This is a genomic window from Cupriavidus oxalaticus, assembly GCF_016894385.1.
GTDB lineage: Bacteria > Pseudomonadota > Gammaproteobacteria > Burkholderiales > Burkholderiaceae > Cupriavidus > Cupriavidus oxalaticus.
The window spans coordinates 1,009,906-1,125,248 of record NZ_CP069811.1 but is presented as its reverse complement, the minus strand read 5'-3'; the positions used below and the strand labels follow the sequence as shown (position 1 = coordinate 1,125,248).

General features: G+C 66.9%; 91 protein-coding genes and 3 pseudogenes (2 of these 94 only partly in view). 46 read left to right on the top strand and 48 right to left on the bottom strand.

The window, feature by feature from the left end; all coding sequences use genetic code 11:
• The 8 genes and pseudogenes from JTE92_RS05000 to JTE92_RS04970 form a co-directional block, all read right to left on the bottom strand.
• Nucleotides 1-46, bottom strand: the 5' end (the start) of a protein-coding gene (locus tag JTE92_RS05000; RefSeq protein ID WP_010812488.1) for a hypothetical protein. 122 nt of this gene lie to the left of the window's left edge; only the first 46 of its 168 coding nucleotides appear in the window; the start codon lies at nucleotides 44-46; its stop codon lies beyond the left edge, outside the window.
• Between the two features lie 208 nt (nucleotides 47-254).
• Nucleotides 255-677, bottom strand: coding sequence for a VOC family protein (locus JTE92_RS04995; protein WP_063240326.1), 423 nt, complete (start codon nucleotides 675-677; stop codon nucleotides 255-257).
• Nucleotides 674-883 (bottom strand): annotated as a pseudogene (locus tag JTE92_RS30340) (hypothetical protein); the annotation flags it as partial. The gene JTE92_RS04995 and the pseudogene JTE92_RS30340, both read right to left, overlap by 4 nt.
• Nucleotides 884-961: 78 nt before the next feature.
• A complete protein-coding gene (locus JTE92_RS04990; protein ID WP_063240327.1) occupies nucleotides 962-2,308 on the bottom strand; it encodes an MFS transporter in 1,347 nt (448 codons plus the stop codon).
• 208 nt (nucleotides 2,309-2,516) lie between these two features.
• Nucleotides 2,517-3,545 (bottom strand): tripartite tricarboxylate transporter substrate binding protein, encoded by a 1,029-nt coding sequence (locus JTE92_RS04985; protein ID WP_063240328.1) that lies wholly within the window; start codon nucleotides 3,543-3,545, stop codon nucleotides 2,517-2,519.
• Between the two features lie 45 nt (nucleotides 3,546-3,590).
• Nucleotides 3,591-6,062, bottom strand: coding sequence for a CaiB/BaiF CoA-transferase family protein (locus tag JTE92_RS04980; protein WP_063240329.1), 2,472 nt, complete (start codon nucleotides 6,060-6,062; stop codon nucleotides 3,591-3,593).
• Nucleotides 6,063-6,104: 42 nt separating this feature from the next.
• A complete protein-coding gene (locus tag JTE92_RS04975) occupies nucleotides 6,105-9,422 on the bottom strand; it encodes a carboxyl transferase domain-containing protein (RefSeq protein WP_063240330.1) in 3,318 nt (1,105 codons plus the stop codon).
• Between the two features lie 75 nt (nucleotides 9,423-9,497).
• A complete protein-coding gene (locus JTE92_RS04970) occupies nucleotides 9,498-11,048 on the bottom strand; it encodes an acyl-CoA carboxylase subunit beta (protein ID WP_063240331.1) in 1,551 nt (516 codons plus the stop codon).
• Nucleotides 11,049-11,249: 201 nt separating this feature from the next.
• Between JTE92_RS04970 and JTE92_RS04965 the strand changes: the two genes are divergently transcribed.
• From JTE92_RS04965 to aspA, 7 genes are all read left to right on the top strand, one after another.
• Nucleotides 11,250-12,989 carry a sigma-54 interaction domain-containing protein gene (locus tag JTE92_RS04965; RefSeq protein ID WP_063240332.1) on the top strand — a complete coding sequence of 580 codons (1,740 nt, stop codon included), beginning with the start codon at nucleotides 11,250-11,252 and terminating at the stop codon, nucleotides 12,987-12,989.
• Between the two features lie 166 nt (nucleotides 12,990-13,155).
• Nucleotides 13,156-13,470 (top strand): cupin domain-containing protein, encoded by a 315-nt coding sequence (locus tag JTE92_RS04960; protein WP_063240333.1) that lies wholly within the window; start codon nucleotides 13,156-13,158, stop codon nucleotides 13,468-13,470.
• Nucleotides 13,471-13,474: 4 nt separating this feature from the next.
• Entirely contained in the window at nucleotides 13,475-13,726 is a 252-nt protein-coding gene (locus tag JTE92_RS04955) for a hypothetical protein (protein WP_063240334.1), read from the top strand.
• Nucleotides 13,727-13,864: 138 nt separating this feature from the next.
• On the top strand, nucleotides 13,865-14,752 hold the full coding sequence (locus JTE92_RS04950; RefSeq protein ID WP_063240335.1) for a LysR substrate-binding domain-containing protein: 888 nt from the start codon (nucleotides 13,865-13,867) through the stop codon (nucleotides 14,750-14,752).
• Nucleotides 14,753-14,841: 89 nt separating this feature from the next.
• A complete protein-coding gene (locus JTE92_RS04945; protein ID WP_063240336.1) occupies nucleotides 14,842-15,960 on the top strand; it encodes an NAD(P)H-dependent flavin oxidoreductase in 1,119 nt (372 codons plus the stop codon).
• Nucleotides 15,961-16,108: 148 nt separating this feature from the next.
• Complete coding sequence (locus tag JTE92_RS04940) at nucleotides 16,109-17,119, top strand: ribonuclease Z (protein ID WP_063240419.1); 1,011 nt, start codon at nucleotides 16,109-16,111, stop codon at nucleotides 17,117-17,119.
• A gap of 39 nt (nucleotides 17,120-17,158) precedes the next feature.
• On the top strand, nucleotides 17,159-18,580 hold the full coding sequence (gene aspA / locus JTE92_RS04935) for an aspartate ammonia-lyase (RefSeq protein ID WP_063240337.1): 1,422 nt from the start codon (nucleotides 17,159-17,161) through the stop codon (nucleotides 18,578-18,580).
• 17 nt (nucleotides 18,581-18,597) lie between these two features.
• Here aspA and JTE92_RS04930 read toward each other — a convergent pair whose 3' ends face one another.
• The 5 genes and pseudogenes from JTE92_RS04930 to JTE92_RS04910 all read right to left on the bottom strand — a co-directional run.
• Nucleotides 18,598-20,961 carry an acetamidase/formamidase family protein gene (locus JTE92_RS04930; protein WP_063240338.1) on the bottom strand — a complete coding sequence of 788 codons (2,364 nt, stop codon included), beginning with the start codon at nucleotides 20,959-20,961 and terminating at the stop codon, nucleotides 18,598-18,600.
• A gap of 99 nt (nucleotides 20,962-21,060) precedes the next feature.
• Nucleotides 21,061-21,252, bottom strand: a complete 192-nt coding sequence (locus JTE92_RS04925) for a DUF1427 family protein (RefSeq protein ID WP_063240339.1) — start codon at nucleotides 21,250-21,252, stop codon at nucleotides 21,061-21,063.
• A 15-nt stretch (nucleotides 21,253-21,267) separates the two neighbouring features.
• Nucleotides 21,268-21,495 carry a XapX domain-containing protein gene (locus JTE92_RS04920; protein WP_063240340.1) on the bottom strand — a complete coding sequence of 76 codons (228 nt, stop codon included), beginning with the start codon at nucleotides 21,493-21,495 and terminating at the stop codon, nucleotides 21,268-21,270.
• 89 nt (nucleotides 21,496-21,584) lie between these two features.
• Nucleotides 21,585-22,610 (bottom strand): acetamidase/formamidase family protein, encoded by a 1,026-nt coding sequence (locus JTE92_RS04915; RefSeq protein ID WP_063240341.1) that lies wholly within the window; start codon nucleotides 22,608-22,610, stop codon nucleotides 21,585-21,587.
• 321 nt (nucleotides 22,611-22,931) lie between these two features.
• Nucleotides 22,932-23,078 (bottom strand): annotated as a pseudogene (locus JTE92_RS04910) (SDR family oxidoreductase); the annotation flags it as partial.
• Nucleotides 23,079-23,212: 134 nt separating this feature from the next.
• Here JTE92_RS04910 and JTE92_RS04905 point away from each other — a divergent pair.
• Together JTE92_RS04905 and JTE92_RS04900 are read left to right on the top strand one after the other, a co-directional pair.
• Entirely contained in the window at nucleotides 23,213-23,809 is a 597-nt protein-coding gene (locus tag JTE92_RS04905) for a TetR/AcrR family transcriptional regulator (protein WP_063240342.1), read from the top strand.
• Nucleotides 23,810-23,918: 109 nt separating this feature from the next.
• Entirely contained in the window at nucleotides 23,919-25,220 is a 1,302-nt protein-coding gene (locus JTE92_RS04900; RefSeq protein ID WP_063240343.1) for an MFS transporter, read from the top strand.
• A gap of 91 nt (nucleotides 25,221-25,311) precedes the next feature.
• Here the strand turns inward: JTE92_RS04900 and JTE92_RS04895 are convergent, their stop codons facing one another.
• Complete coding sequence (locus JTE92_RS04895) at nucleotides 25,312-25,950, bottom strand: CDP-alcohol phosphatidyltransferase family protein (RefSeq protein ID WP_063240344.1); 639 nt, start codon at nucleotides 25,948-25,950, stop codon at nucleotides 25,312-25,314.
• 9 nt (nucleotides 25,951-25,959) lie between these two features.
• Complete coding sequence (locus JTE92_RS04890) at nucleotides 25,960-26,250, bottom strand: antibiotic biosynthesis monooxygenase family protein (RefSeq protein ID WP_063240345.1); 291 nt, start codon at nucleotides 26,248-26,250, stop codon at nucleotides 25,960-25,962.
• Between the two features lie 151 nt (nucleotides 26,251-26,401).
• Here JTE92_RS04890 and JTE92_RS04885 point away from each other — a divergent pair, with 151 nt between their 5' ends.
• Complete coding sequence (locus JTE92_RS04885) at nucleotides 26,402-28,207, top strand: ExeM/NucH family extracellular endonuclease (protein WP_063240346.1); 1,806 nt, start codon at nucleotides 26,402-26,404, stop codon at nucleotides 28,205-28,207.
• Between the two features lie 19 nt (nucleotides 28,208-28,226).
• On the opposite strand, the gene JTE92_RS04880 is transcribed toward JTE92_RS04885, so the two are convergent.
• The 6 genes from JTE92_RS04880 to JTE92_RS04855 all read right to left on the bottom strand — a co-directional run bounded on the left by JTE92_RS04880 (nucleotide 28,227) and on the right by JTE92_RS04855 (nucleotide 36,931).
• A complete protein-coding gene (locus JTE92_RS04880; protein WP_063240347.1) occupies nucleotides 28,227-28,664 on the bottom strand; it encodes a hypothetical protein in 438 nt (145 codons plus the stop codon).
• Between the two features lie 73 nt (nucleotides 28,665-28,737).
• Nucleotides 28,738-29,343 carry an SRPBCC family protein gene (locus JTE92_RS04875; RefSeq protein ID WP_232353451.1) on the bottom strand — a complete coding sequence of 202 codons (606 nt, stop codon included), beginning with the start codon at nucleotides 29,341-29,343 and terminating at the stop codon, nucleotides 28,738-28,740.
• A 184-nt stretch (nucleotides 29,344-29,527) separates the two neighbouring features.
• The gene (locus JTE92_RS04870; protein ID WP_063240349.1) at nucleotides 29,528-31,021 is read right to left on the bottom strand and encodes an efflux transporter outer membrane subunit; all 1,494 of its coding nucleotides are present in this window, start codon (nucleotides 31,019-31,021) and stop codon (nucleotides 29,528-29,530) included.
• 187 nt (nucleotides 31,022-31,208) lie between these two features.
• Nucleotides 31,209-34,394 (bottom strand): efflux RND transporter permease subunit, encoded by a 3,186-nt coding sequence (locus JTE92_RS04865; protein WP_063240350.1) that lies wholly within the window; start codon nucleotides 34,392-34,394, stop codon nucleotides 31,209-31,211.
• A gap of 161 nt (nucleotides 34,395-34,555) precedes the next feature.
• Entirely contained in the window at nucleotides 34,556-35,797 is a 1,242-nt protein-coding gene (locus tag JTE92_RS04860) for an efflux RND transporter periplasmic adaptor subunit (protein ID WP_063240351.1), read from the bottom strand.
• A gap of 183 nt (nucleotides 35,798-35,980) precedes the next feature.
• Nucleotides 35,981-36,931 carry an alpha/beta hydrolase gene (locus JTE92_RS04855; protein ID WP_063240352.1) on the bottom strand — a complete coding sequence of 317 codons (951 nt, stop codon included), beginning with the start codon at nucleotides 36,929-36,931 and terminating at the stop codon, nucleotides 35,981-35,983.
• 391 nt (nucleotides 36,932-37,322) lie between these two features.
• On the opposite strand from JTE92_RS04855, the gene JTE92_RS04850 reads away from it, so the two are divergent.
• The 3 genes from JTE92_RS04850 to JTE92_RS04840 all read left to right on the top strand — a co-directional run bounded on the left by JTE92_RS04850 (nucleotide 37,323) and on the right by JTE92_RS04840 (nucleotide 40,702).
• Entirely contained in the window at nucleotides 37,323-38,258 is a 936-nt protein-coding gene (locus JTE92_RS04850) for a LysR family transcriptional regulator (protein WP_063240353.1), read from the top strand.
• Between the two features lie 130 nt (nucleotides 38,259-38,388).
• Entirely contained in the window at nucleotides 38,389-38,985 is a 597-nt protein-coding gene (locus JTE92_RS04845; RefSeq protein ID WP_063240354.1) for a superoxide dismutase family protein, read from the top strand.
• A gap of 139 nt (nucleotides 38,986-39,124) precedes the next feature.
• Nucleotides 39,125-40,702, top strand: coding sequence for a phospholipase D family protein (locus JTE92_RS04840; protein WP_063240355.1), 1,578 nt, complete (start codon nucleotides 39,125-39,127; stop codon nucleotides 40,700-40,702).
• A gap of 11 nt (nucleotides 40,703-40,713) precedes the next feature.
• Here JTE92_RS04840 and JTE92_RS04835 read toward each other — a convergent pair whose 3' ends face one another.
• Nucleotides 40,714-40,977 (bottom strand): hypothetical protein, encoded by a 264-nt coding sequence (locus JTE92_RS04835; protein WP_063240356.1) that lies wholly within the window; start codon nucleotides 40,975-40,977, stop codon nucleotides 40,714-40,716.
• 190 nt (nucleotides 40,978-41,167) lie between these two features.
• Nucleotides 41,168-42,427 (bottom strand): M20/M25/M40 family metallo-hydrolase, encoded by a 1,260-nt coding sequence (locus JTE92_RS04830; RefSeq protein ID WP_063240357.1) that lies wholly within the window; start codon nucleotides 42,425-42,427, stop codon nucleotides 41,168-41,170.
• A 203-nt stretch (nucleotides 42,428-42,630) separates the two neighbouring features.
• Here JTE92_RS04830 and JTE92_RS04825 point away from each other — a divergent pair, with 203 nt between their 5' ends.
• Complete coding sequence (locus JTE92_RS04825; RefSeq protein ID WP_063240358.1) at nucleotides 42,631-43,731, top strand: GlxA family transcriptional regulator; 1,101 nt, start codon at nucleotides 42,631-42,633, stop codon at nucleotides 43,729-43,731.
• A 12-nt stretch (nucleotides 43,732-43,743) separates the two neighbouring features.
• On the opposite strand, the gene JTE92_RS04820 is transcribed toward JTE92_RS04825, so the two are convergent.
• Together JTE92_RS04820 and JTE92_RS04815 are read right to left on the bottom strand one after the other, a co-directional pair.
• Nucleotides 43,744-44,475 carry a BON domain-containing protein gene (locus JTE92_RS04820; protein WP_063240359.1) on the bottom strand — a complete coding sequence of 244 codons (732 nt, stop codon included), beginning with the start codon at nucleotides 44,473-44,475 and terminating at the stop codon, nucleotides 43,744-43,746.
• 147 nt (nucleotides 44,476-44,622) lie between these two features.
• Nucleotides 44,623-46,281 (bottom strand): AMP-binding protein, encoded by a 1,659-nt coding sequence (locus JTE92_RS04815; protein WP_063240360.1) that lies wholly within the window; start codon nucleotides 46,279-46,281, stop codon nucleotides 44,623-44,625.
• Nucleotides 46,282-46,982: 701 nt separating this feature from the next.
• On the opposite strand from JTE92_RS04815, the gene JTE92_RS04810 reads away from it, so the two are divergent.
• Together JTE92_RS04810 and JTE92_RS04805 are read left to right on the top strand one after the other, a co-directional pair.
• The gene (locus JTE92_RS04810; RefSeq protein ID WP_063240361.1) at nucleotides 46,983-48,068 is read left to right on the top strand and encodes a calcium:cation antiporter; all 1,086 of its coding nucleotides are present in this window, start codon (nucleotides 46,983-46,985) and stop codon (nucleotides 48,066-48,068) included.
• Between the two features lie 134 nt (nucleotides 48,069-48,202).
• Nucleotides 48,203-48,724, top strand: a complete 522-nt coding sequence (locus JTE92_RS04805) for a DsbA family protein (RefSeq protein ID WP_063240362.1) — start codon at nucleotides 48,203-48,205, stop codon at nucleotides 48,722-48,724.
• Between the two features lie 10 nt (nucleotides 48,725-48,734).
• On the opposite strand, the gene JTE92_RS04800 is transcribed toward JTE92_RS04805, so the two are convergent.
• On the bottom strand, nucleotides 48,735-50,939 hold the full coding sequence (locus JTE92_RS04800) for a TonB-dependent siderophore receptor (RefSeq protein ID WP_063240363.1): 2,205 nt from the start codon (nucleotides 50,937-50,939) through the stop codon (nucleotides 48,735-48,737).
• Between the two features lie 257 nt (nucleotides 50,940-51,196).
• On the opposite strand from JTE92_RS04800, the gene JTE92_RS04795 reads away from it, so the two are divergent.
• Together JTE92_RS04795 and JTE92_RS04790 are read left to right on the top strand one after the other, a co-directional pair.
• Complete coding sequence (locus JTE92_RS04795; RefSeq protein WP_063240364.1) at nucleotides 51,197-51,466, top strand: BrnT family toxin; 270 nt, start codon at nucleotides 51,197-51,199, stop codon at nucleotides 51,464-51,466.
• Entirely contained in the window at nucleotides 51,450-51,800 is a 351-nt protein-coding gene (locus JTE92_RS04790) for a BrnA antitoxin family protein (protein WP_063240365.1), read from the top strand. The genes JTE92_RS04795 and JTE92_RS04790 overlap by 17 nt, the downstream gene beginning before the upstream one ends.
• A 69-nt stretch (nucleotides 51,801-51,869) precedes the next feature.
• Here JTE92_RS04790 and JTE92_RS04785 read toward each other — a convergent pair whose 3' ends face one another.
• Together JTE92_RS04785 and JTE92_RS04780 are read right to left on the bottom strand one after the other, a co-directional pair.
• Nucleotides 51,870-53,261: a dihydrolipoyl dehydrogenase gene (locus tag JTE92_RS04785; RefSeq protein ID WP_063240366.1), complete on the bottom strand. Its 1,392-nt coding sequence runs from the start codon at nucleotides 53,259-53,261 to the stop codon at nucleotides 51,870-51,872.
• A gap of 203 nt (nucleotides 53,262-53,464) precedes the next feature.
• Nucleotides 53,465-54,196 carry a glutathione peroxidase gene (locus tag JTE92_RS04780; RefSeq protein WP_063240367.1) on the bottom strand — a complete coding sequence of 244 codons (732 nt, stop codon included), beginning with the start codon at nucleotides 54,194-54,196 and terminating at the stop codon, nucleotides 53,465-53,467.
• A 258-nt stretch (nucleotides 54,197-54,454) separates the two neighbouring features.
• Here JTE92_RS04780 and JTE92_RS04775 point away from each other — a divergent pair, with 258 nt between their 5' ends.
• The 3 genes from JTE92_RS04775 (at nucleotide 54,455) to ada (ending at nucleotide 58,348) form a co-directional block, all read left to right on the top strand.
• Complete coding sequence (locus tag JTE92_RS04775; RefSeq protein WP_063240368.1) at nucleotides 54,455-56,224, top strand: dipeptidase; 1,770 nt, start codon at nucleotides 54,455-54,457, stop codon at nucleotides 56,222-56,224.
• A 299-nt stretch (nucleotides 56,225-56,523) separates the two neighbouring features.
• A complete protein-coding gene (locus JTE92_RS04770; RefSeq protein WP_371136909.1) occupies nucleotides 56,524-57,225 on the top strand; it encodes a 2OG-Fe(II) oxygenase in 702 nt (233 codons plus the stop codon).
• Nucleotides 57,226-57,235: 10 nt separating this feature from the next.
• Complete coding sequence (gene ada, locus JTE92_RS04765) at nucleotides 57,236-58,348, top strand: bifunctional DNA-binding transcriptional regulator/O6-methylguanine-DNA methyltransferase Ada (protein WP_084254701.1); 1,113 nt, start codon at nucleotides 57,236-57,238, stop codon at nucleotides 58,346-58,348.
• A gap of 8 nt (nucleotides 58,349-58,356) precedes the next feature.
• On the opposite strand, the gene JTE92_RS04760 is transcribed toward ada, so the two are convergent.
• Nucleotides 58,357-60,114: an FAD-dependent oxidoreductase gene (locus tag JTE92_RS04760; RefSeq protein WP_063240369.1), complete on the bottom strand. Its 1,758-nt coding sequence runs from the start codon at nucleotides 60,112-60,114 to the stop codon at nucleotides 58,357-58,359.
• A gap of 213 nt (nucleotides 60,115-60,327) precedes the next feature.
• On the opposite strand from JTE92_RS04760, the gene JTE92_RS04755 reads away from it, so the two are divergent.
• Together JTE92_RS04755 and JTE92_RS04750 are read left to right on the top strand one after the other, a co-directional pair.
• A complete protein-coding gene (locus tag JTE92_RS04755; protein ID WP_063240370.1) occupies nucleotides 60,328-61,071 on the top strand; it encodes a YceH family protein in 744 nt (247 codons plus the stop codon).
• 280 nt (nucleotides 61,072-61,351) lie between these two features.
• Nucleotides 61,352-62,254 carry a patatin-like phospholipase family protein gene (locus JTE92_RS04750; protein ID WP_063240371.1) on the top strand — a complete coding sequence of 301 codons (903 nt, stop codon included), beginning with the start codon at nucleotides 61,352-61,354 and terminating at the stop codon, nucleotides 62,252-62,254.
• A gap of 21 nt (nucleotides 62,255-62,275) precedes the next feature.
• On the opposite strand, the gene JTE92_RS04745 is transcribed toward JTE92_RS04750, so the two are convergent.
• The 3 genes from JTE92_RS04745 to JTE92_RS04735 all read right to left on the bottom strand — a co-directional run bounded on the left by JTE92_RS04745 (nucleotide 62,276) and on the right by JTE92_RS04735 (nucleotide 64,373).
• Nucleotides 62,276-62,806, bottom strand: coding sequence for a hypothetical protein (locus JTE92_RS04745; RefSeq protein ID WP_063240372.1), 531 nt, complete (start codon nucleotides 62,804-62,806; stop codon nucleotides 62,276-62,278).
• 214 nt (nucleotides 62,807-63,020) lie between these two features.
• The gene (locus tag JTE92_RS04740; protein ID WP_063240373.1) at nucleotides 63,021-63,704 is read right to left on the bottom strand and encodes an Hpt domain-containing protein; all 684 of its coding nucleotides are present in this window, start codon (nucleotides 63,702-63,704) and stop codon (nucleotides 63,021-63,023) included.
• 45 nt (nucleotides 63,705-63,749) lie between these two features.
• Nucleotides 63,750-64,373, bottom strand: a complete 624-nt coding sequence (locus JTE92_RS04735; protein WP_063240374.1) for a response regulator transcription factor — start codon at nucleotides 64,371-64,373, stop codon at nucleotides 63,750-63,752.
• Between the two features lie 605 nt (nucleotides 64,374-64,978).
• Here JTE92_RS04735 and JTE92_RS04730 point away from each other — a divergent pair.
• Complete coding sequence (locus tag JTE92_RS04730) at nucleotides 64,979-66,874, top strand: PAS domain-containing sensor histidine kinase (protein ID WP_371136903.1); 1,896 nt, start codon at nucleotides 64,979-64,981, stop codon at nucleotides 66,872-66,874.
• A gap of 39 nt (nucleotides 66,875-66,913) precedes the next feature.
• Here JTE92_RS04730 and JTE92_RS04725 read toward each other — a convergent pair whose 3' ends face one another.
• The gene (locus JTE92_RS04725) at nucleotides 66,914-67,387 is read right to left on the bottom strand and encodes an Lrp/AsnC family transcriptional regulator (protein WP_063240375.1); all 474 of its coding nucleotides are present in this window, start codon (nucleotides 67,385-67,387) and stop codon (nucleotides 66,914-66,916) included.
• Nucleotides 67,388-67,797: 410 nt separating this feature from the next.
• Between JTE92_RS04725 and hppD the strand changes: the two genes are divergently transcribed.
• From hppD to JTE92_RS04695, 6 genes are all read left to right on the top strand, one after another.
• Nucleotides 67,798-68,877 (top strand): 4-hydroxyphenylpyruvate dioxygenase, encoded by a 1,080-nt coding sequence (gene hppD / locus JTE92_RS04720; RefSeq protein ID WP_010812427.1) that lies wholly within the window; start codon nucleotides 67,798-67,800, stop codon nucleotides 68,875-68,877.
• A gap of 184 nt (nucleotides 68,878-69,061) precedes the next feature.
• Nucleotides 69,062-70,456, top strand: a complete 1,395-nt coding sequence (locus JTE92_RS04715) for an amino acid permease (protein ID WP_063240376.1) — start codon at nucleotides 69,062-69,064, stop codon at nucleotides 70,454-70,456.
• Nucleotides 70,457-70,574: 118 nt separating this feature from the next.
• Nucleotides 70,575-71,771, top strand: a complete 1,197-nt coding sequence (locus JTE92_RS04710) for an amino acid aminotransferase (protein WP_063240377.1) — start codon at nucleotides 70,575-70,577, stop codon at nucleotides 71,769-71,771.
• A 189-nt stretch (nucleotides 71,772-71,960) separates the two neighbouring features.
• Nucleotides 71,961-72,596: a (2Fe-2S)-binding protein gene (locus JTE92_RS04705; RefSeq protein ID WP_371136902.1), complete on the top strand. Its 636-nt coding sequence runs from the start codon at nucleotides 71,961-71,963 to the stop codon at nucleotides 72,594-72,596.
• A 9-nt stretch (nucleotides 72,597-72,605) separates the two neighbouring features.
• A complete protein-coding gene (locus tag JTE92_RS04700) occupies nucleotides 72,606-73,598 on the top strand; it encodes an FAD binding domain-containing protein (RefSeq protein WP_063240379.1) in 993 nt (330 codons plus the stop codon).
• A 12-nt stretch (nucleotides 73,599-73,610) separates the two neighbouring features.
• Nucleotides 73,611-75,824 carry a xanthine dehydrogenase family protein molybdopterin-binding subunit gene (locus JTE92_RS04695; RefSeq protein ID WP_063240380.1) on the top strand — a complete coding sequence of 738 codons (2,214 nt, stop codon included), beginning with the start codon at nucleotides 73,611-73,613 and terminating at the stop codon, nucleotides 75,822-75,824.
• A gap of 107 nt (nucleotides 75,825-75,931) precedes the next feature.
• Here JTE92_RS04695 and JTE92_RS04690 read toward each other — a convergent pair whose 3' ends face one another.
• From JTE92_RS04690 to JTE92_RS04655, 9 genes and pseudogenes are all read right to left on the bottom strand, one after another.
• Nucleotides 75,932-76,735 carry an IclR family transcriptional regulator gene (locus JTE92_RS04690; protein WP_063240381.1) on the bottom strand — a complete coding sequence of 268 codons (804 nt, stop codon included), beginning with the start codon at nucleotides 76,733-76,735 and terminating at the stop codon, nucleotides 75,932-75,934.
• A 26-nt stretch (nucleotides 76,736-76,761) separates the two neighbouring features.
• Nucleotides 76,762-78,864, bottom strand: a complete 2,103-nt coding sequence (locus JTE92_RS04685) for an acetate--CoA ligase family protein (protein ID WP_063240382.1) — start codon at nucleotides 78,862-78,864, stop codon at nucleotides 76,762-76,764.
• A 4-nt stretch (nucleotides 78,865-78,868) separates the two neighbouring features.
• Nucleotides 78,869-79,663 carry an enoyl-CoA hydratase/isomerase family protein gene (locus JTE92_RS04680; RefSeq protein WP_063240383.1) on the bottom strand — a complete coding sequence of 265 codons (795 nt, stop codon included), beginning with the start codon at nucleotides 79,661-79,663 and terminating at the stop codon, nucleotides 78,869-78,871.
• Nucleotides 79,664-79,713: 50 nt separating this feature from the next.
• Complete coding sequence (locus tag JTE92_RS04675) at nucleotides 79,714-80,709, bottom strand: tripartite tricarboxylate transporter substrate binding protein (RefSeq protein WP_063240384.1); 996 nt, start codon at nucleotides 80,707-80,709, stop codon at nucleotides 79,714-79,716.
• A 222-nt stretch (nucleotides 80,710-80,931) separates the two neighbouring features.
• Nucleotides 80,932-81,024 (bottom strand): annotated as a pseudogene (locus JTE92_RS30760) (error-prone DNA polymerase); the annotation flags it as partial.
• Nucleotides 81,025-82,118: 1,094 nt separating this feature from the next.
• Nucleotides 82,119-83,357 (bottom strand): CaiB/BaiF CoA transferase family protein, encoded by a 1,239-nt coding sequence (locus tag JTE92_RS04670; RefSeq protein WP_063240385.1) that lies wholly within the window; start codon nucleotides 83,355-83,357, stop codon nucleotides 82,119-82,121.
• A 75-nt stretch (nucleotides 83,358-83,432) separates the two neighbouring features.
• A complete protein-coding gene (locus JTE92_RS04665; protein WP_063240386.1) occupies nucleotides 83,433-84,440 on the bottom strand; it encodes a Bug family tripartite tricarboxylate transporter substrate binding protein in 1,008 nt (335 codons plus the stop codon).
• A 38-nt stretch (nucleotides 84,441-84,478) separates the two neighbouring features.
• Nucleotides 84,479-85,567, bottom strand: a complete 1,089-nt coding sequence (locus JTE92_RS04660; protein WP_063240387.1) for a Zn-dependent alcohol dehydrogenase — start codon at nucleotides 85,565-85,567, stop codon at nucleotides 84,479-84,481.
• A 53-nt stretch (nucleotides 85,568-85,620) separates the two neighbouring features.
• On the bottom strand, nucleotides 85,621-87,513 hold the full coding sequence (locus JTE92_RS04655) for an alkyl/aryl-sulfatase (RefSeq protein ID WP_063240388.1): 1,893 nt from the start codon (nucleotides 87,511-87,513) through the stop codon (nucleotides 85,621-85,623).
• 236 nt (nucleotides 87,514-87,749) lie between these two features.
• On the opposite strand from JTE92_RS04655, the gene JTE92_RS04650 reads away from it, so the two are divergent.
• The 10 genes from JTE92_RS04650 to JTE92_RS04605 all read left to right on the top strand — a co-directional run bounded on the left by JTE92_RS04650 (nucleotide 87,750) and on the right by JTE92_RS04605 (nucleotide 98,487).
• Nucleotides 87,750-88,478, top strand: a complete 729-nt coding sequence (locus JTE92_RS04650) for a TetR/AcrR family transcriptional regulator (RefSeq protein ID WP_167525655.1) — start codon at nucleotides 87,750-87,752, stop codon at nucleotides 88,476-88,478.
• Nucleotides 88,479-88,571: 93 nt separating this feature from the next.
• Nucleotides 88,572-90,008, top strand: coding sequence for an aldehyde dehydrogenase family protein (locus tag JTE92_RS04645; RefSeq protein ID WP_063240390.1), 1,437 nt, complete (start codon nucleotides 88,572-88,574; stop codon nucleotides 90,006-90,008).
• Between the two features lie 122 nt (nucleotides 90,009-90,130).
• Nucleotides 90,131-91,141 (top strand): ABC transporter substrate-binding protein, encoded by a 1,011-nt coding sequence (locus tag JTE92_RS04640; protein WP_084254705.1) that lies wholly within the window; start codon nucleotides 90,131-90,133, stop codon nucleotides 91,139-91,141.
• A gap of 7 nt (nucleotides 91,142-91,148) precedes the next feature.
• On the top strand, nucleotides 91,149-92,027 hold the full coding sequence (locus JTE92_RS04635; RefSeq protein WP_306431084.1) for an ABC transporter ATP-binding protein: 879 nt from the start codon (nucleotides 91,149-91,151) through the stop codon (nucleotides 92,025-92,027).
• Nucleotides 92,020-92,787, top strand: a complete 768-nt coding sequence (locus JTE92_RS04630) for an ABC transporter permease (protein WP_063240393.1) — start codon at nucleotides 92,020-92,022, stop codon at nucleotides 92,785-92,787. The genes JTE92_RS04635 and JTE92_RS04630 overlap by 8 nt, the downstream gene beginning before the upstream one ends.
• 70 nt (nucleotides 92,788-92,857) lie before the next feature.
• On the top strand, nucleotides 92,858-93,529 hold the full coding sequence (locus tag JTE92_RS04625) for a TetR/AcrR family transcriptional regulator (RefSeq protein ID WP_084254706.1): 672 nt from the start codon (nucleotides 92,858-92,860) through the stop codon (nucleotides 93,527-93,529).
• A gap of 63 nt (nucleotides 93,530-93,592) precedes the next feature.
• Complete coding sequence (locus JTE92_RS04620; RefSeq protein WP_063240395.1) at nucleotides 93,593-94,462, top strand: TauD/TfdA dioxygenase family protein; 870 nt, start codon at nucleotides 93,593-93,595, stop codon at nucleotides 94,460-94,462.
• A gap of 40 nt (nucleotides 94,463-94,502) precedes the next feature.
• Nucleotides 94,503-95,930, top strand: coding sequence for an aldehyde dehydrogenase family protein (locus JTE92_RS04615; RefSeq protein ID WP_116386990.1), 1,428 nt, complete (start codon nucleotides 94,503-94,505; stop codon nucleotides 95,928-95,930).
• A 43-nt stretch (nucleotides 95,931-95,973) separates the two neighbouring features.
• Nucleotides 95,974-97,602: a 3-(methylthio)propionyl-CoA ligase gene (locus tag JTE92_RS04610; RefSeq protein WP_063240397.1), complete on the top strand. Its 1,629-nt coding sequence runs from the start codon at nucleotides 95,974-95,976 to the stop codon at nucleotides 97,600-97,602.
• Nucleotides 97,603-98,157: 555 nt separating this feature from the next.
• On the top strand, nucleotides 98,158-98,487 hold the full coding sequence (locus tag JTE92_RS04605; RefSeq protein ID WP_063240398.1) for a DUF1484 family protein: 330 nt from the start codon (nucleotides 98,158-98,160) through the stop codon (nucleotides 98,485-98,487).
• A 541-nt stretch (nucleotides 98,488-99,028) separates the two neighbouring features.
• Here the strand turns inward: JTE92_RS04605 and JTE92_RS04600 are convergent.
• The 4 genes from JTE92_RS04600 to JTE92_RS04585 form a co-directional block, all read right to left on the bottom strand.
• Entirely contained in the window at nucleotides 99,029-102,421 is a 3,393-nt protein-coding gene (locus JTE92_RS04600; protein WP_063240399.1) for an error-prone DNA polymerase, read from the bottom strand.
• Complete coding sequence (locus JTE92_RS04595) at nucleotides 102,418-103,986, bottom strand: Y-family DNA polymerase (RefSeq protein ID WP_063240400.1); 1,569 nt, start codon at nucleotides 103,984-103,986, stop codon at nucleotides 102,418-102,420. Before JTE92_RS04595 ends, JTE92_RS04600 begins: the two co-directional genes overlap by 4 nt.
• Nucleotides 103,919-104,833 carry a translesion DNA synthesis-associated protein ImuA gene (gene imuA, locus JTE92_RS04590; protein ID WP_371136901.1) on the bottom strand — a complete coding sequence of 305 codons (915 nt, stop codon included), beginning with the start codon at nucleotides 104,831-104,833 and terminating at the stop codon, nucleotides 103,919-103,921. The genes JTE92_RS04595 and imuA overlap by 68 nt, the downstream gene beginning before the upstream one ends.
• Nucleotides 104,834-104,993: 160 nt before the next feature.
• Nucleotides 104,994-105,896 carry a LysR family transcriptional regulator gene (locus JTE92_RS04585; protein WP_063240402.1) on the bottom strand — a complete coding sequence of 301 codons (903 nt, stop codon included), beginning with the start codon at nucleotides 105,894-105,896 and terminating at the stop codon, nucleotides 104,994-104,996.
• Nucleotides 105,897-106,146: 250 nt separating this feature from the next.
• On the opposite strand from JTE92_RS04585, the gene JTE92_RS04580 reads away from it, so the two are divergent.
• From JTE92_RS04580 to JTE92_RS04560, 5 genes are read left to right on the top strand one after another with little or no spacing between them, the layout of a single operon-like run.
• The gene (locus tag JTE92_RS04580; protein ID WP_063240403.1) at nucleotides 106,147-107,400 is read left to right on the top strand and encodes an aromatic ring-hydroxylating dioxygenase subunit alpha; all 1,254 of its coding nucleotides are present in this window, start codon (nucleotides 106,147-106,149) and stop codon (nucleotides 107,398-107,400) included.
• Between the two features lie 4 nt (nucleotides 107,401-107,404).
• Nucleotides 107,405-107,875, top strand: a complete 471-nt coding sequence (locus JTE92_RS04575; protein ID WP_063240404.1) for an aromatic-ring-hydroxylating dioxygenase subunit beta — start codon at nucleotides 107,405-107,407, stop codon at nucleotides 107,873-107,875.
• A gap of 12 nt (nucleotides 107,876-107,887) precedes the next feature.
• Complete coding sequence (locus JTE92_RS04570; protein WP_063240405.1) at nucleotides 107,888-108,202, top strand: non-heme iron oxygenase ferredoxin subunit; 315 nt, start codon at nucleotides 107,888-107,890, stop codon at nucleotides 108,200-108,202.
• Nucleotides 108,203-108,235: 33 nt separating this feature from the next.
• Complete coding sequence (locus JTE92_RS04565; RefSeq protein WP_063240406.1) at nucleotides 108,236-109,513, top strand: NAD(P)/FAD-dependent oxidoreductase; 1,278 nt, start codon at nucleotides 108,236-108,238, stop codon at nucleotides 109,511-109,513.
• 38 nt (nucleotides 109,514-109,551) lie between these two features.
• Nucleotides 109,552-110,931: an MFS transporter gene (locus JTE92_RS04560; RefSeq protein ID WP_063240407.1), complete on the top strand. Its 1,380-nt coding sequence runs from the start codon at nucleotides 109,552-109,554 to the stop codon at nucleotides 110,929-110,931.
• 52 nt (nucleotides 110,932-110,983) lie between these two features.
• Here the strand turns inward: JTE92_RS04560 and JTE92_RS04555 are convergent, their stop codons facing one another.
• Nucleotides 110,984-111,325: a zinc ribbon domain-containing protein YjdM gene (locus tag JTE92_RS04555; RefSeq protein WP_063240408.1), complete on the bottom strand. Its 342-nt coding sequence runs from the start codon at nucleotides 111,323-111,325 to the stop codon at nucleotides 110,984-110,986.
• 104 nt (nucleotides 111,326-111,429) lie between these two features.
• Nucleotides 111,430-112,506, bottom strand: coding sequence for a hypothetical protein (locus JTE92_RS04550; RefSeq protein WP_174544873.1), 1,077 nt, complete (start codon nucleotides 112,504-112,506; stop codon nucleotides 111,430-111,432).
• Between the two features lie 77 nt (nucleotides 112,507-112,583).
• On the opposite strand from JTE92_RS04550, the gene JTE92_RS04545 reads away from it, so the two are divergent.
• Nucleotides 112,584-115,343: the 5' portion of an NAD-dependent epimerase/dehydratase family protein gene (locus JTE92_RS04545; protein WP_204620447.1), read on the top strand. The gene runs 42 nt beyond the window's last position; 2,760 of the gene's 2,802 nt are visible here — the first part of the coding sequence; the start codon lies at nucleotides 112,584-112,586; its stop codon lies beyond the right edge, outside the window.

The following is a 115,343-nucleotide window of genomic DNA, read 5'->3' as shown; positions in this document are numbered from 1 at the left end:
CCAGCACCATCGCAGTCACATACAGCAGGCTGTCATAGACTTGCATGGATGTCTCCCTTGCCATTGTTCTTATTGCTTTACTTCGGTGGTCTGCCGACGAAGCGTGATGCAAGGCAATGCGTGGGGGCGCTCCGCCGACATGCTATGGCTGTCTACAAGGATAGTCGGGAGTTCGCGGGGTCGTGGCAATCATGGAAATCCCTTTGCGGCGGCGCACCACGACTGGTGTGCAGCCGCAAGGCGAGAGCGACAGGTCAGTCGGCGGGCAGCATTTCCGGGTTCCAGGCGACCTCCCACAGGTGTCCGTCGGGATCCTGGAAATAGCCGGCATAACCGCCCCAGAACGTGTCCTGCGCCGGCTTGACCACGCTGGCGCCTGCCGCCTTCGCCTGCGCCATCACGGCGTCCACCTCGGCCTTGTCGCCGACGTTGTGCGCCAGCGAAAAATCGGTGGACGAGCGCGCTGTCACCGTCAGCCCGGCATCGTGCGCCAGGCTCGCGCGTGGCCACAGCGCCAGCTTCAGCCCGGCCTGCAGGTCGAAGAACGCGACCGCGCCGTGTTCGAACTGCTGGCCGACGATGCCCGGTGTCGACAATCCCAGGCCATCGCGATAGAAGCGCACGGCGCGCTCCAGGTCGTCGACGCCCAGCGTGACCAGTGTGATGCGAGGCTTCATGGCACTACCCTCCTGAACATGTCGTGGGCCTGGCGCTGCCCGAACGCGGCACCGGCAAACAGGTCCTTCAGCTCGCGCGCCTGCGAGCGCCAGTACTGCTTCGGCGCATGGACGCTGGCGCCCAGCCGCGCGGCCGCATGCCATGGCCAGCGCGGGTCGTACAGGCCCGTGCCCAGCCTGATCGCCTGCTGGGGCGAGACGCCGCCGCCGCGGAGCCGGGGAATCTGGATTCTAGGCGGACGCCGGGATTGCTGCCGGCGGCGCTCGCCAGCCGGCGGGAAGGGTCAGGCCGCCGCCAGCGGGTCGGACGCGACCAGCCGCAACCAGCTGGCGACCGCGCCCACGGCGGCAAACCCGGCACCCAGCGCCAGGGCCAGCCCCGGACCGTGCGCCCCGCCGATGCTGAAGCACAACGCCACCAGCGCGGCGCCGGTGGCCTGGCCCAGCAGGCGCGCGGTGGCGATCACCCCGCTGGCGCCGCCGCTGCGCTCGCGCGGCGCGCTGGCCATCAAGGCCTTCAGGTTGGGCGACTGGAAGAAGCCGAAGCCGGCGCCGCAGATGCACATGCGGATGCCGATATCGAGCGCGCTGGGATTGGCGGGCAGCAGCGCGAGCGAGACCATGCCCGCGCTCAGCACCGCCAGCCCCACGCCACCGAGCAGGCCCGGCGCATAGCGGTCGGAAAGCCGGCCGGCCAGCGGCGCGATCAGCGCCACCACCACCGACCACGGCGTCAGCAGGAAGCCGGTCTCCACCTGCCCGCGCCCCAGCACATGCTGGAAGTAGAACGGCAGCGACACGAACGCCAGCCCCTGCGCCGCGAACGAGCACACCGCGGTCAGCGTCGACAGCGCGAACATCGGACGGCGGAACAGGTCCAGCGGCAGCATCGGCGCGGCGCGGCCGCGTTCGCGCCAGACCAGCAGGGCGAACGCCACCACGAACACGCCGGCGGCCGCGAGCGACTCCTGCAGCGGCGCGCGCTGCCCGCCCTCGCCGAGCGCGAAGATCAGCGCGGCAAAAGCCACCACGTTGAGCAGCGCCGCGACCCGGTCGAACGTTTGCGTGCCGCGCGGCGTCTGCGGCAGCGCGCCGCGTGCGATCCCCAACGCCAGCAGCCCGATCGGCAGGTTGACGGCAAACAGCCACGGCCACGTGCCGAACGACAGGATCACCGACGCCACCGTCGGCCCGATCGCGAACGACACGCCCACCACCAGCGCATTCAATCCCAGCCCGCGCCCCAGCCTGTGCATCGGAAAGATGGAACTGATCAGCGCCGTGTTGACGCTCATGATCGCGGCCGCACCGATGCCTTGCAGCGCACGTGCCGCCGCCAGTGTCGGCAACGACCACGCCAGCGCACACACGACCGACGCGACGGTAAACACCGCGACACCGCCAAGATAGATGCGCCGGTGCCCCAGGATGCCGCCCAGCGCCGCGAACGGCAGCAGCGTGGCGACCATGGCAAGCTGGTACGCGTTGATCACCCATACCGACGCCGCCGGCGTGGCGCGCAGGTCGGCGGCGATCGATGGCAGCGCCGTGTTGGCGATGGCGGTATCGAGGGTCGCGAGGGCGACGGCGATCAGGATGGCAGCCATGCCGCGCCGCTCGCGCGCGGTCATGGCATTGTCTGCAGCGGCGGCAGACGCGGATGGAAGGGGTGCTGTGCTGGACACTGTCGTTGCCGGTTACCGGGCGCCGCGAGCGGCGGCACCAGACCGACACGATACGGGAAAACGCTTCAGCGTGCTGAAGACCGCTTCATATGTATGCACATTTCGTTGGGAGTTCCCGTCCGTCGAACTGCCTGCGGCCAGCGTCCGGCCGGGGTCAATCCAGCGTGATGCCTTCGCGCTGGATCACCGCCGTCCAACTGGCTTCCTCCTTCTCCACGCGCTTCGCGAAGTTTGCCGGATCGATCATCACGACATCGCCTTGCTGGCCCAGCGCTGCCTTTGCCCTGGCGTCGTCGAGAAGCCCCTGCGTGACCGTGTGGAGCTTCTGGACGATCTGCGGCGGCGTGCCGGCCGGCGCCAGCATGCCGATCCAGAAGGTCACGTTGAAGGGCGAGATGCCAAGCTCCTCCAGCGTCGGCACCTCCGGCAACTGCGCCATGCGCTGCGGTGCGCTGACGGCGATGGGCTTCAGCTTGCCCGCCTTGATCTGAGGCAGCGCCGTCCAGGTGTCGAAGGCAGTATCCAGCTCACCGCTGATCACGGCGAGTTGGGCCTGCGCCGCGGACTTGTACGGAATGTGAGTGGTCTTGATCTTCGCCCGGTTATTCAGCATGGCGAAGCTGAGATGCGCGATATTGCCCGGCCCGGCCGAGCCATAGCTGATCTTGCCGGGATGCTGCGTCGCGTAGCGTACGAGTTCCGGTACCGAACCGACCGCGTTCTTCTGCGACCAGTCCGGATTGGTGACGAGGATGAATGGCGCTTCAAGGACGAGGGTGACCGGCGTGAAGTCCTTCGGCGAGTAAGTGCCTTTCTTGTAGATCTGCGGGTTGATGGTGATGCTGCTGGAATTGGTGACCAGCAAGGTATATCCGTCCGGCGCGGCCTTGGCGGCCTCGCCGACACCGATCAACCCATTCGCCCCCGCCTTGTTTTCCACGACCACGGGCTGGCCGAGGGACCTGGTCAGGCGCTCCGAAAGCACCCGCGCCACGGTATCCGTGAACGAGCCCGCCGGAAAGGGGACGATCATCCGGATAGGCTTGCTGGGCCAGCCGGTATTCTGCGCCGCAGCCGGTGCGGCCATCGTCGTGGCCAGGATACCCAGCGCGGCTGCAGCCATGCTGAATTTGCCGGTTTTTGCGCTGGCCTGGCAGCGCTGGATCCATGTCGGTTTGTTCATCTCGTCTCCGTATCGTAATAATGGTGTTTTGAATACTTGCCGGGCCTATGGCATTTCCCTGGCCTGCTTTGGTTTCGCGACGGTGCCGGTGATGCCCTGCCGCTCCAGGCTTGCGATCTGGTCCGCGCCCAGTCCAAGCACGCGGCTCAACACCGCTTCGGTGTGTTCGCCCAGCGTCGGCGCGACCTGGCGGATGGGCACGGGTTCCGGCCCGGTCCTGAACCAGGCAGTGCTGGCCGTATAGGTGCCGATATGGGCGCGTTCGACTTCACGCCAGAATCCGCGCGCGCGCAGGTGGGGATCCTGCAGCACCTGCGACATGGGCCGCACCACACCGGCTGCGATCCCCGCCTGCTGCAGCCGTTGCATCGCCTCCTCAGCGTCGCGGACCACGCACCAGGACTGGATCGCCTGCTCGATCCTGTCCTCCCCGGCGCGCCGCCCCGATGCCTGCGCCAGCCGGGAATCGTCCGCAAGGTCTGCCCGGCCGATCGCCCGGCACAGCGCGGGCCAGTCCGCGTCGGTCGCCGTCAGCACGATCCACGCATCGTCGCCAGCGCAGCGGAAGCACCCATGCGGGGAATGCATGGGATGGCGATTGCCCTGCCGCGGCGACACGGCGCCGGAGATGGATTGCTCCAGCATGAACGGCGCGGCCATCGGCAACATGGCCTCCACCTGCGACAGGTTGATGTGCCGCCCCTGCCCCGTCGCTTGCTGGGCAAACAGCGCGAGCAAGATCGCCGCGCCGCCGTTCAGGCCGCCGATCGGGTCGCCATAGGCGTATGAGGTCATGGCCGGCGGACCATCGGGGTGCCCGGTGTATAGCGGCAGCCCGCTGGCCTGCTCGAGCGTGCCGCCGTAGGCGCGGGTATTGCTCCACGCATTGCCGAGCCCGAAGGCCGGCATCGACAGCATGACAAGACGTTCGTTCCTGGCGCGTAGCGCTTCGTAGTCCAGCCCCAGCTTTGGCAACACCTCCGCGGAGTAATTCTCGATGACCGCGTCGGCGCTTTCGACCAGCTGCAGCAGCAACTGCTTGCCTTCGGGGCGCGTCAGGTCCAGCGTGATGCCCAGCTTGTTGCGGTTCATCAGGTTGAAGTTCGAGTTCTTCTCGTACAGCCTGTCCCGATAAAACGCCTCGGTGAAATTGGCGCCGCGCCACCAGTCGGGATAGCCGGTGCTTTCGACCTTGATGATCTCCGCGCCAAAGTCGGCGAGCGTCCGCGCCGCCAGCGGCCCCGCCCAGCCCATCGTCAGGTCGACGACGCGGATGCCTTGCAGCGGCAAGCGCTCCCCTGCCGTTCTCCTGAGGCTCAGGCGCGGGCGATGATCCAGCCCCGAGGTCCGATAGTGCAGGTCATGCGCGCCCTTTGCCGGCGCATTGCCGCCGGGCAGCGGACCCGCCGCATCGAGGCGCAGCGGCACCACCGGGCCTTCAAACGATGCGCCGCCCACGCCGACCGGCACGAAGGCACCGCGCTGCCGATGCACTTCCTGGCCAAGCAAGGTCTCCATGGTCGGCACGATCACGGCGGGATGCTTCCTGTCGCCCAGGATCCCGAACCACTGCCGGGCCGTGCGCGTCAGGAACGCAGGCATCAGCAGCGCGTCGATCTCGTCCGCTCGCGCCATCCGCTCCGGGCCGCTTGCGTAGCGCGCATCGCTGCCGAGGTCCGGCCGCCCGATGGCCTCGCACAGGCCCTTCCATTGCGGCAGCGTGTGCGTAAAGATGCCGATCCACCCTTCGGCAGTCTGGTAGATCCCGGCCGGATGCGTGCCGCAGAACCGGTTGACGCCAAGGCGCTGCAGCGGATGGCGCTTGTCCTGCACCATGCCGGCTTCCATCTCGACCACGCTGAAGATGGCTTCGTGGGCACTCAGCACATAGCGGCGGCTGCCCTGCCCGCTGCCGATCAGCGCCGCGACGGCGGCCGAGAATGCGCTCAGCCCGACCACGATCGCCGACTGCACGTCGTGCGGCATGTGTGGCGGCCCGTCTGCGGGACCACTGCCGTGCACGGCGCCGGCAAGTCCGCGGCACACGGCTTCAGCGCCGGCGTAATGGCTGTACGGGCCGCTCTCGCCGAACCAGGTGAGCGCCACCTCGATCGGCTCGTGCCCCTGCGTTGCATCGGCCGCCCCCTGCCAGAGCGGCGTGCCGAGAACGCCCGGGCCTTCTGTCAGCGCCCGGGCATCCATTACCACGTCGCACGTTCGCGCCAGCTGCGCCAGCCACGCGCCGTCCTCGGCGTTTCCGTCATCGGCGGTAACGCTGCGCTTGTTGGTGTTCAGCCACGCAAACAGCGCGCTTTCCGGCTGCGCGGCACCCGCTGCGCTGACCAGCGGCGGCATCCGCCGCCACGCGTCGCCCGCCGGGCTTTCGACCTTGATGACTTCTGCGCCGAAGTCGGAAAACAGCTTGCCCGCGTAAGCCAGCGCCGGCCCGCTGCCGACCTCGAGCACGCGCAACCCGCCCAGCGCCAGCTGCGCCGGGTCAAACCCATGCTTGATCATGGAAACCTCCTGGCTCTGCGTATGGATTCGTCAGGCATGGGCTTACCACGCATCGATGAAGCCGCGGCGCTCCCTGCGGCCGCGCACTTCCGCCGATGCGATACCCTGCGCGATCCACTTCCGTGTCTGCGCGGGGTCGATCACCGCGTCGATCTCGACGGCAGCCGCGGTGTTGATCGCGTGGCCGCGCTCATACGACTGGGCCACCAGCCTGTCGAACAGCGCCTTGCGCTCGGGGCCATCCGGCACGGCCTCAAGCTCCTTCTTGAAGCCCAGCCGGACCGCGCCTTCCAGGCCCATCGGGCCGAACTCGCCGGTCGGCCACGACACGGTGAAGCTTGCCGAGCGGAAGCCACCGCCCGCCATGGCCATCGCGCCAAGGCCATAGCCCTTGCGCAGCGTCACCGCCAGCAACGCGACACGCAGCTTGGCCGCCGTCAGGAACATGCGCGACACGTGCCGCACCTGCGCGCGGGCCTCGCATTCCGGCCCGACCATGAACCCGGGGGTGTCGATCAGCGAGACGATCGGCAGCCCGTGCGCATCGCACAGCTGCATGAAGCGCGACGCCTTGTCCGCGGCATCCGCATCGATGGCGCCGCCAAGGTGATAGGGGTTGTTGGCCATGATGCCGACCGGCTGCCCTTCCACGCGCGCCAGCGCGGTGTGAATGCCCGCGCCGAAGCCGCTGCGCAGCATCAGCACGCTGCCGACGTCGGCGATGCCCTCGATGGCCTTGCGGGTGTCGTACACGCGCAGCCGGTTCTCGGGGACGACATGGCGCAGCCCCATTGCCTCCGGCGCGCTCCAGTGCGCCACGCGGCCCTGGAACATGGACAGGTAGTGCTTCGCTGCCTGCACGGCCTCAGCCTCGTTCTCTACCAGGACATCGACCACGCCATTGGCAAACTGCACCGATGCCGGCCCGACTTCTTCGGGGCTGAAGATGCCGAGGCCGCCGCCTTCGATCATGGCCGGCCCGGCCATGCCGATATTGGCCGACTTGTCGGCAATGATGACGTCGCAGCAGCCGAGGAAGGCCGCGTTGCCGGCAAAGCAGCGGCCCGAGACAATGCCCACCACCGGCACATTGCCGCTCAGCTCGGCAAAGGCGGCGAACGACGGCTGGTACAGCCCGGATACCGAAGGGAAATCCACGTCGCCGGGCCGGCCGCCGCCGCCTTCGCCAAATAGCACCAGGGGCAGCTCGTCGCGCAGCGCCACCTCCACGATGCGGTCGGTCTTGATATGGTTGCGCTTGCCCTGCGTGCCGGCCATCACCGTGGCGTCGTAGGCCATCACCGCGCTGCGTGCCCGCTCCTTGCCGACCAGTTCGCCGTTGATATTGCCGATGCCCGTGATCAGGCCATCCGCCGGCGTGTTGACGATCAGGTCCTGCTGGCTGCGGCGCGATGCCTGCGCGGCCAGCGCCAGCGCGCCGTACTCGACGAAGGTATCCGGATCGCACAGGTCGGTAACGTTCTCGCGCGCGGTGCGCTGCCCGCGCGAGCGGCGCCTGGCGACGGCATCGGGGCGCGCGGCGTCATCCAGGTAGGCATGCCGGTCCAGCACGCGCTGCAGGTCCGCGCGGATCGCGTCGGGATCGACCTGCTGCGCGGCGGCCACGGCGATGCCATCGGCCTCGAACTGCTCCAGCACGATCAGCACCTGGTTTTCGGCTGCCAGTGCGCCCGATTCCAGCCGCAGGTCGACCACGCGGCCGCCGCATGCCGCGACGATGGCGTGCTCCATCTTCATGGCGTCGAGCACCGCGACCGTCTGGCCGGGCTTCACGATCTCGTCCAGCGCGACGGCAATCTCCACCACGCGGCCGGTCAGCGGGGCGCGGATCGCCGCCAGTCCCTCGCTGACCTCCTCTTCCGCATCGGCGTGGCGCGGCGCAAGCGCGTGCGAAGCACGGGCCGCGCCGCCCAGCAAGGCTTCCTGCGCGCGTCCGGCCTGCACGATGGCCTCCGCCGAGGCGGTCAGCTCCTGCACGATCGCCTCGAAGTGCCGGGTATGGACATCCTGCGCGAGGAAGTCGCCGCGCTGCACCAGCGCGCGCAGCAGGTCGAGGTTGGTCGGCACGCCGGCGATGCGGAACTCCGCCAGGCTGCGCTGCAGGCGCCGCACGGCCGCGCCGAACTTCGGCGTTGCGCTGCTGACGATCAGCTTGGCCAGCAAGGTGTCGAAATTGGGCGACGGTTCATAGCCGGTATAGCCATGCGAATCGACGCGAACGTCGGGGCCGGAAGGCGGGTCGAAGCGCTCCAGGCGGCCGTGGGCCGGTCGCGCCAGGCCCTGTGCATCGGTCATTTCGGCATTGATGCGCACCTGGATGGCAAATCCGCGGGGTTGCGGCGGCGCAGCGGGATCCAGGCCAAGATCGGAAAGCGTCTGTCCAGCGGCAATCCCGATCTGCAGCGCGACCAGGTCGACGCCGGTGACCTGCTCGGTGATGGTGTGCTCGACCTGCAGGCGGGGATTGGCTTCGATAAAGACAAAATCCTTCTGCTCGCCGGATTCGGTTTCTTCCACCAGGAACTCGAAGGTGCCCAGGCTCTGGTAGTTGACGCGGCGCGCCAGCCGTAGCGCCGCCTTGATGATCTGCTCGCGCAGCTGCGGCTTCAGCACCGGGCTGGGGGCGATCTCGACCAGCTTCTGGAAGCGGCGCTGCAAGGTGCAGTCGCGTTCGCCGAGGGCAATGACGTGCGCGCCGTCGCCGGCGATCTGCACTTCGATATGGCGCGCGCGGGCGACCAGCCGCTCGGCGTAGACGGCATCGATGCCAAACGCCGAGCTTGCCTCGGAGCGGCAGCGCGCATAGGCTTCGGCCAGTTCCTCGCGCCGGCGGATCACGCGCATGCCGCGGCCACCGCCGCCACCGACCGCCTTGATCACCACGCCGGCACCGCCTTGCTGGTCGAAGAAGCTGGCGATTTCCTCCAGCGACGCTGCGCCGCGCGTGGCCGGCATGACCGGCACGTCGCTGTCGGCCGCCAGTTCCAGCGCCCGCCCCTTGTCGCCGAACAGCGCCAGCTGCTCGACGGTGGGGCCGATAAAGCGAATGCCGGCCTCGTGGCAGGTCTGGGCAAAATCGGCCCGTTCGCTGAGGAAGCCATAGCCCGGATGGATGGCATCGCAACCTGATGCTTTCGCCGCGGCAATGATGCCTGCCATGTCGAGGTACGCAGCCGGCCCGGCACCACCGAGGGCAATGGCCTCGTCGGCCAGGATCCGGTGCAATGCACCCTGGTCGTCCTGCGAATAGACCGCAACGGTCCCGATCTCGAGATCGCGTGCGGCGCGCAGGACGCGCAGCGCAATCTCCCCTCGATTGGCGATCAACAGCTTGTTCAATGCAGTCTCCTCGTTTGGGTTTCGATGTCTGTGCCGTGCGGGCCAGCGCGGCCGCTCAGGGCCGCTCAGGGCCGCTCAGGGCCGGATGCCAAACCGGCTGATCCCGGCTTCGCGCAGCGGTGCCGCCAGGTTGGCGAATTCGCACAGCAGCGTGCGGGTCTCGCGCGGGTCGATGATGTCCTCGATGACGAAGGCTTCCGCGCTGCGGAACGGCGACGTCAGGCTGCGCACGCGCAGCTCGATCTCCGCGCGCTTCTGCACCGGATCGTCGGCGCCTTCGATCTCGGCCTTGTAGGCAACGTCGAGGCCGCCTTCGATCGGCAATGCGCCCCAGTTGGCGGATGGCCACGCATAGCGGAAGTTGAAGCGCCCCATGTGCTGGTGGCCGGCCGCCGACACGCCGTAGGCACGGCGCAGGATCACCGAGCACCACGGCACGGTGGCCTGGTAAAGCGCCGCCAGCGCGCGCACGCCGTAGCGCATGATTCCCGCCCTCTCGGCCTCCAGGCCGACCTGGAACCCGGCGGTATCGACCAGGTTGACCACCGGCAGGTGAAAGGCCTGCGCCAGGTCGACGAAGCGCGTGAATTTCTCGGCGCTGTCGCTGTCCCAGCTGCCGCCATGGAAGGACGGATCGCTGGCGATCACCGCCACCGGCCAGCCATCCAGGCGCGCCAGCGCGGTGATGACGGCGCAGCCCCAGTGCCTGCCGATCTCGAAGCAGGAATCGGCATCCACCAGCGCCTGCACGATCGGCCGGACCTGGTAGTCGGCCCGGCTGTCCCGCGGAATCGCCGACAGCAGCCATTCGTCGCGGCGCGCCGGGTTGTCGTTGGGTTCGACCCGCGGCGGCAATTCAAAGACGGAAGACGGCAGGTAGGACAGGAACCGGCGCGCGCACGCGAAGGCCTCCTGCTCGGTGCCGACCTCGTCGTCCACCACGCCGTTGCGGGTGTGGATCTGGCTGCCGCCCAGCTCGTTCTTGCTCAGTGCCTCGCCCACGCGGGCCACCACCGCTGGCGGGCCCTCGCTGAACAGTTGCGAGGTTTCCCTGACCATCACCGAATAGTGGCTGGCAGCCACGCGCGCCGCGCCCATGCCCGCCACGGATCCCAAGGCCAGCGACACCACCGGCACCACGGCCATGTTTTCCACCACGTGTTGCCAGACCTTCATGGTGGGGATCAGGGTATGGCCCTTGATCTCGATATTGCGCACCGAACCGCCGCCGCCGGTGCCGTCGACCAGCCGGATCATCGGCAGCCTGAGGTCGTGCGCCATTTTCTCGGCGTGGATCAGCTTGTCGCCGACTGCGCCCTCGTTGGCACCGCCGCGCACGGTGAAGTCGTCCCCCACCAGCACCGCCGGCCGGCCGCCGACCTGTGCGCGGCCCATCACCAGGTTCGAGGGAACCAGGTCCACCAGCCGCCCGTTGCTGTCATAGCGGCCGCTGCCGGTCAGGCCTCCGACCTCGCGGAACGAGCCGGGATCGGCCAGTGCATCGATACGCTCGCGCACCGCCAGCTTGCCGGCCGCCTTGTGGCGTTCCACCTTGCCTTCGCCGCCCATCCGGGCGGCAAGCCGTCGGCGGTAGGCCAGTTCGTCGATTTCGGGCTGCCAGCTCACTGTCCTCTCCTGTGTCTTTGCGCGGTACATGGGTCGCCAATACTCCGCAGGAGCCGTGCCAGCCACAGGGCGCCCGATTTCGCGTTGATTTCATTGAACAAATTCCTGGCCGCCGTTAGGATGTCCGCCATGAGTACACAAGCGTGTCCGTATCAGAGGCACGCATGGAGACACCGAGTGTCCTCACTGACGACACAAGACATGAGCGGGATTGCGCTCGGCGTGCTGGTCTGTTCTCGCGACGGCTCCCGGCTGGCGGCGATCGGAGCCTGTCGCGACCCGGCCATTGCCGACGCGGCGTTCACCGCCTGCGCACACGCGCAGGCGCCGGGCCAGGGGCGCCGGCTTTTCCCCGTCGAGGCAGGCACCCGGCGCTTCATCGGCCTGAGCCTGGCAGACGGCGACCACCAGCTGATCCTTCTGCATCGCGCCGACACGGAGGCCGTGCTGCTCGACTTCCTCGGCACGGTGCCCTTCGCCGGCGCGATCCTGGACTACTTCCTGAACGACCCGTACCAGGCCATCACCGTGGTCGACAAGGCGGGGCGGGTGCGCTTCATCAGTCCCATCCACGAAGAATTCCTGGGCCTCGACCCCGGTGCCGGCATCGGCCGCCCGGCGGCCGACGTCATCCCCAATTCGCGGCTGCCGCAGGTGGTGGCCAGCGGGAAGGCCGAGATCGGGCAGTTGCAGCAGCTTGACGGCGCCACCCGCGTGGTCAACCGCATGCCGATCCGCCAGGACGGCGAGGTGGTGGGCGCCATCGGCCAGGTCATGTTCAAGGGGCCGGAAGCCCTGGTCCGCATGCATAAGGAACTGGTTGAATTGCGCTCCGAAGTGGCGCGCTATCAGCGCGAGTTCGACGGCCTTCGCAACGGCTTGCACGAGCGGCAAGCGACGTTCGGCCTGATCGGCGAAAGCGCGCCGATGCAGCGCCTGCGCCGGGAAATCCAGACCGTGGCACGTCTTGACGTGCCGGTGCTGATCCTGGGCGAAAGCGGCACCGGCAAGGAACTGGTGGCCCGCGCCATCCACGGCGCCGGATCCGAGCCGGCAAGCGGGCGGCCACTGGTCAGCCTGAACCTGGCTGCCCTGCCCGCCACGCTGATCGAATCCGAACTGTTCGGCCATGCGCCCGGCGCCTTCACCGGGAGCCAGCGCCAGGGGCAGGCGGGCAAGCTCGAACTGGCGGCCGGCGGCACGGTCTTTCTCGACGAGGTCGCCGACATCCCGATGGAGATGCAGGTCAAGCTGCTGCGCGTGCTCGAAGACCACATGGTCGAACGCCTTGGCAGCCGCCGCGCGCAGCGGGTCGACTTCCGGCTGGTCTCGGCCACCAACCGCGACATTCCCGAGCTGATCGACGCCGGGCGTTTTCGCCTTGACTTGTACTACCGGCTCAGCGGCGTGGTGCTGCGCATCCCCGCGTTGCGCCAGCGGCGCGAGGACATTCCGGCGCTGCTGCAGCATTTCGTCGACGCCTTCTGCGCGCGCAACGCCATGCCGGCGCCAGGCATCGACCACGACGTGGCGCGCTACCTCGCCGGCCAGCCATGGCCCGGCAATGTGCGCCAGCTGCGCCAGCGCATCGAGGAAGCGCTGGTCTTCTGCGATGGCCGGACGCTGCGCGTGGCGGACTTCGCACGCGGCGAATCGGCGCGCGGGCTGTCGGGACTGGAAAGCCAGCCCTCTGTGCATGCGGCCGAACCAGCGAATCCGTACGAGACTGCCGCGGCGGACGACCTGCCATCGCCCTCTCCCGCACATCGTTCACCTGCCGAGCCTGCCGCGGGCATGCGGGAGCTTGCCTATGCCGCGGTGATGGACGCCGTCGCGCGCCATGGCGGCAACAAGAAACGCGCGGCCGAGCAGTTGAAGATCTCCCGCTCGCACCTGTACAAGATCCTGGAACGCGGGCCAAACCCGTCGGGAGCGAAATAGGCGCGGCATCCTTGCGCGGCATTCTTGCCCCAAGAAATTCCTTGACTTCGATGCCGGCATGAACCATGCCTATATCAATCGCATGCGATTGAATCGCAAGCGCCACAAAGCAGGCCGGATAGCCCTATCGGCATGGCCTGATCCAGTCACATCGCAGGAGACTCACATGCTTCACTTCACCAACACCGCTCGCGAATACGTTGAGACCGGCTTTCCCGGCATCCGGGTTGCAACGGTCTGGGCAGAGAACGGGGAAGGTGCTGACTTCATCGAGTTCAAGGCGGGTGCGCGCTTTCCGCTGCATGACCATGAAGGCCCGGAACAGATCCTGATGCTGTCGGGACGCATCCGTTTCGGCGAGCTGGTGCTGTCTGCGGGTGACTTTATGAAGATCGGCCATGGCGAACAGCATGATGCCGAAGCGCTCGAAGATTCCGTGTTCTTCCTCGCGCACGTCGGCGGCGCGATCATCCAGGAGTAAGGCCATGAGCAGCCAGAACAACGACTACAGCCCGATCAGCTGCGAGTTCCACGACCGGCTTGAGGATCTTGCGACACTGCGCAAGCGCACCAGCGTCAGCTACCGCGATGACGATGGCGTGCTGCAGCATCGCGAGGCTGCCGTCAAGGACGTGTTCAATCGCGGCGGCGCCGAATATGTGCTGCTCAGTTCGAACGAAACCGTGCGGCTCGACCGCCTGGTTGAAGTCGACGGCAATAAGCTAAGCGACTACTGAACAGCGTCACCAGAGCGGCCATGGCCGCTCTTTGTGTTTGACCGGCAATCGCGGCTTGACATCACATTCTCAATACACAATACTAAATCATATTTAGTTCTTATTTTGAGAACGATACCGCAAGGTGCCGTAGCCAGTGTGGAACTTGCTGAACTTGAAATCTTTCAGGCCGTCGCCCGCGAACAAAGCATCACGCGGGCGGCCAGGACGCTGGAACGGGTGCAATCCAACGTCACCACGCGCATCAAGCAGCTGGAGGAAAGCCTTGGCGTTGCGCTGTTCCAGCGAGACAGCAAGAAGATGCTCCTGACGCCGGAAGGCCAGCGGCTGCTGGTCTATGCCGAGCAATTGCTCGCGCTGGCCGAGGAGGCGCGCCAGTCCATGCGCACCACTGCGCCAAGCGGCAGGCTGCGCCTGGGCTCGATGGAGAGTTCAGCGGCAACGGTGCTGCCAAAGCCGCTGGGGCGCTATCACGCGGCCTGGCCGGAGGTTGAACTGACCGTCACGACGGGCACCACGCAGTTCCTGGCGGACGCTGTGCTGGCGCACCGCCTGGATTGCGCGGTGGTGGCCCATCCGGGCACGGGCGCGCCGCGCAGCCTCGATGTCGCCGCGCTGGGCGAGGGGCTGGACGGTGTTTTCCTGCGGACCGAAGAGCTGGTGCTGGTACTGCCCGCCACGCATCCGAAGGTTCGCCTGCCCAGGGACGTCACGCTGCGACATCTGGCAGCCTTCGCCCGGGGCTGCACCTATCGACAGTGTGCCGAAGACTGGCTGGAGTCAGGCGGCGAGGAAATGCGCCGCCGGCTCTCCGTGGTGGAAATGCCTTCCTATCATGCGATCTTTGCCTATGTGTCCGGAGGATCCGCCGTCGGCATCGTGCCGCGCTCCCTACTGGCACTGCATCCGGACGCGGCGGAATTCCACACGGTGCCGATCAGGCCGGTCCACACCTTCCTGGTCAGGCGATCCGGCTTCAGCACGTCGGCATACGAAGCCTTCCTGCGGGAACTGCGCCACGACTGACCAGCCCCCGCCTGCGCGCCATGGCAGGCCGCGACTGCTTTATGCCCGGTGCATTCAGGCACCTGGCGATTCAACAAGGGAATTGCATCATGGAAACATCGAAGCCATTGGACCACCGCTGCGGCCTGCTTGCGCGCCTGCATATTTCCACGCCGATCATCCAGGCGCCGATGGCAGGGGTCGGTACGCCCGCGCTGGCGGCTGCCGTGTCCGAGGCCGGGGGCCTGGGTTCGCTCGGCGTTGGTGCCATGGACGCCGAGGCGGCGCGCAAGGCGATCCGCGAGACGCGCGCCCTGACCGGCAAGCCGTTCAATGTCAACCTGTTCTGCCATGCGCCGGCCCGGTCCGATCCCGCGCGCGAGAAAGCCTGGCTCGACTATCTCGCCCCGCGCTTCGCGGAGCACGGAGTCGCGGTCCCCGCCATGCTGCGTGAGATCTACAAGAGTTTCGTCGAGGACGAGGATATGTTCCGCATGCTGCGGGAAGAAAAGCCCGCAGTCGTGAGCTTTCATTTCGGCCTTCCCGCGCAGCAGAAGATCGATGCGCTGCGCAGCGCAGGCATCGTGCTGCTGGCCAGCGCGACGTCGTTGCAGGAAGCTCGCCAGATCGAAGCGGCGGGCATCGACGCCATTGTCGCGCAGGGCATCGAAGCGGGCGGCCATCGTGGCGTGTTCGATCCGGCCGCATATGACGAGGGCCTCGGGACGCTGGCGCTCGTGCGTGTCCTGGTACGGAACACGAGCCTGCCCGTGATCGCAGCCGGCGGCATCATGGATGGCGCGGGTATTGCCGCGGTATTGGCGCTAGGCGCGCAAGCGGCGCAGCTTGGCACCGCTTTCATCGCCTGCCCCGAGACGTCGGTCGACGCCGCCTATCGCAGCGCACTCGCGGCGCACAGCAAGCGCCCCACCACGCTCACGCGCGCCATCTCCGGCCGCGCCGCCCGGGGCTTTACGAACCGCCTCACGGCGCTGGGCGAGCATCCGGACGCGCCTGCCATTCCCGACTACCCCAACACGTATGACGCCGGCAAGGCGCTCCACGCTGCCGCCAAGGCCAGGGGGAGCGCAGACTATGCGGCGCAGTGGGCGGGACAGGCGGTACCGCTGGCGCGAGCGCTGCCCGCGGCGGAACTGGTCGGACAACTGAAGTCAGAATTGCAACAAGCCATCGATCGGCTTGCCTCACTGCAACACCTGACCGCCTGAGCTGCGCTGATCCGCTGCGCGATCGGGGCGCGCCGACGTTGTCGATGCGCCGCAAACCAGTGCGTCCTATTCTGGTACAAAGGCCCCGCAATGAGCCAATGTATCCCAACACGCACCTTGCCTCTCCGACATTTGCGCGCGAGTGACCATGCGCCCCCTGCTGCAAGCCCGACTCGTCAATGACGTCTTCGGCGACCCCGTCCTGTTCCTGGACTTCCTGGACGAGCGGCGCGCATTGTTGTTCGACCTCGGCGACATCACCGCGCTGATGCCGCGCGACCTGATGCGCGTTTCGCACGTGTTTGTCACGCACACCCATATGGATCACTTTTCCGGCTTCGACCAACTGCTGCGGGTACTGCTAGGACGCAAGCCGTCCATCGCGCTGTACGGCGGGCCAGGGTTCGTGGCGCAGGTCGGGCATAAGCTGCGCGCCTATACCTGGAATGTCGTGCATCGCTACGACATGGAGCTGGTGGTCGAGGTGCATGAACTGGCACTGGACGGCCACATGCGCAGCGCGCGGTTTTCCAGCCGGGATCGCTTTGCCAGCGTGGCGGCAGCAACGACTGAACCAGGCGACGATGTCGTGCACGACGAGACGACGTTCCGTGTGCGCGCCTGCTTTGTCGACCACGGCATTCCCTGCCTGTCCTACCTGGTCGAAGAAAAGGTCCGTCTCGGCATCGACAAGCAGCGCCTCGAAGCCTCTGGCATGACAAAAGGCGCGTGGCTGCGCGAGTTGAAGCACGCGGTCCTGACCGGTGCCCCGGCGCACACGCCGCTTCTCGTGCAATGGCGCGACAGGAGCGGCGACCGTGCGGTGACACGAACAATCGGCGAATTAGGCCGCCTGATCCTGGATGCCGAGCCCGGCCAGCGCATCGGCTACGCAACCGACCTGCGTGACACCAGCGACAACATGCAGGCGCTTTCGAACCTGATGCAAGGCGTCGACCAGCTCTTCATCGAGAGCGTGTTTCTGGAAGACGATCGTGCCCACGCCCTGCGCAAGAACCATCTGACCGCGTCCGCAGCCGGCCGGATTGCGCGCTGCGCCGGCGCCCGCGCGGTGACGCCATTCCATTTCTCGCCGCGTTACCGCGGCCGCGCGGCGGAACTGGCGGACGAAGTGCAGGCGGCCTGGGAGGGCTGTTGATGCTGCCCACCTGGTGGCCCGCTTCTATCGGATCCCATCATGACCAACACCCATCGCACCGAAGCCGACCTGCTTGGCGAACGCCAGGTGCCGGCCGACGCCTACTATGGCGTCCACACCCTCAGGGCCTGGGAGAACTTCCAGATCAGCGGCACCCCCATCTCATCGTGGCCAGAGCTGATCGTTGCGCTGGCCTCCGTCAAGCAGGCCGCCGCCGAGGCCAATGCCGAACTCGGCCTGCTGCCCGCCAACCTGCGCGACGCCATCCTGGCCGCCTGCCATGACGTGCGCGAAGGCATGCTGCACGACCAGTTCATTGTCGACACGATCCAGGGCGGCGCCGGCACGTCGACGAACATGAATGCCAACGAGGTCCTCTGCAACCGCGCACTGGAGCACATGGGGCACCGCAAGGGCGAATACCGGTTCCTGCACCCGATCGAGCACGTGAACATGGCGCAGAGCACCAACGACGTCTATCCGACCGCGCTGCGCATTGCCACGTACTTCGCCATCGAACGCCTGCTTGAAGCCATGGAAGTGCTGCGCGCCGCGTTCGACCGCAAGGCAACGGAGTTCGCCGGCCTGCTCAAGCTCGGCCGCACCCAGCTGCAGGATGCGGTGCCGATGACCCTCGGCCAGGAGTTCTCCACGTACGCGGTCATGCTCGAGGAAGACATGGCGCGCCTGCGCGAAAGTGCGTTGCTGATCCGCGAGATCAACCTCGGCGCCACCGCAATCGGCACCGGCATCACCGCGCATCCGGACTACGCGCCGAAGGCCCTGGCCGCATTGCGGCGGATCACCGGCATCGACCTGTGCCTCGCGCCCAACCTGGTGGAAGCCACGCAGGATTGCGGTGCCTTCGTGCAGATCTCCGGCGTGCTCAAGCGCATTGCGGTCAAGCTGTCCAAGACCTGCAACGACTTGCGGCTGCTCTCGAGCGGGCCGCGCGCGGGCTTCGGCGAGATCAACCTGCCGCCGATGCAGGCGGGATCGTCGATCATGCCGGGCAAGGTCAATCCCGTGATTCCGGAGGTGGTCAACCAGATCGCCTTCGAAGTGTTCGGCAACGACACTACCATCACCTTTGCCGCCGAGGCCGGCCAGTTGCAGCTCAATGCCTTCGAGCCGGTGATTGCCGCCAGCCTGCTACGCAGCTTCCGGCACCTGACCAATGGCTGCCTGACGCTGGCGCGAAAATGCGTCGACGGCATTACCGCCAATCCTGAACGCCTGCGCGAGACCATCGAGCGCTCGATCGCGCTGGTGACGGCGCTCAATCCCGTGATCGGCTACAAGAACGCGACATCTGTCGCCGCCGAGGCCCATGCCAGGGGCACCACCATCCGCGAAGTGGTGCTGGCACGGGGCCTGATGACGGCCGAGGCACTCGATGAAGCATTGCGGCCGGAAACGCTGATCCGGCCGCGTGCCGACAAGCTCGCCGGCAAGCCATGAACGGGCTCCGGAGCGGCTCAACCCGGGCCGTGGTCCCGCCCGGGAAGTGAGGCAGCAAACAACGACTTCTTGATGATGGCATGGATGCCCCAGTTGCCATTGACGACCTGCGTCACGCCGAAGTCCACGGCGACCGATATCAGCGTGACCGCCTCGTCCTCGGTCAGGCCCTTGACCGTCATCAGAAAGCGGCGCGTCTTGCGGAAGGCATCGCGCATGGCATCGTCGAGCGTGGACTTCAGGTAAATATCGCTCTGCGCCATCTTGCCCAGCTCGGTCAGGTGGTTCGGTGAGCTGAAGCCGTGCAGTATCCATTCGTCGGCGGTCTCCACCAGCGGGTAGCTCAGGTCGGCAAACGGGGCACCGCGCTCGATCATGGTGCTCTTGTGCAGGACCAGCTGAAAGTCTCCGGTGAGCGAGCATTCGATGGCCGTTCCGCATAGCTCCGAGTCGCCCTGGGAGGCATGGGGATCGCCAATCGACAGCAACGCGCCCGGCACGGCTACCCTGAGATAGACGGTGGCACCTCGCGTGACACGCCAGTTGTCCAGGTTTCCGGCGAAGCTCGACGGCGGGATCGAATCGATCAGCCCGTCCTGGGCGGGCGCCACGGCAATGACGCCGAAGTGCGGCCGGACCGGTATGGCGACGTCGCGCAGCACGTCGTAGTTCTTCGTGATGGTGGCATGGTCGACCGGCACGCCGGGATAGTCGATGGTCGGATGCAGCACGCCGAAGGGATCGCGCTGCGGCGTCCAGCGGAAGCTGTAGACGGCGCGCGCGCAACCGTCGGCACGTTCGCAATCGATCTCGAACACGGTCACCACCTCGCGCTCGCGCGGTTCCGTCAGCATGTCGCGGTAGTGGAAGCCCCACCAGGTCGAAGCGTTGCTGCCGAACGCCTTGCCGGCAAAGCGCGGGTTGGCGCACGGCCGCGGACGTACATCGAGTATTCGCACCTCGAGGACGTCGCCGGGCATGGCGCCGCGAACCGCGACCGGGCCGGTGCAGATATGGACGCCAAAGCCTTCTCCGGCACCACGGCCATAGACCGACGCATCGATCGGCCCGGCGCCGCGCCGGTTGACGTTCTTCTGCTCCGCGGTCCAGTGGAAGACGCTTTCCGCGCCGGGATCCCCGTCGATCATGCGCTCGCGGTCGTCCGATGCGTGCTGGGTCAGCGTCTCGATCGTGACCGTGTCGCCCGACCTGACCTCCAGCACCGGCTGCAGCTCATGGCTCAGGTAGCCCCAATGCACAGTCTGGTCCGTCGCCTGCAGCCAGTGGTGCTGGCCTTCGTGGCGCGCTGCATAGGATCGCGCCTTGGCAATGGAAACGACAGCGGGTTGCTCGGCCGGCGCTGCGCGCATGGCAGGCGTAAGCTGCGCGTGCGCGGGAAGTCCGCGTGACACTTTCTGCGGTGGCCGGGGTGCCGGCGCGATCGCCATCTGATCGCGGTATGCGCGCGGTGAAATCCCGAACTGTTCGCGAAACGCGTGGCTGAAGTAGGACGGATCGTTGAAGCCCCAGCGATAGCAGATGTCGGCAATCGAGAGCTTGTCATACTGCGCGTTCGCCAGATCGGCCCGGCATCGGTCAAGCCGGCTGGTGCGCAGGTAGGATGAAAAGCTGCTGCCCGACTTCTCGAACAGCTTCTGCAGGTAGCGGGCTGACAGGCGCTCGTCCGCGGCGATGGCGGCAAGGCTGAGATCCGGCTCCGAAAGGCGGGCGTTGATGCGGCTGCAGACGCGGGAAAAGATCGCGGACCGCGACAGCGTCATGTCCGCTGGCGGCGTTGCCCGGCTGTCAGCAAGGACCGCGCCGAGGCAGGAAATGATGGTGTTCTCGAACGGCTGAAGCGCCTTGCCGTCAGCAGACACTACCGTATCGAAACCGAGCGCCATCGATTGCAGCATGCGCGCAAACAACTCGGCCGAGTCGCCGGAGAGCACCACTGCGGCGCCCGGCAGCGGAGCCGTGATCCTGGTACTGAGCAATGCCTGACCGATGTGTACGGTCAGCAGCCGGAAGCCGGTGCCCAGCACCAGCTTCCGGGAATCCTGTTGCGGCACGCATGCCAGCTGGCCTGTCCGCAGGGGCTCGCGCAGATCCGGCGCGGCGAGGATGGCGCTGCCTTCGACCAGCATCAGCAGCATCATGCCGCGCCCGTCTCCCGCGGCAATGCTCAGGGTCTGGGGAACCGACGCGATACAGGCCAGTTCTATCCCGGCGGGAGTTGTCCGCGACTGGATCGTGCCGTGCAGGGTGTGGTCCGCGCACAGGCTTTCGCAATGCAGGCGCGCGATGCTGAGTTCATCGCGCCAGGCGGCGCCCCGCCGGTTGTGCGGATAGGCTTCGGTGGAAAAGCGCAAAAGGTGCAAATCAACCTCCCAGGCAGCATTCTGCAACAGCGCAATTGGCGGACATGGTTGTCCGCCAACGCTTCAGGCATTTCATGCAAGGGCCTTCAATTCGGCAGGTCATCCGACCAGCAGTTGGCCTCGCATCGCGGCAACCAGCACGAATCCCGCAAAGGTGCCGAAGATGGCGAAAATGCCGCCGAGCACGTTGGGCGCTGGTATCGGCGCACGTACCGCAGTGTAAACAATACCGGTTACCAGTCCGACCGCCGCTGCCTGCAGTTCAGTCGTCCCCAATGCAATCTCCACCATGTCGCTCTCCCCTTCTCAGGAAATTCCGTTGCCCTGGCCGCCTTGCGGCGGGCGCCCGAAGGCGATCGTCCTGCGCAACGCTTGCACAATCAGGTAGCCGAGGTAAGTAAAAAGGATGGCGCAGATCCCGCCGGTGACATTGGGTGCGGGAATCGGCAAGTCCAGCCAGGAATACAGGGTGCCGGTGACCAGGCCGACGATCAGGGCCACCCATTCGTTGCGTCCTACGTAGACATATTGCATGCCGCGTGCTCCGGTGCCGCAGCCGCGCAGGGCCCCCGCCTGGCGGCGGCGGGCGTCCGGCAGTGCGTGAGTTCGATGAGGATGCCAGCTCAGCCCTTGCCTTTCGGGGGGAAGATCGCGCGAGGCATGGTGCAATGAATGCCCTGCGTGCCATCGACGACCTGCGTCACGCCGAAGTCGGCCGAGACGCTCATCAGCGAGTAGGCATCGTCGCGCGAGAGGCTCTGCTGCTCGGTCAGCAGCTGGATCATGTCGCGGGCCGCGTTCTTGCCGGCTTCATCGAGGTCTTCGTGGAAACCGTGCACGACCCAGCAATCGGGCGTTTCCAGAAGCGGCGAAGGGAAGTGGAAATCCTTGCGCAGGATCACCTGGAACAGCACGTTCAGCGAGGCTTCGATCGCCGTACCGCTGATTTCGCCGTCGCCCTGCGAGATATGCGGGTCGCCGATCGAGAACAGCGCGCCATCGACCTGGACGGGGTAGTACATGGTGGCACCCGCACCGATGCGCCAGTTGTCGATATTGCCGCCATGCAGCCCGGGCTCCACGGTAGTGACCCGGCCGCGTTTATCGGGCGCGACCCCGGCGGTGCCAAGATGGGGCCGCACGGGCACGCGCACACCGGCAAGTGCCGGCTGGCGGCAGCATTCGCGTTCGTCGACCACCTTGCCGGGCGTGGTCAGCTTGCCTGGGTAGTCGAAGGCATAGAGTGCATGCGCGGTGTTGGAAGCCTGGTCCAGCTCGTAGATCGTGACCCGCTCTTTCTCGAACTCCCGGTAGAGTTGCCCCCAGTGCGCCGCAACGTTGGCCCCGAAACGGAAGCGCGGGATCATCTGGAGATAGCGCACCTCCAGCATATCGCCGGGCCTGGCATCCTCGACATAGATCGGCCCGGTCATGATATGCACGCCCGGGTTGCGATCGTCGTGCGGGATCGTCCGGTAGATCTCGCGGATGGCGGCATCCATCATCAGGTCTGGCGCATCGCCGGCGTGATGGGTCACCGCTTCGGCGCGGATGAGGTCCCCGCTTTTCACGGTCAGGGCGGGCGCCTTGGTGGCATCGAAATAGCCCCAGTGGATGGTCTCGGGGCGAGCGGGCAGGTCATGCAGCATGTGGTCTCCTGGATTTTTTCGCAGCCGCATCCCCAGCCGCTCACTTGGTGATCAGCTGTACCCGGTCAGGCAGAGAGGGGAATATCGGCTATTCGTGTTTTTCATGAATCGCCGTGATTGAACCCGGCGATTCACGCCCGGGCCGGGAAGCCCGGGTACGTGCCGCATTGCTTTCAGTGCCGCACGGTGAATCCATACTAGGAACGGCAAGTGCGGGACCACTAGGACGGTACGCCCCAAAGACTTGTGCTGGCGCGTACCAGGGTAAACCTGCGCGGGAGCGCCGGCGGCTCGGCGCCCTTCTCCGGGGCGCGAATCGCTTCATTGCGCCGACAAGCCCCCATCCACGCCGATGCTCTGGCCATGGATATAGCGTCCGGCGGGCGCCGCCAGCAGTACCGCCAGCCCCGCCACATCCTCCGCCTCGCCGATGCGCCGCATCGGCACGCCCGCAGCCAGCCGCGCTTCGCCGTGATGACGGGTGACTCCTGAAGGTGATGGCTGGCTTGCCTCGGGGTTTATAGATGATGACTGACATCTATTGAATAAAGTATGGCCATCATCTAAACTGCGGTCACAGCGAACTCCGAGGAGTCCTTCACATGGCACGCGCATCACGCGAACAGGCCGACAAGAACCGCGAGGCGATCGAGCAAACGTCGTCGCGGCTGTTCCGCGAGCGCGGACTGAATGGCGTCAGCGTCGCCGAGCTGATGGCCGGTGCCGGCCTGACCCACGGAGGCTTCTATGGCCACTTTGCGTCCAAGGATGCGCTCGCCGCGCAGGCCTGCAAGCGCGCCTTCGAGGAATCCACCGGGCGCTGGGAGCGCCGCCTGGCACGCGCCGGCGGCGACCGGCACGCCATGCTGGCCAACCTGGTCGAGCCTTACCTGACGCCTGCGCACTGCGCCAACCCCGGAGCCGGCTGCGCGGCCGCGGCGCTGGCGGGGGACGTGGCGCGCGAGCCCGCCGACAAGCCGGTGCGGCAGGCTTTCCTGGACGGCTTCAAGGTCCTGGTCGATGACATGGCCACGACCGTGGCCAGCGATGACCCGCAGGTGCGCGAGGAAGAGGCGCTGGTCCGCATGGCCATGCTGGTCGGTGCGCTGACGCTGGCGCGCGCGACCGAGGGCGATCCGGTCTCAGACGCCATGCTCGACGCCGTCCGCAACCGCTTGCTGGGCAGTAGTTCGGCCTAGCCCGGAACCCGTTTTCAACCACTTGCCGGGCCTTCTTCCTGCCGCCTCCGGGCCGGCGGGCTGGCCCCCTTTCGCCCGTCGCTACCCCAACCGAGGCCAGAGAAATCCAATGTTTGCGCAAGCCTTATCCAGCCGGCTCGACCGGCGCGGCATCCACTACGCGTGGCTGGTCGCCGCCCTGACCTTCCTGGTGATGCTCACCACCTCGGCCGCGCTCGGCCTGCCCGGCGCGTTCCTGTCGCCGCTGGCACGCGAGATGGGCTGGAACACCGACGAGATCTCGTCGATCCTGGCCTTTCGCTTTGTCCTGTTCGGGCTGATGGCGCCGTTCTCGGCCATCCTGATGGAGCGTTTCGGCGTGCGCAACGTGGTCTGCGCGGCGCTGGCACTGATCGCCGGCGGCATGGCGCTGGCAACGGTGTCGACCGAGCTGTGGCAGCTCTTCGTCGCGTGGGGGCTGATGCTGGGCGTCGGCTCGGGGCTGACCGCGCTGGTGCTGGCGGCCGTGGTCGCCAACCGCTGGTTCAGCGCGCGGCGCGGGCTGGTCATCGGCCTCCTGACCGCCAGTTCGGCCACCGGCCAGCTTGCGTTCCTGCCGGTGGCGGCCTGGCTGATCGAGCATATGGGCTGGCGCGTCGCCGTGCTGCCCGTGCTGGCCGCGTGCGCGTTGCTGGCAGTGCTGGTGCTGGGCCTGATGCGCAACCGCCCCGCCGACGTGGGCCTGGCGGCGTTCGGCGAAGTCCCGGCGGCGGCACCGGTGACGCCGCCGGCGCCCCCGGCGCCACTGACGCTGCGCGGGCCCTTCGTGGTGTTGCGCGATGCCGCGCGCACGCAGGCCTTCTGGGTCCTGGCCGGCACCTTCTTTATCTGCGGCCTGAGCACCAACGGCCTGATCCAGACGCATTTCATCGCGCTGTGCGGCGACTTCGGCATGGGCCCGGTGCCGGCCGCATCCGCGCTGGCAATGATGGGCGCCTTCGACTTCGTCGGCACGATCCTGTCGGGCTGGCTGTCGGACCGCTATGACAGCCGCAAGCTGCTGTTCTGGTACTACGCGCTGCGCGGCCTGTCGCTGTTCTGGCTGCCGCATTCGACCTTCACGCTCTATGGCCTGTCGATCTTTGCCATGTTCTACGGGCTGGACTGGATCGCCACCGTGCCGCCGACGGTCAAGCTGGCTGCCACCACTTTCGGGCGCGAGCGCGCGCCGATGGTATTCGGCTGGATCTTCGCGGCCCACCAGATCGGCGCGGCCGTGGCGGCCTTCGGCGCGGGGATGACCCGCACGCTGCTGCTGACCTATACGCCGGCGCTGTATGCGGCCGGCGCGGCCTGCCTGGTGGCGGCGCTGCTGGCGTTGATGGTCAGCCGCAAGCGTGCGGCAAGCGTGGCGGAGCCCGCTCGCGCGTAACAGGGTGTTTTTGTGCTCCCCTCTCCCGCAAGCGGGAGAGGGAGCACACTGTCAGCACGTTTGTGCTCCCGCGGTGCCCCGAAGCGCAATGTCAGAACTTCGGGATGCGCAGCGTCTTGCTGACCATCAGCGTGCCCGACAGCGCGAACAGCAGCGCCAGCGGATGGAGCACGGCAGGACCCAGCACCCAGGCGCCGCCGGGCAGGTCGCCCCCCAGCTGTCCTTGCCAGGCACACCATGCCAGCACGGCGGTGAGCAGCACGCTGGTCGGGATCGGCGTGCCTTCGAAATACGCCACCTTGCCGCTGTCGCTGCCGGCGGCCAGCGTTTCGGCGGTGACGTTGAAGCGCGCCAGCCGGCTCACGCCGCAGCAGACGAAGTAGATCAGGATGGCCAGGTCCCAGCCGCCGCGCATGCCGGCGGCAAACGCCAGCGTGGCCGGCCCCACGCCGAACGAGATCACGTCGGCCAGCGAATCGAGCTCGCGCCCCAGCGCCGAATGCGCATGGCGCCAGCGCGCGATGCGGCCGTCGAGCACGTCGAAGATGAACGCCAGCGGCGCCAGCGCCGCGGCCGTGTAGAAGTGCGACAGCTGCCGGTCCGCAACGAAGAACATGGCGAAGAACACCGACGCCATGCCGCAGGCGGCATTGCCGAGCGTGAACACATCGGCAAGCTGCAGCTCGCGCAGCATCGAGAAATGGCGGGGACGCTCGGGCCGTGTGTTCATCGGTTGCGCTTACAGGGACTTGGATACGTGGTGCACATTCGGCGGCGCGGCGAAGCTATCGCCAACCAATGCACGCCACTGCTGGAATTCAGGCGATTCGCGGAAGTGGACCATATGGTCTTCCACGGTCTCCCAGTCGACCACCAGCGTGTACTGCTCGGGCTGCTCGATCGAGCGGAACAGCTGCACGCCGTGGCAGCCGCGCGAGCGCAGGAACAGCGGCTTGGCCTGGCTGACGCCCTGTTCGAACTGCTGCTCCATGCCGGGCTTGATGGTAAGTTGGGCGATTTCCTTGATCATGGCGGTTCCGGGTACTTTGGGTTGGAGGCCGGCGCGTGCCGGCGGGTTCCTGCTACCTTAGCACGATCGCGGCGCCACATGCCGCGGAAAGCATTCCGTTACACGGCTCGGCTAGCATCGTGGACCTTGCCACTTCGTTGCCAGAACTGCCATGCCGACACGCCTGCGACCGCTGACCGGAAACCTTCGCGTCCCTGTCCTCACCGTTCTTCTTTGCCTGCCCGCAGCCGGTCCGGCGCTTGGCGCCGTGCAGCCATGCGGCGCGCCGGCGACAGCCATTGCCCAGGTCCAGGATGGCAGCGCCTTGTCCGGCCGCGTGGTCGAGATCGAAGCGGTAGTCACCGCGGATTTCAGCGGCGAGCGCGGGCTGCGCGGCTTCTTCGTGCAGCAGGCTGACGCCCGGCGCCAGCAGCGGCCAGGCATTTCCGACGGGCTGTTCGTCTATGCACCGCGGGCCGTGGCGCGCGCTGGCGACCTCGTGCGCTTGTCCGGAAGGATCGAGGAAAAATTCGGACAAACGCAGCTGACCTTGTCGGAGGCGCCGACCGTGTGCGCCAGCGGCATCCCGGTCACGCCGGCAACGCTGACGCTGCCTGCCGGCGATGCCGACCTGCGTGCCCGCGCGGGCATGCTGGTCACGCTGCCGCAGACGCTGACGGTCAGCGATACCCATGAACTGGCGCGCTACGGCACGCTCGCGCTGAGCTTCGGGCGCCCGTTTGCGCCCACGCAGGTCGCCTTGCCGGGCGCAGCGGCGGCGCAAGCCGCGGCGGCCAATTCGCGCAACCGGCTGCTGCTCGACGATGGCTCGACGCGCCAGTATCCGCAAGTCGTGCCCTACCCGCCGCCGCAGCTTGCGGCCACCCATCCGCTGCGCGTCGGCGATACCGTCAGCGGCGTGGCCGGCGTGCTGGAGAAGCGCCACGGGCAGTGGCGCCTGCAGCCGGTGCGCGGCGCGCGGGCACCGGCGTTCCAGGCTGCCAATCCGCGCCCGGGCGCACCGGCGCGCCATCCCGCGGCAACGCTGCGGGTGGCGGCATTCAACCTGCAAAACTACTTTAACGGTGGTGGTGGCAGTGAAGGTCTCGCGTCGGCCGACAACCGCGGCGCGCGCAGCGCCGCGGCGCTGGCCCGGCAGGAAGCCAAGCTGGCCGCCGCACTGCGCGCGCTGGATGCCGACGTGATCGGCCTGATGGAGTTGCAGAACAACGGCTTTGGCCCGGGCAGCGCCGTGCGGCAACTGGCGGCGCGGCTCGGGTCCGACTGGCGCGTCGTCGATCCCGGCACACCCGCGCTCGGCGGCGATGCGATCGCCGTGGGCCTGCTGTACAACGCGCGCGCCACGGAGATCGTCGGCCGTGCCGCCACCACGTGGCTGGGCGCCCGCAGCCGGCAGCCGCTCGCCGCCACGTTCCGGGCAAGGGCCGGCGGCGCGCCGGTGACGGTCGTGGTCAACCACCTCAAGTCAAAGAACTGCATGGAAGCCGGCGGCGCACAAGCCGACCAGGGCGATGGACAAGGGTGCTGGAACCCCGCACGCATGCAGGCCGCCGGCGCGCTGGCCGACTGGCTTGCCACGGTGCCGACCGGCGCGCCCGGCGCGGGCGTGCTGGTGACCGGCGACCTGAACAGCTACGCGATGGAAGATCCGGTGCGATTGCTGGCACGGCGCGGCTATGCGGACATGGTGGCAAAGCTGGCGGGACCGCACGCCTACAGCTACGTCTACAACGGGCAGGCCGGCTACCTCGACCATGTGCTGGCCGATGCCGCGGCCGCAAGGCATGTCGTCGCCGTGCAGGCGTGGCATATCAATGCCGACGAACCGGCGGCGTTCTCGTATGCGCCGGCGCCGGGCGCGCCTTCTGTGCCCGCCTACTACGCCCCCGATGCCTACCGGTCCTCCGACCACGACCCCTTGCTGATCGACCTCTCCCTCACCAGCACATCGCCCTAGCCGGCCGGCACGCGCCGCATCAGCGGCCGTAGTCGCGCTCGCGCATCGGCCCGGCAGCATCGATGCCGCCGCTGGCGGCAAGCGGGCCATCGACGGTCAGCGGTCCGGCAACGGTCAGGTCGCCATTGACCACCATGTCGCCATGCACGGTCAACGGCCCCTTGAACACCTTCAGGTAGCCGCCGCGATACGGCACCGCGCGGGCGCTGACCGGGCCGGTGAAATACGCCGCGGTCAGCGGGCCGCTGGCATAGACATGGCCGGCGACGGTCAGGGTGCCATGGACCCGCACCGGTCCCTGCACCTGCGCCGACCCGCCGATCGTGATCGAACCCGACTCATGCGGCTGGGCGCGCAACGGCCCGCCGCCGAGCTGCAACGCCAGCGCCAGCGTGGCACCCAGTGCCAGCCGCCACGGCCATGCTGCGGTATCGAGGCCAGGGGTACGGGACGTCATGGTGGTGAAAAACCTCCTGCAGCAGCGTCGGCCGCTGTTTCCAACTTAGTGCCGATCGCCCCGCCGTGCAAGGCTATGGCACCTGCTGTGCTTCCAGCCTCGCCTTCAGGCGCCTGACGGCCTCGGCGGACTCGGACTGCAGGCGTGAGCGCAGCATCAGCCGGTTGATCAGCGCAAAGAGCAGCGTGGGCGACTGGTAGCTGAATTCCCGTTCGAAACGCGTGCTTTCCGCCGACGGCGTCAGCGACGGCGTCATGGCCGGCGTGAGCTTGTAGATGATGGTGCCGGCCCGGCGCCCGCCCGGCACCTCGCCCGTGATCGCCCAGATGCGCGGCCGCTGGCTGATGGTGACGGTCCAGATGACCACGGCGCTGCGCTCGCCGGCAATGAAGCTTTCGGCCACGCGCTCGCCGGGCCGCAGCGGATGGTCAGTCGCCCCCGCCACCGCGCCAGAGGCGGGATACCAGGCCGGCCAGTGCCGTGGGGTGGAAACATAGTCGAACACCTCGTCCGGGGTGCGCGCGATCACCACTTCGTCATGGATGCTGGTGCGGTCGGCCCACGGCAATGGCACCAGCAGCAGCGCCACCGTGAGCGCGGCAAAGATCAATCCCCAGATCGGTTTCCTGAAGCGAAGCATGGCGGCGGAACCCAGGCACGCGCGGGTAATGCCGTTCAATTAGCCACCGTCGTTCCCGCGCAGGCGGGAACGACGGTAGTACTTGATGCCTTGACTGAACGGCATCAGGCACCCGGGGATCTGTCCCCGGGGCGCCCTGGACGCATGGCACGATGCTTCCAGTGTAGTGATTCCGGGGCAGCGCGCCAGCATCGCCGCGGTCACGGCGCGGCGCTGCAGTGCGTCATTGCGCCGGCTGCGCGGCCGTCACCGTCTCCGGCACCGGCCCCCAGCCGCCGCCCAGCCGGCGGACCAGCGACACCGTTGCGGCAGCGCGCAAACCGGCCACCGCATTGGCTTCGCGCTGCGACTGCAGCACGGTGCGGTCGGCATCGATCACGGCCAGGTAGTCGACCGCGCCGGCATCGTAGCGGCTGCGCGAGATCCGCGCCGCGCGGCGCGCCCCGCCCAGCGCGCTGTCCAGCGCGCCCGCCTGCTGGCTCAGCCAGCGCACGTCGGCCAGGCTGTCCTCGACTTCGCGGAAGGCCACCAGCACGGTCTGCCGGTACGCGGCCACGCTCTCCTCGTGCGCGGCACGCGCGCCGGCCAGGTTGGAACTGTTGCGGCCGCCGTCGAACACCGTCTGCGCGATGGTCGAGCCGATCAGCGGTCCCAGCATCCATGTGCGCGACGACCACTTGAACAGGTTGGACAGGTCGGCCGATTCAAAGCCGAACAATCCAGTCAGCGTGATGCGCGGGAAGAACGCCGCCTTGGCCACGCCGATGCGGGCATTGGCAGCGGCCATCTGCCGCTCCGCCGCGGCGATGTCCGGGCGCCGCTCCAGCAGTTCGGACGGCAGTCCGGCCGGGATCGCGATCGGCGCGGCATCGAACGGCCGCGCCGGCAGCGAGAACGCCGCGGGCGGCACGCCGGTCAGCACCGCCAGCGCATGCTCCTGGTTGGCGCGGCGGCGCTCGATGCCGGCCAGGTCGGCGCGCGCGGTGCCAAGCTCGGCCTCGGCGCGGGCCGGGTCGAGGTCGGTGGTCTCGCCGGCGTCGTAGCGCTTCTTCAGCAGCTTCAGCGCGTCTTCACGCAGCCGGATGGTGGCGTTCAGCAGGTCGCGTTCGCTGTCGAGCGTGCGCAGCGCAAAATACGCCTGCGCCACGTCGGCCTGCAGCGCGAGCTGCACCGAGCGGTACAGGTCCTCGGCGGCTTCGCCTTCGGCGCGGGCGGCATTGACGCTGGACGCCACGCGGCCGAACAGGTCCAGCTCATAGCTGGCGAAGGCGCGTGCCTTCAGCACGGTCTGCGGCGAGACCCGCGTGCCGTCGGGCAGGCCTTGCGACGCGGCCGACGGCTGCGAGCGGGTCGGATCGAGCCCCACGCTGAGCTGCGGGTAGAGATCCGCCTCGGTCGCGCCGGTGAAGGCGCGCGCCTGCTTCAGCCGCGCCGCGGCGATGGCGAGATCCTGGTTGGAGTCGCCCGCGGCAACCATCAGGCGGTCCAGCTCGGCGTCGCCGAAGATCTTCCACCATTCGCCGCGATGCTGGCCTTCGGCCGGCGTCGCGGTCTTCCATTGCGCGCCTTCTGCCTGCGCGGCCTCGGCTTCCTTGTAGGCCGGCACCGTGGCGGTCTCCGGCACCTTGTAGGTCGGGGCCAGCGAGCAGCCGGCCAGGATCAGCGCGGCGGCCAGGGTGGCGATTCGGGGTAACTGCCTTGTGATGTGGGCAATCATTGGTTCATTCCTTGACTGTTCTGTGCTCTGGCGGGTTCAACGCCGCCGAGCTAGCTCCCCTCTCCCGCTTGCGGGAGAGGGGTTGGGGGAGAGGGCCGGCGTGTATGACGAAGTGAAGCGCGTCTGTACAGCAAGCGCCGCCCTCTCCCCCGCCCCTCTCCCAGAGGGAGAGGGGAGCAAACATGCGTTATTCAGCCGACGCCACGGCCTGGTGTTCGACTTGCGCCGTCTGCGCGCGGCGCTGGCCACGGGTGGCCAGCAGCCGCAGCGCCACATAAAACACCGGCGTCAAAAACAGCCCGAAGAACGTCACACCAAGCATCCCCGCGAACACCGCCACGCCCATCGCATGGCGCATCTCCGAGCCCGCACCGCTGGACACCACCAGCGGCACCACGCCCATGATGAAAGCGAACGACGTCATCAGGATCGGGCGCAGGCGCAGGCGGCTGGCTTCGATCGCGGCCTGCACCACGGTGCGGCCGTGATGCTCCAGCTCGCGCGCAAACTCCACGATCAGGATCGCGTTCTTCGCGGATAGCCCCACCAATACGATGAAACCGATCTGCGTGAAGATGTTGTTGTCGCCTTGCGTCAGCCACACACCGGTCATCGCCGCCAGCAAGCTCATCGGCACGATCAGGATCACCGCCAGCGGCAGCGTCAGGCTTTCATACTGGGCAGCCAGCACCAGAAACACCAGCAGCACGCACAGCGGGAAAATCCACACCCCCGCATTGCCGGCCAGGATGTCCTGGTAGGTCAGCTCGGTCCATTCGAACTTGATGCCCTTGGGCAGCGTTTCCGCGGCGATGCGCTCGGCGGCGGCCTGCGCCTGCCCCGACGAGAAGCCGGGCGCGGGCCCGCCGTTCATGTCGGCGGCGGTGAAGCCGTTGTAACGCACTACGCTGTCCGGACCGAAGCCCTGCTTCACCTGCACCAGCGACGACAGCGGCACCATGTCGCCGGCGGCGTTGCGCGTCTTCAGCTGCAGGATGTCCTCGGCATGGGCGCGGAACGGCGCATCCGCCTGCACCTTGACCTGGTAGGTCCGGCCGAACTTGTTGAAGTCGTTGACGTAGGCCGAGCCCAGATAGGTCTGCAGCGTATCGAACACCTCCGTCACCGGCACGCCCAGCTGCTTGGCCTTGACGCGGTCGAGCCTGACGTCGAGCTGCGGCACGTTGACCTGGTAGTTGCTGAAGATGCCGGCCAGTTCGGGCGTGGCGCGCGCCTTGCCGGCGAACGCATTGGTCGCCTCGAACAGCGCGTCATAGCCCAGCGCGGCGCGATCCTCGATCATCAGCTTGAAGCCGCCGATGGTGCCCAGGCCCTGCACGGGCGGCGGCGGGAACACCGCGATAAAGGCATCCTGAATCGCCCCGTACTTCTGGTTCAGGTCGGCGGCAATGGCCGCGCCCGACAGCTCTGCGCTCTTGCGCTCGTCGAACGGCTTGAGCGTGGCGAACACGATGCCGGCGCTCGGGCTGTTGGTAAAGCCGTTGATCGACAGACCCGGGAAGGCCACCGCCGATTCCACGCCCGGATGCTTCAGCGCGATCTCGCTCATCTTGCGGATCACGTCCTCGGTGCGGTCCAGCGTGGCGCCGTCGGGCAGCTTGGCAAAGCTGACCAGGTACTGCTTGTCCTGCGCCGGCACGAAGCCCTTCGGCACCAGCTGGAACACGCCCCAGGTCAGCGCCAGCATCACCGCATAGACGCCGAACACCGAACCCTTGCGGCGGATCACGCCCTTCACGCCGCGGCCATAGCTTTCCGCGCTGCGGCCGAAGAAGTTGTTGAAGCGCTTGAAGAAGCCGCCGAACACGCGGTCCATGCCGCGCGACAGCCAGTCCTTGGGCGCGTCATGGCTCTTCAGCAGCAGGGCCGACAGCGCCGGCGACAGCGTCAGCGAGTTGAACGCGGAGATGATGGTCGAGATCGAGATCGTCAGCGCGAACTGCTTGTAGAACTGCCCGGTCAGGCCAGTCATGAAGGCCAGCGGCACGAACACGGCGATCAGCGTCAGCGCGATGGCGATGATGGGGCCGCTGACTTCGCGCATGGCCTTGTAGGTGGCCTCCTTCGGCGTCAGCCCTTCCTCGATGTTGCGCTCGACATTCTCCACCACCACGATCGCATCGTCGACCACGATCCCGATCGCCAGCACCAGCCCGAACAGACTCAGCGCGTTGATCGAGAAGCCGAACGCATGCATCAGCCCGAAGGTACCGACGATCGACACCGGCACCGCCAGCAGCGGGATGATCGATGCGCGCCACGTCTGCAGGAACAGGATCACCACCAGCACCACCAGCGCGATGGCCTCGAACAGCGTATGCGTCACCGCCTCGATCGAGTGGCGCACGAACTGTGTGGGGTCGTAGACGATGCTGTAGTCGATGCCGTCCGGGAAGTTCTGCTTGAGCTCTTCCATGGTCTTGCGCACGTCATCCGAGATCTGGATGGCGTTGGAGCCCGGTGCCTGGAAGATCGGGATGGCCACCGCCGGCTTGTTGTCCAGCAGCGAGCGCAGCGCGTACTCGGACGCGCCCAGCTCGATGCGGGCAACGTCCTTCAGGTAGGTCACCGCGCCGTCGGCGGAGGTGCGCACGACGATATCGCCGAACTCCTCCACCGTGCCCAGGCGGCCCTGCGCATTGACCGACAGCTGCAGGTCGGCGCCCGGCAGCGACGGCGACTGGCCGATCACGCCGGCCGCCACCTGCACGTTCTGCTCGCGGATGGCCTTGATCACGTCGCCGGTGGCGAGCTGGCGCTCGGCCATCTTCTCGGGGTTGAGCCACACGCGCATGGCGTAGTCGCCCGAGCCGAACAGCTGCACCTGGCCTACGCCCTGGATCCGCGCGAGGCGGTCCTTGACGTTGATCACCGCGTAGTTGCGCAGGTACGTCATGTCGTAGCGGTCGTTGGGCGAGACCAGGTGGACCACCATGGTCAGGTCCGGCGAGCTCTTGACCGTGGTGATGCCGAGGCGGCGCACGTCTTCCGGCAGGCGCGGCTCGGCCTGCGAGACGCGGTTCTGCACCAGCTGCTGGGCCTTGTCCGGGTCGGTGCCCAGCTTGAAGGTCACGGTCAGCGTGAGCAGGCCGTCGCTGTTGGACTGCGACGACATGTACAGCATGTCCTCGACACCGTTGATCTGCTCTTCCAGCGGCGAAGCCACGGTTTCGGCGATCACCTTCGGGTTGGCGCCCGGATACTGCGCGCGCACCACCACCGACGGCGGCACCACTTCCGGGTATTCCGAGATCGGCAGCTTGAACATCGAGATGGCGCCAATCAGGAAGATCAGCACCGACAGCACCCCCGCGAAGATGGGGCGGTCGATAAAGAATTTAGAGAGATTCATGTTGGTCTCTGCAAAAACGCTCCCCTGGCGGCCCGCCGTGGCGGGCACCATCAGAAGCTTGGGGAACGATACAAACTAGGGGTGCGCCAAAGCCGCCCGATCTAGCCAAAGCAAGGTGTTCTCCCTCTCCCGCAAGCGGGAGCGGGGAGCACACCGGCGGATCAGCTCACCGGCTTGGCGTCCGCGTCGCCTTTCTCGGCAGCGGCCTGCTTGCGGTCAGGCGCCGCCTGGCGCGGCTCCAGCTCGCTGCGGTAGGCCATGGCCACCGCCTTGGGCTGCACCGTATCGCCCGGCCGCACCCGCTGCAGCCCGTTGACGACGATGTTCTCGCCCGGCTTCAGTCCCTTGCGGATCACGCGCAGGCCTTCAAAATTGGGCCCGAGCTCGACTTCGCGGTAGACCAGCTTGTTGGCCTTGTCGACCACCAGCACGAACTTCTTGCCCTGGTCGGTGCCGACGGCGCGGTCGTTGACCAGCACCGCCGCATGCGGCGCGCCGCCGCCCATCTTGACCTTGGCATACAGGCCCGGCAGCAGGCGGCCGTCGTCGTTGTCGAACACCGCGCGCACGCGGATGGTGCCGCTGCGCGGGTCGAGGCGGTTGTCGACCGACTGCACCTTGCCTTCATGCGGATGGCCGTCCTCGTTGGCCAGGCCCAGGTACACCGGCAGCCCGTTCTTGCCACCGCCGGCGCCCGGCGCGGTATAACGCAGGTAGCTCTGCTCGTCGATCTCGAAGCTGGCGTAGACCGGCGACACCGACACGACGGTGGTCAGCGGCGGTGCCGACGCGCCCGGTGCCACCAGGTTGCCCACCGTGATCTCGGCACGCGACACGCGGCCGGCCACCGGCGCGGTGATGCGGGTATAGGCCAGGTTCAGGCGCGCGGCTTCCAGTTGCGCCTGCGCGCCGCGGACATTGGCGCTGGTTTCGCGCGCGGCGTGGATGCGCTCGTCGAACTCGCGGCGCGAGATGGCGTTGTCGTCCAGCAGCCGCTGTGCGCGTTCGCCCTCGCTCTTCGCGTGCGCAGCGCGCACCTGCGCGGCGGCCAGCGCGGCCTCGGCGCGTGCGACTTCCGCGGCGTAGGGGCGCGGGTCGATGGTGAAGAGCGGATCGCCCTTCTTCACCAGCGCGCCTTCGCGGAAATGGACCGCATCGATGTTGCCGCCCACGCGCGGACGTATTTCCACGCGCTCGACCGCTTCCAGGCGCCCGGAGAACTCGTCCCACTCGGTGATGGTCTGGCCCACCACGGCGGCGACTTCGATCGACGGCGCGGGGGGCGGGGTGTTGGCATGGGCCTCGCCGCTGTGCCACGGGCGCAGGATCGAACCGGCCACGCCGGCACCGAGCACCACGACGATGGCAAGGGCAATCAGGGTACGTCGCTTCTGCTGCTGCATTTCTCAAACTCCTGTTCGGGTTTTCTTCAACCGAAAAGCAAATGGCCGAACGCCGCCTGCCGGTCCGCGCAGGACGGACCGGAACCGAGTCAGATTGGATAGTCGGACTTAGGGCCGCCCATGCAAACCGGCGGACCTGGCTCTGGCCGATACAGAGCCGGCTGGCGTGTTGGCTGGAGCGGCTCAGCCGGCGGGCTTGGCTCCAGGCCGGCTGGCGCTTGCGCCAGCCTGGCGTTCGGTCAGGGGTGAGGTATCGTCGGCCGCAGCCAGACATCGCTGCAGGAACCGCGCACCTTCGTCGACCCATGCCTGACACGCGTCATGGGTCTCTTCCACGCCGTCGCCGCAGGCGCCGGGCATGATCATGGCCTGGGCCGGCACACCGGCCTTGCCCAGCCGCTGCGCGAAGGCCTCGCCTTCGGCGCGCAGCGTATCCTGTTCCGCGACCTGGACCAGCGTGGGCGGCAGCCCGGCCAGGCGCGAAGCCATCGCCGGCGCGGCATAGGGATGCACGCTGTCCGCCGGCGTCGGCAGGTAATCGCGATAGTTGCAGGCCATGCGCCGCAACGTTTCCATCAGCACCTGCCCGCTGCCGAAGCCCGCGCACGACGCGTGCTGCAGGCACGGGTCGGTCACCGGCCGGATCAGCCACTGCCCGCGCGGCTGCGCGGTGCCGCGGTCGCGCAGCATCTGCGCCAGCGCGATCGCCAGGTTGCCGCCGGCTTCCTCGCCCACCAGCGCGAAGCGGGTCTTGTCCAGCTTCAGGCGCCGGGCATTGCGCAGCACCCACTGCACCGTGCTGTGCGCGTCTTCGGGCGCGGCCGGGAACGGGTTTTCGGGCGCCAGCGAATAGGCCGGCGTCACCACCACGGCCGGCACCGCCCTGGCCAGGCCTTGCACCAGCTTGCGCGCCCGCTCCAGGCCGCCATCGACAAAGCCGCCGGCATGCAGGTACACCAGCCAGGGCAGCCAGCTGGCGGCCTCGGCGCCCGGCGCGGGATAGCCCGGCGGGTAGCACACGCACACCGCGATCTCGCGGCCGTCGCTCGTTACCGTGTGCTCGGCCACGCGCGGCTCGCCCTGGCCGGTGGCGGCGGGAGCGGCATTCTGGCGTTGGCCTGGCTTGTGTGGCATGGCGTCCGGCGCACGGGAAAAACAATGCGCTTGAGTGTTGCGATGCAACGGATTATGGTGATTGACGAGGATGGGATAAAGCGAGAGATCGCCAATGCACTGTTCCGTGATTGGAATAATCGAACGCGTTCCGATCGACCGAAACCCCACGCGTGACAAGGTCATCGGAAATGTGATTCACTCCGGCTCGTGGCACGCATGGCGATCCGCAACCTGGCTTTTCATTCGTTGCGGGCGCTGCACGCCCTGACAAACCCACGCCGGACCCGCGCCCCCGCGCACCCCGGCGCCAGCCAGCCGGCAGCACTCCCCCAATCACAACAACAAGCCACGCCGTGCGCGTCACGAGCGCGCGCGGCACGCCGTTCGGATCTATCGTCGGAACCTCATCATGGACCGTCTCGTATCAATGCAGGCATTCACACGGGTCGTGGACGTCGGCAGCTTTGCGCGCGCCGCCGAATCGCTGGACCTGCCCAAGGCCACGCTGACCCGCCTGATCCAGAACCTGGAGACGCACCTCGGCGTCAAGCTGCTGCACCGGACCACGCGCCGCATCAGCGTAACCAATGACGGCGCGGCCTATTACGAACGCTGCGTGCGCATCCTGGCGGACGTGGAAGAAGCCGAGCAGTCGCTCACGCGGCAGAACAACTCGCCGCGCGGCACACTGTCGGTCGATACCACGGCACCGCTGGCCAACATGGTCCTGGTGCCCGCATTGCATGACTTCCTGCAGGCCTACCCCGACCTGAAGCTCGAGCTGACCATCAACGGCAAGCCTATCGACCTGCTGCAGGAAGGCGTCGACGTGGTCTTGCGCGTGGGGATCCCGCTCGATGAATCGATGGTGGCCCGCCGCATCGGCCACGTAAAGCTGGCGTTCTACGCCTCGCCGATCTACCTGAACCGCGCCGGCACGCCAGGCGACCTCGCCGAACTGGCGCAGCACAAGGCGGTGAACTACCTGTCCAACCGCAACGGCCGCGAAATGCCGTGGCCGATGGCGCGCGGCATGGAGCGCAGCGAGGTGCTGCTGCCCTCCGCGATCTCGACCAACGATGCCGAGGTCTACGTGGGCTGCACGCTGGAAGGCCATGGCATCGCCCGCATCTCGCGCGCGATGGCGGAGCCGTATGTGGCCAGCGGCCGGCTGGTCGAGATCCTGTCCGACTGGCAGACCGACGAGCTGCCGATCTCGGCGATGTATCCGCAGAACCGGCACCTGTCGGCCAAGGTCCGCGTGTTCGTCAACTGGGCGGCGGACCTGTTCTCGCGCCACCCGCATTTTGGTGCGGTACAGCAGCGCCTCGCGGTGGCGGCCTGACTTGCCGTCTGGCGCAAACCGCAAGCGCCGGGGCATCCGAAACGTGGCGAGTAGGACAAAACCGGAAGCCGCGAGCGCGTTGCCCGACCTATACTGTTTCATCCGAAATCACGACGAGAAGAGGATTCCGATGAAACCAGTGCTTATCCCCCTGGCCGCCTGCGTTGCCGCGACCGTGGTGCTGGCCGGCTGCGCCGGTTCCGGCAAGAGCGCCTCGGCCTCATCCAGCGCCACGGGCGCCACCGCTGCCTCCGCCGCGACCTCGGCCGGCACTAGCGGGGCCCGCGCCGCGGCGCAGCTGCAACCCAAGAGCGGCACCAATACCGCCGGCACCGTGACCTTCCAGCAACAGCCCGGCGGGGTACTGATGACCGCCTCGATCACCGGCCTGCCGCCCAACACCGTCCATGGCTTCCACGTCCACGAGAAGGGCGACTGCTCCGCGCCCGACGCGATGAGCGCCGGTGGCCATTTCAACCCGGGCGGCAAGCCGCACGGCCAGATGACCATGCCCGAGCACCATGCCGGCGACATGAACAACGTCACCGCCGACGCCAGCGGCAACGTGCGCGTCAGCATGCTGCTGCCGTCGTTATCGGTCGGCACCGGCGCCAACGGCGTGATCGGGCGTGCGGTGGTCGTGCACAAGGATCCCGACGATTACAAGACGCAGCCGACGGGCAATGCGGGCGGGCGTATCGCTTGTGGCGTGGTGGCAGCTTCGTAGGCAGCAAGCGCTTCGAACCCCGTTGGTGTTCCCCCTCTCCCGCTCGCGGGAGAGGGATGGGGTGAGGGCCGGTGTGTCAACGAAGTCCGCGCGCCGGCATAGCGATTAGCTGAAGCCAGACATCGCGCCGACCACCGCCATGCCATTGCCGACAGACGCTGCGTTCGTGCCCCACCACCGCCTGCACGCCAGTTCGCTGCTGCTGTGCTGCGCCACCCTGCTGGGCGGCTGCGCGCTGCCGCCACTGGACCACCGCACCGAATCCACCGCCATCACGCCCGCCGAGGCCGCAGCCACGCCGCTGGGCCGCGCGGTCGCGGCCGCGCTGGCCGGCCATTCCGGGCTCAGCGGCATCCACCCGCTGAACAACGCCCACGCAGCCTTCGCCGCGCGCATGCACCTGGCGCGAACGGCGCAGCGCACGCTCGACGTGCAGTACTACATCTGGCGCAACGACCTGACGGGCACGCTGCTGCTGGAGGCGCTGCACGAGGCCGCCGACCGCGGCGTGCGCGTGCGGCTGCTGCTCGATGACAACGGGCTTTCCGGCATGGACGAGCTGCTCGCGGCCATGGACGCGCATCCGCAGGTAGAGGTGCGGATCTTCAACCCGTTCGTGCTGCGCCAGCCCAAGGCGCTCAATTTCCTGACCGATTTCCGGCGCCTGAACCGGCGCATGCACAACAAGTCGTTCACTGCCGACGGCGTCGCCACGATCATCGGCGGGCGCAACGTCGGCGACGAATACTTCGGCGCCACCGACGGCGTGCTGTTCGCCGACCTGGACGTGATTGCGATCGGCCCCGCCGCGGCCGACGTGGCGCACGACTTCGACCGCTACTGGGCCAGCGCTTCGGCGTACCCGGTGGACCGGCTGGTGCCGCCGGTCAGCGTGGAGCGCCTGCACGAGCTGGCCGGCAGCGCCCGCGCGGTCGAGCAGAACCCCGCCGCCGGCGCCTACATTGCCGCGCTGCGCGAGGTGCCCGACGTGCAGCATATGCTCGACGGCACGCTGGAGTTCGAGTGGGCCGCGACACGCATCGTCAGCGACGACCCGGCCAAGGCCCTCGGCGAGGCATCGCGCAACACGCTGGTCGCGCACCAGTTGCGCGAGATCCTGGGCGAGCCCCGGCGCGAGCTGGACCTGGTCTCGCCCTACTTTGTCCCGTCCACCGCCGGCACTGCGTACTTCTCGCAGCTGGCCGAAAAGGGCGTGACCGTGCGCGTGCTGACCAACGCGCTGGAGGCCACCGACGTCGCCGCCGTCCATTCGGGCTATGCCAAGCGCCGCAAGGCGCTGCTGGAGGCAGGCGTAGACCTGTACGAGCTGCGGCGCTCGGCGGCGCCGATCAAGAAAGAGGGCCGCGCCGGCCCGTTCGGCAGTTCCGGCTCAAGCCTCCATGCCAAGACCTTTGGCGTCGATGCCAGCCGCGTGTTCGTGGGCTCGTTCAATTTCGACCCGCGCTCGGCCAATCTCAATACCGAGCTGGGCTTCGTGATCGACAGCCCGGCCCTGGCCGGCCGCATCGAGTCGACCTTCGCCACGGTGGTGCCGGAAGCGGCCTACCAGGTCAAGCTCGACGAGCAAGGCAAGCTGTACTGGCTGGAACGGCGCGGCGACGAGGTGGTGCGCTACGACACCGAACCCAACACCAGCTGGTGGCGCCGGCTCGGCATCTGGTTCCTGTCGATCCTGCCGATCGAGTCGATGCTCTAGCAGGCAGCCGTTCAGATCTGGTCGATCAGGCTGCGCACGACGTCGGCCAGCCGGCCCGCGCGCTGGCGGCCGTTGGCGTCCAGGTCCATGCCAGAGCCGCTGGCGAGCGCCTTGAGGCCAAATAGTGCGTCGCCCACATCGCGCCAGCCCGGGAAATCGGCATGGATCTTCTCCAGCGCGGCGGCGCCTGCGGCGACTTGCGCGGCAGCCGGCACATTGCCGGCCGCCAGGTCTTCCAATGCCGAGGCGGCATCGATCAGGCCTTTGCGGTTCATGCTGCGGTCTCCCCACTATGTCTTTGTCATGGCCGCCACGGGCGGGCGGCGCTGACACTGTAGCAGGATGCCGGGGCCAGTGGTCGCCCCGCGCGCGGGACGCGGTGTCCGGAACACATGCGAAGCGCCGCTTCGGTGCAGCCGCGTGCCATCCGCGGCACACCGGCGCGGGGTCTCGGTTGCAGCCCGCTCAGTGACGACCAATATCCTCCAGGATCCGCGTCATCAGGTACAGCCGCGGCACGATCGAATCCAGCTCGATGTACTCGTCGCGCGCGTGGTAGCCGAAGCCCGCCAGGCCGAAGCTCTCCACCACCGCCGGCTTGCCCGAGCGCGCGGCATAGCTCGCATCGGTGGCACCGCCGGTGCCTTCGGCCAGCGCCAGCGTGCGGCCGTCCAGCTCGGCGTAGATTTCCTGTGCGCGCCTGGCCAGCGCGCGGCCGCGGGCGTCGGCCACGAACGGCGGGCGGCCCTCTTCCATCGTCACCGTGGTCTGGGTTTCAGGCACCAGCTGGCCCGATTTGACCTTGTCCTGCAGCGCGACCTTGAGCTTTTCGGCGGCGCCGCTGGCGGTGGTGCGCACGTCGCCGTAGGCCACCGCGCTTTCGGGGATCTGGTTGCGCACGGTGCCGGCCTGCGCCTGCGTCCAGTTCAGTTGCGAGCCAGGCACCAGGGTGGCGACGTCGCGGGTCTGCTGCAGCTGGTAGGCCAGCTCGACCAGCGCATTGCGGCCGCGCTCGGGCGCGGCGCCGGCATGCGCGGCGCGGCCCCTGACCTGCATGGTGGCGGTGGCGGTGCCGGACGCGCCCAGCAGCAGCGACTCGGCCTTGACCACGTCCTTGGCGGCGGTGGGCTCGCACGACAACACCACGTCATGCTGCGCGGCGAGGGTGGCAATGGTTTCGCCGGAGCCGACCGAGCCCACTTCCTCGTCCGGGTTGAACAGCACGGTGATCTGCGCGTAGTCGCGCCAGCCCTTGTTCTTCAGGATCTCCAGCGAATGCAGGATGACGGCGATGCCGCCCTTGTCATCGGCAATGCCGGGGCCGTAGAGCCGGTTGCCCTCCTCGCGGATCGGCTGCGTCGCCAGCGTGTTTTCCGGATAGACGGTGTCCATGTGGGCGATCAGCATGATGCGGCGCTTGCCGTTGCCGATAAACGTGCCCTTGACCATGGTGCCCGGTCCTTTGGTGACCGGCACGCGCTCCACCTGCGCGCCCAGTGCCTGCAGCCGCTTCTCGGTGTAATTGGCCATCCGGGCCAGGCCCTGCGCGTTGGCGCTGCCGGATTCGATCGACACCATCTCCTTGAGCGACTGCACCACCGCCGGCTGGGCGGTGCGGGCCGCGGCCAGCAGCGCGGCATCGGGCTGGGCGGCAGCGGCCAGGTGGCCGGCGCCGGCAAGTGCCAGGGCGGCGGCGACTGCAACGTGTCGAACGGAAAACGGCATGGAATCTCCTCGGATTGGTCTTGTTGGGCCATGCCATGACGCAACACCAGCACCAGCAGCGGCGGCGGCGGCGGCGGCGCCATGGCACAACGGCACGATGCTAGCCCTTGCCAGCGGGCATGGGGAGGATCAATATCGCCAATCACAATGCCGATCCCGCCACGCCTGGCCCGAGATCGGACCACGCACCAACCGCCCCTGATATGCGCGCCCCCGCTGATCCACTGGTCCCCGACACCCCCACCGCGCCCGCAAGGCCATTACATGTCCGCCTGCTGTGGCTGCCCAATGCGATGCCCGGCACCCTCTTCACCACGCTCGACGTGCTGCGCACCGTCGCCGGCGTGGCGAGCCTGCAGCGGCCCGATGCGGCGCCGACGCTGAGCTGGCAACTGTGCGGCGCCAACGGGCGCACACTGCCGGCCGGCCTGCCGGGCCTGGAGGCCTCCACGCGCCGCATCAGGGCGGCGGACAGCCGCTCGCTGCTGGTGATCCCGGCCCTGCTGGCCAGCAATGCGCACCAGCTCGGCGACATCGTCCGGCGCGATACCGCCGCGCTGCGCATGGTCGAGCGCCATGTGGCCGCGGGCGGGTGGCTTGCCGCGTGCTCATCGGGAATGCTGTTGCCGCTGCAGCTAGGCCTGCTGGACGGCGCCCGCACCGGCGCGCCCTGGATGTACCAGAGCTGGATGACGCACCAGTTCCCGCGCGCAGACCTGGGCGGGGACCAGGCCATGAGCGTGCACGGGCAAGTGTTCTCTTGCGTGGCCCCCGCGCTGCAGGTGGAATTCGTGCTGCGTGTGCTGGGCCACCTGCACGACCCCGACCTGGCGCAGGCCGCCGCGCAGCTGATGCTCTACCAGCCCGAACGCCAGCGCAGCGTACCGGCGCTGGTCTCGCAGCGCTGGCTCAGCCGCACCGCGGACAGCCCCGTGTACCGGGCCGTGCAGTGGCTGCAGGAACATGTGGCCGAGCCCTACCAGCTGGCCGCGGTGGCGCGGGCCGCGGCGGTCAGCGAGCGGACCCTGCTGCGGCATTTCCGGCAGGTCACCGGCATGACGCCGCTGGACTACCTGCACACGCGGCGCGTGGAGCGCGCGCGCATGCTGCTGGAGGTGACGCTGCACGGCACGCAGGCGATCGCCGAAGCCTGCGGCTACAGCGACGCAGCCGCGTTCCGGCGGCTGTTCCAGCGCATCACGGGGATGTCGATGTCGGACTATCGCGCCCGCTTCACGCTGCGGGCGCGGCGGCGCTACTGGCGCATGGAGGATGCGGCGGCCCGGCGCGGCATGCCGGGCTAGGCCGCTGCAAGCTCAGGCGCGCAGCGAGATGTGGTTGACCACGTCCTCCACGCCTTGCACGTACCACGCGTCGCGCTCGACCTGCCGGCGCGTGTTCTCGCTGGCGACGCAGCCTTCCAGCGTGACGACGCGGTTTTCGGTATGCACGCTGACCTGGGCCGCATCGACGAAGGGATCGGTCTCCAGCACCAGCATCAGCGCCTCGGTGATCTCATCGTCGCGGTCGGCTTCGGCGGGCGCCACCACCAGTTCGTTGACCACGCAGCGGCAGCCGCGCGACCACCAGGCCAGCACGCCGGCCAGGCGCATGTGCGACAGGCTGATCACCTGGCCCCACAGCGTCACCACGCCGTCGTGCGCCTCGACCTCGATCCAGCCGCTGCGCTCGCCCACCGGCTCGCGCACGGTTTCGTGCTGGCCCTTGACGCGCGCGCAGATCCTGCAGTTACGGAACTCGATGGCGTTGAGCAGGCGCTCGCATACCGCATCGCGCAGTTCGCCATCGCCGACGGTGACGCCGCCGTTGGTTACGCGCAGGTGGTCGATCACGCTGGTCACGCCGTCCACGCGCCGCAGCGCGGTGGCCGCGCGGGTCTTGTCGACGATATCGGCGACCTCGCCCTCCAGGATCAGCGCGCCGTCCGACAGCCGCAGCTGGATGGTGGGATGAAGGACATGCCCCTGATAAGGCACATGCGCCAAGGCTGCGCGCGCCTGCGTCAGCACCGCTTCGCTAGTCTGCATTTTGATCGCCTCGCCCGAATGGTCTGGAGAAGAAAAGACGTGCGCCCGGCCTGCGGGCGCGCCTGGCGCGGCGCCGCAGCCTCCATCACCGCCGGGGACCTGGCAACCGCTTCCTCATTATAGGAAGCGTGCCAGAGCCGTCCGGGCTCAGGCCGAGGCTGCCTCGCGGGCGCGCGCGACCTCCTGGTTGCGCAGGATGAAACGCTGGACCTTGCCGCTGGGGGTCTTGGGCAGCTCGGCGACAAATTCGATCTCGCGCGGGTAGGCGTGGGCGGCCAGGCGCTTGCGCACATGCTGGCGCAGCGCCTCGGCCAGTTCGGGCGTGGCCGCGTGCTGCCGGTCGAGCACGACGAAGGCCTTGATCAGCTCGGTGCGCTCCGGGTCCGGCTTGCCGATCACCGCGGCTTCGACCACGGCCGGATGCTCGATCAGCGCGCTTTCCACGTCGAACGGGCCGACGCGGTAGCCCGAGGTGGTGATGACATCGTCGGCGCGGCCGATAAAGCTGATGCTGCCGTCGTCGTTGAGCTCGGCGGAGTCGCCGGTCAGGTAATAGTGGCCGGCGAACGCGCTGGTGGGCGTGCCGTGGTAGCCGCCAAACCAGCACATCGGCGAGCGCTCCAGGTCCAGCGCCAGCGTGCCGGGCTGCCCGGCGGGCAGTTCGCGCTGCGCGTCGTCGACCACGACCACACGGTGGCCCGGGCTGGCAAAGCCCGCGGCGCCCATGCGCACCGGGTGCGACAGCGCATGATGGTTGCACAGCACCATGCCCAGTTCGGTCTGGCCATAGTGGTCGTGGATGGGCGCGTCCAGCTCGCTGGCGAACCAGCGGATCACTTCGGGGTTGAGCGGCTCGCCGGCGCTGCTGACCGCGCGCAGCTGCCCGCGCAGTTGTTCCGACACGGCCTGCCCGGCGGCGATCAGCAGCCGGTAGGCGGTAGGCGAGCCCGCCAGGTTGGTGATGCCGTACTTGCGGATCACGCGGCAGGTGCTTTCCACGGTGAACGGGCCATCGTAGAAGGTGGTGGCATGCCCCAGCGACAGCGGCCCCGTCACCGCGTAGTAGAGGCCGTAGGCCCAGCCCGGGTCGGCCAGGTTCCAGAACGCGTCTTCGTCGCGCAGGTCGACGGCGTCGCGCATGTAGCCGGCAAACGCGGCAATGGCCTTGAGCGGCACCAGCAGCGGCTTGGCCGGGCCGGTGGTGCCCGAGGTGAACATCATCAGGAAGGGATCGTCGCCGCGGCGCATGACCGGCTCGAACGTGGCCGGCTGGCGCGCCAGCTCGGCCCAGAAGCTGAAATCGCCGGAGGCTGCGTCCCCGGGCACCTCGCTGGTGCCGGCCACGGTGACGACCGGCGGCGCGCCCTCCACGTCATCGAGCTTGGGCCGGTTGACGGTATCCGTGACCACCACTTTCGCGCCCGAGCTGTTGAGCCGGTGCTCGATGGCCTTGGGACCGAACGCCGTGAACAGCGGCTGGTACACCGCACCGGCGCGCCAGGTACCCAGGATGGTCACGAGCAGCTCGGCCGTGCGCGGCAGCAGCCCCGCCACGCGGTCGCCCGGCTGCACGCCCTGCGCCTTCAGGAAGCCGGCAAACTGCACCGACAGCGCCTGCAGTTCGGCAAACGTCCAGCTGCGCGCGTTGCCGTCGCGGCCCTCCCAATACAGCGCGATGCGGCCGGCCTCGGCATGGCGGTCGCAGCATTCCACGCAGGCATTGATCGCATCGAGGCTGCCATGCAGTTGCCGGGCCACCGCCTCGTCATAGGAAAAGCCATCGTAGGCCTGGGCGTAGTCGCGCATGGTGTCTCCTGTATGTCCGGCTGCCAGCCGCGGACGCCGCCCGGGCCATGGTGCCTGCTATCGTTGGTGATCGTCGGTGCCGCCTGGCGCGGCTGCCGCAAGAGTGTGCGCCCGTGCCGGGGCGGCGGGCAATAACCGATTCCGCCAGCGCGCCTGACGGTTTTTGCCATGCGCGAGGACACACGGCGCAGTGCGCTTGACGCCATCCGGCCCGGCGCCGACGCCACGTCCCCTCCCTCAAGAGGGTGTCGAGCGTTACGAATGCTGCGCATACTGCCGCGCACACCGGCCACCAGAGCCGACATCCCCGGGTCAATCCATCATGCAAACCTTCCTCGCCTTGTGCGCGTATTTCCTGGCGTGCCTGTTCGCATTACTGTTTGCCGCGCGCTGGATCCTGCGTAACCATCCGGCGCTGCGCGAGCGCCCGCCCGCTCCGCCGCCTTGCCCTGCCACGGACGATCCGCCAGGGCCCGGCTGACCATCTCCTGGCGCGAACTGCGCCTGCCAATGCCACAGAATCCCTGCCAAGTTCCACGAATTTCTATCAACGCTCGGGAACTCATAGCCTTCTCGTCTGCCATATGCCTGTTGCCGCGCCCATAAAGGTGGCGACAACATATCTCCAAGCTATCATGCGTGCCTGCATGGCACGCCCGTGCCGCCCGGCACGGCATAACGACAAGAAAGGACACCAAGGGATGGCTGTCACTTCCAACAAGCTGCCGCCCTGGACCGTTGGCGCCCCGGTGGCGGCCGCGGCTACGCTGGCGCTCGCCTGGCTGATGCCCGGCCAAGGCTGGCTGATCGCGCTGATGGCCGTTGCGCTGGCGGGCGCCGTATTTGCCGCTGTGCACCACGCCGAGGTAGTCGCGCACAAGGTGGGCGAACCGTTCGGCACGCTGGTGCTGGCGATTGCCGTGACCGTGATCGAAGTGGCGCTGATCGTCTCCGTGATGTTGTCGTCCGGGCCGGAGAAGGCCGGCCTGGCGCGCGATACGGTGTTTGCCGCGGTCATGCTGATCTGCAACGGCATCGTGGGGCTATGCCTGTTCGTCGGCGGCCTGCATCACCGCGAGCAGGCATTCCAGGCACCCGGCGCCAATGCGGCCATGGCGGTGCTGGCGGCGCTGCTGGTGCTGACGATGGTGCTGCCCAACTACACCAGTTCGTCGCCGGGGCCGGTGCTGACGCCGGCGCAGCTGGCGTTCTCGGGCGTGATGTCGCTGGTGCTGTATGGCTCGTTCGTCTTCGTGCAGACCATCCGCCACCGCGATTACTTCCTGGCCGAAGGCAGTTCGGACGAGAACGTGCACGCACCGCCGCCGCCCGTGCGCGTGGCGCTGGTCAGCGCCGTGCTGCTGGTGGCCTGCCTGGTGCTGGTGGTAGGGCTGGCCAAGCTGCTGTCGCCGTCGGTCGAGGCGGCAGTGCTGAAGGCCGGCGCGCCGGCCGCGGTGGTGGGGATCGTGATTGCCGCCATGGTGCTGTTGCCCGAGGGGCTGGCGGCACTGCGCGCGGCGCGCGCCGACCGCATCCAGACCAGCCTGAACCTGGCACTCGGTTCGGCGCTGGCCAGCATCGGGCTGACCATCCCGACCGTGGCGGCAGTGTTCATCTGGATCGGCCAGCCGCTGGAGCTGGGGCTGGGGCCGAAGGACATGGTGCTGCTGTTGCTGACGCTGGTCGTGTCGTCGCTGACGCTGGGCAGGGGCCGCACCACGATCCTGCAAGGCGTGGTGCACCTGGTGATCCTGGCGGCCTACCTGTTCCTGTCGATCGTGCCATAGCCGGTCCGCCGTCCGGAAGCGCAGGTGTCCGGCGTGGCTGCCGGGGCCTTGGCCTGGCGCCTGCGGGGTCTACACTGGAACCTCCCCACCGGGAATCCGCGCATGCCTTGCCGCGCACGCACCGGAGAACGCCAATGCTGGAAGTCGCCGTCACCGCCGCCGACCATGCCGTCGGCCCCGATACTGCCCGGGTCACCGTCGTCGAATATGGCGACTTCGAATGCTCCTACTGCCGCATCGCCTACGGCGCCATGAAGATCCTGCTGGAGCACTATGGCCCGCAGGTGCGCTTTGTCTACCGGCACTACCCGATGGCCAGCTGGCACCCGTCCGCCGAGCCGGCGGCCGAGTGCGCCGAGGCCGCGGCGGCGCAGGATCGTTTCTGGCAGATGTACCGCATGCTCTACGAGCACCCGCAGGGCCTGAAGCCCGATGCCCTGCGCCATTACGCCGCCATGGCCGGCCTGGATCTCGATCGCTACGACAACGACATGTCCACGCACCGGCACCTGCCGCACATCCGCGCCGACCAGCACGGCGGCACGCGTTGCCGGGTGCGGGGCACGCCGTCGTTCTTCGTCAACGGCACGGTGCAGGACGTGACCTTCGGCATGGAGCGGCTGCAGCGCGCCATCGATACCGCGCTGGCAGCCTAGCTCCGCCGCGTCAGAAGCGGTACGTCACGCTGCCGACCACCGTGCGGCGCGCGCCGAAGTAGCAGTCGCCGCGTGCCAGGCAGGTGGTCAGGAACTGCTTGTCGAACAGGTTGTTGGCGTTCAGCGCGACGCGCAGCGGGCCGTGGTCATAGGCGATCATGGCGTCGTACAGCGTGACCCCGCCGACGCGGTTCTGGTCGGTGCCGTCGTAGCTCGGGCCGACATAGCGCACGCCGCCGCCGGCCACGAAGCCCGGCAGCCCGAACAGCTTGAAGCGGTAGTTGGCCCATAGCGACGCCATGTTCGACGGCGTGCTGGCCAGGCGCTTGCCGACCTCGGCCGCGCTGCCCTCGATCACGCGCGCATCCAGGTAGGTATAGGTCGCGATCAGGTCCAGGCGGCTGGTCAGCGAAGCCAGTGCCTCGACCTCGATGCCGCGCGTGCGGGCCTCGCCCACCTGCACCTGGTCAGGAATGCCGTTGACCACGCCAGCGGTCTTCCGGTTCTTCTCGCGCATGTCGAACGCCGCCACGGTCAGCGAAGCGTTCTTGCCCGGCGGCTGGTACTTGATCCCCGCTTCCCACTGCGAACCGCGCAGCGGCTTGAAGGCCTGGTTGGAGCGGTTGAAGCCGGGCAGGCCCTGGAACGACTCGGTGTAGCTGACGTACGGGTTCAGGCCGATGTCCGAGCGGTACATCAGGCCGGCACGCTTGGTCAGTTCGTTGTCTTCGCGGCTGGCCGCAGGTGTGTTGTCCTGTGCCGCGCGCGACCAGTCATAGCGCAGGCCCAGCATCAGCAGCCACTTGTTCCATGACAGCTGGTCCTGCAGGTAGACGCCGGTCTGGATCTGCTTGCTGGGGTTCAGGTCGCGCGTGCCAGGCAGCGTGAAATTGCCGTAGACCGGGTTGAAAACATCGAGCGGCGCAGCGGTGCCGCCGACGCCCGAGCGGCCGGTGATCTCGGCATGCTGGTAGTCGACGCCGGCCAGCAGCGTATGGTCGACCGCACCCGTGCGGAAGTTGCCTTGCGCCTGCGTGTCGACCACGAAAGCATTCAGCGTCGGCTGGCTCAGGTAGACCGTGCGGCGCATCAGCGTGCTGCTGCCGGGCACCCAGCCGTGCGTCGCGCCGGTAAAGCCGGCGGCGTAGATGCTGCGGTAATCCACGGTGCTGTGCGAGTAGCGCAGGTTCTGGCGGACCGTCAGCGCATCGTTGACCTTGTGCTGGAACTCGTAGCCCACCGAGGTCTGCTCCGCGTTGTAGCGGTCGTAGCCCGGCTCGCTGATGAACAGGTGATCGGGAATCTGCCCGCCCGGGTTCGGATAGAGCGTGCCGCGCCACGGGAAGAAGCCGACCGAGGTCCCGGTTTCGTCGCGCTGGAAATTGGTCAGCAGCGTGAACGAGGTATCGGCATTGGGACGGTACGTGAGCGACGGCGCGATCAGGTAGCGGTTGTCGGGCACGTAGTCCACCTGCGTGTCGCTGTCGCGCGCCAGCGCCACCAGCCGGTACATCCACTTGCCCTCGGCATCGAGCGGGCCGGTCAGGTCGGCCTGCACCTGCTTGCGGTTGTAGTTGCCGAACTGCACGCCGACCTCGCGCGCGGCCTCGGCCTGCGGGCGCTTGCTGACCAGGTTGAGGATGCCGCCCACCGCGCCCTGCCCGAACAGCATCGACGACGGGCCGCGCAGCACGTCGATGCGCTCCAGCCCGTAAACGTCCGCGCGCACGTTGTTGTAGAAGCCGACCTGGTTGAGCAGGCCGTCGCGGTACTGCGTGAAGTCCGTGCCGCGGAACTTGCCCCAGTCGCCGCGCGCGTCATTGCCGTAAGGGCCGGCATAGACGCCGGCGGTGTAGCCGATCGCCTGTTGCACCGACTGCGCACCCTGCGCTTCCATCCGGTCGCGCGTGATCACCGTGATCGACTGCGGGGTCTCCATCACCGGCGTATCGGTCTTGGTCGCGGTGGCGCTGCGTCTGGCAACGAAACCGTGTACCGGGCCGGTTGCGGTCTCGTCGACGCCAGAGGCACGCACGGTCACGGCCGGCAATTCGGCGGCCGCGCCAGAGGCAGCCTCGGGCGTGCCTGCCGACTGGGCAAACACGCCGCCGGCATGCAGGCTCAGGGCCAGGGTGGTCAGCGAAAGGCCGCGGGGAGGCGTCAGCCGGGAACGGGCAAGGCGCGGCCTGGCCCGGGAGATCGGATGAAAGGACATCACTCAGGAACGGAAATGTAGCGTGCCGCGCACCGGAAACGGCGACGGCTTGCCAGTGGAAATTTCTGATTACGAATGCGAACAATTCGTAATTACATTTTAATTGTAACCTGAATGTGTCAGGGGCGATACATTTTCCGCAAGACTTGGTCGCCACGTTCCGAAAGTGACTTATTTTCCGCTTTTTACGATATCCTGCGTCGGTATTTACGCTGCAGCATTAAATTTGCCTGAGCTATTTTTTGCTGCTACGGTAAATGGACATCGAGTTCGATCTGGCGAAGGACGCCATCAACCGACGCCAGCATGGGTTGTCACGGGCCGCTGCCGGGCTGTTCGACTTTGAACGCGCGCTGCTCAAGACCGATACCCGCAAGCGATACGGCGAGACGCGCTACATCGCATATGGGCCAATTGGACCTCGCCTGCATTGCCTGGTCTTCACCATGCGCGGCGACACACTGCGTGCGATCAGCCTCCGAAAAGCCAATTCCCGCGAGGTGCGAGACTATGAACAGGAAACCTAAGCTGACTATCCCGACCCCCGCGGAAGACGCCGCGATTGCCCGCGGCATGGATGCCGATCCGGATGCGGTTTCGCTGCCCACCGAAGAGATCAGGCAGATGCGCCCGGCCATCGAGGTGCTCGAGCGGGCGATAGGGAAGGAAAAGGCCGAGGCACTGGTAAGGCGCCGGGGCCGTCCGGCCAAGCCAGCGGCCGAGCGCAAAGTCAACCAGACGCTCAGAATCGATCCCGATGTGCTTGAGGCCTACAAGGCAACGGGCAGCGGCTGGCAAACGCTGATGAACGATGCCCTGCGCGACTATGCGGCGGCGCATCGCATGATGCCCCGGCGTTAGGCTGCCCCCAGGTGCCCTGCAATCGTCCCAGCCGCCGCCCGCCCCGATCACCGCCGGGTCGGGGGGGCCCTACGCCGCAAGCCTGGCCGCCGCGTCGCGCAGCGCCGTGCGCAGCCCCTCTTCCACCACCGGGTGGTAGAACGGCATGCCCAGCATCTGCCCGATGGTCAGCCCCTGCTGGCATGACCACGCCAGCAAGTGCGCGATGTTTTCCGCACGCGGGCCGATCCATTCCGCGCCCAGGAAACGACCGCTCGCCTTGTCCGCGTAGACATGCATCAGCCCGCGGTTCTTCAGCATCACGCGGCTGCGGCCCTGGTCTTCGAAGCTGACTTCGCCGGTGACGAAGCTGCCCTCGGCCAGGTCGGCGTAGCGCTGGCCGACCATCGCGATCTGCGGGTCGGAGAACACCACCGCCAGCGGCGCGCGGCGCGCCAGCCGCTTCACCTGCGGATAGCTGGCGGCGTTCTCGCCGGCGGCCTTGCCCTCGTCCGCGGCTTCGTGCAGCAGCGGCAGGACGTTGTTGGCGTCGCCGGCGATAAACACCGGCGCATTGCCGCACTGGAGCGTTTCCGGGTCGAACACCGGCACACCGCGCTGGTCCAGCGCCAGGCCGGTGTTTTCCAGGCCGAGGCCGCGCACGTTCGGCTCGCGGCCGGTGGCCGCCAGCGCGTAGTCGAAGCGCTCGGTCACGCTGCGGCCTTCGCGGTCGGCATAGGTCACCACCACCTGGTCGCCGTCGCGGGCCATTTCAGTCACGCTGGCTTGCGGCTCGAGGTAGAACTCATCGTTGAAGGCCTTGGCGGCATAGGCGCGGATCGCCGGATCGGTCAGCGGCCCGAGCGAACCGCTGACGCCGAACACGCGCACCCGCACGCCAAGGCGCGACAGCGCCTGCCCAAGCTCCAGCCCGATCACGCCCGGCCCGAACACCACCACGCTGTTTGGCAGGTCTTCCCATGCGAACACATCGTCATTGACGATCAGGCGGTCGCCAAAGGCCTTGAACGGTGCCGGCAGCGCGGGCCTGGAGCCGGTGGCGATGACCACGCGGCTGGCGCGCACGGTCGTGTGGCCGTCCACCTCCAGCGTGGTGTTGTCGATAAAGCGGGCATGGCCGCGGAGCCGGTCGGATTCCGGGATATTCTCGACGCCGCGCACGACAAAACCGACAAAGCGGTCGCGTTCGCCGCGCACGCGGGCCATGACCTCGCGGCCGTCGATGCGGACCTGGCCATCCACGTGTACGCCGAACGGCGCGGTGTGGCGCAGCTCGTGCGCGGCCTCGGCGGCGGCGATCAGCAGCTTCGAAGGCATGCAGCCGACACGGGCGCAGGTGGTGCCGTACGGGCCGCCTTCGATGATCACGGCGCGCTTGCCGGCTGCCACCGCCGCGCGGTAGGCGGCAAGGCCGGCGGTGCCTGCGCCGATCACGGCGACGTCGGTCTGGATGGTAGTCATGGCGTACGGCTCCTTGGTTGTCATGGCGTGAATCAGGGGTCAATCAACGGGCTGGATGGCACCGCCCTGCCCTGCCAGCGATTGCGGGCAAGGCGGTGCCATCGGGTCCGGCGACTGCCGGTCCGCGCAAGCGGAAGAGAAAGGCTTGGAGCGGCTTAGTTGGCCACTTGGTTGGCCACTTGGTTGGCCACTTGGCTGGTCGCTTACCTGGCCAGGTACTGCTGCAGCGCCTCGGCGCCGCCGACCAGCTTGCCGTTGATAAAGACCTGCGGCGCGGTCATCTCGCCCGACACGGCGCCCAGCACCTTGCCGCGCACCTTGTTGTCCAGCGGCACGTCGATGTAGTCGAAGCCGTTGTCGTCCAGCAGCTGCTTGGCCTTGGCGCAGAACGAGCAGCCCGCCTTCGAGAACACCACCACCTGGTCAGGCTTGCGCGCGCCCGGGGCGATGTGGTTCAACATGGTGTCGGCATCGGAAACCTTGAACGGGTCGCCCGGCTCTTCCGGCTCGATGAACATCTTCTCGACCACGCCGTCGCGCACCAGCATCGAATAGCGCCAGCTGCGCTTGCCGAAGCCCAGGTCGGCCTTGTCCACCAGCATGCCCATGCCTTCGGTGAATTCGCCGTTGCCGTCGGGAATCATGGTGATGTTTTCGGACTCCTGGTCTTTGGCCCATTCGTTCATCACGAAGGTATCGTTGACCGACACGCACAGGATGTCGTCGACGCCATGCCTGGCGAACACCGGCGCCAGCTCGTTGTAGCGCGGCAGGTGGGTGGATGAACACGTCGGCGTGAAGGCGCCCGGCAGCGAGAACACGACCACGGTCTTGCCGCTGAACAGCTCGCCGGTGGTGACGGTCTTCCACTCGTTGTCTTCACGGACGCGGAAAGAAGCATTGGGAACGCGTTGGCCTTCACGGGATTGCAGCATCGGAATCACTCCTTGGTCTGGGTTCATTCGGTTGTCTCGGCTGCGTGTTGCAGCGAAGGCCTCATTCTGTCGACCGCGATGTGATTTGTACAATTCATCGTTTCAAACAAGATGATTGTGTTTAGCTATGGAGACGACATAGGAATCCGCGATTGCGGCCTGGGGCACGCTTCGCGCGCGCACGCCACGCCATATTTGTTCTGCAAACCCCGGCGAGTGCCCTATCATGCGGCATCCAACCTGACTTCCTGCTTCGCAATGACCCGATCTTGCCGCCCGCACCACCGGACGACGCCACGCCGGTGGGCTGCCCTGCTTGCGCTATCGATCCTGATCGCGCACCCCGGGCAGGCGCAAACCCTGAAGAAGCCGGCGCTCGATGCGCTGGTCAGCAGCACCCGCGCCGCCGCACCGGCTGACCTGCAGGCCTTCATGGCGGCCGCCGCCAAGGCGGAGCCGGCGGTCGCCCCGGCCGTGGCCGCCTGGCAGGCCAAGGCGCCGCTGGCGGGCGACAACCTGGTCAATATCGGCCGCCTGCTGGGCGTCTACAACCGCGTCCGCAACGAGGCGGCCGTGATCGACACCATCGGCAAGATGGTGGCGCTGCGCACCGTGCGCGATGAAAAGATCGCCCAGCACGACAACCCCGCCATCGTTGAGTTCGGCAAGCTGGTGGAAGGCATGGCGCGCGACTTCGGGCTGGCCTACCGCAACGTGGACAACCGCGTGTTCGAAGTCACGCTGCCTGGCGGCGGCAAGGACACCTTCGGTATCCTGACGCACGCCGACGTGGTGCCGGCCGTGGCCGAGGAATGGGTGCTGGACGACGGCACCCGCCTCGATCCGTTCCGGCTCACGCGAGTCGGCGACACGCTCTACGGGCGCGGCACCATCGACGACAAGGGCTCGATCGCCGCCGTGCTGTATGCGATGAAGACCGTCAAGGAAAGCGGCGTGCCGCTGGAGCGCACCATCCGCCTGATGATCGAGACCACCGAGGAGACCGGCGGCGATGGCATGAAGTATTACCGACAGCACACCACGCTGCCGGAATACAACATCGTGCTCGACAGCAAGTATCCCGCCGTGGTCGCGGAGAAAGGCGCCGGCACCCTGACGGTCTCGTTCGGCATCCAGTCCGCCGACGGCAAGGCCGAACGCGGCAAGGCAGGCAGCAAGAGCCCTGCCATCGTGGCCATGCGCGGCGCCGCCTCGGCCAATGCCATTCCCGAGACCGCCACCGCGCGCATTGCCGGCGGCGATGCCGCCGTGGCCGCGGCCCTCGAACAGGCGAAGACGGACTTCGTGCGTCGCCACGCGCCGCGCGGCAAGTTCTCGATCGATGTGAAGCGCGAGGGCAATGAAGTCGAGGTCAAGGTCACCGGCGCGTCCGCGCACGGCTCGCGCCCGGAAGAAGGCGTCAACCCGCTGCCGCGGCTGGCGCTGTTCCTGCAGGCCAGCGGCGTGCGCTTTGCCGACAACCACTACCTGAGGGCGGTGCGCTACCTGAACGACCTGTACGGGCTGGACTACCTCGGCAACAAGATGGAACTGGCATATCGTGACGCCTTCATGGGGCCCCTGACGATGTCGCCCACGCTGGTGCGCGAGCGCGGCGAGTATGTCGACGTGGTCACCAACGTGCGCATGCCGCGCGGACGCACGCCTGATGAACTGGGCGCCCGCATCACCAAGCGCATCTTCGGCTGGGCCGCGACGCACGGGCCGGTGGAGATCAAGTACGACCAGGGCAACTGGATGGCGCGCGACCCCAAGGGCGCCTGGCTGTCCACGCTGCTCAATATCTTCGGCGACACGACCGGGCTGGAAGCCAAGCCGGTCGCGACCGCGGGCAGCACCACCGCCAAGCTGATGCCCAATGCGATCAACTTCGGGCCGGCGATGCCGGGCAAGAAGTACACCGCGCACAATGCGCGCGAGTACAAGGAAGTGGCCGACCTGAACCTCGACATGCAGATGTTCACGGAAATGCTGGTGCGGATCGGGAACCTGGACAAGATGCAGTAGGGCCGGGCTCCTACCCAGGAACCATTGCTAACCGATTGATTCGGTTCGTACCACCGAAGCATCGCTGATGCCGGCGAAACGGCGCCGCATCAGTCCCGCTCATCGCGCAGAATTCAAAAGCAAGACCCGGAGTGCCACGGCCGCGTGCCCGGCCTAAAGTGGGCACCATGCAAGCCCCCCGGAGAATGGCAGTGACGATCAAGCAGGCACAGCGCCCCCAGGCATATGCGCTGACAGTAGGCGGGCCGCGCCGCCCCGTGCCGGCCCCGCTCGAGGACCGGCGCCAGCCGCCAGCAGCTATCGGCGCGCGCGTCGATGGCATCGAATGGGCCACGCTGGAGCGCGAACTCGATGCCTATGGCTGCGCCGCCATCCGCGGCCTGCTGGCCGAAGCGGAATGCCGGGCGCTCGCCGCGCGCTACGCGCAGGACGGGCTGTACCGCTCGCGCATCGTGATGGCGCGGCACGGCTTCGGCCAGGGCGAGTACAAGTATTTCGCCTATCCCTTGCCCGACATCGTCGGCGCCTTGCGCACGGCCCTGTATCCCCACCTCGTGCCCGTTGCCAACCGCTGGAACGCCGCAATGGGTATCGACACGCGTTATCCCGCCGTGCACGCGGACTATCTGGCGCGTTGCCACCAGGCCGGCCAGTCGCGTCCGACGCCGCTGCTGCTGCGTTACGGCCCCGGCGACTACAACTGCCTGCACCAGGACCTGTACGGCGAACATGTGTTTCCGCTGCAGGTGGCGGTGCTGCTGTCCGAGCCCGGACGCGATTTCACCGGCGGCGAGTTCGTGATGACCGAGCAGCGCCCGCGCATGCAGTCGCGCGCCGAGGTGGTGCCGCTGCGCCAGGGCGACGCAGTGGTATTCGCGGTCAGCCAGCGGCCCGTGCAGGGCAGCCGGGGCAGCTACCGGGTCAACCTGCGCCATGGCGTCAGCCGGCTGCATGCGGGCCAGCGCTACACGCTCGGCATCATCTTCCACGACGCCAGTTGAGGAGCGACACATGCCCGCATCCACGCCAGGGCCGCGCCGGAACGCCGGCAGCGCCGGCAGCGCCAGTCGCACCGACAACGCCACCGCCATCGAGAACGACCCGCGCTGGGCGCGCGTGCTGGCGCGCGATCGCGCCGCCGACGGCAGCTTCGTCTACGCGGTCAGGACCACCGGCGTCTATTGCCTGCCCAGCAGCCCCTCGCGGCTGCCGCATCCGGCCAATGTCGAGTTCTTCGACAGCGCCTCGGCGGCCGAAGCCGCAGGGTACCGGCCAAGCCGCCGCGCCGCGCCGCCCGCGCTGGCCGCGCGGCACGCCGCCATCGTGGCCGACGCGTGCCGCCGCATCGAGGCCGCCGACGCCGTGCCTGCGCTGCCCGAGCTGGCGCGCGCCGCCGGCGTCAGCGCCTACCACTTCCACCGGCTGTTCAAGGCCGCGACCGGCCTGACCCCGCGCGCCTACGCGGCCGCGCACCGCGCCAGCAAGCTGCGCACGCAGCTGGGCAGCAGCGAATCGGTGACGGAGGCCATCTACGACGCCGGCTTCGGCTCCAACAGCCGCTTCTACGAGACCGCGGACGCGGTGCTCGGCATGACGCCGTCGCGCTACCGCGCTGGCGGCGCCGACACCGATATCCGCTTCGCCATCGGCCAGTCCGCGCTGGGAGCGATCCTGGTCGCGCAGAGCGACCGCGGCGTCTGCGCGATCCTGCTCGGCGACGATCCGCAGGTGCTGCTGCAGGAGCTGCAGGACCAGTTCCCGCGCGCCAACCTGATCGGCGGCGACGCGCGGTTCGAGCAGCTGGTGGCGCAGGTGGTGGGCTTTGTCGAGGCGCCATCGACCGGCCTGGCGCTGCCGCTGGACGTGCGCGGCACCGCCTTCCAGCAGCGCGTCTGGCAGGCGCTGCAACACATCCCGCCGGGCAGCACCGCCAGCTACGCCGAGATCGCGGCCCGCATCGGCGCGCCGCGGGCGGTATGCGCGGTGGCGCAGGCCTGCGCGGCCAACCACCTGGCGGTGGCGATTCCTTGCCATCGCGTGGTGCGCAGCGACGGCGGCCTGTCAGGCTACCGCTGGGGCGTGGCGCGCAAGCGTGATCTGCTCGAGCGCGAGGCGAAAGGCTGAGGCCGGCGCTATCGTGCCGCCGCCAGCTGGACCTTCGCCAGGTAGTCGTGGATCTGCGCCACCACCGCGGCGCCCTCGCCCACCGCCGCCGCGACACGCTTGGTCGAGCCCGAGCGCACATCGCCGATGGCGAAGACCCCCGGCACGCTGGTCTGCAGCGGATAGGGCACCGCCGCCGCGCAGCCTAGTTCGCCGCCTCCGGTGCGCACAAAGCCCTTGCCGTCGACTTCCACATGGCAGGTGCGCAGCCAGCTCGCATTGGGGTCCGCGCCGATGAACAGGAACAGGTGGCGCACGTCCATTTCCACCGGCGTCGGGCTTTCGCCGGGCGCATCGTAGCGCACCCGCGACAGCCAGCCGTTGCCCGCCAGCGCGGTGATGTGCGCATGGGGATGCAGCGTGACATTGGGCAGCGAACCGATGCGGTCGATCAGGTAGCGCGACATGGTCGCGGCCAGCCCGGGCCCACGCACCAGCATATGCACGTGCGCGGCGTTAGACGCCAGGTAGACCGCCGCCTGTCCCGCCGAGTTGCCACCGCCGACCAGCATCGCGGGCTCGTTGCGGCACAGCTTGGCTTCCACCGGCGAGGCCCAGTAGTACACGCCACGCCCCTCGAAGCGCTCCAGCGACGCAATGCCGGGCCGGCGGTATTGCGCGCCGGTGGCGATCACCACGGTATGGGTCGGAATCATGCGTCCGTCGACAAGCTCCAGCCGGATCGGGTCGGTGCCGCAATGCAGGGCCTTGACCTCCAGCGGAATGGCGATATGCGCGCCGAACTTCAGCGCCTGCACGAAGGCGCGTCCGGCCAGCGCCTGCCCGGATATGCCCGTGGGAAAGCCCAGGTAGTTCTCGATACGCGCGCTGGCGCCGGCCTGGCCACCGGGCGAGCGACAGTCGATCACCGCGACCGACAGCCCTTCGGACGCCGCATACACTGCCGTCGCCAGGCCGGCCGGTCCCGCGCCCACCACGATCACGTCATAGACATGGTCCGGGTCGAACTCCGGCAACAAGCCCAGGCATGACGCCAGCTGGCCCTCGTCCGGCGCGCGCAGCACGCGGCCATCGGGGCAGATCACCAGCGGGAAGTCGCTCGCGGGCGCGTGGGCGTACTCGAGCAGCAGCGAGCAGTCGCCGTCCACGTCCATGTCGATCACGGTATGCGGGTAGCCGTTGCGCCGCAGGAATGCCTGCAGCGCCAGCAGCAGCGGCTCGGTGCCGTGGCCGACCAACACCGGGCCGCTGCCGAACTCGATCAGGCCGACCCGGCGCAGGATCAGCGCGCGCATGATGCGCTCGCCCAGCTCGGCCTCGGCCACCAGCAACGCGCGCAGGCGCTCGGGCGTGATCGCGTAGCCGTCGGTGTCGGTCACGGCGACGCCGTCGACCAGCGCCGGCCGGCCGCTGAGCGTGCCCACCTCGGCCAGGAAGTGGCCGGGCCCCTGTTCGGTGATCGTGTGTTCGCGGCCCAGCCCGTCGCGGCGCACGATGCGCACGCAGCCGCTGGTGACGAGGTACATGCCGCGGCCGGCCTGGCCGATCGAGAACAGTTTCTCGCCGGCGCGCCAGTGCTGCGGTGTACCGAAGCGCTGCACCCGTGCCATGTCTTCGGCGCCAAGCTGCGGAAACATCTGGTGCCAGCGCGACTCCAGCGTGGAGTACGGCGCGTCCAGGCCGCCGCCGTCAGGCGTTGCGCCCGCGCTGCCAGCGTCGCCATCAGTGGCGCCCGTTGCCATCGCTTCCGCCTGCGAAATCGCCATGTCGGCCCCTCCTGTGGTCGGTGCGCGCGCAGCCGGCGGCGGCGCGGCCTATCGATAGTAGACGGCGCGCCGCAGAATGCGAGGGACGAACCGGCCGCAATCAGCGGCGCGGCGGCCTCGTCATGGCATAGTTGCGCCTGGCGCTGCCTTGCGCTTGAATGGGAGCGCGCTGCCAGGCCGGCAGGCGCCGCCCGAGTCCAACCCAGAGTCTTGATGCAACCCGATTCCGTCTCCGACGCCAGCCAGCCTGGCGAACGCCCCGCCCGCCCCGCGCCGCGGCCCCTGTCCGCCGTGGAAGGCCGCGTGCTCGGCGTGCTGGTGGAAAAACAGCACACCGTCCCCGACACCTATCCGCTGTCGCTCAACGCCCTCGCCTCCGGCTGCAACCAGAAGACCGCCCGCGCCCCCGTCATGAACGTGAGCGAGCCCGAGATCCTCGACGCCATCGACGGGCTCAAGCACCTGAGCCTGGTCTTCGAAGGCAGCAGCAGCCGCGTGCCGCGCTTCGAGCACAATATGCAGCGCGGGCTCGGCGTGCCAAGCCAGTCGGTCGCGCTGCTGGCGATGCTGCTGCTGCGCGGGCCGCAGACCGCGGCGGAGCTGCGCCTGAACACGGCGCGCCTGCACGCGTTTGCCGATATTTCGTCGGTGGAGGGGTTCCTGGAGGAACTGGCGGAGCGCGAACCGCCCTTCGTGGTGCGGCTGGCGCGCGCGCCCGGCGCGCGCGAGCACCGCTGGATGCACCTGCTGAGCGGCGATGCGGGACTGGAAGCCGCGCAGGAGACGGCTTACGGCGGCGGCCAGGGCAGTGCCGAAGGGGGTGCGGGGACTGCCGCCGAACTTGCACAACTGCGCGCGGAACACCAGGCGCTGTCGGAGAAGGTCGTCCGCCTGCAGGCGCTGGTCGAGCATATGGCCAGCCAGCTTGGGATTGCTCCCGACGAATTCCTGGAATAACGCACGCACCCGGTACTTCCCGCAGCCCGCGCTGCGCCGCCGCAGCCATGGTACTGCCAGCGCCCCCTCCCGCTGGCAGCCTTGTTTGAAGTTGTCGAAAACTTCTGGCGGTTAATTGCATTATTAAGCAAGACACGAAATGCCGACGTGGCCGGACCGGAGTTCCGGGGCACCATCCTGCCCAGCCGGCGCGGTGTCGCCTATGCTTTGCTAGGGTCGGGACACGCGAGCCGACATGCAAGAGGAGACGGCGCGGACGCGCCGCGCCATCAACACAGCCATGGACAAGACAGCCTTCGTATTTGCCGGCGGCGGCAGCCTCGGCGCAATCCAGGTCGGCATGCTGCGCGAGCTGGTGGCATGGGGCGTGACGCCCGACATCGTCATCGGCGCCTCGGCGGGCGCGATCAACGGGGCCTATTTCGCCTGCAATCCCGGCGTTGCCGGCGCTGGCCGCCTGGACCAGCTGTGGCGCGGCATCCGCCGCGCCGACATCATGCCGTGGGGCTGGCGCAGCGTGTTCGGCATGGTCGGGCGCAGCCGCGGACACCTGGTCGAGTCGGCGGGCCTGCGCGCGTTGCTGGCGCGTAATTTCGGCTCGCGCCGGCTGGAAGCGGCCGACCTGCCGCTCCACGTGGTCGCGACCGACATGAACAGCGGCGACGAGGTGCTGCTCTCCCACGGCAACATCGTCGATGCGGTGCTGGCCAGCGCCGCCATTCCCGGCGTGTTCCCGCCGGTGCAGTTCGAGGGCCGCACGCTGATCGACGGCGGCGTGGCCAACAATACCCCGGTCTCCACCGCGGTCGCCCTCGGCGCCACCCGCGTGATCGTGCTGCCCGCGGGCTTCACCTGCGCCGAGCGCCGGGCGCCGCGCGGCGCGCTGGAGCATGCCTTCAATGCGCTCTCGCTGCTGGTGGCGCGCCAGCTGGTGCATGACCTGCAGCACTTTGCCGACCGGGCATATATCAGCGTGGTGCCGCCGCTGTGCCCGCTCGATATCTCGCCCTACGACTACACGCGCTGCGGCGAACTGATCGACCGCGCCGCCGCCACCACCGCCCAATGGCTGCAGGGCAAGGGTCTGGAGAGCCGCCATGTCCCGGGCGCGCTGCACGTGCACTCGCACGACGACGCGTCGCCCAGCTGCAGCACCGATATTCCGGCGGCCGCCCCGCACTGACAGCCCGGCGAGCCGGTGGCTTCAGGGCAGCCGCGCCAGCAACCGGTCGCGCCAGGTGGGTGGCAGCGCCAGCCGCCCTTGCGCGCCCCCAGCCGGAGAGGCGTAAACCAGCGCCTGGCCGTCCCAGCTCACGTGGACCGGACCGGCGCTGGTGATGGTGCGGTGGGCCAGCAAAGGCTCGCGCCCCGCCCCATGCGCTTCACCACGCGCCTCTCCATAGACGCGCAGCAGCAGCCGGTCATGGCGCAGGTAGCAGTATTCTGCGGCATAGCGTGCAGCGGCATCGACCGCCGGCAGGTGCCGGCAGTTGTGGGCACCGGCGCGCTCCCATGCGCCGTGCCCGTAGACGATCGCCGTCCAGATGGCGCCGAGCGCGGCCAGCCGGCCAATTGCAACGCGCACCAGGCGCTGCGCCCGTTCGCGGCGCCCCTCGCGCGTGGCCAGCACCTGCAAGATGGCGCGGCCGGAAAAGAACGACAGCAGCAGCAGCGCCAGCGCAGCAAGATGGAAATAGAAGGCCGATTCCGGCAATGCCGCCAACGCATGGTTCATGACCCGTTCCCGGAAAATGGCGGCGCCGGGGCAGGAAAAATCTGGCCGGCATTGCCGCGCCAACATCCATCCATGCCCGCACCGAATGAATCGGCAGCATTCATTACCGGAGATTCAGGATAACCAGCCGCCGTTAATCCAGCATAATCAAGCGGCGCGCTTGCGCCAATCCGGTAAATCACCGTGCCTGATAATCGCGCCAATTGGCCAGGCGTTATGTCCTGGCCGCCAGCGCCGTCAATAATCCAATCAGCCGCGCGCAGCTCGGCTCGAAGACCGCGCGCAATGCCGCCACCGTGCCGGCATCGCCGCTGCGGGCGGCGTCCTCCATGCGTTGTGCCAGCACGCGCAACGCGTTGCAGCCGACGTAATGCGCAGACGATTTCATCCGGTGAGCGATGCTGCCGCACGTCTCCAGTTCGGTGCCGGCGGCGCGCAGCTGCGCCAGGTCGGCCTGCGCCGACGTCACCAGCGCCTGCAGCAATTCGGCCGCGAAGCCCGCGTCGCCAAGGGTCTGCGCGGCAATCGCAGCGGGGATCGCAGCCGCCTCATGCGCTGGCAGCGCGATGTAATGGCGCTCGGCCAGCATGGCAAGAAGCGCCGCCTCGGTTGTCGGCGCCGGCAAACGGGCCACGAAGGCACCATGGTCCGAGTGTTTTCCGGGCGGCACCGCGACCGCGCATAGCGCGCCGGCGGCATGCCAGCCTTCCAGCAACGTTGGCGGCACGGGCGTGCCGGGCCCGGCGATGACCAGCCCGACCTTGCCGGCCGATGCCGGCGCAAGCGCCGAAGCCGGCGCGGCCACGTGCGGTGCAAACCCCAGCCGCTGCAGCAGCGGCGCCAGGCTGGCCGCCCACCGTCCGTCATGCAGGGCTGCAAACAGCAGCGCGCCGGTCATGGCAGCGCCTTCCCGGGCAATGTGAAGGAAATCAGGTTCGCCATGCTAGCCGATCGCAATATGGTGGCGCCGCGCAAAATCGATGACATCCACAATCGAGCGCGCGCCGAGCTTTTCCATGATCCGCGTCTTGTGGGTGCTGACGGTCTTATTGGAAATAAACAGGACTTCCCCGATCTCCTTGTTGCTCATGCCCTTGGCCAGCATTTGCATGATAATCAGCTCCTTGTCCGACAGGCTGGCCAGGCGCAATGCCTCATCGCCGAACTCGGATTTGCCGCGCTCTAGTTCGGGCATCACCGTGTAGCCTGCCAGCACCGATTCGGCGCAACGCACGATCTCCGACAGTTCCTGGGTCTTGCTCACGAAGCCATGGGCGCCCGCCTGGCGCGCCCGCGGGGCGAAGGTATCCTGGTCCTGGCCGGAGATCACCAGGATACGCACGCCCGGATGCACGGCCTTGAGGCGGGGGATCACATCCAGGCCATTGATCTTCGGTATGTCGAGGTCGAGGATCACCACGTCGGGGGCATACTGCCGCACGATTTCCACGGCAGCCTGGCCGTTGTCCGCTTCCAGTACATGGGTGACGCCCAGCACCTGGGACAAGTGGGTCTTGAGGACGACTCGCACGGGCGGGTGATCGTCGACGATCAGGATAGTGGCCACTGCATTCACTCCATAGCAAACTTCTTGTGCCCGCGTGAAGGAGCACGCAGTCAGGCGTTGCAGCATTGTGCTCAGCATTTGCTCACAAATACACATGAAGTTTCCGAGACGTGCCGCGAATCTTCCCATCTTGGTGAACAACAGGTAAATCGCTGTCCTATTTGTCCCTGGTCGGCACGTGTTTCGACCACAAGCAATGCAGCATTAACAGAGCGCGTATGCATCGCGACCGGCAAGGCCGAATCATAGCGCCGCAGTCACCCTTGCAATGTGCAGCGGACTCGCCCGACATGCATTCCATCGGCGAGGGCGCGGGCTGAAACTTGCGCTGCAGGCCCGCCAATGGCAGCGCGTGAGGCACTGTCGCCATTCGATTCGGAAATTTCCACATGCATTTTCGGAGGTGTCTGAATGAGGTGGTGCAGCCTGGCTCATAGAGTGAATACCAGCCGCATTTTCCTGGTTCGCCTTGCTCCGACTTGCCCCGCCTTTCCTGCCTATCCTGCCTATCCTGTTTGCCGGTCCGTTCGGAATCCGCCCGCACCGCATCCCTCGCCCCATCGCACCGCCGCCACGCAAATGCCGGGTTGCATCGTTGGGCCGCGATGCTCCTGTTGGCCTTTTCGACCGGCGCCATGGGCCAGGCCATGGCGCCCCTGCACGCCGCACCGCTTGCCTATGAACGCGTGTACGGCTGGGCCGCGATGCTGCTCTGCGGCCTCAGTGCATGCCTGCTGGCATGGATCGCAGTCCTCCACCGCGAGGTGCGCCGGCGCCGCGCCGCCGAGAGCGCGCTGAAGGACCACGTAGCGATCCAGTCGGCGCTGCTGGACGGCATCCCGCAGCCAGTCTACCTGCGCGATGCCTCACTGCGGCTCATCACCTGCAACCGCAGCTACGAGGAACTCGTCGGCGCCCCGCGCGATCTGCTGCGCGGCCAGCCGCTCGATGCGCCGGGCCAGGCGCATCCCATCGTTACCGACATGGCCGAACTGGCACGCGACTACCGCAAGGTCCTCGACGAGGGCGAGCCGCTGCGCAAGGACCGTTGCCTGCGGCTCGGGGGGCGCAGCCATCATGTGCTCAACTGGATTACCCCGCTGCGCGGCGCCGACGGCAGGGTCAAGGGCCTCGCGGGCGGCTGCGTCGACCTGACCGAGCGCCACGACATGCTGGCCGAACTGGCGCAAGCCAAGGCCGACGCGGAAGCCGCCAACCGCGCCAAGTCCACCTTCCTGGCTTCGGTCAGCCACGAGATCCGCACGCCGATGAACGCGATCACCGGCATGCTGGAGCTGACGCTGGCGCAATGCCAGCTACCTGGCCACGAACGCCTGCAGCTGGTAACCGCGCATCAGGCGGCGCTCGGCCTGCTGGCACTGATCGACGACATCCTCGACTTGTCAAAGATGGAGGCCGGCAAGTTCAGCATCCACCCGGCGCCGGCATCGCTGTCGGCGCTGGTCAACGACACGTTGCTGATCTTTGGTCCCGTGGCCGAGCAGAAGGGACTGACGCTGACCAGCGAAACCGGCGCCGGCGTCGCGCCGCTGCACCAGGTCGACGGCCTGCGCTTCCGGCAAATCCTGGGCAACCTGGTGTCCAACGCCGTGCGCTTTACCGACCGCGGGACGATTCATATCCAGCTCGAAGCCGAGCCGGCCGGGGACGGCAGGCAAGGCGTGACGCTGACCGTTACCGATACGGGCATCGGCATACAACCGGCGGCGCAGGCGTGCCTGTTCGAGCCGTTCTCTCAGGTGCATGGCCAGTCGCGTTCGCACGCAGGCGGCACCGGGCTCGGCCTGGCGATCTGCAAGCGGCTGGCCAACGCGATGGGCGGACAGATTGCGTTGGCCAGCCAGCCGGGCCAGGGCACGCGCGTGACGGTGTCGCTGCCGCTGGCGTTGGCCGACGCCGTCGCTGCCGCGCCGGCACAGCCCGTGCCGATGCCGGGCTGCGCGCGCTGCCATGCGCGCATCCTGGTGATCGACGACCATGCGCCCAACCGCCTGCTGCTGCAGCGCCAGCTGGAGTACCTGGGCCACCATGTGGCCACCGCGCAGGACGGCCGCGACGGGCTGGCCAGGCTGGATGGCGCCGTCTTCGATGTCGTCGTCTGCGACTGCGCGATGCCGGTGATGGACGGCCTGGCGTTCACACGCGCGGTGCGGGCGCGCGATGACGCGGTCCGCGATGTGCCGATCGTCGGCTGCACCGCCAGCGCCGTGGCGGAAGATCACGCCGCTGCGCTGGCTGCCGGCATGAATGCGGTGATCGTCAAGCCCGTGAGTCTGCGGGCCCTGGACGAAGCGGTGGCACGCGCCTGCGGCAGTGGCCACCCGCCGCCGCGGCCGGTGATAACGGTCCATGCGGCGCCATCCGATTCGCCCGCCACGCATGCGCCCGACGCCGGCAAGCCCGGCTCATGCCCCGCCTGGTGCGCCGTTTGCCGCGCGATGAACGTGGCGTGCGACCGGGTCGACACCGTTCCGGAGTAACGGGAACCCCGGGGAACCCCGGCGCGCGATGTCTGGGTTTCAGGCTTCCACCGGCACCGCGCTGGTGCATTTGATCTCGTCCAGGCAGACGCTGGACTTGACCGCACTGACCCCCGGGATGCGCATCAGCGTATCGAGCAGGAAGTCAGACAACGCCTTCAGATCCTTGGCGACCACCTTCAGCACGTAGTCGATATCGCCGGTCACGGAAAAGCACTCCTGGATCTGTGCCAGTTCCGCCACCAGCCGCTTGAAGTTGGACAGCTCGCGGATATGCCCGCGCTCCATCGTCACGTGGATGAAGGCAACCACGCCCAGGCCGAGCGCGGCGGCATCCAGCCGCGCTTCGTAGCGCTTGACCAGCCCGGCCTCTTCCAGGCGGCGGTGGCGCCGCAGCGTTTGTGCCGGAGACAGCGCAATGGCCTCGGCCAGCTCCAGGTTCGAGGCGCGCGCGCGCTCCTGCAAGACCGCCAGCAGGCGGCGATCGGTACGGTCCAGCTCGATCGTTTGCACTTTGATTTCCTTATTTCAAATTTTCAAGCAATTTTATTTCATAAGCTAGGGTTTCCCTGCGTGGCTAACGAAATCCAATTTTGCTGGGCAGAATATACACTGCATGCCAAGCCAGCGACGTAAAACCAGCACCGCAACCGGGCTGGCCAGCAATGACTGGCGGTGGCGCCAGCCGATCCGGGCAACGCCGCCACTGCAATAATATTTCCCGATTCACCGGTTCTGAACGCCCCCATGACCACGAACCTGCCTTCCCTGCCTGGCACGCCAGGCGCCAGCGCCGATGGCGCGGAGCGCTGAACCGGAATCCCGATCTCCAGTGCGCGCCCGCCCTGCCCGACGGCACTCTGCCGGCGCCGCACCGATCCAATCACTTAACTTCCCCTTAGTTTCCCCTTAGTGAGAAAGCCATGGCCGACCTGTTTGACAACCCGATGCAACTGATGGGCTTCGAATTCGTGGAATTCGCCTCGCCCACCCCGAATGTGCTCGAGCCGCTGTTCGAGCAGATGGGCTTCACGCTGGTGGCAAAGCACCGCTCCAAGGACGTGGTGCTGTACCGCCAGGGCGAGGTGAACTTCATCGTCAACCGCGAGCCGCACAGCCACGCCGCCTACTTTGCCGCCGAGCACGGCCCGAGCGCCTGCGGCATGGCGTTCCGCGTCAAGGATTCGCACAAGGCCTACGCCCGCGCGCTGGAACTGGGCGCGCAACCGGTGGAAATCCCGACCGGCCCGATGGAGCTGCGCCTGCCCGCGATCAAGGGCATCGGCGGTGCGCCGCTGTACCTGATCGACCGCTTCGAGGAAGGCAAGTCGATCTATGACATCGACTTCGAGTTCATCGAGGGCGTCGACCGCCACCCGGTCGGCCACGGCCTCAAGCTGATCGACCACCTGACGCACAACGTCTACCGTGGCCGCATGGCTTACTGGGCCAATTTCTACGAAAAGCTGTTCAACTTCCGCGAAATCCGCTATTTCGACATCCAGGGCGAGTACACCGGCCTGACCTCCAAGGCCATGACCGCGCCGGATGGTAAAATCCGCATTCCGCTGAACGAGGAATCGTCCAAGGGCGCCGGCCAGATCGAAGAGTTCCTGATGGCCTTCAATGGCGAGGGCATCCAGCACATCGCCTTCCTGACCGACAACCTGATCGAGGTCATCGACCGCCTGCAACTGGCAGGCGTGCCGCTGATGACCGCGCCGAACGACTACTACTACGAAGCGCTGGACACGCGCCTGCCCGGCCACGGCCAGCCCGTCGAGCAACTGAAGTCGCGCGGCATCCTGCTGGACGGCACCACGGAAGGCGGCAAGCCCCGCCTGCTGCTGCAGATCTTCTCCAAGACCGCGCTGGGCCCGGTGTTCTTCGAGTTCATCCAGCGCCGCGGCGACGAAGGCTTCGGCGAAGGCAACTTCAAGGCGCTGTTCGAGTCGCTGGAACGCGACCAGATCGAGCGCGGCACGCTCAAGGTCGAGGCCTGACCGGCATCGGCCGTCCCTGACCGGCCGCCTGTCACGGGCACCAGCCGGTTCCGGCAAGCAGACCTCTCACGCGGCAGCCACCCTGCCGCGCGGGCGGTGGCGTCCCCCCGGCCCAAGCGTCCGACTCCAAACAGCCAGAGGCGCGGGCCCGCATTCCATGAGAATGGGTAGAGGAAACAACTGAATGCATGCAAGCAGCAATGACGGCACGCTCAAGCGTGGCCTGAAGAACCGGCATATCCAGCTGATCGCGCTGGGCGGCGCCATCGGCACCGGCCTTTTCCTGGGCATCGCCCAGACCATCAAGATGGCGGGGCCATCGGTCCTGCTGGGCTACGCGATCGCCGGCATCGTGGCGTTCTTCATCATGCGCCAGCTCGGCGAGATGGTGGTGGACGAGCCCGTCGCCGGTTCCTTCAGCTATTTCGCCGACAAATACTGCGGCCACTTCGCCGGCTTTCTCTCCGGCTGGAACTACTGGGTGCTGTACATCCTGGTGAGCATGGCCGAACTGTCGGCAGTCGGCATCTATGTGCAGTACTGGTGGCCGGAAATCCCGACCTGGGTCTCGGCGCTGGTGTTCTTCCTGGTGATCAACGCGATCAACCTGTCGAGCGTGAAGTCCTTCGGCGAGATGGAATTCTGGTTCTCGATCATCAAGGTCGCGGCGATCATCGGCATGATCGGCTTCGGCGGCTACCTGCTGATGTCCGGCACTGCCGGCCCGCAGGCCAGCGTGGCCAACCTGTGGCAGCACGGCGGCTTCTTCCCCAACGGCCTGGGCGGCCTGGTGATGGCCATGGCGGTGATCATGTTCTCGTTCGGCGGGCTGGAGCTGGTGGGCATCACCGCGGCGGAAGCGGATTCGCCCGAGAAGACCATCCCCAAGGCCACCAACCAGGTGATCTACCGTATCCTGATCTTCTATGTGGGCGCGCTGGCGGTGCTGCTGTCGCTGTACCCGTGGGAGAACGTCGTCACCGGCGGCAGCCCGTTCGTGCTGATCTTCCATGCGCTGAACAGCAACTGGGTCGCCAACGTGCTGAACGTGGTAGTGCTGACCGCGGCGCTGTCGGTCTACAACAGCGGCGTGTACTGCAACAGCCGCATGCTGTACGGCCTGGCCCAGCAGGGCAATGCGCCCAAGGCGCTGCTCAAGGTCAACCAGCGCGGCATCCCGCTGGCGGCACTTGGCCTCTCGGCGCTGGCCACCGCGGCCTGCGTGGTGATCAACTACTTCATGCCGGGCAAGGCCTTCGAGATGCTGATGGGCCTGGTGGTGTCGGCCCTGATCATCAACTGGGCCATGATCAGCCTGATCCACCTGAAGTTCCGTGCCGACAAGCGCCGTGCCGGCCAGGCCACGAAGTTCCAGAGCTGGGGCTATCCGCTGACCAACTACCTGTGCCTGGTGTTCCTGGCCGGCATCCTGGTGGTGATGTACCTGACCGAAGGCCTGCGCCTCTCGGTCTACCTGATCCCGGTGTGGCTGGTGGTCCTTGCCGTCAGCTACCTGGTGCGCCAGAAAAACGCGGCCGCCCCGCTGCAGGACGGCGTCGCCGCCCAGCAGCTGCGCTGACCGGCCAGTGCGGCGCCCGCACCCTGCGGGCGCCGCCGGTTAGAATCCTTGCTGCGCGGTGCCCGGCGCCTGCCTACGCCACGCAGCAGCCCCCTCCGACCTGATTCCATCGCATCCCATGTTCGCACACATCGAAGCCTTCCCCGGCGACCCGATCCTCTCGCTCAACGAGGACTTCCAGAAAGATCCCCGCACCGACAAGGTCAACCTGAGCATCGGCATCTATTTTGACGATGACGGCCGCCTGCCGGTGATGCAGGCCGTCGCCAGGGCCGAGGCCGCGCTGCTGGCCGACATGGGTCCGCGCCCCTACCTGCCGATGTCGGGCCTGGCGGGCTACCGCAGCGCGGTGCAGGCGCTGGTGTTCGGCGAAGACTCCCCGGCGCGCGCCGCCGGCCGCATCGCCACGCTGCAGACGCTGGGCGGCTCCGGCGCGCTGCGCGTGGGCGCGGACTTCCTCAAGCGCTACTACCCGCAGTCGCAGGTGTGGATCAGCGACCCGAGCTGGGAGAACCACCGCGTGGTGTTCGAGCGCGCGGGCTTTACGGTCAACACCTACCCGTACTACGACGACGCCACCGGCGGCCTGAAGTTCGACGCGATGATGGACGCGCTGCGCGCCATTCCCGCGCAAAGCATCGTGCTGCTGCACGCCTGCTGCCACAACCCGACCGGCGTGGACCTGAACCAGGACCAGTGGCGCCAGCTGATCGCGCTGATCAAGGCCAACAACCTGCTGCCGTTCGTCGACATGGCCTACCAGGGCTTCGGCGCCGGCCTGGAAGACGACGCCTTCGCCATCCGCGAGCTGGTGGCGCAGGACGTGCCTTGCCTGGTGGCCAATTCGTTCTCGAAGAACTTCTCGCTGTACGGCGAGCGCTGCGGCGGCCTGAGCGTGTTCTGCAACAGCGCCGGCGAAGCCGCCAATGTGCTGGGCCAGCTGACCGGCGCGGTGCGCGCCAACTACAGCAACCCGCCGACGCACGGCGCGCGCGTGGTGGCCAAGGTGCTGGCCACGCCCGAGCTGCGCCAGCTGTGGGAAGAAGAACTGGCGCAGATGTGCGGCCGCATTGCGCGCATGCGTGAAGCGATCCACCACAACCTGCGCGACCATGTCAGCGGCGAGGCGCTGTCGCGCTACCTGACACAGCGCGGCATGTTCACCTACACCGGCCTCACCGCCGACCAGGCCGAGCGCCTGCGCGAGCAGCATGGTGTCTACCTGCTGCGCTCGGGCCGCATGTGCGTGGCCGGCCTGAACGAGCGCAACGTGGGGATCGTGGCGAAGGCCATCGGCAGCGTGCTGAAGGGCTAAGGCTTTCCCGCCCCGCTGACAATGCCAGGAGCGGCGCCATCGTGCGCCGCTTTTCTTTTTGCCGGCCGGCTGGCGCGAGCGTAATTTCTACAAGCCCCCGTGGAGTTATGACGTGCGCGGCGGCACCGCTTCGCCGCCACTGCCGGTGCAGGCCTGCCCCGCCGCCGGGCACCGAATTTGCTGCCCTTCTTGCTGCACTATCAGGCACGACGCCATCCCATGGTGCCGCCCAGTCCACAAGAGGCCAGCGCAATGTCCGAACACAAGGAGCCCTCCCGGCGCGATGCCACCGCGCCCGCAGGCAATGCCGCACGACCCGTCACCCTCAGGATCAACGGCCAGTCCCACACCCTGCAACTCGAGCCCCGCACCACCTTGCTCGACGCGCTGCGCGAAGTGATGCACCTGACCGGCACCAAGAAAGGCTGCGACCGCGGCCAGTGCGGCGCCTGCACGGTCCTCAGCAACGGGCGGCGCATCCAGTCCTGCCTGACGCTGGCCGTGATGCAGGAGGGCCGTGACCTCACCACCATCGAAGGCCTGTCCGACGGCGATGCGCTGCACCCGGTGCAGGCGGCCTTTGTCGCGCATGACGCACTGCAGTGCGGCTTCTGCACGCCGGGGCAGATCTGCTCGGCCGTCGGCATGCTGGCCGAGGCGCGCGCCGGCGAGGCCAGCGCGGTGCAGCCGCTGGCGGCGCCCACGCTGCCGCTTGGCGACGAAGAGATCCGCGAGCGCATGAGCGGCAACCTGTGCCGCTGCGGCGCCTATCCCAAGATCGTCGCCGCGCTCCGCGAGGTCGGCGGCAGGCAAGGCAAGCGCTGAGGCGGCGGCATGCAGCCATTCTCCTACGTGCGGCCCGACACCATCGACGAAGCGCTGCGGCTGGGCAGCCAGCCGGGCGCGCGCTATATCGGCGGCGGCACCAACCTGATCGACCTGGTCAAGGCGGGCGTCGAGGCGCCGCAACGGCTGGTCGACGTGAGCCGCCTGCCGCTGGCGCAGGTCGAGGCGCTGCCGGACGGCGGCCTGCGCATCGGCGCGATGCTGACCAACACCGACGCGGCCAACCAGCGCCTGGTGCGCGAACGTTATCCGCTGCTGGCACAGGCGCTGCTGTCCGGCGCCTCCGGGCAGTTGCGCAATATGGCGACCGTCGGCGGCAACCTGCTGCAACGCACACGCTGCCACTACTTCTACGACACGGGCTTCCCGGCCTGCAACAAGCGCAAGCCCGGCTCGGGCTGCGGTGCGCGCGACGGCATCAACCGCATGCACGCGATCCTTGGCGCCAGCGAGCATTGCATCGCCGTGCATCCGTCCGACATGTGCGTGGCGCTGGCCGCGCTGGAGGCCGTCATCGTCGTGCGCGCGCCCGGCGGCGAGCGCCGCATCCGGATCGCCGACTTCCATCGCTTGCCGGAAGACAAGCCCGAGATCGACACCACGCTGGCGCCCGGCGAACTGGTCGTGGCGCTGGAGCTGCCGTCCTCGCCCTACGCTGCCCACGCGCACTACCTGAAGGTGCGCGACCGGGCCAGTTTCGCCTTCGCGCTGGTCTCTGTGGCCGCGGCGCTCGAGTTTTCCGGCCATACCGTGCGCAGCGCGCGGCTGGCGCTGGGCGGCGTGGCACACAAGCCCTGGCGCGTGCCCGCCGCCGAGCAGGCGCTGACCGGCCGGCCGCTGAGCGCGCACAGCGCTGCCGAAGCCGCCCGCCTGCTGCTCGATGGCGCCCGGTCCTATGAGCACAACGCCTTCAAGGTCGGGCTGGCGCAACGCGCCGTGGTGCGCGCGCTGCAGGTGGCGGCCCGCCCGCAAGGCGCTTGAAGGAGCATGGCAATGAGCGTTACCGGAGCCCCCATCGACCGCACCGACGGCGCGCTCAAGGTCACCGGCCGCGCACGCTACACCGCCGACCATGTCCTGCCGGGACTGGTCCACGCGGTGATGGTCACCAGCACCATCGCGCATGGCAAGGTGGAATCGATCGACAGCGCCGCGTGCGAGCAGTTGCCCGGCGTGCGGCTGGTGATGACACCCTTCAACGCGCCGAAACTGCCCAAGGGCGGCAAGGCCGGAGCCGATACGCCGACCGCCGGCCACGTGATGACGCTGCTGCAGGACCGCGCGGTGCACTACAACAACCAGCCCGTCGCCGTGGTCGTGGCCGATACGCTGGAGCAGGCGCGCGCTGCGGCGGCGCGGCTGGTGGTCCGCTATCGCGAGCAGCCGGCCGTGCTGGACTTCGCGCAGGCGAGCGTGCATGCCGGCAAGCCGCAGGGCGAAGACGCCGGCCAGGCCGACAGCCATCGCGGCGATGTCGATGTCGCGCTGCATGCTGCGAGCACGACCGTCGACGAGGTCTACACCACGCCGATGGAGCACCACAACCCGATGGAGCCGCACGCCACCATCGCCGCCTGGGACGGCGACGGCCTGACGCTGTACGACTCCACCCAGTACGTCAGCGGCGTGCGCAAGGCGGTAGCGGCCACGTTCGGCATCCCGCCCGGCAAGGTGCGCGTGCGCTGTCCCTTCGTCGGCGGCGGCTTCGGCTGCAAGGGTTCGATGTGGTCGCACGTGGTGCTGGCGGCCATGGCGGCGCGCGCGGCCGGCAGGCCGGTCAAGCTGGTGATCGAGCGCGTGCAGATGTTCGGGCCGGTGGGCGCGCGGCCCGTCACCGAGCAGCATGTGGTCGCCGCCAGCGGCAGCGATGGCCGCCTGCAGGCGATGCGCCACGATGTCGTCGTCAGCAGCGCGCAGCTCGAGGAATGGCTTGAGACCTGCGCGGTGCTGACGCGCTCGCTCTACGCATGTCCCAACCTGCAAACCAGCCACCGCGTGGCACGGCTGCAGGTCGGCACCATGACCTTCATGCGCGCGCCGGGCGAGGCGCCGGGGAGCTTTGCACTGGAGTGCGCGCTGGATGAGCTGGCGGATCGGCTCGGCATCGATCCGGTCGAGTTGCGCCTGCGCAACTACGCGGATGCCGATCCGCACGAGCAGAAGCCCTTCTCCAGCAAGTCGCTGCGCGAATGCTATCGCGTGGCGGCCGAGCGCTTTGACTGGCCGCGCCGCGATCCGAAACCGCGTTCGATGCAGGCCGGCGGCAAGCTGGTGGGCCTGGGCATGGCCACCGCCACCTACCCTGCCAACCGCTCGGGCGCGAGCGCCATGGCGCGCATCCTGCCGGACGGGACCGCGCTGGTGCGCAGCGGCTCGCAGGACCTCGGCACCGGCACCTATACCGTGATGACACAGGTGGCTGCCGACGCGCTCGGCCTGCCGCTGGAGCGCGTGCGCTTTGAACTGGGCGATACGGATTTCCCCGAGGCGCCGGTCTCGGGCGGATCGCAATCGGCTGCCAGCGTCGCGCCGGCGGTGCAGCAGGCCTGCGCCGCCGCGCGCGGCAAGCTGGTGGCGCTGGCCGTGGCCGACCGCGCCTCGCCGTTGTCCGGCGCTCGCCCGGATGACGTGGAGGTCGTGGACGGCTGGCTGCGGCTGCGCAGCGACCCGTCGCGCCGGGAGCCGGTCGGCGCCGCCATCACGCGCGCCGGCGGCCAGCCGGTCGAGGCCCACGCCAGCGCCGAGCCGGGCGACGAGCGCGAGCAATACGCGATGCATGCCTTCGGCGCCGTCTTTGCCGAGGTGCATGTCGATCCCGACCTGGGCGAGGTCCGCGTGCATCGCGTGCTCGGCTGCTACGACGTGGGCCGCGTGCTGAACCGCAAGACCGCGCATAGCCAGCTGGTGGGCGGCATCGTCTGGGGCATCGGCATGGCACTGCACGAGAAAAGCGACCTGGACCTCGCCACCGGCCGCGTGGCCAATGCCAACCTCGCCGAATACCATGTGCCGGTCAGCGCCGACGTGGGCGAGATCGAGGTCGACATGCTGGACGGGCACGACCCGCATATCAACGCGCTCGGCACCAAGGGCATCGGCGAGATCGGCATCGTGGGGGTTGCCGCCGCCATTGCCAATGCGGTGTACCACGCGACCGGGCGGCGTGTGCGCGACCTGCCGCTGACGCCCGACAGGCTGCTGGACTGACGCCCGGCCGGTATGTGGGTTGTAACGCTTTGTCCGAGCGACAAAGAGTCACCAGAAAGCGCGTTGGGGGTACGGTTCAAAAGCGCGCTGAGGCAATGGTGTGCCTTCTATTGCGCCTGCGACAGCCGCTCCTGTATCGCCTTTGCAAGCTCCATCAGGGGCTGGGCCAGCGCTCCCTCAACCACACCCGCATCCTGCTGCGTGGATACGCTGACGTTCAGCACATGGACGCCATAGGCGTCAAAGCGCATTGGCGTGGCCATGGCCACGACTTGCGGTTGCCATGAGGCAACGCAGTAGCCCTTCTCGTGCACGGAAGAGACCGCGGCTTCGATTTCCCGCCGTAGTTCGCTCCAGCCGCGGCGCCGGTGCTTCTCGGCCATCGACGCCATCATCGCGTTGAAAGCCTCCGGCGCCAGCGTGGCGAGGTGCGCGCGGCCAAGGGAAGTCAGCGCCATCGGGATGCGCTGGCCACTTACCACCGTGCGCAAGGACTGGCGCCGGTTGTAGCGGAACGACTCAAGGTAGACCATCTCGTCCGCGTCGGCGGCCGCCAGTCCGACATTGATCTTGTGCCGCATGGCAAGCGCCACCATCAACGGCGTCGCGACCTGGAGGACCTGCGAGCTGTCGCGCATGGCATGCGCCATGCTGAGGACCGGCACACCGAGCCGGTAGGCCCGGAATTGCGGAATGTACTCGAGCATGCCGGTCTCGATCAACGACTGTGTCAGGCGGCTGACCGTGGAACGGGACAAGCCGGTGCGCTCGGCAATTTCACTGTTGCCGAGCACGGATGAGCCGGCCCGGAAGGCGCGCAGCACGGCGATGCCCCGTTCGAGCGAGCGATTGGGTGTCGCCTTGCCCTGGCCTGGCTTGATGCGTTCGGTGTTGGCGAAGCTGTTTGGCATGACAGGCAATCATACCGTAGCCCTTGTCAGGCCTTGCCGTTGCCGGCCAGCACCGCCACGCCATCGGCGGCCACCACGCCTTGCCCCTGGGGCAGGACGAACAGCGGATTGATCTCCGCCTCCACCAGCCGGTCGCCGAGCGTGGCGACCATGCGGGAGAAGGCAACGATCGCGTCGGCCAGCGCCTCGATATCGGCCTTGGGCCGGCCACGGAAGCCCTGCAGCAGCGGGGCCGTCTTCAGGCGAGCGATCATTGCCAGCGCGGCCTCACGGGTCAGCCCGCGCTCGCCGGGCAGCAGCCGCAGCGTGGTATCGCCGAACAGCTCCGCGGTCACGCCGCCCATGCCGAGCATGATCGCGGTGCCGAGCGCGTCGCGGTGCATGCCAAGGATCACCTCGACACCGCCCGCGACCATTTCCTGCACCAGGAAGCGGTGCGGCGCGACCCCCGTGGCCGAGCCCACGTCGCTTGCCATCCTCGCCAGCCGGCTTGCCACCTCCGCAGGCGGGACGTTGACGGCCACGCCGCCGACATCGCTCTTGTGGGTGATCTGGGCCGACAGGATCTTGAGCACGACGTTGCCGCTGAAGGCTTGCGCGGCCGCCACCGCCTCGTCGCCATCTGCCACGACAGCCTCCCTGGCAACCGGGACACCGAAACTGGCGAACAAGGTCTTGGCGGCGGCTTCGTCGATCGAGCCGGTGCCAAAGGCGGCGAGATCCGGCAACGGCAGCGCGGGGCTGCCGGCTTCGTCGACCGCGCTGACATTGCCCGCATGCAGCATCGCGCCGAACGCCACCGTGCAGGCCTCCGGCGCGGAAAACGCCGGCACGCCACGACGATTGAGCAGCGATGCGACTTCCGGCGCATGCGGGCTCACGTACGCAATCACCGGTTTGTCGCTGTCGGGCAGGCAGTCGCGGATGGCATTGGCCATCAGGTCCGGCATGGCCAGGCCGGACGAGCCCACGATCACCGCCACCGCGTCATAGCCCGGGCTATCGAGCAGGATGCGGATCGCGGCACGCAACAGATCAGGCTGCAGCCCGGCAAGGGTCACGTCGATCGGATTGCGGTCGAGCGCCGCATGGTCGCCCTTCTGCAGCGCGCGCAGCTTCGCCGCGGTGGCATCGTCCGGCGCCGGCGTCTCGAAGCCGGCCACGCCCAGGCTGTCGGAGACCAGCGTGCCGGCGCCGCCGGTCGAGGTCAGGATCGCAACGCGGTTGCCCGTCAGCTTGCGCCCGGTAGCCAGGGCGGCGGGCATGTCGAGCAGGTCGGAGAAGGTCTGCGCGCGCATCACGCCGACCTGTTCGAACAGCGCGTCGTACATGCGGTCGGCACCGGCCAGCGCGCCGGTATGTGACACGGCGGCGCGCGCGCCGCTCTCGGAACGGCCGATCTTGAACGCCACCACCGGCTTGCCGGCGCGCGCCGCCTTCAGCGCCGCGCGGCGGAACGCTTCCGGGTTGCGCACGCTCTCGACATACAGCGCGATCACGCGGGTGGCCTCGTCATCGGCCAGGTAGTCGATAAAGTCGGCCAGGTCGAGGTCGACTTCATTGCTGGTCGAAACCAGCTTGGACAGGCCGATGCCGCGCGCCGCGGCACGCGACAGCAAGGCGCCGAGGATGCCGCCGCTTTGCGACACCACGCCGATGCTGCCGGCCGGGAACTGGTCCATCTCCAGCGCGCCGCTCGCTGACAGCGGGATGTTGTCGGTCAGGTTGACCAGGCCGATGGTATTGGGCCCCAGCAGGCGCATGCCGCCGGCCGCCTCGACCAGTTCGGCCTGGCGCCGCGCGCCCTCGGCGCCGGTCTCGGTATAGCCGCTCGCCAGCACGATGGCCGCGCCCGCGCCGCGCGCCGCCAGGTCGCGCACCGCCAGGTGGGCACGCTCGGCGCCCAGCAGCACGATGCCCACGTCCGGCACTTCGGGCAGCGAGGCAATGTCGGGATAGCAACGCAGCCCGTCGATCGACTCGACCTTGGGGTTGACGGGGTAGATCGCCCCGCTGAAGCCATGCTTGCGCAGGTAGGAAACCGGGCGGCCGGCAGTCTTGGCGGGATCGGCGGAGGCGCCGATCACGGCAACGCTGCGCGGTGTGACAAGTCGTTGGATCGCATTCATGGGGTCAGGCCTTGCTGGCGGTCTTGTTCAGGAAAGCCAGCACGGAGTCGCGATGCGCGGTGCTGGTGTAGCAGATGCCCTGCGCCTGGCTGCCCTGGGCAAAGACCTGGTCGGCGGGCAGTTCGAAGGACTGGTTCATGATGCTCTTGCCCAGCGCGATCGCGGTGGCCGAGCCCTGGCTCAGTTCCGCCGCCCAGCCCAGCGCATCGTCGATCAGCGCCTCGGGCTTGCTCAGGCGGTCGGCGATGCCAAGCGCCTTCGCTTCCTGCGCCTCGACCTTGCGGCCCGTGAAGACCAGTTCCTTCGCTGCCGACAGCCCCACCCGGCGCGGCAGGAAATACATGCCGCCACCGTCCGGAATCAGGCCCCGGTGGATATAGGACCACGAGAACGACGCCGATTCGGACGCCAGCACGAAATCGCAGCACAGCGCGGTATCGGCACCCAGACCGGCCGCGGCACCGTTGACCGCGGCGATGGTGGGCTTGGGCATGGTGTGGAGCAGCCTGACGGTGTGATGGACGCGCTGCTGGCGGCTCCAGCCATTGAAGCCCACCTCACCCTGCGGCGCTTCCATGCGGCGCTGCATGCCGGCCACGTCGCCGCCGGCGCAGAAGCCCTTGCCGTTGCCGGTGAGCACCAGGGCGCGGATGGCCTTGTCCGCCGCCACGCGCTCCAGCGCGTCGATGAATTCCGAACGCATGTCGTCGCTCATGGCATTGCGCTTGTCGGGGCGGTTGAAGGCGAGCAGCGCGATGCCGGATTCAATCTTCAGTTCAATCAGGGAATAGTGGTCCATGGTCCTGTCCGGTTCCGTGTATCCGTTCTGTGTTCTTGCAGGTGGCGCGTTCAGTCGGCCGTGATGTTGGCGGCCTTGATGACCTGGCTCCAGCGCTGGCTCTCGGCCTTGACGTAGCCGCCGAACTCGTCCGGCGTGCCGCCACCGATGGCAAGTCCCTCCTGCTCGGCGCGCTTGCGGAACGCCTCGGCATGCACGGCCTTCTTCGCCGCGGCGTTCAGCCGCGTGATCACCGCAGCCGGCGTGCCGGCCGGCACGAACAGGCCATACCAGCTATCCGCCGCATAGTCGGGCACGCCGCTTTCCGCGATCGTCGGCACCTTGCTCAGCGCCGGCGCCTGCGAGCGCTGCGCGGTCGTGACCGCCACCGCACGCAGCTTGCCGCTCTCCAGGTGCGGCGCGACCGCGGCTGCCGTGGCGAACATCACATCGACCTGCCCGCCGAGCAGGTCCGTGATCGCCGGGCCGCCGCCACGATAAGGAATGTGGTTGATATCGACCCTGGCCATCTTCTTGAACAGCTCGCCGGCCAGGTGCGCCGAAGTGCCGGCGCCTTGCGAGGCGTAATTGAGCTTGCCGGGCCTGGCCCTGGCGGCTGCGATCAAGTCCTGCACGGTCTTGATGGGGCTGTCCGGCTTCACCACCAGCACATTGGGGGAGCGGCCCACCAGCATGACGGGCGCGAATGCCTTGTCCGTATCGAACGGCAGCTTCCTGTGCAGGCTCGGATTGACCGCGTGGGCGATCGTCGCCATCACCAGCGTGTAGCCGTCGGGCGCGCTCTTGGCTACCGCATCGGTGCCGATGATGGTGCTGCCGCCCGGCTTGTTGTCGACAATGACTGGCTGGCCCAGGTCCTCGCCCATGGTGATGCCCATCGCCCGCGCCAGGTGGTCGGTACCGCCGCCGGGGGCGAACGGCACCACCATGCGGATCGGCTTGTCGGGGAAGGCTGCAAGCGCCGGCAACGGCGCTGCCGCGGCCATGAGGAACGGGATGGCTGCCTTGGCAAGCCGGCGGAACAATCCGGTGCAGAACGGATGCATGTTTGTCTCCTGGAACAAGTCGGAACACCGCGGCCACCAGGCTTTGTGCACCGGGCGCGTTTGTTTCTTTGTTGGAGACAGCTTAGGCCTTGCCAGGCGATTCCACACCCCTCGAATTCCACTGTATGGAATTCAAGCGGACAAGGAAATGCTGACTGATTGGCTGAAACCGGTGGCGTCAGCCCGCCGGATTTTCGTAGCGACAACGGGGAAAGCCGGTAATCAATGAAAATCCCGACTCCCCACCATCAACCTCCCCAGCATCGGACTCAGATCCACCAGCTCCCTGGCCACCAGGTGCTGTATGTCCCCCCTGGCATCTCAGGTCAGGAGCTCTGGCACGGAACGCGTCGCTGCGCTCGCTTGGCGCTATCGCCGCGCCCGCCTGTTTGCTCCCCTCTCCCGCTTGCGGGAGAGGGGCCCGGGGGAGAGGGCCGGAGCCTCCAGTGAGAACCTTCACACCATGCGCCGCTCTTCGTTAGACCACCAAGAAATCCGATGACGGAGACCCACCCAGCTCGCGCTCGAACTGCAGACGTAGAAATGCGCAAGCGCGGCCTGCTATGTCAAAATTCGTTTCCGATTGGTCAGTCTCATTGACCGGTTAAGTGCGGGTGTTTGTGTAGGAAACCGGAATTAGCTGGACTACAGATCAGTTTGCTGGACTGGAAATCCGGAATTAGCTGGACCGCCGTGCAGTTCTCGCCGACGCTGAGCCGTGATCTGTAGCTGAGTTCGCCCCTTTGCTCACTGGGCGTGGCTCAAGAAGTCGGCGAAGTGGCCGTCAATACGGGACTCCATTCCGTGTCCTCGCCATGCGTTACATCCCGATCCGCGACCAGCACCTAACTATCCTCGCCCGCAACCGCGATGCCTGGCGGGTTCGGGCGGAACGACTTGACGTCGAAGATCTCATTCGGGCATGCGTTCCGAATGCCGCCACTTGCGATCCAAGCATTGTGGCCGACGCGATCCGGGAGCGGTTCGATAGCTTCGACGACGGCACTCCGACATGGCGGCTGTCGTCGCAAGAGCGATAAGAAGCCGGCCCAGGCGGATCCAGCGCCGAGGTTCGGCGTGCCATGGAGGACCGTTGTCGGCCAGCTACCGACGTAGGTTCCGGCCGAACCGAGTTATACAACCGTCGCTTACCTAACTGATAGCGGACTTCGGCACGACGAGGCTTGCCGATAGAAGATTGCTGTTGCCCGATGTCCGTACTTTAGGAATGACGGGCAGGAGCGCACGCTTTTGATGACCATCGCCCACGGGGCCGGTCCGCACGGTAAGCCGGGGAGCATGGAATGATCCGCGTTGACCGGCCTGAAAGGGATCAGCGTGCGCGCGATGGTCCGACAGGTCGGCTTTTCAATGACAGCCTACCGCGCGACCGTGGCCAGCATCGGCGCTCAGGCTTGCGAGGCAGTATCCGGCAAGGTCAGCACACCGCGCGCCTGCAAGGCTCGCAGTTGCGCCTCGCTCAATTCCAGCAGCTGCTGCAGCATCGCCCGGGTGCTCTCGCCCAGTGTCGGCGGGGCGTACCGGATCGGCAGGCGTTGGCCGTCGAGCCGATACGGCGGCGCGAACACGTACGTGTTCCCCGCCACAGGATGCGGCATCTCGCGCAGCAGCTCGCCACGGCGCGTGCGTTCGCTGGTCAGTGCTTCATGCAATCCCGCCACCTTGCCGCATGGAATACCGCAGGCGGACATGCGTTCCAGCAGCACTTCACGGGGGAAGCCGCGAATCACATCGACGATCAGCGGTGTCAGGGTCTCGCGGTTCCTTGCCCGCTCTACGTTGGTGGCGTAGCGCGGATCCTCGACGATGTCCGGGCGCTCCACGACCTGCCGGCAGAATTTCTCGAACTGAGAGTTGTTGCCCACGGCTATGATCAGCGGCGCATCGGCGGCATCGAACATGCCATACGGCACGATCGAAGGATGCGCATTGCCAAAGCGCGCGGGGTCACGCCCGAGCAACATCGCGTCGAGACCGTAATACCCCGTGACCATCACCCCACAGTCATACAGCGCCATCTCAATCATCTGGCCGTTGCCGGTGCGCTCGCGCCGGAACAGGGCAGCTAGCACCGCCTGGGCCGCGTACATGCCCGTCATCAGGTCCACCACCGCCACGCCAAACTTAAGCGGCGACTGGGTCGCCTCGCCATTCAATGCCATCAGGCCGGCTTCCGCCTGAATCACAAGGTCGTAGCCTGGCCGGGCAGCTTCGGGACCGCTGGTATCGTAACCCGACACCGCACAGTAGATCAGGTCCGGCTTGATCGCCTTGAGCTGCGCGTAGCCGAGCCCCAGCTTCTCAGCACCGCCGGTCTTGAAATTATGGATAACTACGTCGCATTGCGGCAGCAAGTCGTGGACGATCTTCAGCCCATCGGGGCTTTGCAGATCCAGAGTGACCGACCGCTTGTTTCGATTCATGCTGTTGTAGTAGGTCGTCTCAGTCTCGCCCACGCGCATGCCCCAGTCCCGCGTATCGTCGCCGCGACCGGGGTGTTCGACCTTGATTACTTCCGCTCCAAAATCGGCGAGCACCTGGCCGCACAGGGGCCCGGCAAATACACGCGACAGGTCGAGCACCCGTACCCCTTCCAGGGGAAGATTCATACATTCGATAGCTTCCATATCCGTTCTTCTACGTCACAGGAGGTCCAACACGTCCCCGCCAGCGGCAAGCCGCTGGCGGCGAGGCTGCGTTTCTCAGTCCAGGGTGACGCCAGTATCGGCCGTCAGCTTCAGCACCACTGGCAACAACGCCTTGTAAGTAGCGTCGGCCTGATTGGGCAAGTTCCCGATCGGCTCCGCCCCCATACCTTCAATCTGCGCATTCAAGGGTTCGCTGTTGACGAGTTTTGAGACTTCCTTACCGAGCCGGTCAACTATCGCCTGCGGCGTCTTGGCCGGCGCGAGGAGCGTCATTGGTGACACCACCTGATATGCCGGATCGGCATAGCCCGCCTCGGCGAACGTCGGAACGTTCGGCAAACGCTTCGCCCGATGCGGCCCTGTCACGGCGAGTGGGCGTAGCTTGCCGCTTGCGAAGTACGGCTGCAGCGTGGTGACGGTACCCACGGTGACGTTGATCTGTCCGGCCAGCAGGTCCGTGGTCATCGGACTTTCACCCTTGTATGGCACGTGCAGGATGTCAATGCCATAGGTCTTTGCCATATACGTCTGGATTGTATGGGGTACCGTGCCCGGCCCCCATGAACCCATGCGCAGCTTGCCTGGGCTTTTCTTGCCGTAGGCAATCAGCTCGGCCACGGTCTTCGCGGGCACGGACGGATTGACAGCCAGCACCGTGCGCGCCATGGCGATGTCAGAGACCGGGCGCAGATCGGTTCGCGGATCGTAAGGCAGGTTCTTGTAGAGCGCGATATTGGCCGTGATCGGGGCGGGCGTGGAAAGCAGCAAGGTGTAGCCGTCTGCCGGCGCCTTCGCGACCATGCTGGTACCGATGATGCCGCCCGCGCCGCTCCTGTTCTCGACCACGACAGGCTGCCCAAGGCGCTGGCTCAGCCCCTGTGCCAGTGCTCGCGCGAGAATGTCTGTCAGGCCGCCGGCGGCGTAAGCCACCACCAGCCGCACCGGCTTGTCGGGGTAAGTGCTTTCCGCATGTCCGTAGCCGGACTGCGCAGCCAGGAAGGCAAGTGCGATGGCCGCGCAGACCGCCTGGCGTCGGCGCCGGAATGGGGTGGGCAGGTTCATGGTGTCGTCTCCTCGTTTATCTGCTCTGATGGCAGGCGTCAGTGTTCGAATTGAATGACCGAACGCGCCAGTTCACCGCGGCGAAGCTCGTCGAAGGCCTCGTTGATCTGCGCCAGCGTCATGCGCCGCGAGATCAGCTCATCCAACTTCAGCTTGCCGGCCAGGTAAAAGTCCACCAGCCGGGGCATGTCGACAGGGAAGCGGTTCGATCCCATCATCGATCCCTGGATGCGCTTTTCCGCCAGAAAATCCGTGCCCTTGAGCTCGATCTTGACGCCGGGTGGAATCATGCCGATCACGGTCGCGGTGCCGCCCCTGCGCAGCATTGCGAACGCTTGTTCGGTCGTCTGCTTAAGCCCGATCGCCTCGAAGGCATGATGCACGCCGCCACGCGTCAGCTCGCGCACGCCGTCGACCGCATTGGTCGCGCTGGCGTCGATGACGTCAGTTGCGCCGAACTCCCGTGCGAGCGCCAGCTTGCCCGGCATCCTGTCGATCGCGATGATCCGGCCGGCTCCGGCGATCTGCGCCGCGTTGATGGTCGCCAGGCCGATGCCGCCACAGCCGATCACGGCCACGGTTTCGCCGGGCCGGACCTTGGCGGTGTGCGAGACCGCGCCGAATCCCGTGGTCACCGCGCAGCCGATAAGGGCAGCGCGGTCGAGCGGCATGTCGGGCCGGACGGCGACCAGCGCGTGCTCGTGGATTAGCATCTGCTCGGCGAACGCGGAGAGGTTGGCAAACTGGCGCATCACGCCGCCTGGGGGAGCCATCAGGCGTGGCTCTTCGTCATCGGAACGACGCGTGTCGGGCGCGATACATAGCGACAGGTGCCCGGTCAGGCAATGCTCGCAATGTCCACAGTAGGCCGACAGGCAGGTGATGACGTGGTCACCGGGCTTAACTGTGCGCACTTCCGAGCCCACCTGCTCGACCACGCCGGCGGCTTCATGCCCGAGCACCACCGGCAAGGGATGCGGGTAGGCCCCATCGACAAAGTGCAGGTCGGAATGGCAGACGCCGACGGCCGCCGTCCGTACCAGGACTTCGCGCGGACCCGGCTTCGCGATGGCCACTTCCTCGATCACGAGCGGCGTCTTAGGCGCGTGCAAAACTGCTGCTTTCATCTATCTATCCTTCGGTTGATGTGAGGTGAACTTTGCGCGGGCGTGGCCGTCACTTACGGCTCGATGACATTGAACTGATGATCGAAAGTATCGAGCGTGCCGAGCAGTGCTGAGAACTGTTGCGGATCGCCATCGACACGGATGCGACCTTCTGCCAGTGCGTTGGGGAAGTCGGTCTTGCGCAAGAGGATCGCGTCCAGCGTCGCGCGCTCCATGCTGACGGTGGCCAACGCCGCATCCGGCCGCCGGTCGTTGCGCACGGTGAGCGCGCTGTTCTCGAGGTTGAGCGAGTAGCCGCGGCCGGTGTCGGTCATGACCCAGTCCAGCCGCAGCTGCAGGCCTTCCGCCTGCTCGCCGTTGATGCGCACCGCGAGGTAGTCGAAGAACATCTCGTCGGTCATGGCGCGCACCATGTCGCTGCCGCGCGCGGTCTTGATCTCCACCGCCTTGGCACCGATGCGCAGCTCGCGCGCGCCGAGCAGGAAGGCGTTGCGCCAGGTGGCGGACTCCGCCTGGAATCCCATCTGCTCCATGGCTGCCGCGCCGAGCTCGCGCGCTTCTGTGTGACCCGGGTCGGAGAACACGACGTGGTTCATGACCTGTGCGACCCAGCGGTAGTGGCCTCTCTCAAAGTCGTCGCGCGCACGAGCGACCACGGCGTCGGCACCTCCCATGTACTCGACGTACTTCGTACCAGCCGCCTCGGGCGGCAACGCATGCAGGTTGGCCGGGTTGCCGTCATACCAGCTCAGGTAGTGCTGGTAGACCGCCTTGACGTTGTGCGACAGCGTGCCGTAATAGCCGCGCGCATGCCATTGGCGATGCAGGCTGTCGGGCAGGCGCAGAGTCTCGGCAATCTCGCTTGCCGTCATGCCGTGATTCATCAGCCGTACGGTCTGGTCATGGATGTACTTGTAAAGGTCACGCTGCTGGGCCAGGTATTCCGACAGCCGGGCGGTGCCCCATGCGGGCCAGTGGTGCTGCGCGAATGCCACGTCGGCGTGTGGTGCATAGCGTTCGAGCGCGCGGTCGAGGTAGTGCGACCACAGCCTGGCATTGCGCACCTGGGCGCCGCGCAGGGGGCAGAGATTGTGCAGGGTGCGCGTCGCGTTCTCGGCAAGGTTCAGTGCGCGCAGCTGCGGAAAGAAGAAGTGCATCTCCGCCGGCGCCTCGCTCTCTGGCGTGAGCTGGAAGACGATCTCGACGCCATCAATCGTGTGCGTTTCCGCCTCCTGGGAGATCAACCAGGTGGGCGGGATCAGCGTGATGGTGCCGCGTCCCACGTTCTTGCCGAGGCCGCTGTCGATCTGGCAGCAGGCATTGCTTGCGAGCGTGAACCCGAACTGAAACTGCGCGCGCCGCCCCATCGCTGGCCCGGCGATCACGTTCTCCGAAACGGCGTGCTCCATAAAGCCTGCTGGCGCAATGACGTGCACCTTGCCCGCCCGGACATCCGCTTCGGACACCACGCCCTTGACCCCGCCAAAGTGATCCGAATGGCTGTGGCTATAGATCACTGCGACCACCGGCTTGCGCGGGCGATGCTCGAGGTACAGGTTCAGCGCCACCGCGGCGCTTTCCGAGCAAGTCAGCGGATCGATGATGATCAGCCCACGGTCCCCTTCGATGATCGTCATGTTGGCGAGGTCGAAGCCACGCACCTGATAGATGCGGTCGCAGACCTTGAACAGACCATGGTGCAGGTTGAGCCGTGCCTGCCGCCACAGGCTCGGATGCGCCGTGTCAGGCGCCTGCTCCGGCTGCAGGAAGCCGTAGTCGGCGAGGCTCCACACCAGGCGGCCATAGTCATCGCGAACCTCCGCGTCGGGCACGGTGGCAATGAAGCCGCGACTCGCCTCCTCTTCGTCCAGTCCATCCTCAACGGGCAAGTCTTCCAGTGCCCGGAACTGGGCGGCCCGCGTCGGGCCGGATGCCATGTTTTGCATAGGTCTCCGCTTTGTGTCGTGAATGCGCGCCGCCGAGCCAGGCTGGCCTTCGCATGCGGCAAGTGCCGACGGCGTGCGATGACCGAAGTAAAGCACGTGCTTTAATCAAAGTAAAGCACTTGATTTAATTTTGGCATCTGTCTAAGCTCTCCCTGCCCGGCAACCGGGGCCGGCGTCGGATTTCCCCGTGCTGTTCCCCCATGCCAGCGATGACTTCATTTGCCAAGGTTGAACCGATGAAACAAGCAACTGCCCGTGTGCGCCAAAAGTCCGGGCCGGCGGAAGCGGCCGAGGCGTCGGCCTCGGCGAACAGCTCGGATTTGCTGCTCTTCACGGCAGAGCGCCTCTATGCGGAAAAGGGCATCGACGCGGTGTCGATGCGCGAGATTTCCCGCGAGGCCGAGCAGAAGAACACCTCCGCGCTGCACTACCACTTCGGCTCAAAGGAAGCGCTGATCCGCGCCATCCTGCAGCGGCGCATGCAGGAATTCGACGAACTGCGCAATGTGTTCCTGAATGAGGCCTTGCAGCGAGACCCGCAGCCGAGCGTGCGCACAGCCGTCGAGGCGCTGGTCAGGCCGATGGCCACGGGGCTGAACGAGCCCGGCAAGGGGAATTACTACAATCGCTTCCTCGCGGCCGCGCAGATGCACCCCGATGTAGACATCGTCGCGTTCACCAGTGACGAGACCAATCGCGGCTTCCGCCGCGCCCAGGCGTTACTGGAGACGGCGCTGTCCGGCTTGCCGGCCAGCCTGGTCAGGCAGCGATACCTGTCCGGCCTGGCCTTCATCATCTTCAGCCTTGCAGATTTCGAGCGCATCAAGGCCAGACGCGGGCGCCAGAACCGCGGCTTCGACATGACCCGTGCCGTCGAGAACCTGATCGACATGGTCGTCGGCGCCGTGCAAGCACCCGTGTCGGAGCGCGTGCTCGCCCGCCTGCGCGAGAACGGCAACTCCTAAGCATCTTTCACGCGGAACACCCCCGGCGTCGCGCCAACGCGGCAACGCCGCGGAAGCGCGTGCCCGGAATTCTCACAACGGAAGCAATAGACCATGCAACAGCGAGACAACCTTTTCATCCATGGCAAGTGGGTGGCTCCCCACGGCACTGGCCGGATCGACGTGATCCATGCCGCGAACGAAACCGTGATGGGCCGCATTCCCGAAGGGACGCAGCGCGATGCGGAGGACGCCATCCTGGCGGCTCGTGCGGCGTTCGACGGCTGGGCGGCGACGCCTGCGGCGCAGCGCGCGGCGTTGCTCGTCAGAGTCGCCGAAGGGCTCAAAGAACGCAGCGAGGAACTGGCGCAACTGATCGCGGGCGAGGTCGGCATGCCGATCAAGCTCGCCCGGGCGATCCAGGTGGGCGGCCCGATCCATAACTGGTTGCAGGCTGCCAAGCTGCTGGAAAGTCTCCATTTCGAGGACGAAGTCGGCAACTCGCTGGTGATACGCGAACCGGTCGGCGTGGTCGCGGCGATCACCCCGTGGAACTATCCGCTGCACCAGATCACGCTGAAGGTATGCGCCGCGCTAGCCGCCGGCTGCACCGTCGTGCTGAAGCCATCGGAAGTGGCACCGCTGAATGCCTTCGTGCTTGCCGAAGTGATCGAGGACGCCGGCTTGCCTGCTGGCGTGTTCAACCTGGTGACGGGCTATGGACCAGTGGTGGGCGAAGTGCTGGCCAGTCACCCGGAGGTGGACATGGTGTCGTTCACCGGCTCCACCGGCGCCGGCAAGCGCGTGTCCGAGCTCGCGGCGCGTACGGTCAAGCGCGTGGCGCTGGAATTGGGGGGCAAGTCGGCCTCAATCATTCTGGACGATGCGGACCTGCCGTCGGCAGTCAAGGGAACGATCAGCGCGTGCTTCCTTAACTCGGGCCAGACCTGCTCCGCTCACACCCGCATGCTGGTTCCGCGCGACCGCTACGACGAAATCAGGGCGATCGTGAAGCAGGTTGTGGCCGGCTACACGCCGGGCGACCCGATGGAGCCATCCACGCGGCTCGGGCCGCTGATCTCCGCCACGCAACGCGAGCGCGTGCGGGCCTATATCCGACGCGGCGTCGAGGAAGGCGCAGAACTGATTTCCGGGGGGGCGGACGCACCGGCGGGCCTCGACAAGGGTTTCTACGTCAGGCCGACCGTGCTGGGCAATGTGGATCCAAAGGCAACCGTGGCGCAAGAGGAAATTTTTGGTCCGGTGCTTTCGATCCTCTGCTACGACAACGAGGATGACGCGGTGCGTATCGCCAACGACAGCCTCTACGGACTGGGTGGAGGGGTCTGGTCTGGGGATGACGCGCGCGCACTCCGCCTCGCTCGACGCATCCGCACGGGCCAGGTAGACATCAACGGTGGCCCTTTCAATATGGCCGCGCCATTCGGTGGCTATAAGCAGTCCGGCAACGGCCGCGAAGGCGGCCGGTACGGCCTGGAAGAGTTTCTGGAATACAAGGCTTTGCAGTTGAGGAAGCCTGCGGCCCCCTGAAACCCGGCTAGGGTATTTCCCCATGCGGCATCGCCTTGACTCTTGCCTGTCGGTCAACGATATTGGGAATACGGAATCCGTATTTCGATTTACAAGAAACCGACCGAAGACAGGAGACAACGATGGGAGTACGCCTCAAGATGGGCGCGGCGATGGTCTGTTTGCTCGCGCTCGGCGCGGGTGCGCAGACCGCTCCGCAAACGGTGCGCATCCAGACCTATGCGGGTTCAACCGGGCCTCTGCAAGCGGTGGTGGCTTCCGCCAAGGGCTTCTGCGGCAAGCACGGTATCGAATGTGAGCTCAAGGTTCTGAATTCGGGCCCGCTCGGCATGCAGACGCTGGTGGGCAAGACCATCGACGTGGCCATGCCGGAAATCAACGCAGCCATTGCCAGCGCGGCCGGCGGTGCCGATGTGCAATTGCTGAGTGGCTCCGTGGCCCGGCCCATCTTTACGCTGGTGGCCCGCAGCGACGTCAAGCTGCCGAACCTCGCCAAGGGCTACCCCGCCGTCATGCACGATCTGAAAGGCATGAAGATTGGCGTCACTGCGCGCGGTGCCGGCAGCGAGCTGCAACTGGTCCAGCTACTGCGCAGTGCCGGCATGTCGGCTGCCGACGTGACCATGGTGCCCGTGGGTGGCCCGGGCACCGCCTATGCCGCACTGGTGACAGGCAAACAGGTCGACGCCCTGATGATGTTCCAGCCAGTGAAGACGCTCTGCGCCATCAGCCGCAACTGCGTCAAGGTAGTCGATCCGGCAGCGGGCGAAGGACCTGCCGATGTGCTGGCGCAGGACGGCGCTTCCACGCCGTTCGTCGCGCGACGTGAGTGGATCGAAGCCAACCCCAGGCTTGTCACGGCGCTGCTCGCGGCTTTCGCCGATGCCGAGGCATGGGCGAAGAAGCCTGAAAACTTCGAGGAACTGGTCCGCATCTATGAACCCATTACCCCCCTCAAGGTACCTGACGCGGATGCGATCCGACGCAGCTGGCTCAAGGACTCGCTGGCTGTTTACAGCTTGAACCTGAAGCGCAGCGCAGTCCAGGCCGCGATACGGCAGGCCGAGGCCGACAAGCTGATCACACGGCACGTCGATGTCGCGCGTTTCGTTTCCAGCCATGCTCCGCAGTGAGGCATCCATGCAGCGATCCGCCCTGAATACCGCCTCGGTTTCCACTCCGCCTGCCCCATCCTCTTCCGCCATGCCGCAGCGCCGTGCAAATCGCGACGCCGCGCCGCTGAGCCCGGACGGCTTGGCTATCCGCTTTGACGGCGTCACGGTCCGCTTCCGGCCCGACGTGCAAGCGCTCGCGGACATCAACCTTCACATCCGGACGGGCGAGTTCGTTTCCATTGTGGGCCCCAGCGGCTGCGGAAAGACTACGCTACTGAACTACGTGGCGGGCCTGGTCCCGACCATCCATCTCGATGGAACGGTGCTGGTGCATGGGCAAGCGCCTGTCACGGGACATCGCGCCCTGGCGTACATGCTTGCCAGAGATGCCCTGTGCCCATGGCGGACGGCGCTCGGCAATGCCGAACTGGGCTGCGAAGTACGCGGGATGGCCAAAGCCGAACGCCGCGACCGCGCCGCGTATTATCTGGATAAGGTCGGACTTGGCGCCTTCGCCAACAGTTTCCCGTCCGCACTCTCGCACGGCATGCGTCAACGGGTGGCGCTGGCACGTACTTTCGCCATGGATTCATCGATTCTGCTGATGGACGAGCCCTTTGGCGCGCTGGATGCCCAGACCAAGCTGCAACTGGAAGACCTGCTGCTTTCACTCTGGGAAAAGGAACAGCGAACCATTCTCTTCATCACCCATGACCTGAGCGAAGCGGTATCCATGTCAGACCGCGTAGTCGTCATGAGTGCCCGGCCCGGACGCATCATTGCCGACGTCCCCATCGACCTGGCAAGACCGCGGTCAGTGCGCGCCTTGCAGAAGGATCCCGCCTACCACCAACTCTATTCCCAGGTCTGGGAAAAGCTCGAGGAGGGCCTGAAACATGAGTGAATCGAAACAACACCGCTGGGGCATCACGCTTTCCAGGATCGCCGTGGTCGCCGGGCTGTTTGGTCTCTGGGAATTGGCCGCCACTCGCAACTGGATCGATCCTGTCCTGATTGGAACGCCGCACTTGATGGTTGCATATCTTTGGGACGGTCTGTTCGTCAGCCGCCAATTGCTGGCCGATCTGGGCTGGACGCTGCTCGGCATGGCACTGGCCTTCCTGCTTGGCAGCAGCGCGGGCATTCTAACCGGCATGCTCTTCGTCTCGCGTCCGAGGCTGGAAGCGGTACTCGACCCGATCCTATCGGCAATCAACGCCATGCCCAGGATCGCGCTGGCGCCGCTGTTCCTGATCTGGTTCGGCCTCGGCCTGGGATCCAAAGTCGCTGTGGGCTTCAGTCTCAGCTATTTCATTGTCCTGTCGAGCACGATTGCCGGCGGGCGGGGTGTGAGCCAGGATCACCTGACACTTGCACGTACCCTTGGCACCAGCGGCACGCAGCTATTCCGTACCTTCACGCTGCCCAGCGCGGTGCCGGTGCTGTTTTCCGGTCTGAGACTGGCCCTGATCTATTCACTGCTCGGCGTCGTCGGCGCCGAAGTGATTGCATCGGAGCATGGACTAGGGCAACAGCTTTCCCTGCTGGCCGCGAATTTCAACACCAGTGGTGTGTTCGGTGTGCTGATCCTGCTTTCGCTGATCGGCGTTGGCTTGATGAGCGCCACATCCTGGATCGAATCACACCTGCTGCGGTGGCGTTGATGGATAGCGTAAAGGCAATGGGTAGGAATTTGGCATACTAACGAAAATCGATCCAAACTATGCGGCAACCATGACCAAGAACGTACCGGCCACCCTTCCCGCACGCGAAGCACGAGCGAGTATCCGCCCCGCCCGGCAAGCGCGCAGCGAGCAAAGCCTGCAGAAGATGCTGGCCGCCGGCCGGGCGCTGATCGAGGAGAAGGGCAATCTCGACGATCTGTCCATCACCGAGTTGACTGCGCAGGCCGGTACGTCCGTCGGCGCTTTCTACCGCCGCTTCGAAAACAAGGAAGCCTTCTTCGCGGTGGTCCAGGAAGCTGTGCTCGAGGAGATACGGGAAACCATGCAGCATGCCGTGACCACGGAAGCGGTCTGGCATGACGGACCAGCCACGGCCATTGCCGATCGCATGATGGAATTGTATGTCCGGAATTTCCAGGAGAACCGCGGCCTCTTCCATGCTTCGCTGCTTCATTTGCCGGCCAGGGAGACAACGTGGAGTCCGGTGCGCGAGTCAAACGTACACGCAATGAACGTGATGCTGCCGTTGCTGATTGCCCATATGCCCGCTGCCAAAGGCGTCGACTGGGATTTCGAGGCCCGCGTTGCGATGCAGACAATCGTCGGAATGCTGGTGAACATCATCCTGAATGATCCTGGCCCTCTGCATTTGCATGACAAGCACTTCGCTGCACAGGTCAAGCGACAGTTTCGCCGCACGCTTGGTTTGCCGACCCACTGATTTTTTTGTCGTTTAACCAGAATAGAAATTCCTATTTCGTTTATTGAATGAAGGGAGTCTGAGATGTCGAATCCGCTGCAAGCAAAAAGCGCGGCGCAGGCAACGCTGCGCATCAAGCCCGTCACCCCATTTCTGGGGGCGGAGGTCGAGGGCATTGACCTGAGCTGCCAGCTCGATGCGCAAGCGCGCGAGCAGATCCGGCTAGCCCTGCTTGAGCATGAGGTACTGGTGTTCCGCGGCCAGAATCTGACGCTCGACCAGTATGTAGTGTTCGGCCAGATCTTCGGGGAAGTCCAGGCATCGGCCAAGTCGTTCTTCGACAAGCACGACAGCCATCCCTTCGTCGAGGTTCTGGAGAACGACGCGCAGCGCCCACCCAGCATCAACGTCTGGCATTCCGACATCACCTGGCAGAAGGAACCCCCGCTGGGCTCCTGCAACTATGTGCGGGCGCTGCCCGAAGTTGGCGGCGACACGATGTGGGCGAGCATGACCGCGGCCTATGACAGGTTGTCGCCGTCCATGCAGGCCTATCTCGCCGACAAGCAGGCCGTCCATACCTGGGAAAAGAGCGGCTTTACCGAATACCTGCAGAGCAAGGGTCGCGAGCAATACCATGCGGCCCAGGCGAAGTACCCGCCCGTGGTGCACCCGGTCATCCGGACCCATCCCGAAACAGGAAAGAAGATCGTCTATGTCAACGAGACATTCACCTCCCACATCGTCGGGCTGTCGCGCGAAGAGAGCGAGGCAATCCTGGGCTACCTCTACCAGCTGCCCCGCTTGCCGGAGCTGCAGGTGCGCTTCCGTTGGGAGAAGGACTCCATCGTGGTCTGGGATAACCGCTCCACCCAGCACTACGCCGTCGCGGATTACTTTCCCCATCATCGCAAGCTGTTCCGCATGACCATTGGCGGCGACGCGCCATTCTGAACTGCACCGCCAAGCCAGGACAAAAACCATGGAGACAAGCATCTTGAACCACGACCAGTTCTATATTGGCGGGCGCTGGATGACGCCCGGCACCCGGGCCCGCGCGCAGGTCCGCAATCCTGCTACAGAGGAACCGATTGGCGAAGTCCTCCTCGGCAATGCCGGGGATGCCGACCTGGCCGTGCGCGCGGCGCGCGCCGCCTTCGAAGGCTGGGCCGCCACGCCCGCAGCCGAGCGTGCCGCCGTGCTGCTGCGGATCCATGAGGAATTGCAAGCCCGCTCAGAAGAGATTGCTCGCCTGGTCAGCCAGGAAGTTGGCACACCCATCATGCTGTCGCGGATAGCGCAGGCCGCCTTGCCGATCGCCAGCTTCGGCGTCGCAGCACAGCTCCTGCAGGATTTTCCGTTCCACCATCGCATCGGCCATTCCGAGATCGTACGGGAGCCGGTTGGCGTCGTCGCCTGCATCACCCCCTGGAACTATCCGCTGCACCAGATAGCGGCAAAAGTCGCGCCGGCACTGGCCGCCGGCTGCACGGTGGTGGTCAAGCCCTCGGAAGTGGCGCCTCTGAATGCCTACCTTCTCGCCGAAGTCATGCACGAGGCAGGACTGCCTGCCGGCGTCTTCAACCTGCTGACCGGACTGGGAGAGGAAGTGGGCGAGGCACTGGCAGCGCACCCGGAAGTCGACATGGTGTCCTTCACCGGCTCGACGCTGGCCGGCCGCCGCGTCAGCGCGCTGGCAGCCCAGACTGTCAAGCGCGTGGCGCTCGAACTTGGCGGCAAATCGGCTGCCATCGTACTGGACGACGCCGATTTCGCTGTGGCGATTCCTGGCGTGATTCAAGCTTGCTACCTGAACTCCGGCCAGACTTGCAGCGCCCACACGCGCTTGCTGGTTTCCCGCAGGCGCTATGACGAGGCAGCCGCCATCGCGGCGCAAACCGCCAATGCCCTGACCCTCGGTGATCCACTGGACGAATCGACCCAGCTCGGCCCGGTGGTGTCGGATGTCCAACGCAACCGAGTCCGCAGCCATATCCGCCAGGGCCTGGAGGAAGGCGCCATCCTGCTCACCGGCGGAGCAGAGGAGCCATCCCATCTTCCGCGAGGCTACTTTGTGCAACCCACGGTCTTCGGCAACGTGCATCCCGGCATGACCATTGCCCGGGAAGAGATCTTCGGGCCAGTACTATCGATTTTGCCGGTCGAGGACGAGGATGACGCCGTGCGCATCGCCAATGACAGCATCTACGGGCTTGGCGGGGGTGTCTGGTCGGGCGACGGCGCGCGGGCACGGCGCGTAGCTGGCCGCATGCGCACCGGCCAGGTCGATATCAATGGTGGCACGTTCAACTTGCTCGCGCCTTTCGGCGGCTACAAGCAATCCGGCAACGGCCGCGAGTTGGGCCGGGCCGGCCTGGAAGAGTTTCTCGAATACAAGGCGATTCAATTGCCGAACGCGTGAATGACCCGGCCTGGCCGGATCGCAATTTCCTGGAGGAGCAATCATGTTCGGATCCATGATGGAGCGCCCGCTGCTGGTGTCTGCGCTACTCGAACACGCCGAGCGGCAGTTCGGTGACACAGAGATCGTATCGCGCGAGACGAACGGGGGCCTACACCGCTACACATTTCGCGACATGGCGTCGCGCGCGCGGCGTCTGGCTCGTGCCCTTGCCGGCCTGGGCGTCGCGCACGGCGCGCGCGTGGCCACACTGGCATGGAATAATCATCGGCATATAGAGGCCTACTTTGCCGTGTCGGGAAGCGGCGCGGTCCTACATACCTGCAATCCGCGCTTGCATCCTGACCAGTTGGCCTACATCCTCAACCACGCAGAGGATGAGGTGTTGCTGTTCGACAGCTCGTTTCGCCCACTGGTCGAAGCGGTCGCGGCACGATGCCCGACGATCCGCCATTACATCCTGCTTTCCGGCGATCTCGCCACGCCGGACTCAAGCGTATTGCCCGGCTCGTGCCTGTATGAGGACCTGCTGGCAGGCTGCGACGATAGCTTTGCGTGGCCGGAATTCGATGAACGCACCGCAAGCTCGCTGTGCTACACGTCGGGCACGACGGGCAACCCCAAGGGCGTGCTCTATACACATCGATCAACCATCCTGCACAGCATGGCATTGAGCCTGCCCGATACGCTTTCGCTGTCGGCCCTTGACTGCATGCTGCCCGTTGTTCCAATGTTCCATGTCAATGCCTGGGGCATTCCGTACGCAGCTGCAATGAACGGCTGCAAGCTGGTTCTTCCCGGGCCCCTGCTGGACGGCGGCAGCCTGTTCGAACTGATGGAGAGTGAGGGCGTGACCTGCAGCGCTGGGGTCCCCACAATCTGGCTCAGCTTGCTGCAGCATATGGAGCGCCACAGTGTCACCCCGTCGTCCATGAAGCGCACCGTGGTCGGCGGCTCCGCGATGCCCGAATCAATGATCCGCGCATTCACGGAGCGCTTCGGCGTAGAGATAAGGCATGCCTGGGGCATGACCGAGACCAGTCCACTCGGCACGCAAGGATCCTTGCTGGCCAAGCATGCGGGCCTGCCCACCGCACAGCAATGCGCGCAACGTGCCAAGCAGGGTCGTGCGGTGTTCGGCGTGGAGATGCAGATCGTCGATGCGCATGGCAAAGTCCTGCCGCGCGATGGCAAGGCGATGGGCGAACTGATGGTGCGGGGCCCGTGGATAGCCTCGGGATACTACAAGGCAGAGAGGGATGTGTTGCGGGACGGCTGGTTTCCGACCGGGGATATCGCAACCATCGACGCTGACGGCTACATGCAGATTACCGACCGCGCTAAAGACGTCATCAAGTCCGGGGGAGAGTGGATCAGCTCGATCGACCTGGAAAATGCTGCCGCGGCACACCCGGCGGTGCTGATGACGGCGGTGATTGCTGCCAGCCATCCGAAGTGGGACGAACGCCCTGTGATGTGCATAGTCAAGAAGCCTGGCTGTACCCTGGACAAGACTGAGATCTTGGCCCACTTGGCGGAGAAGGTTCCGAAATGGTGGCTTCCGGACGAAGTATTCTTTCTCGATCAGCTTCCGCTTGGTGGCACTGGAAAGGTACAGAAAATGGATTTGCGTCGCAAATACAGCGATGCCCTGCGTGACGCGGCAGCCTGACGCGATCCAGTATCCACCGATCTCGAACGATCCAGTAACCGATAACCATCCAAAAGCGGTCAAATCGCCGACCGCTGGACCAGCGTCCGGGGTGGGTCGGCAAGAGCCGCAGAGCAACCGGGTGATGAGCCCTGCAACGAGAAGTGCGCAAAAAGGCCCTCGCGCCGCAGTCCGGCTAATTCGCGCTTCTCGTCATGGCAGTCCAGCTATTTCCGAGTCCAAGACCGCGAAGCGGCGACGGAATTAGATGTTAAGTCATTGATTTTTCGGGAAACGCAGTCCAGCGAATTCTGGTTCCTCACAGTTTGAGAATGGTTCGTCGCCGAGACAACGGCGACCAGGTTTAGCAGCCTGTCGAACACTCATCGAAGAGGGTTGCGCATTCGGCCTTCTTCGGCATGCCTTCGCACGCCCTTTGCTCAATGGGCGAGCCTTGGCTAGGGGAGCCTTTGGGCTCGCCGGTTTCCGAGTGTCCCGGTCTGCTAACCCTGCCCTGTGCTCGCCCACCCGATTAGCAGCGGACGGCGAGCCTCCATCTCTAACTCGGAGGTTGCCATGCAAAGCACCAGCCGGGCTCCACAAGAGCCAACCCTCATCCAAGACCAAGCCGAGCTTGCGAGTAGCCGAGCCAAGGCCGATCGCACCCTCGCCCGCCGGCTCGCCGGTACCGCACCGCCGTCATTCAGTAAGACCGTCTCGATAGAGGAGCACATTGTCCAAGCTAGCGATGATCTGCTGCGGATTAGCGCTGGATTTCAATCCGTCCTGACTTTGCTCGATTTGCAAAGCGATACCCGTGTCGAGAGTATCGGACTGCATGCGCTGCTGTTGCCGCTCAAGCAACAGATCGACAAGAACGTTGATCGGCTGCAAGCGCTGGTCTAGCGAGAGCTAGCGACGCTGATTCAACGCAGGGGGTGCGAGGGTAGCGTTCCACTTCGTGGAGGCTCTGGCCCTCTCCCCCGGCCCCTCTCCCGCAAGCGGGAGAGGGGAGCAAACAGGCGGGCAGGGATAGGCGCCAGGGCTCTTCGGCGATAGCGCCAAGCGAGCGCAGCGACGCGTTCTGTGCCCGTCCCCGGACCTGAGATACTGCCCGCGCGCAGCGCAGCCGTAGGCGTTCCTACGATACCGCCGGCAGCAGGGGCCACCCACAGCTCTGGGCTCGTTCAATCACCACGTCAACGCCAAACCGCTGTGGCGCACCACGGCGTCAGGCAGTCCTGCCCTGCAACGAAGCAAAGCCCCGTACGAAAGCCGTCGCCCACTACGATAAGAGTGGCCGCCCGCAGGGCCGTCAACGCGCTTTTGGTTACTTTTGCCGCTCGGGCAAAAGTGACTCGCCCCTTTAGGGGCGAAACCAGGGCATATCAAATATCCACCAGATGCAGGCCGCAGGACAAAAAACAAAAAACAAAAAACAAAAACCTCAATGAAAATCCCGACTCCCCACCATCAACCTCCCCAGCAAAGGACTAAGATCCACCAGTTCCTTAGCCACAAGGTGCCGCACGTCCCCCTGCCGCTGCCAGATCCCCACTACCCCCAGCAACGTAGCCCCCAACACCTCCTTCCGCTGCCTCTCCACCAGATCCGGCCATAAGATCAGATTGACCGTACCAGTCTCATCCTCGATCGTCGCAAAAATAGTTCCACTGGCCGTAGCAGGCCGCTGCCGCACCGTGACAATCCCGCAAGCCCTCACCCGCCGCCCATTGCCACAGCGCTGCAGCTGACTCGCGGTAGCAAACCGCATCGCCTTCAACCTGTCCCGCAACAACGCCAGCGGATGCGACTTGAGCGAGAGACCGAGGCTGGCGTAGTCCGCCGTCACATCCTCTCCCAACCGCGGCGCGGGCAGCATGAGCGCATCTTCCGCCGGCGGAGCCTCGTACAAAAGATCGCGGTGCGCCGCGTGCCCAGCCGCCGCGCGTGCCTGCCAGCGCGCCTGCCGACGATGGCCAGCAAGCGGCGCCAGCGCGTCCGAAGCGGCCAGCGCGTCGATATCATGCCGATCCAGCGCGGCACGCAGCGCCAGGTCTTCCACGCTGTCGAACGCACGCTGCACACGCGCACCCTCGATCCGCAGCGCGGCCTCCTTGCGCATGCCCTTGACGCGGCTCAGGCCGAGACGCACGCGCGGCGGCGCATCGGCCCCCACCTGCTCCAGCGTGCTTTCCCACCGGCTCAGCGTGACGTCCACCGGCAAGACCACCACATCATGCCGCTGCGCATCCTGCACCAGTTGCGACGGCGAATAGAACCCCATCGGCTGGCTGTTCAGCAGCGCGCACAGGAAGGCCGCCGGATGGTGGCATTTAAGCCAGGAGCTGACATAGACCAGCTTGGCAAAGCTGGCCGCATGGCTCTCCGGAAAACCGTATTCGCCAAACCCCTCGATCTGCTTGCAGATCGCCAGCGCGAACGATTCCGGATAGCCATTGCCGGTCAGCGCGCGCACCAGCGCGTCCTGGTGCTGGCGCAAGTCGCCGCGCCGCCGCCACGCCGCCATCGAGCGCCGCAGCTGGTCGGCCTGTCCCGGCGAGAAACCGGCCGCGTCGATGGCCAGCTGCATCACCTGCTCCTGGAAGATCGGCACGCCCAGCGTGCGGCCCAGGACCTTCTCGATCACGGCGTTGAAGTAGACCGGTGGCTTCTTGGTCAGACGGAACGCCTCGCGCCGCTTCAGGTAAGGGTGGACCATGCCGCCCTGGATCGGACCGGGGCGCACGATCGCCACTTCCACCACAAGGTCGTAGTATTTGCGCGGTTGCAACCGCGGCAGCATCGACTGCTGCGCGCGCGATTCGATCTGGAACACGCCGATGGTGTCGGCCTTGCAGATCATGTCGTAGGTCTCGGGGTCTTCCTTGGGGATGTCTTCCATGCGCGCAGGCAATCCCACACGCGTCTTGTCAGGGTTGGGAATCATCTCCAGCGCGCGCCGGATCGCCGACAGCATGCCCAGCGCCAGCACATCGACCTTGAGCAGGCCCAGCGATTCCAGGTCATCCTTGTCCCACTGGATCACGCTGCGGTCCGCCATGGCCGCGTTCTCGATCGGCACCAGCCGCGACAGCTTGTCGCGCGCGATCACGAAGCCCCCCACGTGCTGCGACAGATGGCGCGGAAAGCCACGCAGCTGCGCGGTCAGGCTGGCCCACTGCTGCACCGCCGGCGAGTGGGGATCGAGCCCGTAGCGCGCGATCCTCTCCATGAAGCCGGGGCCGTCCCACCAGGCCTGGCCCTTGACCACCTGCTCGACCACGCTCGCGTCGATGCCCAGCGCGCGGCCGACGTCGCGCAGCGCGCTGCGCGAACGGTAAGTGATCAGCGACGCCGCCAGCGCGGCACGGTGGCGGCCGTACTTCTGGTAGATGTACTGGATCACCTCCTCCCGCCGCTGGTGCTCGAAGTCGACGTCGATATCGGGCGGCTCATCGCGTTCGCGCGACAGGAAGCGGCCGAACAGCAGGTTGGCCTGCTCGGGACTGACCTCGGTCACATACAGGCAGAAGCACACCAGCGAATTGGCGGCCGAGCCGCGGCCCTGGCACAGGATGCCGTTGGCGCGGGCAAAGCGCACGATGTCGTGCACGGTGAGGAAGAAGGGCTCGTACTGTTTTTCCTCGATCAGCTGCAGCTCTTCCTCCAGCTGCTTTTCCCATTCCGGCTTCAGGCCATTGGGAAAACGTTCGGCCTTGCCGCGCCTGACTTCCTCGCGCAGGTAAGAGATCGGCGTAAAGCCCTGCGGCACCAGTTCCTCGGGATATTCATAACGCAGCATGCCCAGCGAGAAATCGCACTGCGCGGCAATCTTCAGCGTCTGCGCCAGCGCATCGCGCGGGTACAGGCGCGACAGCACCTGGCGCATGCGCAGGTGCTGCTCGGCATTGGGCGCCAGCGCCATGCCGCATTCGGCCAGCGGCTGGCCGAGCCGGATCGCGGTCATCACGTCGGACAGCGGCTTGCGCGAGCGCACGTGCATGGTGACCGCGCCGGCGGCGGCCAGCGGCACGCCGGTCTGCGCCGACACGGCTTCCAGGCGCGCGCGGTGCAGCCCGTCGGCGTGGCCTTGCAGCAGTTCCAGTGCGATCCACGCGCGCTCGCCGAAGACGTCGCGGCACCATTGCGCCTGTTCGCGCAGCAGTTCCGGATCGGCGCAATAGTCGGGCAGCAGCAGCGCCAGGCAGCCCGGCATGCCGCGCAGGTGGGCTTCGCCGCCGCCCGGTGCGGCGATGTCCTCGGGATGCAGGCGGTAGCTGCCCTTCTGCGCGCGGCGGCGGCCCAGCGTGATCAGCTCGGACAGGTTGCCGAAACCGTCGCGGTGCTGGGCAATCAGCACCAGCCGCAGCGGCGGGCGTTCGGTGTGATCGGTGCGGTCGGTGCCCTCGGCCGGCGGCAGGCTGAAGCGGCTGCCGATCAGCAGCGCAAAGTTGTCGGCCGCGGCGGCCAGCGCCTGCAGCCGCTGGTGGCGGCTGGCGTGCGCGGCGGGATCATCGCCGTCGGGTTCGGCGTCGACCTCGGGATCGAGCAGCGGCTCGTCGATGTCTGCCTCCGCGCCGCGCGCCGCGCTGCGTGCCACCGCGTCGTGCAGGCGCTTGCGCAGCGTCTGGATCGCATCGTGGGCGCGCGCGGTGCCGGCCACCGAGCATTCATCGGTCAGCGCCAGGCCGCGGTAGCCCAGGCCGAAGGCGCGTTCGATCAGCTCGCCTGGGTGCGAGGCGCCGGTGAGGAAGGTGAAGTTGGAGATGCAGTGCAGCTCCACGTAGTCGGGCAGCGCCGGCAGCAGGCCGGGCAACGAAGGGATCACCGGCGTCATGCGAACAACCCGTGCAGGAACCAGCGGTACTCGCTGCCCTCGTCCGCGCCGTGGCCGGGGCGCTCGCGATAGATCCAGCAGCGCAGGCCGTCGGCGCGCTCGGCGATGAAGTAATCGCGCGTGGCGAGCGCGCCGTCCCACCAGCCGGCCTCGATGCGCTCGGGCCGGCTCAGCAGCGCCAGCGGCCCGCCGTGGCTGGGGCGGTGCTGCTGCACCGGCAGCGGCAGCGGTTGCGGCAACAGCCACAGCGGGCGCTCAGGCAGCGGGCCCGGCATGGCGGCGGCCTTGCCGCCGGGCTGGGGTTCGTCGACCGGCACCCAGCGGTTGGCGCGCTCGGGTCGGTGGTCGGCCAGCGGCCGCGGCTGCAGCACGTTGTCGCGGCCCAGCCGCGCCATCAGCGTATCGAGCAGGCGGCCCAGGTCTTCCGGCGAGCCGCCGGGCTCGGGGAACAGCGCGTCGCTCTGCGGCACGCAGGCCTGCATCGCTTCCACGCGCAGCGCCAGGCCGGTGACCGGGGCGTGGAAGTTGAGCTTGTCGAGCTTTTCGCGCAGCAGCCGCGACAGGTGCGCGGGATCGCGGCTGGGCTGGGCCAGGCCGAGCACGACCGGCGTGCCTTCGGTATCGACGCCGCGCCGGTAGCGCTCATGCTCCAGCACCAGCACGCAGCGCGTGACGCCGGCCTGCAGCAGCGCCAGCCAGCCGGCCAGCGCCAGCAGCAGGCGCTGCGCGCCGGCCAGCACGCCTTCGGCGGATTCGATGCGCCCGGACAGGTCCATGCGCTGCGCGAACGTGGGCGGCGCCGCGTACCAGGCAAAGCGCGCCGGGGCCTCGCCATAGGCCTGGTCCAGCCGCGCCAGCAGCGCCGGGCCCAGCCGCCGGGTCAGGCCGGCGCGCGGCAGGCGCCGCACCTGGCCCAGCGTGCGGCAGCCGATGCCGTCGAGCCAGGCCGGGTCGGCCAGCGTGTGCAGCGCCTCGACCGGCAGGCGGTCGAGCAGCCGGTGCAGCCGCGCCATGCCCACCGCCCGGCGCGCGGGGCGCACCACGCCGCGGCGGGTGCGCCGCAGCGGCTGGCGCGCCAGCCAGGCGGCGCCGTGCGCGGTCGGGCCGCTGCCCACCTGGGCAATGGTGCCGAGCTGGCGCACGCAGGCGCGCACCGCGCGGCACAGCGCGCGGTGGCCGCCGAAGAGGCGCAGGCTGGCGGTGACGTCGAGCATCACGGTGGCCGACTCCGGCTCCTCGTCGAACGTCACGGCCGGCGTGAAGCGCAGCAGCGCCAGCGCCACCGTTTCCATCAGCGCCTCTTCCGCGACCGGGTCGCGCTCCAGCTGCACGATGTCCGCCGACAGCGCCTGCACGCCGCCGCGGCGCATGCCGTAGCGCACGCCCAGCTGCATCGCGGGACCGTTGGCCAGCACCACCTGCTCCTGCGCCATCACCGCCACTGGCAGCGCATGGTGCAGCGTACCGGTGGCGGAGGATGGGCCGCAGGCAGCTGGCTCAGGCCAGGTGGGCTGCAGTGCGTCCAGGGGCAGGCGCGGCAGGTGCACCGCGATCCAGTACGGCATCGGAAGAAGACTGAGAAGACGAGGACACAACGGAGCGCGCGGCGGCCGGCGCGCCGGCAGGCACGGGCCAGGCGGCCGTGCGCGTGGCCGCCTCCATCCCGCCCAGGCGCAGCAGCAACGGGGTATCGCGCACCGGGCCGCGCCGCTTGTGGAAGGTGATCGACAACACATTGCCCGGGTGCGGCGCCAGCAGCAGGCGCAGCACCGCCGGCGACGATTCGCGCAGCGCCGCGGCCGGGCGCAGCGCCCACACCACCGCGTCGCCGGCCTGGGCCAGCACCTGCAGCCGGCGCAGCGCCTCGGGCCGGGCCGTGGGCAGCCACACCAGCACGCCGCCGAAGGCCTGGCTGCGCAGCACCTGCTCGGCCGCCCACAGCATGTCGGCCTGCTGCGCACCCTTGGCCGCGCCGGCGGGCGGGCGCAGCCAGTACAGCTGGCGCGCCGGCAGCCCGGCCGCGGCCAGGCCCATCGCATTGGGCAGGCAAGGCGGCGCCACCAGCGCGACGCGGCGCCCCGCCCCGGCCAGCGCGCGCAGCGCCGGCAGCAGCAGGCGCAGTTCGCCCGCGCCGCCCTGCGTGGTCAGCAGTTCGGTCAGGCCGCCGGCCGGCCAGCCCCCGCCGGGCAGTTCGGCCGAGAGCGCGTCATACCCGGTCGGGCACACCGCTGCGCTGCCGGCGCGGCCAAGCTGGCCGGCGCGCCACAGGCCCGGATAGCGCTGCTCGAGCGCCGACAGCGCCTGCTGCCGCGGAGCGGGGGCTGCCGGGGCTGCGGACTTGGCCGGCGTCGGCGCAGGGAAAAACAAGCCTTCCGCCGCCATGGGCGGGGCTGCGTACGATTGCGCAGGCATGTGAAGTGGAAGTCGCTCTCGGGAGACGAGGGCATCGGATATTTACGATAACTGTATATTTATACAGTATCGAGGCGAGCGCAAGGGGTAGCGTGCGAAGGACGCCCAATGCGGGGGAACCGGAATCAGCTGGACTACGAACTCGCGCGCGATCGAGACCTTATTCCGAAAACAGTTCAATAAACTCGTTGCGCAGCCACTGGTTCGCAGGATCGCGATGATACCGGGCATGCCAGAAGAGATTGATCTGGATAGCCGGCAGCGCGAACGGATGGCTGACGTACCGGAGCCCGAAGTACCTGGCACATCGTTCCGCAAAGGTCCAGGTGACGGTGGCGACCAGGTCAGTGGTGGCAATGATGTCCGCCAGCGCCACGAAATGCGGGACGCGCAGCCGGATGCTCCGCTGTACGCCGCCCTGGGCAAGGAGCTCGTCGACGCGGGCATGCCCTGTGCCTGCCGCCGTGACCACCACATGCTCCGCGGCTTCGAAGTCCCGCATGCTGACCTTCTTCTTGTCCATCGCATGACCGGGGCGGAACAGGCAGACATAGCGCTGTTGGAACAGGCGCCGTTGAAAGAATTCCGTACTGAGTTCAGGCAGATGGCCGACAGCGAGGTCGATCCTTCCCTGGCTCATCTCGGCCGCCAGGTCGACCGCCGTATTGCGCACCGTGGTCACCGTCACGCCTGGCGCACGTTGCCCAAGCGCACCCATCAGCGGCGGAATGAAATGCACCTCGCCGATATCCGTCATGGCGATCCGGAAGGCGCGCACGCTGCGCAACGGATCGAATGTCAGCTTGTGACTCAGCGTTGCCTGCAACGACTCCAGCGCATGGCTTACCGGCTCGGCCAGTTCCTGTGCAAGTGGTGTCGGCAGCATTCCCTTGCTGCTCCGTACAAAGAGCTGGTCGCCCAGCAAGGTCCGCAACCTGGCCAGAGCATTGCTGACGGCCGGCTGGCTCAGGTTCATGGCCCTGGCCGTGCCGGAAACGGTCCCCTGCCGCAACAGCTGATCGAACACGACGAGCAGGTTCAGGTCGACGTCCTTCAGTTCCATCGGCCACCTTTATTGATTCTGTGAATATCAACTATAGCCTGGATTCTATTGGTTTATTGCGATCGATGTCCGATGATCCTTTCCATACGAAAAGACATACGGACATACGGAGACGCCCCCATGAATCCCGCCCTTCCCCGGCAATAGCCCGCCCTGGGGAATCCCTCCCTGAAGTCACCCCAAGCACACAGACGCCGCACAGGCCCGCCGGGCCCGCGCGCGGATTCCGCTCGCCTCTTTGGAAACAGCCATGGCAACTGCCTCCCATGAAGACCGCCCAGTGTGGGCCGACGACAGCATCAGCCGCATCCCGTTCCGCGTCTACACGGACACGCAGCTTTACCAGCGCGAGCTCGAGCGCTGCTTCTACCGCGGTCACTGGAACTATGTCGGCCTCGAGGCCGAAATCCCGAATCCCGGCGACTTCAAGCGCACCACGCTCGGCGAGCGCTCCGTGATCCTGGTGCGCGACCAGGACGGCGAGATCAACGTCGTCGAGAACGTGTGCGCCCATCGCGGCATGAAGTTCTGCCGGGAGCGCAGCGGCAACCGGAAGGATTTCCACTGCCCCTACCACCAGTGGAACTACGACCTGAAGGGCAACCTGCAAGGGGTGCCGCTGCGCCGCGGCGTCAGGCAGGACGGCAAGGTCAACGGTGGCATGCCCGCCGACTTCAAGCCGCAGGAGCATGGGCTCACGCAACTGAAGGTCGCGACGCGAGGCGGGGTCGTGTTCGCGTCGTTCGACCACGACGTCCCCTCGCTCGAGACCTATCTCGGGCCGGACCTCCTCGGCTACTTCGACCGCCTGTTCAATGGCCGCAAGCTGAAGATCCTGGGCTACAACAAGCAGCGCATTCCGGGCAACTGGAAGCTGATGCAGGAGAACATCAAGGATCCCTACCACCCCGGCCTGCTGCATACGTGGTTTGTCACGTTCGGGCTCTGGCGCGCGGACAACAAGGCCCGCCTGGTGATGGATGCCGAGTTCCGCCATGCCGCGATGGTGTCCACCCGCGGCCAGGGCGGCAAGAGCGACGTGACCTCCGGCGTGTCCAGCTTCAAGGACCAGATGGCCCTGCACGACGACCGCATCCTCGACATCGTCCACGAACCGTGGTGGGGCGAGCCCACCGCGGTGATGATGACGGTCTTTCCGAGCGTGATCTTCCAGCAGCAGGTCAATTCGGTGTCCACGCGCCATATCCAGCCCAGCGGGCCCGACGCCTTCGACTTCGTCTGGACGCACTTCGGCTTCGAGGACGATACCGAGGACATGACGCGGCGCCGCCTGCGCCAGGCCAATCTCTTCGGTCCCGCAGGCTTCGTGTCGGCCGACGACGGCGAAGCCATCGAATGCTCGCAGGAAGGCTTCTCCCAGAAGCCCTGGCATCGCGTGATCGCCGAACTGGGCGGGAAGACCGCGGAAAACACCGAGCACATGGTCACCGAGACCCTGATCCGCGGCATGTACGCCTACTGGCGCAAGGTGATGGAGGTCTGAGGCCATGCACTTCACTGACTACTACGCGCTGCTCGCCCTGTACGCCGACTACACCAGCGCCGTGGACAACGGCGAATGGGACCGCTGGCCGGAATTCTTCACCGAGGACTGCCTCTATCGGGTCCAGCCGCGCGAGAACCACGAGCGCGGGTTGCCGCTCGCCACGCTGTCGCTCGAAGGCAAGGGGATGCTGAAGGACCGCATCTACGGCATCCGGGAGACGCTGTTCCACGATCCCTACTACCAGCGCCACATCGTCGGAGCGCCGCTGATCCGGGAGGCCAGCGCCGACAAGATCGTTGCCGAGACGAACTATGCCGTGCTGCGCACCAAGCCGGACCAGATGACCGATGTGTACAACGTTGGCCGCTACCTCGACACCATCGTACGCACACCGGAAGGCTGGCGCTTCGCGTCACGCCTCTGCGTGTTCGACAGCGAGATGATTCCCAACTCGCTGATCTACCCCATCTAGCAGGAGCCATTCATGACTGAAACCTGGATCGAGGCGGCGCTGCTGTCCAGCATCCCGCAGGACGACGTGATCGCCGTCGCCGTGCAAGGCAAGGAGATCGCCCTGTACGGCGTCGACGGCGACGTCTATGCCACCGACAACGTCTGCACGCATGGCCACGCGCGCCTGTGCGAGGGCTTTCTTGAAGGACACGAGATCGAATGCCCGCTCCACCAGGGCAGGTTCGACATCCGCAACGGCGCAGCGATGTGCGCCCCGCTGACCGAAGGCATCCGTACCTATCCGGTCCGGATCGACGGTGACAAGGTCTACCTCGACCTCGGCTGAGGCGTGCCGGTCACGCAACCACAAGGGACGCACATGAATTCCGAACGACCAGATGGCGCCGCTGCCACAGCGGCTGCCATAGCGGCTACCACAGCGCCGGCCGCCACCATCGTCATCATCGGCGCGGGCCAGGCCGGCGGCTGGGCCGCCCGGACGCTGCGCAGCGAGGGCTTCACCGGCCGGCTCGTGCTCATCGGCGACGAGACCCACCCGCCGTACGAGCGACCACCGCTGTCCAAGGCCGTGCTTGCCGGTGAAGTGGCACCCGCCAGCACGTGGCTGCTCAAGCCGGAGGCATTCGAAGCGCTCAGGCCGGAGTGGTGGGCGGACATGCGAGTGGTCCGCATCGATCGCGGCGCGAAGTGCCTGGAGATGTCCAATGGAGAACGGCTGTGTTACGACAAGCTGATCCTGTGTACCGGCGGCAGGGCGCGCGCACTTGCCGTCCCGGGTGCGGAGTCGACGCCGAGCTATACGTTGCGCACGATCGGCGATGCCCTGTCGCTGGCGCCTGAGCTGCGGCCGGGCCGCAGCATCGTTGTCATTGGCGGCGGCTGGATCGGCCTGGAAGTCGCCGCCACGGCGCGGCAGAACGGGGCCGAGGTGACGGTCGTCGAAGCGCAAAGCCGGCTGTGCGAGCGCACCGTGCCCCCGGAGATCTCGGAACACCTGCTCGGGCTGCATGGTGCGCATGGCACCCGCGTCGTGCTCGGCGCCCGAATCACCGGCATTGCGCAAGGCGCTGACGGGTTGTCCGTGGTGGCGCTTGCCGATGGCAGCACGCTGACGTGCCATGCCATCGTCGCGGGTGTGGGTCTCGTGCCCAACGATGAGCTGGCTCGCGATGCCGGCCTGGAATGCGATGGCGGCGTGATCGTCGACAGAAGCTGCCGCACCTCCGACCCCGACATCTTCGCCGCGGGAGATGTGGCGGTGGCACCGAATCCGTGGGCCGGACGGCGTTTGCGGCTGGAATCCTGGCAGAACGCACAGGACCAGGGTGTCGCCGCGGCGCGCGCGGCGCTCGGCCTCCCCGTCGACGAGGAATCCCTGCCGTGGTTCTGGTCGGACCAGTATGGCGTGAACCTGCAGATCTACGGCTTTCCGCTGCGATCCCATCGCGTGGTGGCACGTGGCACGCCCTGCGGGGACAGCTTCGTGCTGTGCTATCTCGACGGCGATGTCGTCCGGGCCGCGGTCGGTGCCAACGCCGCGCGCGACCTCCGCTTCGCACGCCGCCTGATCGAGCAGCGCAGGCAAGTCGATCCCGACCGCCTCGCCGACCCGAACGTTCCCATGGCAAAGCAGTAGTCCATTTACATAAGAAAAAACCCCGGAGACAAGCCCCCATGTCGCAGATCGACGTCCACAAACTGGCCGACGAGGCCACCTTCAATCGCTTCCACGCACGCGTGCTGTGCTGGTGCGCACTCATCATCATCTTTGACGGATACGACCTCGCGGTCGTAGGCATCGCGCTGCCTTCGATCATGAAAGACCTCGGCGTGGCGCCGGCGCAAGCCGGGCTCATGGTCAGCTCCGCCCTGTTCGGCATGGTGTTCGGCGCGATCTTTCTCGGCACCCTGGCAGACAGGATCGGCCGGCGCTGGGCCATCGCGATCTGCGTCGTCCTGTTCAGCGTCTTCACTGCTGCGGCCGGCCTGGCCAAGGACCCCCTGCTGTTCAGCGTCGCGCGCTTCCTCGCCGGGCTCGGCATCGGCGGCGTCATGCCCAATGTCGTCGCGCAAATGACGGAGTACGCACCGAAAAGGATGCGGGCGACGCTTGTCACGCTGATGTTCAGCGGCTATGCCGTCGGTGGAATGCTTGCTGCAATCCTCGGCAAGGGCCTGATCGAAACGTACGGCTGGCAATCGGTATTCCTCGCCGCCGGCCTTCCCGTTCTCCTCGTCCCCGCCATTCTCAGGTCGCTGCCCGAATCGATGCCATTCCTGCTGAGAAGGGGCGACGACGCGGCATTGCGGCGCATTGCTTCCAGCCTCGCACCAGGCCGCCGGTGGTCCACCACCGATCGCTTCGCCGTGCCGGCCCAGGACAAGGCCGACAGCGCGCCGATCCGGCATCTGTTCCACGAGGGCCGGGGCTTCAGCACCATCATGTTCTGGATCGCGTTCTTCATGTGCCTGTTCATGGTGTACGCGCTGAGTTCATGGCTGACCAAGCTGATGGCAAGCGCGGGTTACAGCCTGGGCTCCGCGTTGACGTTCATGCTGGTCCTCAACATCGGCGCGATGATTGGCGCCGTCGGGGGCGGATGGCTTGCCGACCGGTATCACATCAAGTACGTGCTTGCCGCGATGTATGGGCTGGCCGCGGTCTCGATCACGCTCCTCGGGTTCAGGCTGCCCGAGGAACTGCAGTACCTCGCGGTGGGCCTTGCCGGCGCGTCGACCATCGGCACGCAGATCGTAGCGAATGCCTACACGGGGCAGTTCTATCCGACCGCTATCCGTTCTACCGGACTCGGCTGGGCGCTGGGCATCGGCCGCAGTGGAGCCATCCTGGCGCCCATCGTCATTGGCGTACTGGTCGCCATGAACCTGCCGCTGCAGCAGAACCTTATTGCGATTGCCATTCCGGCCGTGATCGGCCTGGTCGCGATCCTGCTGGTCGATCACAGGCGATCGGCATCGGCAGATCTCAACCACGGCGCCCCAGCCGAGACAAGCGAATCACAGATCCATCTGTCCGTCGCGGATCGAAACTAGGCCTTCCGAGCCATTCGACTGCGCAGGTGCTGAAGAGCCGGGCCGGGCCGCGTCACACCTTCCTGACGAACTCTGATTTCAGGCTCATGGCACCAATGCCATCGATCTTGCAATCGATATCGTGGTCACTGTCGACCAGGCGAATGTTCTTTACCTTGGTGCCCATCTTGATCACACCGGCTGATCCCTTCAGCTTGAGATCCTTGATGACAGTGACCGTATCGCCATCCTGCAATACGTTGCCCGCTGAATCGCGATAAACCCTGGCCTCCGCCTCGGCCGGCGCGGCTGCCTGCGCCGACCATTCATGAGCGCACTCCGGGCAAATATAGAGACCCCCATCTTCATAGGTAAACTCGGAATTACATTTCGGGCAGGAAGGTAATGCGCTCATGGGTAATATTCTGATGCGTGGCGAAGACCGAAAGTATACTGCCCTGTCCGGCGGGCAGACTACATTGCGCCCGGAGGCAATACGCCTGGACGAAAGCATTGACCTCATTGACCAGCGCTACCCTGGCTCAAGGGATCCAAGGGATCCAAGGGCTCCAAGGGATCCAGGGGCGCAAGGGGGCCGTCAAAGGCATCAAAGCGTATATCGGGCGCGTCGGGATTATGCCGCGACGGCACCACCCTGCCAAACCGTACGGAACGCGCCTGTAGCACCGCGGTGTCGGCCACAGAAGTGTGGTGCGGGCGGCCGGCGGCATCACGCCACTCGACACGGCTCATATCGGCGTTGTCTTCGGCGACATACATCGAGCGCAACATCGCGAAGCCCGACATGCCACCCGCCGCGGACACGCTGGCGGGTCGATAGCCAGGCTTGAATTCCACATCGAGTGCGGTGCGCTCGCGGCTCACTTCGATCAGTCGCACGCTGGCCTCGCCGCCTGCGATGAAGCGCAGCCGGATGGTTCGCCCTTTGGGGTCGATATCGATATCCGCGATCTCTACCACGGGTCGGCCAGCCTCCGTGATCGGGCCAATCAGAAACGATGAGCCGTATGCATTGCTGCTGGCGTGCGTTGCCGGCAATGGCTTGGCCCGCCAGTACCCGTCCGGGGGATACAACACCAGCACCTGCGTCTCGCGCAATTTGCCGGCATACGGGTACTTCACGTAGAACTGCAGCAGGTGGAACTCGTCATACACGCTGCCCCCCACCGCCACGGGCACAGACTGTGACCGCCAGAACGTCTCGTAGGTATTGCCTTCGATGGCGAAATCAGGCCCGTCGTAGATTCGCACCTTGCGTGGCGCGAAGCGACGACCCGGATCCGTGCGGGGTGTATTTTCGTCGAAGTCGCAGTTGGAGAAGTCCGGCGGCGGAAAACGGGACCCGCGAACCTTGTCGAGATAGGGCGGATGCAGCGCCTCTACGCGGAAGCGCTGGATTGCCGGCGAACTCATGACGAACGAGACATTGTCCTCCTCGGTGCATTGGGTGGGGGTGGTGAAGTTGCGCACCTCGACGAGCACCGGCGCGGCGCTTGCTGACCGGACTGCGCCAGGAGCAAGCGCATGGAATGTCGCGATGATGGCGGCGAGCGCCAGGAAGCGTAGGGTTGTCATGACAGGTTGCCAGCATGTAATTCGTGCTAGTTGGACGAGGCTAACTGTGATGTTAGGCAATCCCCCGACTTTCGCGGATGGCGATTGAAGCCCTCGCGGAACGCCCGACCGCCACCCAGGCGCCACCCAGGCGCCACTCAGCCGCCGTTCTGCGCACAGCCGCAGCCCGCTCGTTCCCGCCTCGTCAAACGCTGCCGCCCGGCACTGCGCGAAGGTGCCATAGCCAGGTGTGGCGCATCGCATACTCAAGCGGTGGGGTTCGTTCCAGAACATGCACGCAGTTCAGGTGCGCATCTTGCATGCTGCATTTTCTGACGTTTCATGCCAGGGGGAAGACTATGGCTTCGCAGAAACCTCTCGTATTGATCACCGGCTCCGAAGGACGGATTGGCAAAGCGATCGCCGCCGAACTTGCGCAGACCTATACGATTGCGGGCTTCGAACCCACCTGCCGGGGCGACAATTGCATGGATGCCGATATCACGTCCGACGAAGCACTGGAGCAAGCGTGCGCGCAGCTGCGCGAGCGTTATGGCACGCGCATCGCCTCGGTCATCCATCTCGCGGCCTTCTATGATTTCTCCGGCGAGCCCGACCCACGGTACGAGGCCGTGAACGTCAAGGGTACGCAGCGCCTGCTGCGTGCCTTGCAGGCCTTCGAGGTCGAGCAGTTCATCTATGCCAGCACCATGCTGGTCCATGCGCCAACCGCTCCCGGCCAGCCGATCAACGAGGCTTCTGCGCTGAAGCCGGCATGGCCCTACCCCCAGTCGAAACTGGAGGCCGAGCGTGTGGTGCATGCCGAACGCGGGCGCATCCCCGCGCTGACGCTGCGCCTCGCCGGTGTCTATACCGACCATTGCGAACTGCCTTCGCTGGCCTATCAGATCGAGCGCATCTTCGAACGCCAGATGTTGAGCAGGTTGTTTCCGGGGGATGCATCGCACGGGCAGACCTTCGTTCATCTCGACGACGTCGCCCAGGCATTCCGCGCCGCCGTCGAACGGCGCGCGCAGCTGCCCGACGAGACTGCGATCCTGATCGGCGAGCCCGTGACCGAAAGCTATGAAGCCTTGCAGAACCTGATCGGCAGGCTGGTGCATGGCGAACCCTGGGATACCCGGCGGATCCCCAAGCCAGTCGCCGCCACCGGCGCGTGGCTGCAAGACAAGGCGGAAGAAGTGATCCCCGATGCGATCGACCGCGGCGCGGAGGCGTTCATCAAGCCGTTCATGGTCGAGTTGGCCGACGATCACTATGAGCTCGATCTTGCGCGTGCCGAAACGATGCTGGGCTGGCATCCCGGGCACAGCCTGCGCCGCAGCCTGCCGGTCATCATCGGCGAGTTGCGAGAGGACCCGGCGCAATGGTACAAGCGCAACAAGATTCCACTGCCGTTGTGGCTTGAGGAAAGCGCCGACACGGGAACACCGGGTCCGGCCGCGATCGCCGAGTTCCATGCGCTTGACCGCGCGGAGCATCAGCGCACGCTGTGGTGCCACTTCGCCAACGTCGCGCTGGGATGCTGGCTGATCTCCAGCCCGTTCGTACTGGGCCTCGCGGAAAACTGGCGACTGGCAGAGGAACCAATCACGCCAACGGGGCGTGGGCTAGCGTATTCCGACACCTGGATGACCATCAGCAATGTCGCCACCGGCGCACTGATGGTTCTGTTCGCGCTGATGTCGTTGTCGCGCAGTGCCGGCTGGGCGCGCTGGGTCGTGGCCGCGCTTGGCTCGTGGCTGCTGTTCGCGCCGCTGCTGTTCTGGACCCCCAGCGCGGCGGCGTATGCCAACGATACGCTGGTCGGCGCGCTGGCCATCGCGTTCGCGGTCGCGATACCATCCGCGCCCGGCATCAGCCCGATCGCCCGGGTATCGGGGCCGGATGCGCCGCCCGGTTGGGACTACACGCCGTCCGGATGGACCAATCGCCTGCTCATCATCGCGCTCGCGTTCGTCGGCCTGGTTATCTCGCGCTATCTGGCCGCTTACCAGCTCGGCCATATCGACGCCGCCTGGGATCCATTCTTCGGAGACGGCACCGAGCGCATCGTCACCTCATCGGTTTCCGAGGCATGGCCGGTACCGGACGCCGGCCTTGGCGCGACCGTCTATGTGCTGGAAATCATCACCGGCGTGATCGGTGACAAGCGGCGCTGGCGCACCATGCCGTGGCTGGTGCTGCTGTTCGGTATCCTGATCGTACCGCTCGGCGTGGTCAGCATCTTCTTCATCATCATCCAGCCGATCTGGATCGGAACCTGGTGCACGCTATGCCTGGTTGGCGCGCTGGCCATGCTGCTGCAAATCCCGTATTCGTTCGACGAGATCCTGGCGACATTGCAATTCCTGAAGCACCGCCGGCAACAAGGCAAGCCCCGGTGGTATGTGCTGCTGCGCGGCGACACCATGGCCGGCGGCAGCGCCGACTACTCGGACAACTTCGAGGCACCCGCCCGCGCAGTCCTGCGCGAAATACTGCTCTCCGGCGTCAACCTGCCGTGGACCTTGCTGGCCAGCGGCGCCATCGGCATCGCGCTGATGGGCTCGCGCCTGCTGTTCGATGCGTCTGGCGCGGCGGCGGACAGCGCCCATATCGTCGGGTCGCTGGTGGTGAGCGTCTCGATCATGGCATGGGGCGAGGTCGCGCGGCCGCTGCGCTTCGTGAATATCGGCTTCGGCGCATGGCTTGCGGCCGCGCCATGGTTGATCGATGGCTACACCGGAACGGGTGCGGCGATGTCGGTCTTGTCGGGCCTGGCGCTGGCCTGGCTGTCCTTCCCGCCGGGGCGCATCGAAGGCCACTACGGCGCATGGGACAGGATCGCGCACCTG

Excerpts from the sequence above, each read along its gene's own strand:
- JTE92_RS04995 (WP_063240326.1), bottom strand. The coding sequence starts at position 677 with ATGAAGCCTCGCATCACACTGGTCACGCTGGGCGTCGACGACCTGGAG.
- JTE92_RS04990 (WP_063240327.1), bottom strand. The coding sequence starts at position 2,308 with ATGACCGCGCGCGAGCGGCGCGGCATGGCTGCCATCCTGATCGCCGTC.
- JTE92_RS04985 (WP_063240328.1), bottom strand. The coding sequence starts at position 3,545 with ATGAACAAACCGACATGGATCCAGCGCTGCCAGGCCAGCGCAAAAACC.
- JTE92_RS04980 (WP_063240329.1), bottom strand. The coding sequence starts at position 6,062 with ATGATCAAGCATGGGTTTGACCCGGCGCAGCTGGCGCTGGGCGGGTTG.
- JTE92_RS04965 (WP_063240332.1), top strand. The coding sequence starts at position 11,250 with ATGAGCGGGATTGCGCTCGGCGTGCTGGTCTGTTCTCGCGACGGCTCC.
- JTE92_RS04960 (WP_063240333.1), top strand. The coding sequence starts at position 13,156 with ATGCTTCACTTCACCAACACCGCTCGCGAATACGTTGAGACCGGCTTT.
- JTE92_RS04955 (WP_063240334.1), top strand. The coding sequence starts at position 13,475 with ATGAGCAGCCAGAACAACGACTACAGCCCGATCAGCTGCGAGTTCCAC.
- JTE92_RS04945 (WP_063240336.1), top strand. The coding sequence starts at position 14,842 with ATGGAAACATCGAAGCCATTGGACCACCGCTGCGGCCTGCTTGCGCGC.
- JTE92_RS04940 (WP_063240419.1), top strand. The coding sequence starts at position 16,109 with ATGCGCCCCCTGCTGCAAGCCCGACTCGTCAATGACGTCTTCGGCGAC.
- aspA (WP_063240337.1), top strand. The coding sequence starts at position 17,159 with ATGACCAACACCCATCGCACCGAAGCCGACCTGCTTGGCGAACGCCAG.
- JTE92_RS04925 (WP_063240339.1), bottom strand. The coding sequence starts at position 21,252 with ATGGTGGAGATTGCATTGGGGACGACTGAACTGCAGGCAGCGGCGGTC.
- JTE92_RS04920 (WP_063240340.1), bottom strand. The coding sequence starts at position 21,495 with ATGCAATATGTCTACGTAGGACGCAACGAATGGGTGGCCCTGATCGTC.
- JTE92_RS04915 (WP_063240341.1), bottom strand. The coding sequence starts at position 22,610 with ATGCTGCATGACCTGCCCGCTCGCCCCGAGACCATCCACTGGGGCTAT.
- JTE92_RS04905 (WP_063240342.1), top strand. The coding sequence starts at position 23,213 with ATGGCACGCGCATCACGCGAACAGGCCGACAAGAACCGCGAGGCGATC.
- JTE92_RS04900 (WP_063240343.1), top strand. The coding sequence starts at position 23,919 with ATGTTTGCGCAAGCCTTATCCAGCCGGCTCGACCGGCGCGGCATCCAC.
- JTE92_RS04895 (WP_063240344.1), bottom strand. The coding sequence starts at position 25,950 with ATGAACACACGGCCCGAGCGTCCCCGCCATTTCTCGATGCTGCGCGAG.
- JTE92_RS04890 (WP_063240345.1), bottom strand. The coding sequence starts at position 26,250 with ATGATCAAGGAAATCGCCCAACTTACCATCAAGCCCGGCATGGAGCAG.
- JTE92_RS04885 (WP_063240346.1), top strand. The coding sequence starts at position 26,402 with ATGCCGACACGCCTGCGACCGCTGACCGGAAACCTTCGCGTCCCTGTC.
- JTE92_RS04880 (WP_063240347.1), bottom strand. The coding sequence starts at position 28,664 with ATGACGTCCCGTACCCCTGGCCTCGATACCGCAGCATGGCCGTGGCGG.
- JTE92_RS04870 (WP_063240349.1), bottom strand. The coding sequence starts at position 31,021 with ATGATTGCCCACATCACAAGGCAGTTACCCCGAATCGCCACCCTGGCC.
- JTE92_RS04865 (WP_063240350.1), bottom strand. The coding sequence starts at position 34,394 with ATGAATCTCTCTAAATTCTTTATCGACCGCCCCATCTTCGCGGGGGTG.
- JTE92_RS04860 (WP_063240351.1), bottom strand. The coding sequence starts at position 35,797 with ATGCAGCAGCAGAAGCGACGTACCCTGATTGCCCTTGCCATCGTCGTG.
- JTE92_RS04855 (WP_063240352.1), bottom strand. The coding sequence starts at position 36,931 with ATGCCACACAAGCCAGGCCAACGCCAGAATGCCGCTCCCGCCGCCACC.
- JTE92_RS04850 (WP_063240353.1), top strand. The coding sequence starts at position 37,323 with ATGGACCGTCTCGTATCAATGCAGGCATTCACACGGGTCGTGGACGTC.
- JTE92_RS04845 (WP_063240354.1), top strand. The coding sequence starts at position 38,389 with ATGAAACCAGTGCTTATCCCCCTGGCCGCCTGCGTTGCCGCGACCGTG.
- JTE92_RS04840 (WP_063240355.1), top strand. The coding sequence starts at position 39,125 with ATGCCATTGCCGACAGACGCTGCGTTCGTGCCCCACCACCGCCTGCAC.
- JTE92_RS04835 (WP_063240356.1), bottom strand. The coding sequence starts at position 40,977 with ATGAACCGCAAAGGCCTGATCGATGCCGCCTCGGCATTGGAAGACCTG.
- JTE92_RS04830 (WP_063240357.1), bottom strand. The coding sequence starts at position 42,427 with ATGCCGTTTTCCGTTCGACACGTTGCAGTCGCCGCCGCCCTGGCACTT.
- JTE92_RS04825 (WP_063240358.1), top strand. The coding sequence starts at position 42,631 with ATGCGCGCCCCCGCTGATCCACTGGTCCCCGACACCCCCACCGCGCCC.
- JTE92_RS04820 (WP_063240359.1), bottom strand. The coding sequence starts at position 44,475 with ATGCAGACTAGCGAAGCGGTGCTGACGCAGGCGCGCGCAGCCTTGGCG.
- JTE92_RS04815 (WP_063240360.1), bottom strand. The coding sequence starts at position 46,281 with ATGCGCGACTACGCCCAGGCCTACGATGGCTTTTCCTATGACGAGGCG.
- JTE92_RS04810 (WP_063240361.1), top strand. The coding sequence starts at position 46,983 with ATGGCTGTCACTTCCAACAAGCTGCCGCCCTGGACCGTTGGCGCCCCG.
- JTE92_RS04805 (WP_063240362.1), top strand. The coding sequence starts at position 48,203 with ATGCTGGAAGTCGCCGTCACCGCCGCCGACCATGCCGTCGGCCCCGAT.
- JTE92_RS04800 (WP_063240363.1), bottom strand. The coding sequence starts at position 50,939 with ATGTCCTTTCATCCGATCTCCCGGGCCAGGCCGCGCCTTGCCCGTTCC.
- JTE92_RS04795 (WP_063240364.1), top strand. The coding sequence starts at position 51,197 with ATGGACATCGAGTTCGATCTGGCGAAGGACGCCATCAACCGACGCCAG.
- JTE92_RS04790 (WP_063240365.1), top strand. The coding sequence starts at position 51,450 with ATGAACAGGAAACCTAAGCTGACTATCCCGACCCCCGCGGAAGACGCC.
- JTE92_RS04785 (WP_063240366.1), bottom strand. The coding sequence starts at position 53,261 with ATGACTACCATCCAGACCGACGTCGCCGTGATCGGCGCAGGCACCGCC.
- JTE92_RS04780 (WP_063240367.1), bottom strand. The coding sequence starts at position 54,196 with ATGCTGCAATCCCGTGAAGGCCAACGCGTTCCCAATGCTTCTTTCCGC.
- JTE92_RS04775 (WP_063240368.1), top strand. The coding sequence starts at position 54,455 with ATGACCCGATCTTGCCGCCCGCACCACCGGACGACGCCACGCCGGTGG.
- ada (WP_084254701.1), top strand. The coding sequence starts at position 57,236 with ATGCCCGCATCCACGCCAGGGCCGCGCCGGAACGCCGGCAGCGCCGGC.
- JTE92_RS04760 (WP_063240369.1), bottom strand. The coding sequence starts at position 60,114 with ATGGCGATTTCGCAGGCGGAAGCGATGGCAACGGGCGCCACTGATGGC.
- JTE92_RS04755 (WP_063240370.1), top strand. The coding sequence starts at position 60,328 with ATGCAACCCGATTCCGTCTCCGACGCCAGCCAGCCTGGCGAACGCCCC.
- JTE92_RS04750 (WP_063240371.1), top strand. The coding sequence starts at position 61,352 with ATGGACAAGACAGCCTTCGTATTTGCCGGCGGCGGCAGCCTCGGCGCA.
- JTE92_RS04745 (WP_063240372.1), bottom strand. The coding sequence starts at position 62,806 with ATGAACCATGCGTTGGCGGCATTGCCGGAATCGGCCTTCTATTTCCAT.
- JTE92_RS04740 (WP_063240373.1), bottom strand. The coding sequence starts at position 63,704 with ATGACCGGCGCGCTGCTGTTTGCAGCCCTGCATGACGGACGGTGGGCG.
- JTE92_RS04730 (WP_371136903.1), top strand. The coding sequence starts at position 64,979 with ATGCTCCTGTTGGCCTTTTCGACCGGCGCCATGGGCCAGGCCATGGCG.
- hppD (WP_010812427.1), top strand. The coding sequence starts at position 67,798 with ATGGCCGACCTGTTTGACAACCCGATGCAACTGATGGGCTTCGAATTC.
- JTE92_RS04715 (WP_063240376.1), top strand. The coding sequence starts at position 69,062 with ATGCATGCAAGCAGCAATGACGGCACGCTCAAGCGTGGCCTGAAGAAC.
- JTE92_RS04710 (WP_063240377.1), top strand. The coding sequence starts at position 70,575 with ATGTTCGCACACATCGAAGCCTTCCCCGGCGACCCGATCCTCTCGCTC.
- JTE92_RS04700 (WP_063240379.1), top strand. The coding sequence starts at position 72,606 with ATGCAGCCATTCTCCTACGTGCGGCCCGACACCATCGACGAAGCGCTG.
- JTE92_RS04695 (WP_063240380.1), top strand. The coding sequence starts at position 73,611 with ATGAGCGTTACCGGAGCCCCCATCGACCGCACCGACGGCGCGCTCAAG.
- JTE92_RS04690 (WP_063240381.1), bottom strand. The coding sequence starts at position 76,735 with ATGCCAAACAGCTTCGCCAACACCGAACGCATCAAGCCAGGCCAGGGC.
- JTE92_RS04685 (WP_063240382.1), bottom strand. The coding sequence starts at position 78,864 with ATGAATGCGATCCAACGACTTGTCACACCGCGCAGCGTTGCCGTGATC.
- JTE92_RS04680 (WP_063240383.1), bottom strand. The coding sequence starts at position 79,663 with ATGGACCACTATTCCCTGATTGAACTGAAGATTGAATCCGGCATCGCG.
- JTE92_RS04675 (WP_063240384.1), bottom strand. The coding sequence starts at position 80,709 with ATGCATCCGTTCTGCACCGGATTGTTCCGCCGGCTTGCCAAGGCAGCC.
- JTE92_RS04670 (WP_063240385.1), bottom strand. The coding sequence starts at position 83,357 with ATGGAAGCTATCGAATGTATGAATCTTCCCCTGGAAGGGGTACGGGTG.
- JTE92_RS04665 (WP_063240386.1), bottom strand. The coding sequence starts at position 84,440 with ATGAACCTGCCCACCCCATTCCGGCGCCGACGCCAGGCGGTCTGCGCG.
- JTE92_RS04660 (WP_063240387.1), bottom strand. The coding sequence starts at position 85,567 with ATGAAAGCAGCAGTTTTGCACGCGCCTAAGACGCCGCTCGTGATCGAG.
- JTE92_RS04655 (WP_063240388.1), bottom strand. The coding sequence starts at position 87,513 with ATGCAAAACATGGCATCCGGCCCGACGCGGGCCGCCCAGTTCCGGGCA.
- JTE92_RS04650 (WP_167525655.1), top strand. The coding sequence starts at position 87,750 with ATGAAACAAGCAACTGCCCGTGTGCGCCAAAAGTCCGGGCCGGCGGAA.
- JTE92_RS04645 (WP_063240390.1), top strand. The coding sequence starts at position 88,572 with ATGCAACAGCGAGACAACCTTTTCATCCATGGCAAGTGGGTGGCTCCC.
- JTE92_RS04640 (WP_084254705.1), top strand. The coding sequence starts at position 90,131 with ATGGGAGTACGCCTCAAGATGGGCGCGGCGATGGTCTGTTTGCTCGCG.
- JTE92_RS04635 (WP_306431084.1), top strand. The coding sequence starts at position 91,149 with ATGCAGCGATCCGCCCTGAATACCGCCTCGGTTTCCACTCCGCCTGCC.
- JTE92_RS04630 (WP_063240393.1), top strand. The coding sequence starts at position 92,020 with ATGAGTGAATCGAAACAACACCGCTGGGGCATCACGCTTTCCAGGATC.
- JTE92_RS04625 (WP_084254706.1), top strand. The coding sequence starts at position 92,858 with ATGACCAAGAACGTACCGGCCACCCTTCCCGCACGCGAAGCACGAGCG.
- JTE92_RS04620 (WP_063240395.1), top strand. The coding sequence starts at position 93,593 with ATGTCGAATCCGCTGCAAGCAAAAAGCGCGGCGCAGGCAACGCTGCGC.
- JTE92_RS04610 (WP_063240397.1), top strand. The coding sequence starts at position 95,974 with ATGTTCGGATCCATGATGGAGCGCCCGCTGCTGGTGTCTGCGCTACTC.
- JTE92_RS04605 (WP_063240398.1), top strand. The coding sequence starts at position 98,158 with ATGCAAAGCACCAGCCGGGCTCCACAAGAGCCAACCCTCATCCAAGAC.
- JTE92_RS04600 (WP_063240399.1), bottom strand. The coding sequence starts at position 102,421 with ATGACGCCGGTGATCCCTTCGTTGCCCGGCCTGCTGCCGGCGCTGCCC.
- JTE92_RS04595 (WP_063240400.1), bottom strand. The coding sequence starts at position 103,986 with ATGCCGTACTGGATCGCGGTGCACCTGCCGCGCCTGCCCCTGGACGCA.
- imuA (WP_371136901.1), bottom strand. The coding sequence starts at position 104,833 with ATGCCTGCGCAATCGTACGCAGCCCCGCCCATGGCGGCGGAAGGCTTG.
- JTE92_RS04585 (WP_063240402.1), bottom strand. The coding sequence starts at position 105,896 with ATGGAACTGAAGGACGTCGACCTGAACCTGCTCGTCGTGTTCGATCAG.
- JTE92_RS04580 (WP_063240403.1), top strand. The coding sequence starts at position 106,147 with ATGGCAACTGCCTCCCATGAAGACCGCCCAGTGTGGGCCGACGACAGC.
- JTE92_RS04575 (WP_063240404.1), top strand. The coding sequence starts at position 107,405 with ATGCACTTCACTGACTACTACGCGCTGCTCGCCCTGTACGCCGACTAC.
- JTE92_RS04570 (WP_063240405.1), top strand. The coding sequence starts at position 107,888 with ATGACTGAAACCTGGATCGAGGCGGCGCTGCTGTCCAGCATCCCGCAG.
- JTE92_RS04565 (WP_063240406.1), top strand. The coding sequence starts at position 108,236 with ATGAATTCCGAACGACCAGATGGCGCCGCTGCCACAGCGGCTGCCATA.
- JTE92_RS04560 (WP_063240407.1), top strand. The coding sequence starts at position 109,552 with ATGTCGCAGATCGACGTCCACAAACTGGCCGACGAGGCCACCTTCAAT.
- JTE92_RS04555 (WP_063240408.1), bottom strand. The coding sequence starts at position 111,325 with ATGAGCGCATTACCTTCCTGCCCGAAATGTAATTCCGAGTTTACCTAT.
- JTE92_RS04550 (WP_174544873.1), bottom strand. The coding sequence starts at position 112,506 with ATGACAACCCTACGCTTCCTGGCGCTCGCCGCCATCATCGCGACATTC.